This window comes from Flavobacterium sp. GP15 (genome assembly GCF_014281985.1).
Taxonomy (GTDB): domain Bacteria; phylum Bacteroidota; class Bacteroidia; order Flavobacteriales; family Flavobacteriaceae; genus Flavobacterium; species Flavobacterium pygoscelis.
On sequence record NZ_JACFTC010000001.1, the window covers coordinates 461,374 to 576,716 of the forward strand.

A 115,343-nucleotide genomic window follows, 5' to 3' on the forward strand; every position below is an offset into this window, starting at 1 on the left:
GTGTGATTCCAAAACGGTGCGCTTCGTTTCGCAATTGTTGAATAATCTTTAAGGTTTCAGATCTTTTGTCTAGATATAACGGAATAGAATCCCCCGGATAAAATAGCTCTTCGAGACGTTTTGCAATACCAATTACGGTTATTTTTCCTCGCAAACCCAATTCATCAATACTCTTGAGAGCTGAAGACAATTGGCCTTTTCCTCCATCAATAATGATTAAATTAGGTAGGGGTTCGTTTTCGTCGAGCAATCTTTTGTAACGTCTGTAGACTACCTCGGTCATAGAGGCAAAATCATCTGGACCTTCGACTGTTTTTATATTAAAATGACGGTAATCTTTCTTGCTTGGTTTTCCATCTTTGAAAACGACACAAGCGGCCACAGGATTTGTTCCTTGAATATTGGAGTTATCAAAACATTCTATATGACGCGGTTCTACAGGCAAACGCAAGTCTTTTTGCATTTGCGCCATAATGCGTTTGGTATGACGATCTGGATCTACAATTTGCAATTGTTTGAGTTGTTCGATTCGGTAGAATTTAGCATTCCGAATGGATAAATCAAGCACTTGCTTTTTATCTCCTAATTGCGGAACGGTAACTTTTACATTTTCGCCTACTTCAACTGCAAAGGGAACTACAATTTCGCGAGACAATAAATGAAAACGCTCGCGCAGTTCTATAATGGCGAGTTCTAATAATTCTTCATCGGTTTCATCCAATTTCTTTTTGATTTCCATAGTGTGCGAACGAATAATCGAACCATGAGAGATTTGAAGGAAGTTAACATATGCGGCACTTTCATCAGAAACGATTGAAAAAACATCGATATTGGTGATTTTTGGATTTACAATAGTTGATCGGGATTGGTAATTTTCGAGAATTTCGATTTTCTCTTTGATTTTCTGCGCTTCCTCAAAGTGCATATCAGCTGCAAGATTTGTCATAACGCGCTTAAAATCCTTCATGCTTTCCTTGAAATTTCCTTTCAAAATCTCTCGAATAGCATCTACTTGTTTTTGGTAATTTTCTAAGGTCTCGTGACCTTCACATGGTCCCATGCAATTACCAATATGATATTCGAGACAAACTTTAAATTTGCCGCTTTCGATATTGCTTTTACTTAAATCATAATTGCAAGTTCGCAACGGATACAACTCCTTAATCAATTCTAAAATAGTGCTTACGGTTTTGAAACTCGTATAAGGTCCAAAATATTCAGAGCCGTCTTTGACCATTCTTCTTGTAGCAAAAATACGGGAGAAAGGTTCTTTTTTGATACACAACCAAGGATAACTTTTGTCATCGCGCAACAACACATTATAACGCGGTTGTAAGGTTTTAATTAAATTATTTTCTAGTAAAAGCGCATCGGTTTCTGTAGGAACAACAATGTGTTTTATGGTAACAATTTTCTTTACCAGTACATTCGTTTTGGCCGTATCATGGATTTTATTGAAATAGGAAGAAACTCTTTTTTTTAAATTTTTGGCTTTGCCAACATACAAAATTTTACCATCCTTATCATAATATTGATATACGCCGGGATTGTCTGGCAAAGTCTGGATTTGAAGGGCTAAAGTTGCTGGATTCATCTAACAAAGTTAATCTCTAAAATTACAAAATACAAACTAAAATCTTGATAAATAATGAGGACAAAAATTTTACACGAATTTTAGTTCCTAATTGGTTATTATAGTTATTTTTAGCTTTTCAAGAACTTATGATGAAAATTAACACGACTCCTATCACTCTTTTTGGTGAAACGATTAATCCCGGAGAAAGCAAGACGATCAATGTAGAAATTGCCCGTTTGCACAATACTACCAAACTGAACATGCCTATTATTGTTCGTCGCTCCAAGTTTGACGGACCTATTGTCCTTTTCTCGGCGGGCATTCATGGCGATGAAATAAACGGTGTTGAGATTGTAAGACAACTCATTAGCAAAAAAATTAACAAACCTAAAAGAGGAACCGTCATTTGCATCCCTATAATTAATGTTTATGGTTTTATTAATAAATCAAGAGAATTTCCTGATGGGCGAGATTTAAACCGAGTGTTCCCTGGAAGCAAAGCGGGATCATTAGCGAGTCGATTTGCCTTTCATATTCTGGCTCAAATCATGCCATTGGTAAACTACGCCGTCGATTTTCATGCCGGAGGAGCCAGCCGATTTAATGCACCACAAATTAGAATCGCTCATAATAATGAAGATTTAAAAATTCTAGCTGACGTTTTTAATGCTCCTTTTACCTTATATTCTAGAAACATTATTGGTTCTTTTAGAAACGCAAGCGAAAGAATGGATGTAAAAATGCTACTGTTTGAAGGTGGGAAATCTCTAGATATTAATACCTCTATTGCAGAGGAAGGTGTAAATGGAGCCAAAAGATTATTATCACATTTAGACATGTTAGATCCTAAACATACTGTTCCAAAACAATTATCCGATACTATTTACATCGAAAAGTCGGGTTGGTTACGAGCCAAATGTTCTGGTTTATTACACGATAATAATACGGTAGGATCATTTGTGAAAAAAGGAACTATTCTCGCTATTATAACTGATCCTTATGGTAAATTTGAACGAAAAGTAAAAGCACCCAACGACGGATATGTTATCAATGCTAATCATTCGCCAATTGTTTATGAAGGAGATGCGATTTATCATTTATCGAATGTTTTTGATGCTGAAGAAGGAGAATAAAAATTATTAAAATGAAAAAAACAGAATTAAGAATAAAATACAAAGCCTTACGAAAACAGCTTTCCGAAAATGAAACAGAGGAAATGAGTTTGGCTGTTGCCAATAAATTACTGACACTTCCCATTTGGGAGAAAACCTATTTTCATATTTTTTTACCAATAACAGAACATCATGAACTGAATACCGAATTTATTTTACATTTACTTTCTGGAAAAGACAAGGAAATTATAATATCTAAAAGCGATTTTGAGACTAGAAATATGTCCCACTTTCTGTTGACTGATAATACAAAAATTAAAAAAAATGAATACAACATTCCAGAACCTGTTGACGGTATTGAAGTTCCATCACATAAAATAGAAGTGGTTTTTGTACCACTTTTAGCCTTTGACAAGAAAGGACATCGAGTAGGCTACGGAAAAGGATTTTATGACAAATTTCTATCAGAATGTAAACCCGAAACAATTAAAATTGGACTATCCTACTTTGAGGCTGAAGATTTAATTGAAGATGTTTTTGAGGATGATGTACCTTTGGATTATTGTGTGACGCCAGATAAGATTTATAAGTTTTAATAAATTTTTCAGCAATTTGAATACAGAAAAAAATTAAATAAAAGGAGCCCGATGTAACATCGAGCTCCTTTTATTTTAGATTAAATTAATGTTATTTAGGATCTAATATCTTCTCAATTCTCTTGATACAGTCTAGGTAATGGAGTTTTGTTTCTGCATTAGCAGCTCCACTTTTCGCCACTACTAATGTTGCTTTCAAAGCATTTAATTGCCCTCTCACTAAACCTCTTATATCCGATTGAGAAACATTGTAGTATTCTCTTGATGTTCCTACTTTTATTTCCTCATTCATTAAAAAAGCCATTCTTTCAATGTAAGCACGTTGCAAGTTTCTACGATAGATAGTAACATTGGAGGCAGCAGTAGCTTCTTTCCAGATTCCTTTTCGCATATCCTGAAGCATATCAGAAGCTGTATAATTATTAGCTCCTAATATTTCAGCATCCATAAGTCTTCCTATGCGATCAAAACTCAAAATAGTATTCAAATGTCTTACTTGTAAACTTCTGAAACGTTCTGTATATCCCGAATAATTAATGTTTTTTAATGTTGAAATATTCACTAACCAAGTTGGAGAAGCAAAAGCATTCGTTTGCAACCATTGCATGGCTTCTTGCTGTTTTACTTTTGGTACAACATCATAAATACTTCCTTGTTGGTTGGGTTTTTTAGTGTTTTCATACACACCACCCACATTCGTCACAACATGACCTACATATCTACCCCAAACATCCAGCATTTCTTTGTAAAGTTCTTCTAAATCCTCATAATTATTGGTAACATCACTTGTCCATTTTGACAAATTCGAAGCCACATATTCCAAATTTTTGAGTCCATAAGTACTCGCTTTCATCGAATTATTCCCAATATCTTCCGTTTGTGAGGTTGGGTCAAAAGAACTACTTTGTTTACCAAACTTATAGTTTAAATCTCCCGCTTTTTCTAAAATCCATTTGTCTAATGTAGGTACTTCTGATTCTGGACTAGTCGCATTTGGAATCACTCGATATCCCCAATTTAAAGCATAGTGATCATAAGGCCCCATTTGGCGAATGAAACGAACTCCTTTATCGCCAGGCTGAGCAATATAATTAAAACGAGCATAATCCATTAAACTTGCTGCAATTCCGTATTTCTGTGTAAAATCGGCATTTCTATAACTTTCTACATTATAAGCGCTACTCGCTCCCATATTATGCGGAAAACCGAGAGCATGACCTACTTCGTGCGCAATGACAAAACGCATCATTTCGCCCATTTCTTCATCAGAAGTATTTAAAGTTCTGGCAGAAGGATTCGCCGCTCCAGTCTCTAACAAATACCTGTTCCTGTACGAACGCAAATGATTGTGATACCAAATAACGTCGCTCTCAATAATTTCACCTGTTCTAGGATCAGAAACACTTGGTCCAACGGCGTTTCGAGTAGTGCTAGCTACATAACGAATTACAGAATAACGAATATCTTCTGGACTAAAATCAGGATCTTCTTCTTTAGTTGGCGGATCTTTGGCAATGATTGCGTTTTTAAAACCTGCCGTTTCAAATGGTTTTTGCCATTCTTCAATTCCTTGCTTTATGTATTTACGTAGCTTTTCTGGTGTTGCTGGATCTAAATAATAAACGATTGGTTTTATGGGCTCTACCAATTCTCCTCTAGCATACGCTTCTGGATCTTTGGGTTCTAATCGCCAACGACGAATAAAGGTTTTACTATCTGATTTTAACTCATTACTTCCGTAGTCTATTTGATCCATTGTAAACCAACCTACTCTAGGATCTGCTAATCTAGGAGTCATAGGAACTTCAGGCAACAAAATCATCGATTGGTTCATTTGTATACTGATTGTTTCGGCATCCTTCATTACTGGCGGATTTGAAGCATTATAAGTAAAATCTTGAACCACTTCAATATTCATAGGAAAACTTTTCATTGCCGTAATAAAACTTCGGGAATCATCCAATCCTTTCACTTTATAAGTTTCCCTCATTGCAGCAGACAAACCGCTTATTGCTTTTACATCTGTGCTATAAAACTTAGTAACATCAATAACCGTATTTTCAGTATCGGTACTAAAAGCTACAATATCAAAGGCAAATAAAACAGGTTCATAATTGTTATTCTTAACCGAGAGACTGATTGGCAAACTAGGATCAGCCACAGCGGTGTACGATTTAACTTTTAAGATAACCTTATCTTGAAAACGTTGCCAAACCACTAATTGCTCATTCGTTTCAGAACCAGCATTAACATAACCGCCGCCTAAATCAGAAGGCAGTTTTGAAAGACGACTTACTAAAAGCATGTCTTTGTCTAGGAGTTTATTGGGAATTTCAAAATAGTATTTCTTATCTACTTTGTGGACAGTGAAAAGCCCATCATCTGACTTTGCATCTTTAGTGATCACTTTTCCATATTCCTTAATGGTAGTTTCTGGTTTTTTTTCGGGTACTGGTACATTAGTTTGTGCTAACTTCTCCTTTTCCTTTCTTGATTGAGCAAATTGAGTAGTGGGAATTAACAAAACTGAAGTAACAGCGGTCAAAATAAAAAACTTTTTCATTTATTATTTTTTAATGGTTATAGTTTTCCAAAAATAAATTTTAGCGTTAGAACATTTACAAATCCATAAAAAATTAACTTATGATTAACAAACGTAGCATCTTATTTAATGAACCACAATTTTCATTCAGAGTATAGTAGCTATTACAATAACCAATATCATATTTATCTGGATTGCAAAAAGAAAAGTGCCGTTCAATTTACTGAAAAGTGTAAATAAAAAAACCATCAAGAATATACTTGATGGTTTTTAATATTAGGAAGAAAATAAATTTAAGGCAATAAATCCAATACCAAAGAAGGAAACAATCCTAAAGCAATATTTAAAACAATGGCAACAACTGCAACTGCATAAATAACGAATGGTGTTGCTTTCTTTTCTTCGTTTGGTTCTTTAGTGTACATCGCTAAAATTAGTTTGAAATAATACCCCACACTTATAATTGAATTAACTACGGCAACGATAACCAAAACTAAATACCCAGACTCAATTGTTTGACTAAATAACACCAGTTTAGCAAAGAATCCTGCAAATATTGGAATACCAGCCATAGAAAGTAAAGATGCCGTTAAAACAGCTGCTAATAAAGGATTGTTTTTTCCTAATCCATGAAAATTAACAATGTCCTCATTGTCTCTGTTTTTACAAACATATATAATTACACTAAAAGCAGCTATACCGGCAAGTGCATAAGCCGAAGCATAGTATAATAAACTTCCCGCAGAAGTAGACAAACTTAGTAAGGTCATCAACATAAATCCAGCATGTGAAATACCCGAAAAGGCAAGCATTCTTTTTACATTATTTTGACGCAATGCCATAATATTTCCTATTGTCATCGAAGCAATAGAAATAACAACTACAACAATTTTGAAAGACTCAGAAATATCAGCATTCATAACAGAAAGCAATTTGTATAATGTTGCCATAGCGACCACTTTTGCCAAAGTACTCATTAAAGCAGTAGTCATCGTTGGAGAACCTTCATAAACATCCGGAGCCCAGAAATGAAAAGGTACTGCTGCAATCTTAAATAACATTCCAATAGTAACTAAAACAATTCCGATAGGAAACCAAATTGGTAATTCTGCAGATTGCGACATCGCACTGATATCACTTACGTCAAAACTTCCCATAGCACCATAAATCATACAGATCCCAAAAAGAATAATACCAGAGGCAAAAGATCCCATTAAGAAATATTTCATTCCAGCTTCGTTACTTTTTAAATTTAAACGGTCACTTGCTGCAAGAACATAAAGTGCAATTGATAAAACTTCTATTCCTAAAAAGAACATTGCTAAGTTTCCAAAAGAAACCATAGCTACTGAACCAGCAAGTAAAAATATTTTTATTGCAATATAATCCGAAATCTTTGATTGGTGTTTTTCATAAAAGTTATGACTTAAACCCACTAAGAAAATAGTAAGTACGATAAACAAAGACGAAAATGTTGTAGAAAACTTACTTACAACAATCATATTGTTATAATAACTTTCTGTTGAATTATATTCGGAAATTGTTAAGCCTAAAACTGCTAACAATCCAACGATTGTTATGGGCACTATGGCTTTTGTAAAATTAAAAATTTCAAATAAAAGGCATAAAACACCTAATCCTATTATAGCTATTAATGTATTCATTTTTTATCTGACTAGTTGATTCTATTAATTTGATTTAAAATTTCTTCAAGACTTGGTGTGATCAAATCTAATATTGGTTTTGGAAACATACCGAAAAACAACAAAACGGCAATTATTACTACCAATGTTATCCCTTCATTAATCGTTACATCTGCAAAAACTTTGGAATTCGTTTCCCCCAACATCGCATGTTGAAACATTCGCAGCATATAATAAGCTCCCAAAATAATTGTAGTTCCTCCTAAAACAGCAAACCAAATATTGATTTGAGATAAACTATATAAAACAGTGAACTCACCAACAAAGTTAAAAGTAGCTGGCAATGAAATAGAGGCCATTACTAAAATTAAAAACATCGAGGTAAATCTTGGTGTCTGTGAACGAATACCACCCATTTCAGCAATTACTCTAGTTTCATATCTACGGAAAATAATTTCAGCAACATAAAACAAACCAACAACTACAAAACCGTGCGCAATCATTTGCAGAACAGCCCCACGCAATCCATCAAGAGTAAGTGTATAAGTCCCGGCAGCAATCAACCCAACGTGAGCTAGAGAGGAATAGGCTAGTAATTTTTTTAAATCTCTTTGTCTTAATGCTACTATAGAACCGTAAATAACTCCTGCTAATCCGATTGCAATAAAAATATACTTGTATTCATGCGCTGCTGCTGGAGCTAAAGGCAATTGCCAGCGAATGATACTGTACAATCCCATTTTAAGCATAATCCCAGACAAAAGCATAGTTCCAACTGTTGGTGCTTTTTGATACACATTAGCTTGCCAAGTATGAAAGGGAATCAAAGGAATTTTAATTGCATACGCTAAAAAGAAAGCTAAAAAGATCCATAATTGTTCCGTAGCAGATAAGTTTACTTTATATAAATCTTCAATTAAGAAGCTTCCTGCTTTTTGATATAAATAAACAAAAGCAACCAACATAAATAAAGAACCTGCAAGAGTATAAATAAAGAATTTTACAACTGCTTTCCTACGTTCTTCTACATCTCCATTACCCCAGACTAAAGCAATGAAATAAATAGGAATAAGAGACAACTCCCAGAATATATAATACAACAAACCATCACTTGCTAAAAAAGTTCCCACCATGGCAAAAGACATGAAAAGGATTAAAGCATAGAATGATTTTGCATTTTTATATTCATTCCCAAAAGAAGAAAAAGTAATAATTGCAGTTAAAATAGTGGTTAGCAAAACCATTGCTAAGGAAAGTCCATCAGCTTTTAAAGCAAAAGAAACATTCGGTTTAGTGATCCATTGAGAGATGAAACTAATATTTTCACCTAAATTAAAATGGTTTAATAATACAATTGAGCAACCTGCAGCAGCCAATCCAAAGAACAACGCTACTTTAGAAGCTAGTTTATCGCCTGAGAGAAATGTCACTAAGGCACCGACAAAAAGTATAATTAATATTAGAGATACATTCATAGTATATATTATTGAGCTAAAAATAAATAGGAAACAATGGCACAAAGCCCAATTACAAAGGCAAAAAGATACAGACCAATACTTCCGGTTTGTAGTTTCTTCCCTTGATAACTTATTTCGTTAGTAACTTTTCCAAATCCAAAAACTAAAGCAGATAAACTTGTTTCTACCGTGTCTCTAAAGAAAACCGATAAAATATTTATTGGCTTAACAATAATGGCATCGTAAATTTCGTCAATATAATACTTATTGTAAAGCACTTTAGAAAAACCAGTTATTGCAGCATCAGTTGATGGCACACTATTTTGTTTAATATATTTTGCATAAGCTAAACCTATACCTACTATACCACCAATAACTGCGATAGCCATTAACATATATTCCGTATTTCCTAAATGGTGTTCAGCATTAGCTAATTTTGGCAAAATAGGAGTTAAATATTCATTTAGCCAACTATTTCCAGGTAAACTAATCAAACCACCTACAGTTGCAAAAATTGCTAAAACAATTAAAGGAATAGTGATTAAAGACGGACTTTCATGCAAATGATGTTTTTGCTCTACTGTACCTCTAAATTCTTTGAAGAAAGTTAAAAACATCAATCTGAACATATAGAAAGCAGTCATGATAGAGGCTACCGAACCAATAACCCAAAGAGGAATATTATGATGGAAAGCCACTAATAAAATTTCATCTTTAGAGAAAAAACCTGAAAATAATGGAACTCCAGAAATAGCTAAAGAAGCAATTAACATTGTCACGAAAGTAATAGGCATCGCTTTTTTCAAACCACCCATATTACGCATATCTTGTTCTCCTCCTAAAGCGTGAATTACAGAACCAGAACCCAAGAACAAACAAGCTTTAAAGAAAGCGTGTGTGATTACGTGAAAAACAGCCACTTCATAAGCACCTAAACCTAAAGCCAAGAACATCAATCCTAATTGAGAAACCGTAGAATAAGCTAAAACTTTTTTGATATCATTTTGAACAAGTCCTATAGTTGCAGCAAATAATGCAGTAACTGCACCAACTACAGCAATTATGGCTTGAACATCTGGAGTAATATCAAATAAGAAATTCATTCTAGTAATCATAAAGATACCAGCGGTTACCATTGTCGCAGCATGTATTAATGCTGAAACTGGTGTTGGACCAGCCATTGCATCCGGCAACCAAGTGTACAATGGTATTTGAGCTGATTTACCACAAGCTCCAATAAATAAAGCAAAAGCCGCAACAGAAATCATGGTCACTTTATCTTCTATACCTCCCGTAAGAAAGATTGTTTTTAATGCGGTAAAATCTAACGTATTAAACAACATACCCACAATAAAAATACCAACCAACAATCCTAAATCTCCAATTCTGTTCATGATAAAAGCTTTCTTCGCCGCATCATTAAAGTCTTGGTTTTTATACCAAAACCCAATCAATAAGTAAGAACAAAGACCTACACCTTCCCAACCGATGAACATTACTAATAAGTTGCTTCCAATTACAAGGGTAATCATGAAGAAAACAAACAGATTTAAATAGGCAAAAAAACTATGCACCTTTTCATCATCGTGCATGTAACTGATCGAATATAAATGTATCAAAGATCCTATTCCTGTAACAAATAGCAACCATAAAACAGATAACTGGTCTAATAAAAAACCAAAATCAACTTTAAAATTACTGATTTGAATCCAATCAAATAATTGAATTTGGATTGCTTGCTTAGAAGCTGATATTTGACTGAAAAAATAAAGTGTTACCGCAAAAGAAACCGAAACAGCAAGTGTACCAATTATTCCAGATACCGTTTTTCCTAAACTTTTACCGAAGAAAACATTAATTAAAAACCCTAAAAAAGGAGCTAATAATAAGAGTAAAGCTAAATTCGTATTCATTATAGTTTATCCTTTTAAGTTTTTTAAATTATCAATTGTAATAGAACCTAAGTTCCTAAAAATAGAAACTAGAATAGCCAATCCCACCGCAACTTCTGCTGCTGCAACCGCCATAGAGAAGAAAACAAAAACTTGTCCCTCAGCATCTTGATGGTAGGTAGAAAAAGCGACGAACAAAAGATTCACTGCGTTCAACATAATTTCAATTGACATAAATACGATAATGGCATTTCGTCTATATAAAACTCCAAACACACCAATACTAAAAAGTATGACACTTAGGAAAATATAGTTTTCAATACCTATTTGATTTAAAATATTGTTCATATTACTTTTCTATTTTTTCTTTTTTAGACAATAACACAGCACCAATCATCGCAACTAAAAGTAAAATAGAAGCAAATTCAAAAGGAACCATATATTCATTCAACAGTATTTTTCCTAATACTTTAATAGATTGATAATCTTCACCAGTAGCAGTATATTCACCAACAATAGGTTTAGAATTAATAAAAATAGCTATCAAAACCAAGCATATCAAACAAAATGAAACAATCGCACCTAATCTTGTAATTCTAGGTTTGTGCACTTCTTTTTGCTCATTTAAATTCATTAACATTATCGTGAATAAAAACAAAATCATTATCGCACCGGAGTAAACAATAATATGAACAATTGCTAAAAATTGAGCATTCAGCAATAAATAATGACCTGCAATAGAGAAAAAACAAATTACTAAATAGATAGCACTATGTATTGGATTTCTACTATAAATGGTCAGGAAAGCTGTTAATAATGTTATAAATGCTAAAATGCAGAATATAATTTGAACGGCAGTTGCATTCGCAAAATCGGGTATATGAATCATTACTTAACGTTTTTTAATTGAGCATTTTTCATTGCAATATCTAATGGCATGACCAATTTATCTTTTCCATAAATAAAATCTTCTCTTTCATAACTAGAAGGAACTAGTACTTTAGAAGTAGTCAAATAAATAGCATCTTTTGGACACGCTTCTTCACACAAACCACAAAAGATACAACGCAACATGTTTATTTCATAAATCTCTGCATATTTTTCTTCTCTGTACAAATGTTTTTCATCAACGTGACGTTCAGCAGCCTTCATGGTGATCGCTTCTGCAGGACATGATAAAGCACATAATCCACAAGCCGTACAATTCTCACGACCTTGCTCATCTCTCTTTAATTGATGTTGTCCGCGATAAACAGGGCTCATAGTTCGCACTTGCTCTGGGTACTGAATCGTTACTTTTCTTCTGAATAAATGCTGAATTGTAATTATCAAGCCTTTGACAATTGCAATAAGATACATTCTCTCCCAAAAATTCATCTCCTTATTAGAGACTAGTTTTTTTCTTCCCGATAAGGATATACTTTCTATTGACATTTTTTATTTTTATTTGAAGCTTATTCCTGCTATTCGTTGCAATTTTTTTATTCGCTCCGCGAAAAAAAAGGATTTTCACTACTATCAGGGCTAGGGCTTTTCGGTACTACTTAAAATCCTAAATATGCAAAAATTTCTGCTCTCAAAATTACAACTCCAACTATCATAATATTAATGATAGACAACGGAATTAATATTCTCCAACCCAAATGCATTAGCTGATCGTATCTGAATCTTGGAATAGTCCAACGAACCCACATAAAGAAAAATATAAATCCGCATAATTTGATAAACAAAGCACCAAATCCTAAAACATTGGCAATATTTACACCCCAATTTTCAACTGCCCAACTCATTCCGGGATAATTATATCCTCCAAAAAATAAAACAGCTAAAATAGTGGATGAGATAAACATATTAGCATATTCAGCAAATAAATAAAATCCCATTTTCATAGAAGAATATTCTGTATGATACCCACCAATTAATTCACTTTCGCATTCCGCTAAGTCAAAAGGAGTTCTATTTGCCTCAGCAAAAGCACATATTAAAAAGATCACAAAAGACAATGGTTGATAAAAAACATTCCAATTCATCCCAGCTTGTTGTGCCGAAATTTCTCTTAAACTTAAGGTTCCTGTCATCATCAATAAAGCAATCATCGAAAGTCCCATAGCAACTTCATAAGAAACCATTTGAGATGCAGCACGAACTGCACCCATCAATGAGAACTTATTATTAGAAGCCCAACCTCCAATCATTATACCATATACTCCTACAGATACTACTCCGAAAAAATACAACAAACCAATATTCAAATCCGTAGCTTGTAATAAAATATCTCTTCCAAACAAATGCAATTTATCTCCCCATGGAATAACAGCACTGGTCATCAAAGCGGTACTCATAGCAATTGCTGGACCTACAAAAAACAAAAATCTGTTAGGTGTATTAGGTTCAAATTCTTCTTTTGAGAATAATTTTAAACCATCAGCAAGTGGCTGAAACAATCCAAAAGGGCCGGCTCTATTAGGACCAACACGATCCTGAAGCCAAGCAGCAACCTTACGTTCTGCCCATGTAGAATACATCGCCATTAACATTGTTAAAGCAAAAACCGCAACAATTATGACACTTTTTTCTATAATAATAGTACTATCCATTATTGCCTAAACTTTTCTGATTAATAATATCCTCTTCAGTCAATGGAATTTCGGCCATACTTATTTTTTTACGGTCTTCTTCTCTACCTAGTAATATATTTTCTTCAGTAGCAATCTCAACTTTCTCTAACTTTCTAGTATAGTTATTTTGATTGATAACCGAATCTTTTTCAAATTCTCTTGGTCCTTCTATAGTCCAATCTGCAACATCTTTATGATCAAAACGGCAACCGTTACAAATAAATTCTTCTACTTCATGAAACTCATCTTTTCTACCCGTTACACGTTGTATTTCGTCACCAAACATCCAAACAGTAGTTTTTCCACAACATTTATCACAATCTCTGTGTGCGTTATAAGGTTTGTTGAACCAAACTCTAGATTTGAATCTAAAGGTTTTATCGGTCAACGCTCCTACCGGACACACATCAATCATGTTTCCAGAAAACTCATTGTCAATTGCTTTTGAAATACAAGTTGAAATATTAGAATGATCTCCTCTATCCATAACTCCGTGTACACGATCATCAGTCAGTTGATCTGCAACCATTACACAACGATAACAAAGAATACAACGATTCATGTGCAGTTGAATATTTTCACCAATATTTTCTGGTTCAAATGTTCTTTTTTCTTCTATGAAACGGCTTTCTGATTTCCCGTGTTCGAAGCTTAAATTTTGCAAATCACATTCACCAGCTTGGTCGCATACAGGACAATCTAATGGGTGATTTATTAATAAAAACTCTGTTACTGATTTTCTAGCTTCTTGAACTCTTTCAGAAGATTTGCTATTTACTTCCATACCGTCCATACAACCGGTAACACAAGAGGCCATTAATTTTGGCATTGGTCTTGGATCAGCTTCGCTTCCTTTAGCAACTTCTACCAAACAACAACGGCATTTACCACCGCTCCCTTTTAGTTTAGAATAATAGCACATTGCGGGCGGAACTACTTCTCCACCTATCATACGTGCCGCTTGCAGGATTGTTGTTCCTGGTTCTACTTCTATCGACTGTCCGTCTATTGTTACTTTCATTTATCTTTTTGTTTTTTTAGTTTAAGATTTAAATATTTATCTTCTAGGATAAAACCAAAAATCTTAAAACTTGAAACTAATTTAAACTGTTTGAATACCCATTAAATGCTTAACCGTAGAAAAAGGTTCCGCAACAAAGTGATCTCTATTTTTTATCTTTTCTGGGAAACGAATGTGATATTCGAACTCCTCTCTAAAATGACGAATCGCTGCCGCTACTGGCCAAGCCGCTGCATCACCTAAAGGACAAATTGTATTTCCTTCAATTTTACTTTGAATACTCAAAAGCAATTCGATATCTTCTTCACGTCCGTGACCGTTCTCAATTCTATGCAATACTTTTTCCATCCATCCTGTACCTTCACGGCAAGGAGAACATTGACCACAACTTTCATGGTGGTAAAAACGAGAAAAATTCCATGTATTACGCACAATGCAAGCAGTATCGTTGTAAACGATAAAACCTCCTGAACCTAACATAGAACCTGTCGCAAAACCTCCGTCACTCAACGACTCATAAGTCATCAAACGATCTTCACCGTTTGCCGTTTTATAAATTAAATTAGCAGGTAACACAGGAACAGAACTTCCTCCTGGCACGAAAGCTTTTAGAGGTCTATCAGAACTCATTCCGCCTAAATATTCATCAGAATTCATGAACTCATAAACACTTAAACCCAATTCAATTTCGTAAACGCCAGGATTTTTAACATGTCCTGAAGCTGAAATTAATTTGGTTCCCGTAGAACGACCAATACCAATTTTTGCATAATCTGCACCTGAATTATTGATAATCCAAGGTACCGTAGCAATAGTTTCTACGTTATTTACAACAGTAGGATTAGCCCAAAGACCCGAAATAGCAGGAAATGGTGGCTTGATACGAGGATTTCCTCTTTTTCCTTCTAATGATTCTATTAAGGCAGTTTCTTCACCACAAATATAGGCTCCAGCTCCACAATGAACATAAAGTTCTAAATCGTATCCTGAGCCTAATATGTTTTTACCCAAGAATCCAGCAGCTTTAGCTTCGTTAATGGCTTTTTCTAGTATTTTATAAACCCACATGTACTCTCCACGAATGTAGATATACGATAGGTTTGCTCCTAATGCATAGCTCGAAGTAATCATACCTTCAATCAATAAATGAGGAATAAATTCCATCAAATAGCGATCCTTGAAAGTTCCCGGCTCAGATTCATCAGCATTACAAACTAAATGTCTTGGTTTTCCTGATTTTTTATCAATAAAACTCCACTTCATTCCAGCAGGAAATCCAGCACCACCACGGCCACGTAATCCAGAAGTTTTCACTTCTTCAACCACTTCGTCAGGAGTCAAGGTTTTCAATGCTTTTTCTACCGAAGCATACCCTCCGTTTGCACGGTAAACATCATAGGTTTTTATACCCGGAACGTTTATTTTATCTAATAATATTTTTTGTGACATATTATTTATCGTGTACTATTATTTTATCATTTTTGCAATCAGCAATTAATTGGTCAATTTTTTCCTCGTTCAAATTCTCTTTATAAAAATCGCCTAACTGCATCATTGGAGCATATCCACAGGCACCTAAACATTGAACACCTACTACTGTAAAATTCCCATCAGCTGTTGTCTCACCAGGATTTACTCCAAGTTTTTCACAGGTGTAATCCATTAAATCCTCTGCTCCATTCAAACAACAAGGTGATGTTGTACAGAATTCGAACATATATTTCCCAACTGGTTTTTGATTGTACATCGTATAAAACGAAACTACCTCATAAACCTCAATTGGTTTAATTTGAATAATTTCGGCTACTTTGTTCATTAATTCAATACTCAACCAATTATCGTGTGCATCTTGAACTTCATGCAAAACCGGTAATAAAGCTGATTTTCTTTTATCTTCAGGATAATGACTGATTAATTCATTGATTCGATTCATCAATGTTTCGGTCAAATTTATTTCCTGTTTGTAATGTGTTCTTTCCATTTTCTTTTTAAATCTGAATCAAAAATCGTTATTCAACACCCGAGCCTGAAAGGCGAACTGGCGAAGCAATCAAAAATCTTTTAAGCGTCTAATTCTCCTGCTATTACATTCAAACTTGACAAAATAACTATTGCATCAGAAAGCAAAGCACCTTTGATCATTTCAGGATAAGCTTGATAGTATATAAAGCAAGGTCTACGGAAATGTAACCTGTAAGCGGTACGACTTCCATCAGTTACTAAATAAAAACCTAATTCACCATTACCCCCTTCAACAGGATGGTATATTTCAGCAACCGGAACAGGAACTTCGCCCATTACAATTTTGAAGTGATAAATTAAAGATTCCATACTTGTGTACACATCTTCTTTTGGAGGAAGATAATAATCTGGAACGTCAGCATGAAAATCATTTCCTTCTGGCATTTTATCTAATGCTTGACGGATAATACTTAAACTCTCCCAAACTTCTGCGTTACGAACACAAAAACGGTCATAAGTATCACCAGATTTCCCAACAGGAACTATGAAATCAAAATCTTCATAAGAAGAATAAGGTTGAGCTACACGAACATCATAATCAACACCAGAACCACGTAAATTTGGACCCGTAAATCCATAAGCCATTGCTTTTTCAGCACTAATGGCACCCACGTTTACAGTTCTGTCAATAAAAATTCTATTTCTAACAAATAAGTTTTCAAATTCTTGCCAAGCAGCAGGAAATTCTGCTAAAAAAATATCAAGTTTCTTAAATGCTTCTGGCGACCAATCTCTTTCGAAACCACCAATTCTTCCCATATTTGTGGTCAAACGCGCTCCACAAATTTCTTCGTAGATTTCGTAAATCTTTTCTCTAAATTGGAAAACATATAAAAATCCAGTGTACGCACCAGTATCGACACCCAGGATTGAATTACAAATAATATGATCTGCAATTCTTGCTAATTCCATTACAATTACCCTTAAATATTGTGCTCTTTTAGGAACTTCAATATCTAATAATTTTTCTAATGTCATCCACCATCCCATATTATTAATAGGAGAAGAACAATAGTTCATCCTATCGGTAAGAGGTGTTACTTGATAAAAAGGACGATTTTCAGCAATTTTCTCAAACGCTCTGTGAATGTAACCAATAGTTGGTTCAGCCTCAAGAATACGCTCACCATCCATCAACAAAATATTTTGGAAAATTCCGTGTGTTGCTGGGTGAGTTGGCCCCAAATTCAGAATCGAAAGCTCGCTTCCATCTTCATTTTGTTGCTCTTTTATTCTTTTAGCATAACGATGCTCTGGGGGTAATAATAGTTCTGACATTTATTTAATGTGAAAAATTATAATAGTTTGTTTAGTAATTGTCTGTTGTTCTTCCAAAGAAACGGTCATCTTTATCAGTTCTTCCGCTATCTTCCATTGGAAACTCTTTTCGCATCGGAAAAGATATCATTTCATCCATATTCAAAATACGTTTCAATTGTGGATGTCCAATAAAATCAATACCGTAAAAATCAAATGTTTCTCTTTCCATCCAATTGGAGCTTAAGAAAATATTTGATATCGTGTTAATTTGAGGATTTTCTCCACTAATAAAAGCTTTGATTTTTATACGTTTGTTTTCATACCAGTTGTGCAAATGATATACAACAACAAATTGTCTGTTTACCTCGTTATCGGGATAATGAACACCACACAAATCGGTTAAGAAATGAAAACGAAGTTCTGGATCATTTTTCAAAAAAAGAATTACCGAAGTAATCGTATCTGCTGTTACTTCAAATGAAAAAATATCTTTTTCTTGATTGTAATTAGAAACATTTCCTCCAAATATTTGGTTTAGTTTCTCTTGAATTTGTATCGTTTCTAAAGCCATTATTTATTTAATATTATAAGAAGCCAACAATTGTTGATACTCAGGAGAGCTTCTTCTTCTTACAGATTCGCTTTTTACTAATTCTTGTAATTTCATGACACCATCTACAATTTGTTCTGGTCTTGGAGGACATCCTGAAACATACACATCTACAGGAATTACTTTGTCGATTCCTTGCAAAACAGAATAGGTATCAAAGATTCCGCCTGAACTAGCACAAGCTCCCACAGCAATAACCCATCTTGGCTCTGCCATTTGTTCATATACTTGACGTAAAATTGGAGCCATTTTTTTTGAAATTGTCCCCATTACCATAAGCATATCGGCTTGACGTGGAGAAAAACTCACACGCTCAGAACCAAAACGTGCTAAATCGTAATGCGAAGCCATAGTTGCCATAAATTCGATTCCACAACATGAAGTTGCAAAAGGCAACGGCCATAATGAATTAGCGCGAGCCATACCAACCACATCATTTAGTTTTGTAGCGAAGAAACCTTCACCAACAACACCTTCTGGTGGCTCAACCATATTTACTTTAGAATTGCTCATTATATATTGGATTTCAGATATTAGACATCCGAATTTCATATTCGGAATTAATAATCAAATATTTCTCATTTTAAACACTTACTCAAGAAGTGCTAAATTATTCCCACTCGAGTGCTTTCTTTTTGATTATGTAGAAAAAACCAACCAAAAGCAACATCATAAAAATTATCATTTTTACCATACCTTCCATGCCTAACTCCTTGAAGTTGATTGCCCAAGGATAAAGAAAAATCACTTCGATATCAAACAAAACGAACAAAATAGCAACAAGAAAATATTTTACAGAGAATGGAATTCTAGCATTTCCAACGGATTCAATACCGCATTCGAAATTTTTGTCTTTAATTTCAGAAGAGCGCTTAGGCCCTAACTTCCCTGAAACCAATATAGTACCAACAACAAACCCTACAGCCAAAATAAACTGCATTAAAATTGGGATATAATTTATTTGATCCGATTGCATATTGTATGTTTTTTTGAATAAAAATAAGCAACAAAGATAGGTTTCAACTATTTAAAACACAAGCCAAAAACAAGTATTAGTTAAGGCCAAAATACAATAACCGACTAATTTTTATTGATTATAAATAAGAGGCAATGTTTTCTAATTTAAAAAAAATGAAAATTTAAATTAAACGCAAAAAAAAACGCTTCGAAATAAATCGAAACGTTTTTATGTTTTATCAAAAAATAAATTTTTTGATTAGATAACTGCAACTTTCGCTGCAACTTTCCCTTTTCTTCCTTCTTCTTCTTCGTAGCTTACTCTATCACCTTCGCGCAATTCTTCCGCGTTGATTCCTGATGCATGAACAAAAATGTCTTTTCCTGTTTCTTCGTCTGTAATGAATCCGTAACCTTTAGATTCATTGAAAAATTTAACTGTACCTGTACGCATTGTAATTGTAATAATAATTTATAATGAGACAAATGTAATATTTAATATAATACGAAATACCATATAGCCTTTTTATTTTGTAAAAATATTGATTTTCAATGCATTCTAACAAATTTTATCGACAAACAACAACTAAACTAATTTGATATGCAATTCTTTTAACTGTGACTCATCAATTTTTGAAGGAGCGTCGATCATTACATCTCTTCCTGAATTATTTTTTGGAAAAGCTATAAAATCACGAATGGTTTCTTGACCACCTAAAATAGCAACCAAACGATCCAATCCGAATGCTAATCCCCCGTGTGGCGGTGCTCCAAACTGAAAAGCATCCATTAAAAATCCGAATTGTGCTTTGGCTTCCTCTTCGGTAAAACCTAAATATTTAAACATTAATTGTTGGGTAGCTTTATCATGGATACGAATAGAACCTCCACCAATTTCGTTTCCATTTAAAACCATATCATAGGCATTAGCACGAACTTTTCCTGGATCCGTTTCTAATAAATGCATATCCTCTGGTTTAGGAGAAGTAAATGGATGATGCATGGCATGATAACGACCACTTTCTTCATCAAACTCTAATAAAGGGAAATCAACAACCCATAATGGTGCAAATTCAGCTGGATTTCTTAAACCCAAACGAGTGGCAACTTCCATACGCAAAGCACTAAGTTGTGTTCTTGTTTTATCAGCTGGACCAGAAAGCACAATAATCATATCGCCAGGTTTAGCTCCTGTTGTTTTTGCCCAATTTGTTAAATCATTTTGATCGTAAAATTTATCTACAGAAGATTTATACGTTCCATCTTCATTACATTTTACATAAACCATTCCCGATGCACCAACTTGCGGACGTTTTACCCAGTCGATTAAAGCGTCAATTTCTTTACGGGTATAACTTCCTGCTCCAGGAACTGCTATACCAACAACCAATTCTGCTGCGTTGAATACCGGAAATTCTTTGTGTTGTGCAAATTCATTCAATTCACCAAATTCCATTCCGAAACGAATGTCTGGCTTATCATTTCCATAGGTTTTCATGGCATGATCGTATGTCATTCTAGGAAACTTATCTACTTCTATTCCTTTTATTTCTTTCAATAAATGACGGGTTAAGCCTTCAAAAATATTTAAAATATCTTCTTGCTCAACGAATGCCATTTCACAATCAATTTGTGTAAACTCAGGCTGTCTGTCTGCTCTTAAATCTTCATCACGAAAACACTTTACGATTTGAAAATATTTATCCATTCCACCTACCATCAATAATTGCTTGAAGGTTTGTGGTGATTGTGGTAAAGCGTAAAATTGCCCTTCATTCATCCTTGATGGAACCACAAAATCCCTTGCTCCTTCTGGAGTAGATTTGATTAAATAAGGAGTTTCAACTTCGCAAAAATCTAAATCTGAAAGATACTTACGCACTTCCATTGCTACTTTATGACGAAAAAGAAGGCTATTTTTTACAGGATTTCTTCTAATATCCAAGTAACGGTATTTCATTCTGATGTCTTCTCCGCCATCCGTTTCATCTTCAATAGTAAAAGGCGGTGTAAGAGAGGCATTAAGAATATTTAATTCAGTTACTAAAATTTCAATATCACCCGTAGTCATATTTTTGTTTTTGGCTTCCCGCTCAATAACAGTTCCTTTTACTTGGATAACGAACTCACGACCCAATGTTTTTGCCAATTCAAAAACCTCTTTATTAGAACGACCTTCGTCAAAAATTAATTGGGTAATTCCATAACGGTCACGCAAATCGACCCAATTCATAAATCCTTTATCACGCGATTTTTGAACCCAACCGGCAAGTGTAACCTCTTGAGATATGTTTTTGGCGGTAAGTTCTCCGCAGGAATGACTTCTATACATGGCTAAAAATTTTTGCAAAAATAGTGTTTTCTTTTAAATTAGTGCCTTTTAAACTATCAATTAAAACCTTCTTGATAAACCACTGAATAATCACAAATATAATTAAGATTACTACTTATAAATACTTTACTATTTATTGCAATATCATTTTAATAATTAAAGGTTTATAGTCTAAGTCAGAACGATTATTCAGCCAATTTAAAAAGAGGGATATCTGTAAATTTTCCTTTAATATTTACCGGAACAAGTTTCAAACTTTCTGGATCATCCATTTTAAGTCCTCTGCCAGAAAAATGACCTGATATAAAATCTTTATCACTTTTAGTAATCGTCATTGTTCCCACATCACTCGAAACTACCATCGCTTTTTTATTCCCCTCTGAAGATCTTGTATTTATATCGACGCTATACATGTAACCATCAATTCGAGAGAATTTGTAAACTCCAACTTTATTAGTGGTTAATGTCATACCTACAACTGCACCATCATCAGAAAAACCTCCAATTTGATAATTAACTCCATTATTATCCGGTACTGCAGTATGATCGTAATAAATCACGCCCATTTCACTCTTCACATTATTACAAACTATTTTTTCATTTTCCACAAAAACCTCAATAGCACCTTTACGAATTCCTTTTACACTCACTTCCTCAATTTCGGTCATAGTACTAATTTGCTTTTCAGTAGTATCCTGATTTTTACAAGAAAGTGCAGCAAACAGTAAAATTCCAAAAAAAATATATTTGATATTCATAATTCATTAATTATTAGTGAGTTTCAAAACTAAATAAAAAAAATCTGACGCTTAAATTATAAGATTATTAATTTGTTAAAGTTATTGTCAGAATTAATATTATCATCTATTTCCGATAATAAAACGCCAGAATTCATTGTTAAAAGAAATCCCATAATAAGACTCAAAAATTAATCTATTATTTAAGTTTTTAGCTTTACATTACAGTGATTACAGGTATTACAACATCAATTTATAGTGAAACTCTAGTAAGTACTAAATCCTTTTATGAGTAAAAAAGAGCTGAGCTAGATCTATACTTATGAATTTAAAATAAGGGATTTAAAATATTCTCCCACATGCTAAAATAAATTCCAATGTTAAGTTTTCACTCAATGTTACCAAATTGTTAAGTTAAAGTTTTTTTATTGTAAAATCTTTTATAGATTTGTTAAGCAATCATCAATTTAAAAAACTATTTAATATGAAAAAATATATATTATTGACCGCATTACTCATTTCAGGAATTTCTTTTGCTCAAGACAACAATCCTAAATTAGAAGCAGTAGGTGATTTAGTAAAAACAACCTATTACTTTGAAAATGGCCAAGTAAAACAAGAAGGCTTTTTTAAGGATGGAAAATTAGACGGAACATGGACTTCTTATTCTAAAAATGGTACAAAAACGGCTGTTGCCACTTACAAAAACGGAGAGAAAACAGGAAAATGGTTTTTCTGGAATAATGACATATTGCACGAAGTAGATTATTCAAACAGTAGAATTGCCGCTGTAAAAACGTGGAAAAAAGACGCACTCGCAAACAACTAACACCATTTTATAAAACCAACCAAAAGTCTTCGTTAATTCGGAGACTTTTTTTTTGCTAAATCTATTTAAAAAAAACCATTTAACTACTAGATGCACTCACAACACATAAAGTATCGATAGTAAAAACTCGTTCCTATTTTGATCAAACGCACACTACTTACAAATCCCTTTTGACGGCTACCACTTGATAACAAAATATCAAAAAAAGACACAACTACTAATTAGAAATCTCGCTTATAAATAGAAATATAAAACACAAAGTATACTGGAGAAATTGCCTAATTCTACAGCGCTAATACTCTTATTTTGTTTCAGTAATTTAGCTGCATTATCAAACTCAAAAAACACTTCGTATTGCTGATTAGGGACTTTTTTAGCAAAAAAAGCTGTCACATTATCAATTAATCGATCGATAATAACTTGGTTCTTTACTGGATCTGCAGTTGCATTTGCTTTGAGCGTTACTGCCGTGTTTAGATCTATTATATCTCTTGCTATTTGTTGGTTTTCGGGTTTTGTATGTGCAATAGTAGCCGTTATTGCAGTAGATAAGGCATCATCAAACACCGTAAACTCTTCTTTTTTATGAAGACTTAATAGGTGCAAACGTAATTTCTCCATATAAGAAGCAGCCTGATTTTTAAAATCATAAGTAGCATCAAATGCTTTTCTTTCTTTTGCTAGCTGCAAACAAAACGCATTATAACTCTTTAAGACTTCTTTTACCTCTTTTACCTGATCATAATTAACACCAGTTCGCTCATATTCTGCAATTTGCAGGAACAAAGACAAAATTGCATTAAAACTTGTAGAATTAACTTGTGATTTTCTAAATACTTCCGAAGCGGCTTTATATGTATTCATATCTCCCAATTTTCCTTCATACTTATCCGGCTGTAATCTGACAATTGCATTTATCTTCCCCGATTTTTTGTCTAAAAAACGCTTTACATCAGACCTGTCAAATCGCGCAGGAACAGGGGCAAATACAATTTCTTTTTGAGGCGGCTGCGGTAAAGCGGCATTTTTTTTATTTGAAATCAACGCATTGGCAATCTCATTATTAGAATCAATGGATTTGAGTTTGCTTGCCAATTCATCTGTATTTTGAAAATCTCTAATGACATTATAACCTTGTAAAATATTTTCTTGTAGTGCGATGTAATACTTTTTAGTTTTTTTATCGTCAAGATTAGTGATAGCATCCGCTTCAGTTTGCCAAATGCTAATTGCTTCCCGAACTTTAGATTCATTTACGGGATCAACCCCTGATTTAATTAATTGTAATGCTTTATCAAAATTGTCACTTTTAAAGTCTTTATCTTCCTTTAAATAATTAAAAGATCGCTGTTGATACCTGGCAGTAGGCAAAAATTTACCTCTAAGAATACTACCAACTTTCATTTTCAATTTGAATAACTGAATTTCATTGACACTCTTTTCTTCTCCACTTCTAGGTAACGAAGGATTGGTCTTGTTTTTATATTGATTCGCTTCAAATTCAGTTAAATCATCAATTACCAGAGTGGTATTCAAGTTATTTGGATAGTCTAAAAATCCTAAATTAGAATTAAACCCTTTTATATTAGCTGTCGGATGAACAAGATCAATGTCTCCTAAACGAACTTCTTGTTCATCAAAAAAACCTTTTGAACGGTCAATCAATATTAAATTGGCATACAAGTGGGAGACAACTACTACCTTATACTTTAAGTCTTGTTTTACCAGGTGCAAAGTTGCAGGTGCAAATTTATATTCTAGAACAGCTACTATCTCTGGTAAGCCAAAATTATTATAAATAAAGTCATTATATAATATTGCGTTTTCAAAAACCTGATAACGCATCGTAGGATCCGATGATAATCCCGAATCGAAAGTAGTGCAAATAAGTGCCACATTAAGAGGACTTTCTTTTAGAAATAAAGAGGGAGCCACTTCTCTTCTTACGTTTACATAGTCCCATCTTATTTTTTGAGCTTGTATAAATGCAGAACACAACAGTAACAACAATAAAAACTTGGCTTTCATCTGATTTTTTTGGTAAAACTAATTAAATAATATAGCTAGACAATACAATTAAAGAAACGTTTTAGTCATAATTTACAAAAGTAGAAACCAAAAAATTATTTGTTAATTAAAGGCGTTTTGTATGCTTTACAATTAACATCCAAAAATTTACGAAGAAAATCTCAAGAAATCGTCACCTAATTATAAGTTGTTAAATAGAAACAAAATTCCCTGAAAACACCAAATAATTACAACAGGAATATGATTAAAAAAAAAGTGTTTTATACTAGTAGGAGCTTTTCCCGTTTTATAGCTATTTAGTATAAACTAAATCATCTCAAAGGATTCTAACTCCTTTATAATACATAAAAACTGTTTTATAAAAAGTTGAAAATAAAAATTGCTTTTTCCAAGCGTATGGTTAGTCAAAATTTGAAAACAGCTATATAGAGTTTCTAATTAAAAAAACTTGTCAATAATTTCCTTGTTCGCACAAATCGGGGCTTTAAGAACAAAGTAAAAGGTCAAGGAAAAATAGTAAAATAAATTAAAAAAACATGATAAACAATTATAAAACGCGCCCTCTCTTTTAATTATCACTAAAAGGCAAAAAACCTCCTAATCAATCGATTAATAAGCTTTTAAGTAACCTTTACCATTGAGTTGTCTAATCTTTTTATCGAAGATTTAAAGCAATTTTATCTCACTTATAAGTTGTTGACCATAGCTCCAATTTAACAATAATTCCTTATTTTTACATATCTTATTAAGCTTCTAAAATTAGAAGCTTTAATAATAGCTCAAAGCAAGGAAATTTAAATCATATTAACGTGAGTGAATTAATACCAAATAACAATCATTTTATTTTATATACTGTTCCAAACGGCTCTATTAAAATAGAAGCTTACATTCAAGATGAAACTATTTGGCTTACTCAACAAAAAATAGCAGATGTTTTTGGAGTAACTAAATCCACGATTAGTGAACATCTTACCAATATTTTTGAAAGTGGGGAATTGGAAAAAGAAGCAACTGTTCGGAAATTCCGAACAGTTCAAAAAGAAGGCGAAAGAGAAGTAACCCGAAATTTAGAATACTACAATTTAGACGTAATTATTTCTGTTGGCTACCGTGAAAACTCTAACAAAGCAACTCAGTTCCGTATTTGGGCAACCACTACCCTTAAAGAGTACATCATTAAAGGTTTTGCTATGGATGATGAGCGCCTAAAACAAGGTACAACCACATTTGGTAAAGATTATTTCAGAGAGTTATTAGATAGAGTTCGTTCCATCCGTGCAAGTGAGCGTAGAATATACCAACAAATCACAGATATTTTTGCAGAATGCAGTATTGATTACAATCCAAAATCGGAAGTAACCAAGAACTTTTATGCTACCGTTCAAAACAAATTTCACTTTGCTATAACAGGCAAAATAGCTGCCGAAATAATTTATTTAAAAGCTGATAGTTCAAAACCACAAATGGGATTGACGACTTTGAAAATGCTCCAGAGGGAAGAATTTTAAAATTGGACACAGGAATAGCTAAAAACTATCTTGAAGAAAAAGAAATCAAACAGCTGGAACGCAACGTATCCGCTTATTTTGATTACATTGAAAATCTTATTGAACGCAGAAACACTTTTACAATGGAAGACTTGGCAGAAAGCGTGAACAAATTTCTAAGTTTTAATGAATATAAAGTTTTAGAAGGTTTAGGAACCATTTCACATCAACAAGCCGTTGATAAAGCTTCTAATGAATATGATACTTTTAATAAAACACAGAAAATAAACTCTGATTTTGATAAGCAGATTAAAGGTTTGGATAAAAAGAATTAACCGTTATTTAGGTAATATGAGTAGACTTCAAACAATAGAAAATAGATTGGCAGCAATAAATGAAACAGTGTTTCAAGAATTATGTGATAGTTTTCTTATTTTGAAAATTAATAATTACAGAGCATTTTCTAGAACAGGAAGTCAAAGCGGAAAGCAAAAAACAACAAAAGGAACTCCTGATACGTTTTTACTTCTTCCAAACGGAAATTATATTTTTGTTGAATATTCTACGAATATATCCGCAGGATTATCAAAATTAAAGGACGATATAAATAAATGTATTGATTCCAATAAAACTGGAATTACTATTAATCAAATAGATGAAATAATTCTATGCATCAATTTTAATCTAACAACAGAGAAAATTCACGCATTAGAAAATCTTCTTTCCAATACAACAATAAGCCTTACGATTTATACCCTTGATTCTTTGGCTCTCGAACTCCATCTAAATCATCGAAATTTAACATCCCAATATTTAGGACTTCCATTAGACACTGGCCAAATTGTTCCTATCGGAAGGTTTATTGAGGAATATAATAAAACGTCAAATGGAATTGCAACACCTTTAAACAATACATTTTTACATAGAGAAAATGAATTAAAACAACTTACTGAAGAAATTCTTTATAGTGATTTAATTATTTTAACTGGATCACCAGGAGTAGGAAAAACCAAATTAGCACTTGAAGGAATAAGAAATTTTCTTTCTATAAATTTATCATTTGAAGCCTATTGTGTTTCTTATAAAAATCACGAATTACTAGATGATTTATACCAATATTTTAATCTAGAAAAGGATTATATACTTTTTGTTGATGATGCAAATAGAATAGATGCTTTTAATCAAATTATAGGATTTTACAAATCATCAAGAAAAGGAAATCTTAAAATTATAATGACAGTTAGAGATTACGCTTTCGAGAATCTAAGAATTCTTTGCCAAGAATTTCAACCAAAACATATAGACTTATTAAAATTTTCGGACGAAAAAATTACCGATATCATAAAAGAAAAACCATTTGAGATACTTAATTCAAATTATCACAAAGAAATTGTTCGAATTGCAGATGGAAATCCTCGAATTGCTATTATGACTTCTGTACTAGCAAAAGAAAAACAAGACATTTATGCTTTGCACGACGTTTCAGATTTGTTTGAAAATTATTTTTCTACTTTCGTCAAAGATAACGGAGAGTTCACAAACGACTTGAATATAAAATGTCTTGGATTAATTGCCTTCTTTCACACTATCCCATATAAAAATAAAGAAATTACAACTTCTATCCTTAATAATTTCGGAATTGATTACTCCATATTTATTGATGTAATAGATAAACTTGACAAATTGGAATTAGTAGAAATTCAATTTGAGCACGTTAAAATTCCAGAGCAAAACCTTTCAACTTATTTTTTCTATAAAACATTTGTAAAACAAGATTTACTTTCTTTTGAAACACTATTGAAATACTATTTTGATAGTTATACTTACTGTTTCAAAGATTCCGTAATTCCTGCCAATAATACATACGGCTATCAAAACGTTATGCAAAAATTACAACCTCATTTGAAAAATCATTGGACACTAATAAAGTCTGATCAAAATAGTGGGTTTAAATTTTTATCAATGTTTTGGTTTTACCTGCGAAACGAAAGCTTGGAATTTATCTATACGATTATTGAATCATTGCCATCTATTAGAATCGTAAAAAAATATGAGGTAACTTATAAAAACAATGCGTTTGCATATAATAAAAATGAAGTTATCGAATTACTCGGTGAGTTTTTCAGAAGTTCAGATAACTTAAAAGACTTTTTAGAAATAGCTTTTGAGTACACATTGAAGAAACCAGAACATCTACCAGAATTAATTCATAAAATAAAAGCAAGATTAGTTTTTGAAGTAGAAGATGAAAGATATGGGTTTACAAGGCAAAACATCTTGTTTAGAATTTTAATAGATGGGTTAAATAAAGGCATCCCCATATATTCTATCTCTTTTTATGAATTATCAAAAACATTTTTGGGACATACGTTTCAGCATACCAAAGGAGCAAGAAACAATGCGATTTCATTTTATGATTATCCAATTCCAAATGTTCAAGTAATACAAGATCTTAGAACAGACATTTGGAAAGCTTTAAAAAATAATTTTAAAAAACATCCATTTCAATCATTAGAAGTATTACACCATTATTCTGGTATACGCATAGATTCTTCAAAAGAGCTAATGGAATTTGATGTTAATTATGTAATTAATATCATAGAAATTCATCTAAGTCCAACTTCATTCGAACATTGTAAATATATTCAAGACCAAATAAGAGAGTACAAACGTAATTCAATTTCTCATTCTTCATTTCCTTCATTAATTACAAAGTTTACAAATCCAACATACGAAACGTTTCTAAAATTTGATATGAATATATTTAGAGACAAAACGATTAATAAGCAATTGAACTTTAGAGAGCAGGAGAAATTAAGAGAGACGCAAATACGCAGTTCCTTTCTATTTCAGAACGTAACAGAGATAAATATATTTTATAAAACTTTTACATATCTAAAAAGAGTTGCTATACGCGAATATAATTACAATGAAACTTTAGATTATATAATTGATGAAAATTGTACTAAAGATTTTGACTTAGGCTGCCAATTTTTAAATATCATAATCGAAAACAACAATAATATAAATTATTCACCTAGACTTGTTTTCATAAACAATTTAAAAACAACGGAAAAAGTAGAAAGTTTATGGCAGATTTTGCAAAAACACGAATTCAATCAAAAAGCGAATTGGGAACTTCTATTCTATTATTTTTTAGAAGTTTCTTTAATAGATAGTAACTATGTTGAAGCATTAATAAAAACTGTAAGTAATCTAAAAGATACCCAAACAATTTACTTTGATGATTTGAAGAAGTTTTTAAAGATAGAATCAAATTTATTTGAAATACTATTAAAAATTATCACAATTAAAAATGAGAAAGAAGAAACACGTATACAAATTTGGAGTGAAGTTTTTAGTTCATCATTAGAATTATTAGGAAATGATTTCGAATTAATTAAAAAAGCCTATTTACAACAAGATAAAATTGACAATTATTTTGACTTTGGGAAAAAAGCATTTCTTAATATTTTGCACCAAGATTCAAGCTTTCTTTTAGAATATGTAAACAATTTGTATTCCACAAAAGACGATTATAATTCCTTGGAAAAACATAAAGAATTAGAAATCATATGGCAAATAGAAAATATTGAAACAGTACTAAAAAGTGTTTTCGATTTAGTCATTGAAAACGAACTGTACATTGATATTTCAGAACATTTTTGCAATTCGTTTTTTAATAATATTAAAGAAGAAAGTAGAAAAAGAGCAAAAATTTTTATTCTAAATTATTGCAAAGAAAACTATTTGGATTCTCATAAAATGAATGCTATTGTAGACATAACGAGACATTCGATGAGAGATTTGTTTGATGATATTTTATTACTTTTTTTGTCATTAAATCAAAATAAGAATGTTTTTTCACAAATACATTGGAGAGGAAATGGAGGTGTCTATTCCGGGGACGCCATAATTAATGACATTGAAATGGCAGAATGGAAAAACATCCTTTCAATTGTAGAGAAATCCGATATTGGCATAAAACTCATTCCAATTAAAAAATTTATTTCTGATAATATTGATTATTGTCGAGAAAGAGGAGATATTGAAAGGAAAAGACGTTTTTTAAAACGCTACTAAAATATTTTAGTTTCAATTAAAAAAATCAATCATAAAAATTAAAATCTAAATCTTTTATCCTTTTTAAATTTAAGTCATAACAACTAAATTAAAAATTTGGCCACCCTTTTGGCCACCCCTAAAAAGCAAAAAACCTCTTAATCATACGATTAAGAGGTTTTTAAGTACCCGGAGCCGGAGTCGAACCGGCACGGTTTCCCACAGGTGTTTGAGACCAGCGCGTCTACCAATTCCGCCATCCGGGCTTAGCAGACATGAAATAACAACAGTTATCTCAACGCAATAAAATTATTATCCTGATCGAAATCAACAATAATTCCTTTAACACGGTGCAAATGTAAAAAATAATATCAAATCTTCAACTAAAAATACTTAAAATTTTCCTTTCACAGTCAAATAAATTTTCTAAATTTGCACCTCGTTAAAAACGCAACTCACAACTAACTACAAAACAACAAATTAAATGTCACACCTAGAACCAGAAGCTAAAATTTTTGCTTGTTCACAAAGTGTTTATCTAGCTGAAAAAATAGCGAAAGAGTACGGAATTCCTTTAGGAAAAATCACAATGTCAAAATACAGCGACGGTGAATTTCAACCTTCTTATGAGGAATCTATCAGAGGATTAAGGGTTTTTATCGTTTGTTCGACCTTCCCATCTGCAGATAATTTAATGGAATTGTTATTAATGATTGATGCTGCCAAACGCGCATCAGCTAGACATATAACAGCCGTTATCCCTTATTTTGGTTGGGCTAGACAAGACAGAAAAGACAAGCCTAGAGTTCCGATAGGAGCAAAATTAGTAGCTAATTTATTAGATGCTGCAGGCGCAACAAGAGTAATGACTATGGATCTGCATGCAGACCAAATTCAAGGTTTCTTTGAAAAACCAGTTGACCATCTTTTTGCCTCTACTATCTTTTTACCATATGTAAAAAGTTTAGGATTAGACAATCTTACGATTGCTTCTCCAGATATGGGTGGTTCTAAGAGAGCTTATGCCTACTCTAAATTTTTAGATTCAGACGTAGTTATTTGTTACAAACAAAGAAAAGAAGCCAACATCATCGACACCATGGAATTAATTGGTGAAGTAAAAGGTAAAAATGTGATTTTAGTAGATGACATGATTGATACCGGAGGAACTTTGGCAAAAGCCGCAGATTTAATGATCGAAAAAGGAGCCTTGAGCGTAAGAGCAATTTGTACTCATGCAATTTTATCAGGAGATGCTTACGAGAAAATAGAAAATTCTAAATTATTAGAATTAATTGTTACCGATTCTATCCCGTTAAAGAAAGAATCAAAAAAAATAAGAGTATTGAGCTGCGCACCTCTTTTTGCTGAAGTAATGCATATGGTACACCATAACAACTCTATCAGCGGAAAGTTTATAATGTAAAGCTACCTAATCCCTACTAGGGATTTAATCAAGAGTTTAATTAATAACTATAATAAATTTACAATGAAATCGATTACAATTAAAGGATCAGAAAGAGAAAGCGTAGGTAAAGTAGCAACTAAAGCCTTACGTAATGCTGGATTGGTTCCTTGCGTTTTATACGGAGGAAATCAGGCAGTTCACTTCTCAGCAGAAGTTATGGCTTTCAGAAGCTTGGTTTACACCCCAAACGCTCACACAGTTGAGATCGATCTTGGAAACGGAAAATCATTCAATGCAGTATTACAAGACATTCAGGTTCACCCAGTGTCTGACAAAATTTTACACATTGACTTTTTCCAATTATTTGACGACAAAGAAATCACTATGGAAGTTCCTGTGAAAATTGTTGGAAAATCAAAAGGAGTTATGGCAGGTGGAGATTTACGTTTAAACACACGTAAACTTAAAGTAAAAGCATTACCGAAAAATCTTCCTGATTTTATCGAAGCTGATATTACTCCATTAGACATGGGTAACAAATTATATGTTACTAAAGTAGCTTCTCCAGACTACAAAATCATGCACCCAGACAACACTGTTATCTGTCAAGTGAAGATTTCTCGTGCTGCTATGAAAGCGGCTCAAGAAGCAGCAAAAGCAGCAAAAGCTCCTGCAAAAGGAAAGAAAAAATAATACTTTTTCAATCATATTTAAAAGCATCAGTTGCAAAACTGGTGCTTTTTTTTTGTTTTAAAAACAAGGAGCAATCGCGCTTAGTTACTTTACAAAACCCTTCCCGCTTTTCGGTACAATCTTTTTGTTCGCTAAAAAGCTCATAAAAAGGATTTCCTCTACAATCGGGGCTAAAATTGAACATTTTCTACTTTTTACTCGCCTACTAAATAAGTCCAAAAACTTATAAAATTTGAAAACCTTCAAAAAGAACAACAAACACAAAATTACAATCCCACAGTTTACCATAAATTATGTAATTAAGTTTACTTTTGCACTATGATAAAATGGATACAAGAACTGTTTTCATCAAAAAAAACAGAAGACAATACCCCAGATATGAAGAAATATTTAATAGTTGGACTCGGTAATATCGGTGCTGAGTATGTAAACACCCGCCACAATATCGGTTTTAAAGTTTTAGACTTTTTAGCCAAAAAAGAGAGTGTTTCTTTTGAAACCGTAAAATTAGGAAGCCTAGCAGAATATAAGTTCAAAGGACGAACCTTCTTACTTCTTAAACCAAACACGTATATGAACTTGAGTGGTAAAGCGGTGCAGTATTGGATGGAGAAAGAAAAGATTGCAATAGAAAACATATTAGTCATTACCGATGATTTAAATCTTTCTTTCGGAAGCATCCGCATTCGTCCAAAAGGAAGTGACGGTGGTCATAATGGATTAAAAAATATTAATCTAGTTCTAAACACTCAAAATTATGCGCGATTCCGTTTTGGCATAAGCGACGAATTCAAAAAAGGAAAGCAAGTCGATTACGTCCTTGGAGATTGGGATGATACAGAAAAGACAGCCTTACCCGAACGTTTAGAAATCGCTTCTGAAATCATAAAGTCTTTTGGAACTGCAGGTTTAGAAAATACGATGACTTCCTTTAATGGAAAATAAAAAAAGAAGTGTTTTGTAATAATAAACTCTTTTTTAAAGCATAATAAAACAATAAACTCATTAAAAAGAGTATAAGAAAACTGATTTCAGAATACATTAGAAAATCAAAACGATGAAAAAAATTACTCTTATTTTTTTATTATCTCTTTTTTTTACCATTCATTGTGGTTTAGCACAAGGAAACATTAAGCACGAAATCGAGCTTTTTGGCAAAAAGCAACTTCTTACTGAAGGTGCAGTAATTCGATGTGCGAGTACCGAATACGAAGCATATTTAAAATCAAAAAACAACAAGAGACCTTCAACAAATGAGTTTGAAAAATGGATTGCACCTAGAATAATATCAGACAAAAAGAAAAAACAAACTTTTTCAAATGGTCTTAAATTAAATGCAACAATTCAAATTCCTTTGGTGGTTCATGTCATTCACAATGGCGACCTATTAGGTGCAGACGAAAATATTTATGACGAGCAAGTTATTTCTCAAATCAAGGTCTTAAACGAAGATTATCGAAAAAAAATCAATACTCCAGGCTACAATACCCATCCCGCTGGAGCTGATGTCGAAATTGAATTTGTACTTGCAAAAAGAGATCCTTCGGGAGTCTTGTCAAATGGTATAAATCACGTTAATTTAGAACGCGAAAGCTGGTCTTTAGAAGATATTGATGAAGTAGTAAAACCGCTGACTCAATGGAATCCAGAAAAATATCTTAATATTTGGGTCGTTAAACTCAAAAGCACAGATGTTTTGGGTTACGCACAATTTCCAAGCACTTCAGGTCTTGTGGGTTTAGATAATGATGCTGGAGACGCGGTAACCGATGGTGTCGTTATTGGCTACTCCTACTTTGGATCTTCGTCCTACTTTCCTGGAGGAACTTACACAGCTAACTATGACAAGGGAAGAACAACATCACACGAAATAGGACATTGGCTAGGATTAAGACACATTTGGGGAGACGGAGATTGTAGTGTGGATGATTATTGTGAAGACACTCCTAATGCAGGCCAATCTAACGAAGGTTGCCCAACAAATATTGATTCCTGCCCTAATTCTCCGGGATTAGATATGGTAGAAAACTATATGGATTATACTTATGATGCGTGCATGAATATTTTTACCAATGATCAAAAGACTAGAATAACCACTGTTATGAACAATTCGGTCAGAAGAGCCTCGCTAAAAACTTCTGATGCGCTTTTACCAGGAACAATATTCACTAATGACGCTGCTGTAACTATTGTAGATTTAAACCTTGATCCTTGCGGTAATTCTTTTGCACCTACAATCAAAATAGTTAATAAAGGAAGCGCTCCACTTACCGCTGCATCTATTACTTTCGGAATTGACAATACTAATTTACAAACCTTGGATTGGATTGGCAATTTATCAACTGACGAAGCAAAAGAAATTACGCTAAACAGTTTAAAGACCACTGGAGGTAATCACATCTTTTCTGTTTTGATCACAAAAGCAAATACAACAGTAGATCAAAACACCAATAATAATAGTGCAGCTGTAAATTTTGAAAGCACCAAAAGCTATTCATCTACAACTGTAAAATTAGCGCTGCAATTGGATGAATATGGCTCAGAAACAACTTGGAAACTAACTAACAGTGACGGTAAAACAGTATACCAAGGCGGACCTTATGTGGATACCGAAAATATTCCGCCAGTCATAAATACTACTTTTAACTTAACAAATAACGGCTGCTACACTTTTACAATATTCGACAGTGAGTCAGACGGTTTTTGTTGCAAATATGGAAATGGTTTTTACACATTAACAACCTCAACCGGTGAAATTATTGGCTCTGGCGCAGCCTTTAGAAATCAAAAAACAAATCACTTTATAATAGGCGCAATACCAACAGAGGAAACGAAGGAATCAAAAAGTGTTTTTGTATATCCAAATCCCGCCTCAAGTTTATTAAATATATTCATTGAGAATAGCACAATAAATCCAGATAATTACACCATTGTAAATAGTTTGGGTCAAATTATAAAATCGAAAAAAATTGTAACAAAGCAAGATTTACAAGTAAATGTATCTGATATTGCTCAAGGCATTTATTTTTTGAAATTAACAAAAAATGAATCCGAAATAAAGACCATTCGATTCATAAAGAAATAAACAAATTAGAATAGTTAAAAAAAGGATTGAAGTTTTCAATCCTTTTTTAGATTTATCAATTGTATGTCTTAAATTTGCCATTATAAAACACTTGCTTTGAAGATTTTTCATTCTATAAACGATTTCAGTTCTACAAAAAAAACAGTTATAACTTTAGGCACCTTTGACGGCGTTCATATTGGTCACAAAAAAATCCTTGAAAGAGTTATACAAAACACCGATAATGAAAAATACGAAAGTTTAGTACTTACTTTTTTTCCACATCCGAGAATGGTTTTACAAGAAGACTGTGAAATTAAGTTGCTCAATACCATTGATGAAAAAATAGAATTATTAGAAAAAATTGGACTTGAAAACTTAGTCATTCACCCTTTTGATGAAACTTTTTCAAGACTTACAGCCGAAGATTTTGTAAAAACTATTTTAATAGATCGATTTCACATTCACAAAATAATTATTGGTTACGACCATCGTTTTGGCAGAAATCGCACTGCCAATATTGACGATCTTATTTCATTTGGGGAACAATATGGTTTTGAAGTAGAGCAAATTTCGGTTCAAGAAATCAATGAAATTTCAGTTAGTTCTACAAAAATTAGAACGGCACTTCTAGACGGCAACATGACTTTAGCTAATGATTATTTAGGTTATGATTATTTTTTAACTGGCACTGTAATCTTAGGAAAACAATTAGGAAGAACCATAAATTTTCCAACAGCGAACTTAAAAATTCTAGAAAACTATAAACTGATTCCTCAAAATGGCGTCTATATTGTAAAAAGTTATATAGAAAACAAAATAGTTTACGGAATGATGAACATTGGTTTTAACCCAACAGTGGATGGTCAAAATCACTCTATAGAAATTCATTATTTTGACTTCGATGCTGATTTATACGATAAGAAACTCCAAGTTTCTGTCTTACAAAGAATTCGCTCCGAACAAAAATTCGCTTCTGTTACCTTGTTAAAAGAGCAACTGGAAAAAGACAAACAAATAGCAATCAGCTATTTGAATGATTTATAAATAAGCTATGTATTCTTTATTTTTTTAAGAATAATTTTCTTTTTGTTGTAAATTTGAGTTTAAAACATTATTTATCAAGTAATTATAACCTTAAATCAGCAACATGAAAATACCTAAAGAATTAGTAAATGGATGGATTATAGTACTGGGAATTGGACTTTATTTCTTAGTAATGGAACTTTTGGGCTTAGCCGATATTTATCTTCTTCGCGTTTTTAATGTTTTGTTCATTTTTTACGGAACGAATAGAACACTAAAAGCTAATTTTATTGAAGGAAAAAAATCATTAGGCTCCAACGGAATGTCTGCATTATTGACAGCAATAATTGGAGTTTTTCTTAGTGTAGTTGCACTTATTTCTTACAGTTATTTTAAAGGTGGAGACGAATATATCGCCACTTTATCTAAAACTTTTCTTTTTGGAGGAGAACCTTCCATAATGACCTATTCTATTTCACTTTTATTTGAAGGATTTAGTTCTGCAGTAATTGTCACCTTTATTTTAATGTTACTTTGGGACACTCGTTATAGATCTGACAAACATAGTGTTAAAGTATAAACGGATTGTAGTTGTAATTTATTCTTTATCTGAAATTAAAATAGTAATTAAGGTTTTATAAGTTTTATAAAATTTAATTTATAAGCGTATTTTATTTAAAAAATAGATTTTAAAAACGCAAATAAAGCTTTGTTAGTAGCGATTATTTCTACTGTTAAAAAAAGATCATGACTAATATTTTAGAAACGAATGCATTGATTCTTTAGAACAATTTAACTACTTTTGGAACATCAAAAAATCGTATCGATGAGTATTACAAAACACAATTGGACTAAAGACGAGATAATCGCAATATATAATAAACCTATGATGGATTTGCTTTTTGAAGCAGCTACTATTCATAGAGAGCATCATGATCCTAATGTGGTTCAGGTATCCACTTTACTATCTATAAAAACTGGGGGATGTCCGGAAGATTGTGGATATTGTCCACAAGCAGCTCGTTACCACACTGAAATTGAAGGAAACGATCTAATGTCTGTTAGTCAAGTAAAAGCACAAGCTTTGCGTGCAAAATCTACAGGATCTTCTCGTGTATGCATGGGAGCAGCCTGGAGAAATGTAAAAGATGGACCAGAGTTTGATCAAGTTTTAGAAATGGTTCGTACCATTAATAAACTAGACATGGAAGTATGTTGTACCTTGGGTATGATTACTGAAAATCAAGCACACCGTTTAGCCGAAGCAGGATTATATGCTTACAATCACAATTTAGATACTTCTGAGGAATATTATAAAGAAGTTATTTCAACTCGTGGTTTTGAAGACCGTTTGCAAACTATCAAAAACGTACGCAAAACGAATGTTACCGTATGTAGTGGTGGAATTATTGGAATGGGAGAAAGTATCGAAGATAGAGCCGGAATGTTAGTGGCGCTTTCTACATTAAATCCTCAACCGGAATCAGTGCCAATTAATGCATTAGTTGCCGTTGAAGGAACTCCTATGGAAGAAGAAAAACCTGTAGAAATTTGGGAAATGATACGAATGGTTGCTACAACTAGAATCATTATGCCAGAAACACAAGTTAGATTATCAGCAGGAAGAATGAACATGAGTCGCGAAGGTCAAGCCATGTGCTTTTTTGCTGGAGCCAATTCTATATTTGCAGGAGACAAATTGCTTACTACTCCTAATCCAGATGTAAACGAAGACATGAAAATGTTTGAAATGCTAGGTTTGAACCCACAAAAACCTTTTACAAAAGTTTCACAGCCACAAACCGTTGAAGCATTAGACTCGCAATTTGCTCCGTTAGGCGAAAAACCTAAATGGTCTAGACCAGGACATGAAATTGAAAGAAACCTAGAAGCATCTGCAAAAGGTAAAACAGTTTAACAACGGCTTTAAAATCAATCTATATTTTATAAATCATGCTCCTAGTATTTCTAGGAGCATTTTTTTTGCAATAGGAACCAAATCCTATTCACAATTTATATAAACAACTGTTTTTTTAATTTTTAAGGAACGATAACTTTCCTTGTACTACTTTTTCCATTGTCTAAAAGCACTTTAACTATTAGAATCTGTTGTTTTATAAAAGAATTGGCTATTTGAAAGTAGGCATCATTTATAGAATCTTTATGCCAGATTCTTTTTCCTGAAATATCATAAACAGTGATCTCATCGATTAAATTATCTAAAGAATTTATTTTTAAAAAATCATTTTGAAAACTAATAATCAATCTGTTATCAGGTTTTACAACCTCATAAAGATCTAGTGTTTTATCTGTATATCGAATGACAAATCGGTCATTAAAAGTTCCTATTGCCGTTTCGAAATTATAATTAGCTTTTTTTAAATCAAAAATAACATTAGTTAACTTATCTTCTAAGAAAACAGATTTGTGTAACAAAATACCATCTATCTGATCAATACTAATTGTAAACAAACCCGCAATAGTAGTTCGATATCCTATAAAAACCAAATCATCTTCATCAAAGGGCACAGCTCTTCCTTGAATTACTAAATTCTTATCTTGACTAATACTATAAAAATCTAGATATTGATTCCCATTGAAACTTTCTCCATCAAAGGAAGAGTCATATTCATTTGTAGCTCCAGAACTATATCCTATTAAAGCTTGCTTAAAGAGACCTTCTTTATTTGATAAATTCAACCAAATACGATGTTTTTCAAGTTGATTTATTTTAGATTTCTTATCTCCTTTGGATTTGAAAAAAGAAGCATTCTGATCAATCACACGCATACTATTATTAAAAATGACGTTTTTACCGCTACTAATACTTATTGTAAAAAACGCTTGTCCAGAAGCAATTTTGCCATCAGGCTTAGTGTTATTTAACCCTAAATTGTTAGCGGCTCTGGTTGCTACACCACCCAATCTATTATAAACCGCATAATCACTAGAAGTATATTCATTATTAGTAATTGGTGTGTTATGAGTCCATAAATAAATAGTTCCATCCAGAACTTCAGAGTTGACCGCTAGGAATACATCAGCATCAATTGCAGAAGGGTAAGGATTTCCCAAGAGATTTGAAGTATTATTCGATCCAACTGATATTAAAAATTCTCCATTATTTGGAATACCTAAAAACTCAGCCTTGTAAATAGCCGGATCTATTGCAGAAAAATCTTCAGGACCTCGAATTATATATCCTTTACCCTGTTTCATTACTTGAGATGGCAACTCAGTCAACCAATCATTTGTCGCAGCATCAAAAGAGTAGAATTTATCCGAAAGCGTATTGGGAGATAGATCAATTAATTTTTGACTAAAAACGGGCGATGACCAATAACTATAATCGGTACTTACAACAGCAGTAGTTTCTCTTTCTAGATTCATAACTCCCGTATTTACAATCTCATCATCCGATTGATAAAGGGACGCATTATTTTCTAAATGCAAAATTCCAAGACCCGAAAAATCAAAAGTAAGAGCTAAAGTATTACCCTTTTTTACGGTAACTTTATGTCCTGAAGCTATTGAGCATAAACAGGAATTAACCGTTGCTGTAATGTTGTAATCAGAATTAAAATGCAATTCCTTTCCTAACGAAGGTGGTCCGTTACTCCATGACACTCCATCCCAAATAGAACTATTATTACACAATTTAAGTCTAGCGATGCGATGTTTGGTTACTCCAGAAACCGAATTAAAATTTCCTCCAATGATTACTTTTGCATCTGGCGTAAAACAAATACTGAATAATGTACTATTTAAGTCCGCTATAAAACTAGGATCATGACCTCCGTCTGATAGTAATCTTAATAGGCGTTTGACTGGTTTCCCATTGAAGGTGCCGGAAAATGCACCACCTATTAATAAGCGATTGTCTGGCTGAACTAAAATAGATCTAATTTCACCGTTACTAAAACCGGAACCGATTTGAAAACTACTATCTAACCCACCATTGCTATTTAATCTTACAATCCTTTTAACTGCATTCCCATTATAATTTAAAAAAGAGCCTCCAATAATAATTTTATTATCGGGAAGCATCGCCATTGAGAAAACATTTTTGTCAAAACCTGAACCAACAGAAAAACCCAAATCAACACTTCCATCAGTATTTAAACGAACCAACTTGTTTTTAGAAAACCCATTGTAATTTGAGAATCGACCCCCTAAAAGTATTTTTCCATCAGGCTGTATTAAAACGGTTTCTACTATAGCATCAGTACCTAAACCAGTATTAAAAGTTGCATCAATAGCGCCATTAGCCAATAATCGAACAATCCTGTTGGCAGCACTACCGTTATAACTTGTAAAATTACCTCCGACAATAATTTTTCCATCACTTTGCAAGGCCAATGCATACACTTGATTATTAAATCCAGTACCAATTGTAAAACTCTGATCAACAGAACCATCAGCCAAAACACGAGTAATTCGATTATTTAAAAAACCGTTATAGCTAAGAAAGCTTCCTGCAAAAAGAATTTTATTATCCGGTTGTATTACTGCAGCTCTAATATTATTACCAGCACCAATGCCGTTTGAATTAAAGGTCAAATCTATTGTGCCATCCTCTAATAATCGAGCAATTCTATTGGCGACAGCGCCATTAAACTTAGTAAAATTTCCAAAAATCATGGTTTTATTATCCGATAACGAAATAACTTTTAAAACAGAATTATCAAAACCAACTCCAGCTGTTAAATAGCCAATATCTAATGTGCCGTTATTATCAATCTTAGCCAATCTTCCTTGATTTTGAGAATCAAACACTAAAAAAGAACCACCTATATACCAATTACCGCTTGCATCTGATGCTAAAGTTAATATAGTAGCCGTAGCAGGACCAGAACTAATATCAAATGTTGGAACAATGCTACCATTAGAATCTAAGTACACTAACCTATTAACATCAGTTCCATTATAAAAAGAATGAAATGAACCGCCAACCATAATAGAGCCATTATTACCTAATTTTATAACGTAAACACCTCCGTCACTAAATCCTGTTCCTATATTGAAAGAAGCATCTACACTACCATCATTATTTAATCGAAGTATCTTATGGGCAGAAACAGCATTATAGCTTAGAAAATCACCTCCAACTAGAATTTTACCATCTGTTTGAAGGGCAAGAGTTCTGACAGTATCATCAAAACCCAAATCAGTACTAAAAGTAGAATCAAAAGAACCATTGCTATTTAATCTAATAATTCTGCCACAAGCAGTTCCATTAAAAACAGTAAAAGAACCCGCAATTAGTATTTTACCATCGGACTGAATTTGAATAGCATCCACTAAACCATTGGCACCAGTTCCCGTTGCAAATGAAGTGTCAAGAGTACCATTTGGCAAAATCCTAGCAATTTTATTTACAGCAACACCATTATATTTTGCAAAACTACCTACAACAACTATACTACCATCGGTTTGCATAGCAATTACATGAATTATTCCAGAGTTTGCTGCTACTGCTGTATCAAAAGTAAGATCTTGAGAACCATCAGAATTCAGCCGAACTAACTTTCCGATAACGGAACCATTATACAAAGTAAAAGAACCTCCAATTATTATTTTTCCATCAGACTGTATCAACGAAGAATATACATTTGCATTAAAACTACTTCCTAATAAGAACGAAGTATCTTTACTCCCGTCCGGAAATAAGCGGCATAAATAAGGCGTTGGAGCACCATTAAAGTTTAGAAATTCCCCTCCTACAATTAGTTTTCCATCAGATTGCAGCGAAACCGTTCGAACCACTCCATCAAATCCATCACCTAACAAGCCACTATCATAAGTATTAAAAGCTGCATCAGATTTTCCTTGTTGCGAATAACCAACTGTTGACATCAAAAAACCAAATGCAATGCCGAATAAAAGTAGTTTTGTTTTCAAATCTAGATGATTTTAAGGTTTCTATTAAAAATAGCCAAACAGAAAATATTTCCTATTTTAAATAAAAATAATCAGAAAACAAAAAATACACAATACCCACATTTAGTGATATTTACAAAAAATTAAATACTACTTAGACTATTAAAAAAACAAATAGCAACTCTATTCCTATAAAAAAAATCAGGATTTAAGTCAATCATTTAATTTTAACCAAATTTGATTAACGGTTAAAAAAAATCCCATTCTGTTTAGATCAGAATGGGATATATTTAATAATTTGAAGACTTGTATTAGTTTTAAAAGGCTATTTTTTTAGTGATTACTTTATCACTACTTAAAGTCACTTTTACAATTCCAATTTGTTTGCTTAAACCAATAGTTGAAGAACGGAATTCAGTCTCATTAAGCAGTTCTTTATCCAAGACTTTTTTACCTAATAAATCAAAAACAGTTACTCGTTTGATTGTTTCTATTTCCGATTTTATTTTTAATTCCTTTTTATCTTTAGAAATAATAACTTGCTCATTCAACAAATCAAAATCAACATTTCCTAAAATTTTATTGGTGTAGCGTAACACAAACCGGTCATTAAAAACTCCAGCTTCTGTAGTAAATGTGTAAGCACCTTTTTTCAAATCATGAACTACGTTTAACATTTTATCTTCAATAAAGATATTTTGAGATTCGATAGCACCATCCACTTGATCGATATCAATACTCATAGTTACTTTATCTTTACTTCTATACCCTAGAGGAACAATATCACTTGCGTCAAATGGCAAAGCCCTACCCTGAATTGCAAAGTTTGTTTCTTGATTTATACTATAGAAATCTGCAAGTTCATTTCCATCAAAAGTCTCTCCATCATAACCATTATCATATTCATTTGTAGCTCCAGTAATATAACCCACTAATAACTGCTTAAAAGCACCTTTATCGCTATAAAGATTCAACCAGAGTCGATTCTTTTCAATAGAAGTAGTTTTTTTTGATTTTGAAGTGACTGTCTTAAAAAACTGAGTATTAGTACCTGTATTTCCTTTTACGCCCACTCGCATACTATTGGTAAATTTAATAATATTAGACTCAGGCGAAAATTTAGTATTCGCAAAAAACCCTTGTCCTGCAGCAATTTTTCCGTTAGGTATAAAAGGATTATTAAGCGATTTATCTGTATCGCTAGGAGCAGCTTTTGCAGTTGCTGTACCACCAGTTAAGTTGTATGTAGCATAATCGTCCCCAGAGTAAGCATATAAACCAGAACCCGGCTTACTAACTCCTATACCAACTTGCGTATTGTGTGTCCAGAAATAAAGAGTTCCATCTAACACACCTCTATTATCAATTAAAAATTGGTCTGCATCTAATGCCGAAGGATATGGATTTCCAACAAGATAGGACTTCCCTTCAAAAACATTAGGAATAGAGTACCCACCATTATTTGGAGTACCTTCAAAAGTAACTCGCAAAGAACCAATAGGATTTGCATTGATTGGTCCAGGACCTCTAATACTATAACCACGTGCAGGAATCATTTCATTAGACATTGATTCACTTTTCCAATATTGATTTACAGCATCTACATAAAACGAATAAAAATAAGTCCCTTCAAGATTTGCTGGTTGGTATTCCATTCCTCCAGTACCTCCTAATTTTGATTGCGCTACTGGCGAAGACCAATAGGTAAAATCAGTATTTCTAACCCCAGTATTTGTTTCTCTTACATATTTTATTTTGCCATAATTGATGGCTGCATCGTTAATCTGTACTAGACTTCCTGTATCTTCTATGGTCAATAAAGCTCCTACCGTATTTAAACCGTTCGTAAGTGTTAAGGTATGACCTGAATTGATGGTGACATTTTTTCCCGGATTTACTTTACAATCGCAAGCTATTAAGTCACCTGTAGATGAATATGAATCATTAAAAACTATACTTTTATTCGCCGAAGGATTACCGTTGGACCAAAGACTACTGCCCCAAGTTGTTGAAACGGTAACAATAGAAAAGTTAGCAATTCTAGGACAACTTGCTCCAGCAAAGCTAACGGAAATAGTATAATCCCCTTTGGATATTCCGTTAATATTTTTGGTATTCCTAGTAAATGTTGCATCACCTGCTTTAGTCCATGAATAAGTATAGGGGTGTACAAAAGTTGGACTACCAAGTAAAGTACCATTATTACCTGCAGGAACACTGGTTAAAGTTGAACCTGAACTTTCAATAAAATTATAGCCAGCGATCAAACCTGGTTCAGAACCCGTATAAGTAGTAGGACTACTAGCTAAGCTTACTATAGTTGATTCGGAAAGCGCCATATTATACATACCTACTTTCATTATTTGGCCTGTAAATGGATTTCCTGATGGAGTAAATACTCCACTCCCTATTTTTACAAAATCTCCACTAGCTCCATAATTCTTATTACCTCTAGAGCTACCTTGAGTAGTCATTAACTTTCCATCAATAAACAATAAAAGATTAGCACCATTACCCACACCAGCAATATGATGCCAATTATTATCAGCCAAAGAAACAGGATAAGTATATCTTAAAGAACCACCATTTTGAGTCCACAAATGAAGTTCAGTGTCAGTAATAAAACCAAACTCTACAACATCATTTTGCCCAAACAAACTTGTAAAACTAGAGTTCAAATCACTTTTATTAAATTTTATCCATCCTTCAACCGTAAATGCATTTAAATTTGAAAGAATACTTTTATTTAAGTTAACGAAATCAGGCTTAGATTTATTAAACTGAAGTGCATTATTAAGTGTACTTGTTACAACGCTCCCATCAGCAGAAGAGCAGCCGGCAGTTGTCGGTGTCCCTGTGATTACTGGCGCAATCTGTGGGAGTATTCTAATTACATTTGATGTAGTTGGAATACCCGAAAGACAAGAAGTGGCATTTGAAGTCATTGCAACCGAGACATCGTCTCCTCTGGTTAAGGCAGGACTCACATAAGTAGCTGAATTTGTTCCTACATTTACTCCATTAACCTTCCATTGATATATAGGTAATGTACCTCCGTTAATAGGTGTTGCCGAAAAAGTAACTGCATCTCCAGCACAAATACTAGTAGATGCAATACTAACTCTTACAGGTGGGGTAAATCTATATATCTGACCGTTTGCGGGTTTTGAATTTATATTAGTGTTAAATGATCCTGATGATGCTATTGGATTATTTCCAGAGTTGTTTAACGTTAAATAAGTATCATTTTGATCATAAATCCCTATTGTAGCAGAGCCATTTTTCACTCCATTACTTCCTCGATTGTAATGATATTCAATAACATTAGTACTTTCATACAACCATATTTGAAATGACATAACATCACTACCAGAATTATATTCCCACTTTTGGGCACTCCATTCTATTTTGAATATCCTGTTTGGAAAAGCACCTGTAGTTTCATACTTAGGTATTGTAGTATTTGCTAAATCATCCCATAAAGGCATTAATATGGGCTTCATTACAGCTGCACTAGCAATGCTATTAGTATAATTCTGATTATTATTAAAATTTGAAGTTACAAAACTTAGCCAACCGTTTGATGATACTATAAATTGTGAATAGGCTTGTCCCCCAAAAGTAAAATTAAAGTCCAAAAGAGCTATATCAGAAAACCCATCATCCTGATTAGCAGTCATATTAACGACACTCTTTGCATCGTTACTCAAAGAATTATAAGTTCCTGAAACTGCCATAAAGCAATAATCGCTTGCTGCTTGACCATAAGAGAAAGAAGTAATTAACAATAAAACTAAAAAAAGTAATTTTTTAATCATGAGCAAAATTTTATATATTGGGCTAAATAATCAATATTTGAGCCGTATTTTTTTGTTTAAAAACTGTAAAGACAGTCAATCGCGCAATATAGTCTGCCGTTTTAAATAAAAAGAAATCTATTCGACTAAAAGCTTATTTACCCGTTGAAATACATCTTTTGGATTTATTACTTTTAGTTAAAACCAGCAAACTATTCCAGTAAAAATAAGTGTTGAGAAAAAATTAGCACCCTTTTACTCTTTGCAGTGATAAGGATTGAAGTGAATTGAAAAGAATTCTTATTATTACATTCTTTTTCCAGCTTTTTTATACTAAAAAATAATTTTATTAATCCCTATAGTGCATCGATAGATTTATTTTTGAAATAGTATTTTTGCTCTCAATACAGATTTCAAAAAATGGGGTCGACCTATAAAAATTTAGACATGAAAGATGTTTTTACCATAAAAGAAGCTTTATCCAAAATAGAACAATTTTGTGCCTATCAAGAACGGTGTCATGAGGAAGTGATTCAAAAACTATACAGCATGAAAATGGATTCTGAGGAAATCGATACGATTTTAGTTCAACTTATCTCAGATAATTTCCTCAATGAAGAACGCTTTGCGTGCAGTTTTGCCAGAGGAAAACACCGCATCAAGCAATGGGGGAAAATTAGAATTACAAACGAATTAAAGTTTAAAAAGATAAATCAAACTTTAATAAATACAGCACTTAAAGAAATAAGTGCCGAAGAATACCTAGCTACTTTTCACACATTAGCGGAAAAAAATTGGCAATCTATTCGTGAAACAAACACTCTTAAAAAGAAGAAAAAGTTCTGTGACTACTTACTTAGAAAAGGTTTTGAAAGCCATTTAATTTACGATAAAGTAAAAGAATTAGAAACAGATTCAAAAAAATAACATCCTAATTACTACAAGGACAACAAAATACTCACCGCATTTCCTCCAAAACCTACAGCATTGATTAATACTTTTTTTATGGGTTTAGTTTTTATTTGTTCGCTTAAGAAAGGAATTCCAATAAAAATGTCCTTCTGCATCATCATGATAGCAAGTTCCATGCTCAATATTCCTGACGCCCCAAAAGTATGACCAATCTTCCATTTGTTGCTGGTTAAAAGCGGCAATTGGTCACCAAAAACTATTTCTATAGCTCGGTATTCTGTCAAATCGCCTTTTACTGTTCCTGGCGCATGCATCACTATTACATCTACATCTGATAAAGAGGTGTTTTGCAAAGCCATTTTCATCGATTTCTGAAAACAAGTTGCCTCTGCTGAAATTGAAATGTTATGCTCTAAGATTTCAGTCGCATACCCTATTCCTTCTATGTAAGCCAAAGCATTTTCCTTTTTTCCAACTTCCATACAACACACTCCAGCACCTTCACCAAGAATCATAGTACTCTGTTTCTTTTCTAAATCTAAGGCTCGATTTGGCCATTGAATAGTTTCATTAGCTGCATTTTCGTGATTTGAGTAAATCTTTAAAGCGCGCATTTGAGCAATCGTAAAATCAGTTAATGGCGCTTCACTTCCACCTACCATAAACTTGTCTGCCATACCAGCTCGAAGCCAGGCTACACCATTTAGAACGGAGTGCAAAGCAGTAGAACAAGTTATAGAATGAGATATTTCAGGTCCTGCACTTTGCAAGTCGTGTGCTACCCATGAAGAAATGTTCCCCAAAGTGGTCGTAGGAGAAGCTAGCGTTTGAGCTTTTCCAGTTGCTACATATTCGCGATAATGTTTTTCAAATAAGTCAGTGGCACCACGAGAAGAACCTATGTTAATACCAAAAGTATCTTCCTGCGTCCAACCGGCAGTAGCCATCGCTTTTCTAGAAACTAACATCGCATACAAAACAGATTTATCTAAAGATTTGTATTTATTATCCGATTGTCTTAATGAATCTATCAACAAATTAGAATCAATATCTAAACCGGCAACTACGGTTTTTTTATGGTCTAAATTCTGAGCCGTAAAAAAATGCTGTTCTCGAAGGTAATTTTCCCAAATCTTTATAGGTTCAGTACCTAATGCTGAAATAGAATTGATAGCAGTTATAGAAATAGTTTGTAACAAAATATTAAATTTATTTGCAGAAATTGCAATATTATTTTAAAAATAGCTTAATCATAAAACAGAATAATTCGTTCAAATTTCTAATGTTGTCTCTACTAAATTTTAAACGGAATAAATTGAATTAAACGGATTCTAAAGCATTTTGAATTACTTGATATATTCTATCCAATTGTTTTTCAGAAATAATGTAAGGAGGTAAAATGTAAACAATATTACCAACCGGTCTTAGAATTACGCCATTTTCGATAAAAAAATTATATAGTTTATTACGCAATGTTCCGTAATAACTTTCGCTGCTCTCTGTTTTTATTTCTAGAGCAAAAATAATACCTAAAACCCTTGTGGTCATAACTCTAGGATGATTTGCTATCTTTTTTTGAAATGCCAAATGACTCTTGTTTACTCGCAACAGATTATCTTGCATTTCTGAAGTTTGCAACAACTCCAAACTAGCCAAAGCAGCAGCGCAACCCGTAGGATTTGCCGTGAAAGTATGGCCATGAAACAAAGCTTTATTGATATCTTCATCATAAAAAGCATCAAAAATATCCTGAGTAAAAGTGGTAATTGCCATAGGAATTGTACCTCCAGTAAGCGCTTTAGACAAGCACATCATATCTGGCATTTCAACTTGATAATCCATTGCAAACGTTTTACCTGTTTTACCAAAACCAGTCATTACTTCATCAGCAATTGTAAGTACATTGTTGACACGACATATTCGAATAAGCTCATTTAGAGCTTCTGGCTCATACATAACCATTCCAGCAGCTCCTTGCACAAGCGGTTCAAAGATAAAACCAGCACAATTATGGCTCTGAATCACATTTTTCAAGGTCTCAAAACTTTCTTGTTCTTGACCTTTTACAGGAACTGGAATTCGTATCACATCTATAAACATACCTTGAAAAGCCTGCGTGTAAAATGAAATTCCACTAGCAGCCATTGCTGCAAATGTATCTCCATGAAAAGCATTTTCAAAAGCAATAATGGTAGTTTTCTTTTCTCCTTTATTAAAAAAATATTGTAATGCAACTTTTATCGCTACTTCAACTGCTGTAGAACCGTTGTCTGAAAAAAATATTTTCTGTTGATTTTTAGGCAAAATTTCAATAAGCTTTTCAGCCAAAACTATAGCGGGTTCATGCGTAAATCCTCCAAAAAGAACATGTTCTAAAGTTGTAAGTTGTTTGTAAATCGCATCTGCAATGAACTTATTAGAGTGCCCAAAAGGATTCACCCACCACGATGCTATAGCATCTATATATTCTTTGTCATTTTCATCCCACAGCAAAGCTCCTTCTCCCTTTTTGATAGCGATTGGTAAAGCAGCTGTTTTGTGTTGTGTATATGGATGCCAAAGATGTTGACTATCTCTTTCTATTAAACTCATTCTATTAAAATTATAAGATTTTTAATTTCATTTGCGTTCAAATAAAATTAGTTGAGAATTCTATAACTACTATTCGAGTCTTAGTAAATTCTCTTTAAAAATAGCAGCATAATATTGAATGACATTTTGATCAAAATAAGGCTCTTCTTCTATTCTACCAATAAATGTTAGCCCTGTTTTAAACAAAATAACCGATTCTGATGCTTTATTTTCTTGACCATTAAAAATAATACCCGCTACTTTAATATTTCTATTTTGTAGAGCTTCAATAGTTAGTAAAGTGTGATTAATACTTCCCAGATAATGACGTGAAACAACTATGACTTTATAATCTGGCTGAATTAAATCAACTATAGTATCACGATTATTTATAGGAACAAAAATTCCTCCTGCACCTTCTATCACTAAATGATTTTGAGTCTCCGGTACAATTATGTTATTTAAATCAATTGTAATTCCATCTAATTCTGCGGCTAAATGAGGACTTGCTGGTGTATTTAAAGCGTAACTGTTTTCAAAAAAATGAGTTTTTTTGTTGGATACATAGCGCTTTATTTTGTGAGTGTCTGAGTTTTCTAAATCTCCCGCTTGAATCGGTTTCCAATAATCAGCTTCTAATGCTTCCGTTATAATCGCCGAGGCAATCGTTTTGCCTACATCAGTTCCTATTCCAGTTATAAATAGTTTCATTTTTTATTTATTTGAGTACAAAAATAAAAAACCCATCGTTAAGATGGGCGATTTATTATTCTTCTTTTAGTTCGTCTAAAACTTGACGTATTTGTTTGGCGTATTTTCCATAAAATCTATTGACCCAAACCTCCAGTGCAATACCCATAGAAAGAAAACTAAAAACCACAATCGAAAAAATACCTATCATCTGAAAATTAGTGATTTCGGAAGTTAAAAAGCCTGGCGCTTTTGAAAACTTATAATATAAAAAACCTATTAGCGACAAAATTATAAAAGGTATTAAAGCAAATCCAAAGGTTTTATACAATTCCATATTCAACCTAATATCGAAATACGTTTCATACAAATTATCTTTAGTTTTCATTGTAATAGCACTAATTCTTACATAAAACAAGTATAATTTTACCAGATAATAAACGCATATTGCTAGAAACAGACTAAAAAAGAGATAAAACAAAGGAATTAATTCTTTAGGAAAATCATATATTAAGGGCACAAATCCTGTAAAAACAATTGATAGTATTTGATAAAAAAACTCCTTTTTTAGATTTTTTCTAATTTTATCCAAAGGGGTATTAGCGGCTTCTATTTTTTTTAAATTAGTTGGAAGAACGACATTATCTATCTTTTCGTTATTCCATTGTTTTTGTATGTCATTAAAATCCATATCCTTGATTTTTTATAATTTCTTTTAATTTTTCTTTTGCTCTATTTAATTTTACTCTGGCATTCCCTTCTGAAATCCCCAAGTTTTCACCAATTTCTTTGTGTGAGAATCCTTCTAACTGATAGAAAATAATAGCTTTATCAATTTTTTCTAACTTTTGAACTGCTTTATAAAAATGATCTAATTGACTTTCCTTAATATCAGAATCTGTTTCTTCCTCTTTTATATTATCAGATGGAATTTCATATTTATCTACTTTTCTTTTTTCTTTCTTTAAAAAAACAATAGCGGTATTAATTGCCACACGATACATCCATGTTGAAAATTGGCTTTCATTACGGAACGAATCGTATGACTTCCAGAGCTGACAAACAATCTCCTGAAATAAATCTTGCTGATCATCAGGTTTATCCATGTACATCTTAGAAACTTTATACAAAATTCCTTTATGCTTTTCAATGCGGGTCAAAAACTCCTTCTCTTTTTCTTTCAAAACAAAACTATTTCATTATTGGATTCACAACATATCCCGCTTTTCTAAGCAAATTAATTACACCAAATTCACCTGCTAAATGTGCGGCACCAACCGCCACAAAAACTGCCTTTTTATCCATTAGTTTAGGCAAAATCTTTACCCAATTTTGATTTCTAATGTCTAGCATTTGTTCTTTGGTATGTTGATTCATTTGTTGTTTATCTACCATTTTATCATACATCAAACTTATGTTTTCGTTTTTATAGTCATCCACTAGTTTTGACATGTTATTTTGTGTTATTTCTCCAAGCATCGCAATCATCTCGTCGTTTGTATAAGCACCATCAATGATGGCTAACTGATAATTTACCGTTTCAAAACCTTTGATTTCTATATTATTCTTTTTAGCTAATTTCATAAATTCCATTTCATACAACTTGAAATCACTACAACCAAAGGCTTTCATGCTAACCAAACTCATTACTGCGGTTAAACTAAAACCATTCACTTGGTCAATGTTCATAGCTGCCGTATTTTTCAGTATTTGATCTAATTTAAATAATTGATCAGGATTTAATATTTTGTTTAACGACTCTTTGCCCATTGCCATTTTTTGCATGTCTTGAATCTCTTTAGCATCTGATAAGTTAATTTCTAAAATTAATTCCTCTGAATTTGCAAAAGCTTTTTTTACTTTTTCAGATAGAAAATAATCTTCTGCACATATCATATGAATCGTTCCATAGAGATAGGAAGGTTTCGTTAAGCCATTACCAGTAATTTCCCAAAGTAAAGAATTTTCAGAAGTAGAAGAAGAAGTTGTTTGCTGTGCATTACTTATTGTACTAATTAAAATTGTAAGAACTACAATAGTTGCTTTAAAAAAATTTTTCATGATTGTGATTGATTAAGTTGTTGATTGATTTTTTTGATGATTAAAACTCCTTAAAATTATTTGCTCCATTTTTTACGTTGCCAAGAAGCTACTGAAATTACAAATAAACAACTCATTATAATGAGCAACGAGAAGTTCGCTTTTTGTAATATAAAATGGTTGACTAACGAAAAACTAAGTCCCATAGAGGTTAAGAAAATAAAAAAGGAACTAACTAAATTTTCTTTTGAAGTAATTGATTGTGGTTTCATAAAACTATTTATTTTTGATTACTACTCGTAAGTAATCAAACAATTGAAACGTTACAAAAAAAGAATAAATTATTTTAATAAAGGCGTAAACAAAGGGCTTAGCGAATATATTTTATAGAAAAAATCGCTAATAGATAAGTTCCAACATAGCTAAGAATCGTTTTAAAAAACAATCTTTGCTAGTAATTCTAAAAGTTGTTTGATCTCTTCTTTAGAATTAAAACTATGCAAACAAAAACGCAAACGCTCTTGTCCAGCAGGAACAGTTGGTGACAATATGGCTTTGACATCAAAACCATTTTTTTGCAATTCACCAGCAATCCTTTTTACGTTTTCATTCCCGGGAATAATGGCACTTTGAATCGCTGATTTACTGCGAACAAAGAGCTGTTTTAAACCCATCAAAACCAGCTGTTGATTAAAATAGATGATGTTTTGCTTTAAATCTAGAATGCTTTTTTTATCGCTTTCTAAAGACCTATATGCAACTAAAATTGCAGCAACAGCGTGCGGAGAAAGTCCGGTCGTGTAGATGAAACTTCGAGCGAAATTAACGAGATAACTTTTTAATTCTTCTGATCCTAAAATTGCTGCTCCATGACAACCCAAACCTTTTCCAAAAGTCATAATCCTGGCAAAAATGTGGTTTTCCAATCCAAGCATCTGAACCAATCCTTCGCCATTCTCTCCAAAAACTCCTAATGCATGCGCTTCATCAATTACTAAAAAACAATTGTATTTATCCGACAGCGCTACTAATTCTTCCATGTTAGGACAATCGCCATCCATAGAGAATACGGATTCAGTAACAATATAAAGAGTAGCATTGGGATTTCGCACTATGATTTTCTCCAAATCTTCAACATCATTATGATTGAATTTATAGGCTTTTGCGTTTGACATTAAAATACCATCCCGAATCGAAGCATGACAAAGCTCATCATATAAAATAATATCGTTGCGTTGCGGCACAGCGCTAAAAAAACCAACATTGGCATCGTAACCCGAATTAAAAATTAACGCTGCTTCTGACTGATTAAATTGAGCTATAAAATCCTCTGTCTCTAGATATAATTTATGATTTCCAGAAAGTAATCTAGAACCAGTAGCACCATTTTTTTTAAGATTACTTTGAATCAAATACTCATGGGTTTGATTAAAAACAATTTCTGAATTTGCTAAACCAAGGTAATCATTGGATGAAAAATCGATTAGATTATTAGGAATACCTAGTTTACGAAGAGAATTTGATTCAATTCGCTGCGTTAATCGATCAGATAGTGATTTTGGAAATCTTTTCATAGTTTGTAAAAATACTAAAGTTCTAACAAATGAATTGCATTTTAGTAGGAAGTAGTTTTAACACATTTTGATTTATTAGAGTTACTTTCAAATAAATAATTTCAGTTTGAAATGGAATGCAAAGTCAACTAAATATTCAATTATAATTATTTAAAAACCCAATTTTAAGCTGCTATCATTTCTTAAAACTAATAAATTATAAATGTAAAAATTATATAAAAAAAAAGCCAAACATTGCTGTTTGGCTTTTATACTAATTATAAACCGTCTTAGTCAACTAAAACGATAACTTTATTATCTTTCATTTCAATTGTACCTGAATTGATAGCTAATGTATAGTTTTGATCATCCAGCTTCGTGAATTTACTTGCTACTTCTTTTGCAAAAGTAAAATTAGAAGCTGTAATTTTCACCACTCCTTGTTCTAAAATTGAAACTATAGGGGCGTGATTATTCAAAATTTGAAAGCTTCCGTCAATTCCAGGTAAGGTAACCGAAGTTACTTCTGCTGAAAATAATTTTGCTTCTGGTGATACTATTTCTAAAATCATTTTTATTGCTTTAGGCTTTAAGCTTTAGGCTTTAAGCATTTTTAATATTATGCTTCTGCTAACATTTTTTCTCCAGCTTCGATCGCTTCTTCAATAGTTCCTTTAAGGTTGAAAGCAGATTCTGGCAAGTGATCTAATTCACCATCAATGATCATGTTAAATCCTTTGATAGTATCTTTAATATCTACTAAAACACCTTTTAAACCTGTAAATTGCTCAGCAACGTGGAACGGTTGAGATAAGAAACGTTGAACACGACGTGCTCTAGAAACAGATAATTTATCTTCTTCAGATAATTCTTCCATACCAAGAATTGCGATAATATCTTGCAATTGTTTGTATTTTTGAAGGATTTCTTTTACTCTTTGTGCACAGTCATAATGCTCATCACCTAAAATTTGTGGAGTCAAAATTCTTGAAGTTGAATCTAATGGATCAACTGCAGGATAAATACCTAACTCAGCAATTTTACGAGACAATACAGTTGTAGCATCAAGGTGAGCAAATGTAGTTGCTGGCGCCGGGTCAGTTAAATCATCCGCAGGAACGTAAACCGCTTGTACCGATGTAATAGATCCTTTGTTTGTAGAAGTAATACGCTCTTGCATCGCACCCATTTCTGTTGCTAATGTTGGTTGGTATCCTACTGCAGATGGCATACGACCTAAAAGTGCCGAAACCTCTGATCCTGCTTGTGTAAAACGGAAGATATTATCAACGAAGAACAAAACGTCTTTTCCTTGATCAGTTCCTGCTCCATCACGGAAATACTCAGCGATAGATAATCCAGAAAGTGCTACACGAGCACGAGCTCCAGGAGGCTCATTCATTTGACCGAAAACGAAAGTAGCTTTTGACTCTCTCATTCCTGGCATATCCACTTTAGATAAATCCCATCCTCCATTTTCCATAGAGTGCATGAATTCATCACCATATTTTATAATTCCTGACTCTAACATCTCACGAAGCAAGTCATTTCCTTCACGTGTTCTTTCTCCTACTCCTGCGAATACAGAAAGTCCACCGTGACCTTTTGCAATATTGTTAATCAATTCCTGAATCAATACTGTTTTACCAACACCTGCACCACCAAACAATCCAATTTTCCCTCCTTTTGAGTAAGGCTCAATTAAATCGATTACTTTAATACCTGTGAATAAAACTTCAGATGAAGTTGATAAATCTTCGAAACGTGGCGCTTGACGGTGAATAGACATTCCGTTTTCACCTGTTTTTGGCAAGTTTCCTAAACCATCAATTGCATCACCAATCACATTGAATAGACGTCCGTAAACATCAGCACCAACTGGCATTTGGATAGGATTTCCTGTTCCAACTACTTCATAACCTCTACTCAAACCATCTGTTGAGTCCATCGAAATGGTACGTACGGTATTTTCACCGATGTGAGATTGTACTTCAAGTACCAATAAAGTACCATCTTTTTTTGTGATTTCTAACGAATCATAAATTTTTGGAAGTTCAACATCCTTACCGTTGAAAACTACGTCAACTACTGGTCCAATGATTTGGGCAACTTTTCCTATTACTTTTGACATTACTTATGTATTTATTAAATAGCTATTTAGGTTTATGAATTAGTATCAACCGAAACGTATCGATTACATGCTTTTTTCAGTTTGCAAAGATAATTTTTTAAAATAAAAAATCAACATCTTTTTGTTATAAAAAAAAGAAAATTTAAATCATTTCATAAAAACAGATTTTAAATAACAAAACCGTTCATTTCTATTTCTAAAATAAAAAAAACCACCACGTTACAAAAACGGGTGGTATAGGCAAAAACACTACAGATAACCTACTATAATGAAGCTGGATATAAAATTGGATACAATCCTAAATTAACTTTTGGCAATGTCGAACCGTATTTGGTGTTGATTGCTGCGCTAAAATAATTTGCGATTAAAGCATAACCTCTTGGACTTGGATGCACACCATCAAGAGAAAATGAACCTCCCGTTACGTAGGTTGAAGTCATTGTAAATCCATTACCAACTATTCCTACAGATGACAATTGATTCATAATTGTCTTCGTGTCCACAAAAGCCAACCCTTTTGCATCGGCAATTGTTTTTATCGTTACATTATAAGCATCTGTCGCTACTACGATTTCAGCAACTTCAGCTGGTATTAAAACATGTTTGTCTTGAAGAGGAAATGTAATTCCAAACTTATTCAATGGAGACGGAGGAGCCATACCTAATCCTGAATCTAAAGCTGTTGGAGCAGTTCCAATAACAGATTGTACAGGCAAAACTACTAAGTCTGCAGCTGTAGCTTGTCTTGCCTGACCAAAAATAGCTCCATAAAATGCTGCTGTTTGAGGTCCTAGATCACCAGTTAAAACAGCAGTTAATTGAGCTGATAAATTAGGCAATGACTCATCCTTAATTAATAACGGATTGGAAACTGTTTTTGAAAGTAAATTAATCCTACTACCTGCATTCAAATATGTCAATGCATTTTTCAAAGGGCCGTATAGTTGTGCATTAAGCGCATCAATCGTTGCGTTACCAACCGGAACACTGCCTCCACCTAAAACACTTGCAGTTAAAGGATTAAAAGGAACAGTAGTAAAATAAGGAAGCGTACTAACATAAGGAAGATTAGCAACTACGCCTTTAGCGCCATTAGATGTCAAACTATTAACCATACCCGAATAGACACTTGCAAACACAGAAGGATCTGTAATGTCATTCCCTCCATAAGTCCCTGGATTTAAATTACCTGTTTGATTTACACCAACACCACCAGAGGTAGCATACCCCAAAACATCATTTCCTCCTATCCATAAAGAAAAGAAAGTAGGAGCTTGCACCATAGCATCACCAACTACCGTTGCACCAGAAGTAGTTGCAAATCTTGCAAAATAAGGATTTGCAGCTCCAGAGGCTACTCCAGCTACATTACCGTAACCTGGCGCAATTAAATGATAACTTTTAGCTCCTGGAACTCCTAAATTATTAAACGGACCAACAATACGAGTTGACACTTCTGTAGTAGGATTACCACTTACAGCAACCGGTCCTACACCATTAAAATACAAACGGGTTCCTGCTATAATATTTCCACCAAGAAGCAATCCTCCTTTATTGTCTGAAGTAAGCGGTGTCTTAAAATCTCCTCCACCCGCTAATTTAAACTGTTGAGCTAAAACGTTTACGTAAGAACCCTGCTGTCCCTTAATGAAAAGGGCACCATCACTATAACCTGCAGCAAAGGAATCTCCTAAGGCAACGTATTTTGCAAAATTAGCTGACCCTGGAACTACAGTTGCTTCAGCCGAAACCACATCATCATCATTATTATTACATGCTACTAAGCTTAAAGAAACTAATAGTAGCCATTTTAAATTTTTTATCATTTTTTTCTGTGTTTTTTATTAACGACTGATTTTTAAGGATTGATTGTCCAAGACGCAAAAAATTGCTGTCCTATTAATCCAGCTCCTAATACCTGAGTGTATTCTTTACCTCCAATATTCGAAGCACCCAACTTAATTGTTGATTTTAACTTGAGGATGTTATAATTAATTTGAGCATCAATTACAGTAGCAGCATCGATCATGCCGTCAACCATCGTAGATTGCCATAAATATTCACTATTCCATCTTCCACTTACATTAAAACCAAAATTATCGAATAATTTTTCGTTTCCAAATGATGCTTTTACTCTGTGTTTTGGTGTATTAAAACCCGCTTCAAAACTCGGATCTTTAGCTTGATCAAATTTGAATTCTGCATAATTATAGTTCACACCTACTTCAAAATCTTTATATACTTTTTTAGAAAGACCAACACCAAATCCCATTGATTTAATTTCAACGTCGGTATTAGTATAGAGTTGATAAGCTCTGAAATTGCCATTTTGAAGCGCATGTATAGATTGAGTTCCAGCATTTATAGGTCCTGCTAAAGGATTTGGAGCGTCTTGTGCTGTTCCATAAAGTGGCGCTACTACATTTAAATTACCAATAAAATCATTGTATATATTGTAATATCCGTTCAAATCAACAGAAACACCATTCAAGAAAGAACGATAACCCAATTCAAAAGCCTTTACTTGTTCTGGTTTCACATAATTCACGTTTGTTTTTTTCAATACCGCAGGATTACCAGAAGCGCTCAAAGCAGCAACAGAAGAAGCAGTATAAGAATTGTTATAAGCATTTAGACCAGTAACAACTACATTAGCCGATCCAGCAAACGCCTGTCCTACAGCTGTTGAAACGGGTAATGTTTCACTGTACCTGGTTAAGTTATCAGGGGCAGATCCTAATAAAACTGCATTTCCTACATTAAAACCAATGTACTGATCTTGAGTTGATGGATTTCTAAAACCTGTTTGATAAGAGGCTCTAAAGTTATGCTTCTTGTTTTCACCACCCGAATAAACCAGTGATAATCTAGGCGAAATATTACCATCGAAATTTTTAGATTTATCGTAACGCACAGAACCCGTAAATTTCAATCTATCATCTAATAACTTTTTTGTCAATTGTGTGTATGCACCATAATCATTATAATGTATCGGGCCATTAGCATCGGTATAAATTCTTCCATGAGAGTTCAACTCATACTCTCTGTATGAACCACCAACTTGAATTTCTGCAAAATCAATTAAATCTTTAAAATTGTAATTTACATCAGTGTGGTAAATTTTAGAATTGTCAACCAACTTAGAACCTGAAAGCACACTCGCTTCACTAATTACACTATTAAATGCACTTTTAAATGCAGCTGTTCCAGGAATCAACCTTCCGGTATCTGCTACACTTCTTGCTGCGATATGCGCTTGTTCTGGAGTTGCGCCCCCTAATGTAGATGTTACATACTGACCCGCATACTGACCAAACCATGTCTTATCATCTTTCCAAACTCTGTTTACATTAATACCTGTAAAAAGCATATCGTATGATTTTCCTCCATCTTCATTAGTAGTATACCCTCTTACAAAAAAGTTTTTCCCTTTTAATTCTAATTTATGTTGTTGCATAAAAAAATCATTTAGGTAATATCTATTAGCCCCTTGATAAACCGCGTTACCGTAACCAAATTTACTTTGCCAAATAATTTCGAAATCATTTTCAAAAGGTTTGTAATGAAGAGAAAAGTCAATTTTGGTATTACTCGCTTTATTATCTGTCAAGCTGGTTTCATCGTATCCTGTTCTGCTCACGTTATAATCAGGCAAAAGATTTATAGCTCCAACAGGAATTAAACCTAACGCTGCCAATGATTGCCCCACTCCTTTTAAATTGGTACTCACTTCATCACCATACACATTTATCCCGTCATAATTAGGATTACTCCTATCTCTTCCTACAACTGTTTTATCTTTATAATTAGTAGCATACCAATCCGTACCTCTCATATAAGTAAAGTTCGCTTTAGCAGCAAATTTTGGACTAAAAGCATGTGCAATTCTAATTCCGTAATCAACATAGTCATTACTTCCTGCCGCATTTTGAACAGTCTGTCCATATTTCGCATAAGCGGTAATTCCTTGACTTGTAAAAGGACTTTTACTATTCATAAACAAAATACCATTAAAGGCATTTGCACCATACAAAGCAGAAGAAGCACCTGGCAACAACTCAACGCTCTGAACATCAATTTCAGAAACACCTATCATATTACCTAAAACGAAATTTAATAATGGCGAAGAGTTATCCATTCCGTCTACTAATTGCATAAAACGGGTATTAGCTACCGTTGCAAAACCTCTAGTGTTAATGGATTTAAAAGTCAAACTACTCGTATTCATTTGAACTTCTTTCAAGTTTTCCAGTCCTTCATAAAAAGTAGCAGAAGCTGATTTTTTTATATCTGCAATTCCCATTCTTTCGATAGTAACAGGCGACTCAATTACTCTTTCTGGAGTTCTCGAAGCAGACACTACAATTTCATCTAATTTGTTTTCCTCATCTAAAAGTTGAACAGAAACCTTTTGATTTGCCGAAGAAATAGTAACTTTTTTAGATCCAAAACCAACACTAGTTACCTCAATGACAAATGGAAGTTTTTTTGAGGATTGTAACTTAAAAGAACCATCAAAATCGGCGACAGTACCTGACGAATCACCAACGACTTTAATATTGGCTCCAGGAATAGGTTGGTTGTTACTATCGGTAACAAAACCTGTAATTGTATTTTGCGCAAAAGTTAGACTGCAAAAAAACAAAGACAAAAAAAGTAAATACACTCTCATTTGGTTATAATTTGTTGGTTTATCACGCCAAAGTACAAATATTTTTTATATTAATAAAAAAAGTGTTTAAATATCTCATTTTTGATAGTTAATTCACACCATTTATACATATTATACAATTAATTTTAACCCTCTATTTTAGAGAATACTATGAAAACGGCAAAATACCACTATGCGTGCATATAAAAAATACACATATATCAAAAAAATTATTAATTTTTAAAAATATGATAAAAGTGATATAACCAACATAATTAACGTTTCTTTTACAAAGAAATCAAAGTTTTAAGCAAAAAAAAAGCCTTGAGAAAATCCTCAAGGCTTGATTATAAGTAGTATATAAAACGTATTACTCTACAGTAACCGATTTAGCTAAATTTCTAGGCTGATCTACATTACAGCCTCTCATTACCGCTATGTGATAAGATAAAAGTTGCAAAGGTATAGTTGTAATCAAAGGAGACAAGGCATCCGATGTTTCTGGAATTTCAATAATATAATCTGCCAATTCACGAACTTGAGTATCCCCTTTCGTTACTACAGCGATGATTTTTCCACTTCTAGATTTAATTTCCTGAATATTACTTACGATTTTATCATAATGCCCTTGTTTAGGCGCTATTACAATAACAGGCATAAGCTCATCAATCAATGCAATTGGACCGTGTTTCATTTCTGCAGCAGGATAACCTTCCGCATGAATATAAGAGATCTCTTTTAATTTAAGTGCTCCTTCAAGAGCAACAGGGAAATTATAACCTCTTCCTAAATACAAACAATTAGGCGCATCTTTAAATACAGCAGCAATTTCTTTTGCTTTTTCATTTGTTTCTAAAGCTTCTTTAACTTTTTCGGGAATAATTTCAAGCTCATTTAAATAAGCATGAAAAACCGAAGTTGACAAAGTCCCTTTTGCTTTTGCTAAACGCAAGGCAATCATTGTTAAAACTGTAATTTGTGTGGTAAATGCTTTTGTTGATGCAACACCTATTTCTGGACCAGCATGCGTGTAAGCACCCGCATGAGTTTCTCTAGAAATAGAAGACCCTACTACATTACAAACTCCAAAAACAAAAGCTCCATTTTCTTTTGCTAGTTTAATTGCAGCCATAGTATCTGCCGTTTCTCCTGATTGAGAAATAGCAATAACAACGTCATTTCTATTTATGATTGGATTTCTATATCTAAACTCAGAAGCATACTCTACCTCTACAGGAATTCTAGTAAATTCTTCAAAAATATATTCAGCTACTAAGCCAGCATGCCATGAAGTACCACAGGCAACAATAATAATCCTTTCTGCGTTTAAGAATTTCTCTAAATTATCTTCAACACCTGCCATTTGAATTAAACCTTCATTGGCATGAAGACGACCTCTATAAGTATCTTTAATGACACTAGGTTGCTCATAAATTTCTTTCAACATAAAATGGTCGTAACCTCCTTTTTCAATTTGCTCCAAATTCATTTGTAGCTCTTGTATTGTAGGGTTAACCAAAGAATCATCTTGAATTTTACGCACTTTCATAGGTTTGTGTAACCTAATATTTGCCATTTCTCCGTCCTCAAGATATACCGCATTTGAAGTATATTCTATAAATGGCGAAGCATCAGAGGCGATAAAATACTCTCCTTCACCAATACCAATTGCTAAAGGACTACCCAAACGTGCGGCAACAATCTCATTAGGTGTTTTTTTATCAAAAACAGCAATCGCATACGCTCCAACCACTTGGTTTAAAGCTACCTGAACTGCTTTTCCTAATTTCAAATTATCTTTTTTCTGAACTTCTTCAATAAGATTAACTAAAACTTCAGTGTCAGTATCAGAATGAAACACATAACCTCTTTTTATTAATTCTGCTTTAAGAGGTGCATAATTTTCAATAATTCCATTATGTATAATAGCTAAATCACCTGAATTTGAAATGTGAGGATGTGAATTAACATCATTGGGAACACCATGCGTAGCCCAACGTGTATGACCAATTCCAATAGTACCATTAAGCGTGATTTCTTTTTCAGCTCTTTCTTCAAGATCTGAAACCTTTCCTTTCGCTTTAGCAACTTTCATTTCAAGACCATCATACAACATGACACCAGCACTATCATATCCTCTATACTCAAGTCTTTTTAATCCTTTTATTACAATAGGATAAGCTTCTCTATATCCAATATATCCAACGATTCCGCACATAAATTTCTTTTAATTTGGTTTTGTAAAATAAATCTCCAATTTTAATCTTTTTTCATCTGGAACGGTAGATTTTCCGCTGTATAAAACGGTCCCTAAAGGGTTCATTACAGAAGCTTTTGGTGCTTGTGAAATAAAAGAATTAGCCGTTTTAAGTTTAGATGAAACAGTATTTGCAATATTTTCAGTAACTACTAAGCCTAATTTAACATTAGTAGAATCCTTATTGTTTATCAAATTTCTAATTTGATTTGTAATTCTAATTTTATAAGTAGAACCTCTTTTAGTAGTCGCATCCAATTTTAAAAGTCCTCCAAAAACTACTTTAGATTTTTTAGGAAAACTAACATTAGAAGTTGGATCAGAGTAATCAATTATTGGACGATTATTTTTAAAATCATACAAATAAACCCTCTGTGGTTCATCAGCACCAGTCATAGCACTAGCATCGATGTGAAAAACTAAATTAGCTTCATTAACTAAAACTTTTTTACCCTTACCAGGATTTCTCAAATCATCTAATTCATCTGGAACTCCGTTTGGACCAGAAGTTAGATTGCCATTACTATCATATCCCTTTATATCTTTTTTATCAAACAATTCTAAAACAGAAACGGAACCTTGTCCCCCTTTTAAGTACAAACGCTCATCTCCCGCAACGTTGTCACCAACACTAGGCAAACTATTATACGCAGATCCACTAACAGTATAATCATTTTTCAGTAAGCTTACTGTATTTCCAGACATATTAAGAACAATAGTTTTCTTTTCACGAGTTGGAGCACCACCAGTAGTGGAAGCCAAATCTTGATTATAGGTAATTGTTATTTTACCTGCTTTAAAATTAAGCATGGCTAAATTTCCTGCGCTAGATCCTGATTTCTCAACTTTAAAATAAAGCCCTTTAAAATGATTTCTAAAAGCTTCATTAGAGGCCAATTTACCTGAACTGATAGCGTCTAAAATTTTAGTTTTAAAATAGGCTTTGTTTAAATTCAAATTCATTGCCGGTGCAATATATTTTGTAGTTTTTACACCTGTCAAAGAATCTTTGACGTCTACAACATCTTCGGAGGAATCAAAGAAAAATTCATTATTCTGAGAATCATCATCACTATCATTTAATACAGTTGGTTCTTTTTTAGTATCAAATAAATCATTTTGATCTGTAAAAAAAGTTTGTTCCTGATATCCTGTAATAGGTCCCGGATTTACCATAGAATATCCAGATTCATAGACACTTAATTTCATTTTAGCTATCTGTGGACCATAAATAGAATCTAGAACATAAACATGACTGCCATTAGCATTGGTTTTTGTTTTAGTTTCATCAATATAATAAGGAACTGTCAAAACTACACTTTCTACATAAGGTCTAGCACCAATTGAGGTTACAAAAGAAGACAAAGCCAATTGCGTATTAAAATTTGCAGTTGTTTCTCCAAAAACAGGATTATTATAAATACCTAACGGATTTACATCAAGATTGTTAGATTGAATCGGACCTGTTTTTAGATTATAACCTAAAACACTATATGTGGTACTTGCTAAATCAAAATTATTTCCACCAATTATATCGCCACCAACTTCATTGTAATCTTTATCACAGGAAAACAAAACAAAAACAGTCGCTACTAAAAGAATTTTCTTAAAAAAAGAATTATTATACATATTTATCAAAAAAGTTTAATTTAAAGAACTTGGTCTCTATAGAAATTAGTGTACGCTTCGGCGAAAGCATCTTTCGAGCCGAAAGGTAAAAAAGGTTTTCCCGAAGATTCTATAAATTTTGTTAAACTTGAAGGCACGTTATCTGAGGCAATAATAACTGCATCAGAATGACTAATAGAGGCTTTTAAGATGTTTTCGTAGTTTGGCACTTCTAGATCAGCAATTGCTTCTGCAGGAACTCCATCAAACTTTACTTTATTAATCATTCCCATATTCAAAGTCCCTTCAAAAGAGGGAGAATAAACAGAAGTAACAATTTTAGTTTCAGAAAACAGAGCTTCGTTTTTATAAAAATGCTTCATATAGATAGGCAACATAGCCGCCATCCATCCATGAACATGAATAATATCCGGAACCCAATTCAGTTTCTTAACTGTTTCAACCACACCTTTTGCAAAGAAAATAGCACGTTCGTCATTATCTGGGAACATTACACCTTCTTCGTCTGTAAAAGTTGCTTTTCTTTTAAAATATTCATCATTATCAATAAAATAAACTTGAATTCTTTCTTTAGGAATAGAAGCTACTTTAATAATCAATGGCATATCCAAGTCATTTACAACCAAATTCATTCCCGAAAGTCTAATTACTTCGTGTAATTGGTGTCTTCTCTCGTTAATATTTCCATACCTAGGCATAAAAATTCGTATCTGTCCACCTTGGTCATTAATCATTTTAGGAACGTCATAAGACATTAAAGAGACCTCGTTTTCAGCGAGATAAGGTACCACTTCAGATGATACATATAATATCCTCTTATCTTTCATATTATAATTTGCTTAATTTATTGGCAATAAAAACCAAGCAAAATTACAAAAATTTATGCAGTTATTAACTAAAATAGTAAGTTTGCATTTAATTTTAATAATACTGCCATGCCTATTTTCTACGGAAAAGCAACTTTAATGGATCATTTGAAATCGATTAAAACACCTGATTCTACTATTGGATTTGTTCCAACCATGGGTGCTTTGCATCAAGGACATTTGGCTTTAATGCGGCAATCATTATTGGAAAACGACAATACAGTGGTAAGTATTTTTGTTAATCCAACGCAATTTAACAACCCTGAAGACTTAGCTAAATATCCTAGAACTTTAGATGACGATATAAAAAAACTTGATGATTTAGATCCTTCAATTATATTATACGCTCCTTCTGTAGACGACATTTACGAAGGAAAAGTCGTTTCACAGAACTTTGATTTCGACGGTTTAGAAAACCAAATGGAAGGTAAATTTAGACCGGGACATTTTGATGGTGTTGGCACAATAGTAAAACGCCTTTTTGAAATTGTAGCACCCACAAAAGCGTATTTTGGAGAAAAAGATTTTCAGCAATTACAAATTGTAAAAAAAATGGTCGCTAAAAATGGTTTAAAAGTAGTAATCATTGGATGCCCTATTTTTAGAGAAGAGAATCACCTTGCTATGAGCTCAAGAAATGAGCGTTTATCCAATAAAGAAAGAGAAGATGCTGCTATAATCTATAAAATACTGAGTACTGTAAAAGAAAAGTTTAAAACAGAAACCACAAAGGAAATTTCTGAATGGGTAAGCGATTATTTAAAAAAAGATGCTCATTTTGAATTAGAATATTTTACAATAGCAGATGAAGAAACCCTTTTGTCTTGCACAGAAAAAATAGAAAATAAAAAATACAGAGCTTTTATTGCCGTATTAGTTAATAACATTCGCCTAATAGATACTATTTCATTAAATTAATTTACTTTTGTACCATGCAAATTCAAGTTTTAAAATCAAAAATTCATCGTGTTAAAGTAACCGGTGCCGATCTTAATTATATCGGTAGTATTACTATTGACGAAGCATTATTAGAGGCTTCTAATATGATAGAGGGAGAGAAAGTTTCTATTGTAAATATTAATAACGGCGAACGCTTTGAAACATACGCTATAAAAGGAGAGAAAAATTCAGGAACGATAACTCTGAATGGTCCAGCGGCTAGAAAAGTTCAAAAAGATGATGTAATCATTATCATCTCTTACGCAACTATGGAGTTTGAAGAAGCTAAAACATTCAAGCCATGGGTTATTTTTCCAAATGAAAAGGATAACTCGCTAACCTAATAGTCTGATAAAACTCTTTAGTTCATAAGAGCAGTTTAAAATTCAAGCCACTGATTCTCTATTTTATACTTTAAAATAGAGAATCAGTGGCCTTTTATTTGCAAAACTAAAACCTAGAAATGACATTTTGTGAATACCCAATAAGTTTTATATTAAAATAAAATAATAGATTATATTGCTACCACTAATCTAGCAATCAAAAAAGATCAAAATCTTACAAACTATGAAAAAAACAATACTATTAATACTCTTTTCTGTTTCTGTATTTTCACAAAAATCCATAATTGAATTTGACTCTAAAGTCTTAGAAAACAAACGAGAAATAACAATTGGTCTTCCCGCTTCTTTTGAGAAAAACCCAAATAAAAAATATCCATTAGTCATTTTACTCGATGGAGATTACTTGTTTGATCCTTTTTATGGCGATCTGAATTACGGAGCGTATTGGGATGATTTACCAGAAACTATAGTAATCGGTATTAGCCAAAATAAAAATGGAGAAAGAACTAATGACTCCTTTTACGATCCCGTTGATGGCGTTCCTACTAGAGAAGGCGCACGTTTTTTTGAATTTCTAGGAGCAGAATTACTGCCTTTTATTGAAAAAAAATATCCAGTTGCACCTTTCCGTATCATTGCAGGTCATGATATAACAGCAGGTTTCTTAAACTTTTTCCTCTATAAAGACAATCCTATTTTTGATGCTTACATCTCTTTAAGCCCCGAATTAGCAACAGAAATGGAAATCAGAATTCCAGAGCAACTTAAAAAACTTAAGAGACCTATTTATTATTATCAATCGTATGGCGAAGGAGATTTAAAGAAAATACAAAAATCCGTACAAGAGTTAGACGCAAGTATAAAACTAGTTACTAATCCGCAATTAAATTATAAATTAGATGTAATAAAAGGAGCTTCTCATTATTCGATGGTTTTACCTTCAATTCCAAATGCGTTGTATCATATTTTTCAAAATTACAGACCCATCACATCTACTGATTATGCAGAAAAAATAGTAGTATTGGAAAGTGGATATGTAGATTATTTAGTTAATAAATATGATGTTTTGTATAAAAATACCGGTATAAAACTTCCTATTCGTTTAAATGATTTTAAAGCAATAGAAGCAGCGATTATAAAAAATAAAGCTTATTCTGAATTGGATAAATTAGCAGAAGTAGCCAACAAGTATTATCCTAAATCAATGCTAGGAGATTATGAATTAGCATTGATGTTCGAGAAAATGGAAGATCCAAAAAAAGCAGCAAAATATTATTTGAGTGCTTCACAATCTGAAGAAATCAGCGACTTAACTAAACAAATGATGCTTGACAATTATGACCTAATGAAAAGTCAAATACCCAAAAAATAATGTCTAAAGTAAAAACAACTTTTTTCTGCCAAAATTGTGGCGCTCAATATGCCAAATGGCAAGGACAATGCAATTCGTGTAAGGAGTGGAATACTATTGCCGAAGAAATTATTCAGAAGCAAGAAAAAACTGCTTGGAAAAGTGAGAGTTCTGCGAATAGTAAAGCTCCAAAACCATTACGAATTGATGAAATAGATTCTGCTCAAGAAATAAGAATGGACACTACCGACGCAGAACTAAATCGAGTTCTTGGTGGCGGGATTGTTCCGGGCTCGCTTATCCTTTTGGGCGGAGAACCTGGCATTGGAAAAAGTACCCTTTTACTTCAGATCTCCTTAAAACTACCTTATAAAACACTATATGTTTCTGGAGAAGAAAGTCAGAAACAAATAAAAATGCGTGCCGAAAGAATTACTCCAAGCAGCGCCAATTGCTATATTCTAACCGAAACTAAAACTCAAAATATCTTTAAGCAAATTGAAGCTATTCAGCCTGAAATAGTAATTATCGATTCCATTCAAACCTTACATACAGATTATATAGAATCTACTGCTGGAAGTATCTCTCAAATTAGAGAAACTACGGCAGAGTTAATAAAATTTGCAAAAGAGACTAACATTCCAGTGATACTTATCGGACATATCACTAAAGATGGAACGATCGCGGGCCCAAAAATATTGGAACATATGGTTGATACGGTTCTTCAGTTTGAAGGCGATAGAAACCATGTGTACCGAATACTCCGTTCCTTAAAAAACCGATTTGGATCGACGGCCGAAATAGGAATTTATGAGATGCTAGGAAGTGGTTTGCGTGAAGTTTCTAATCCATCAGAAATATTAATTTCTCACAAAGACGAGCAACTTTCTGGAACAGCAATTGCGTCAACACTTGAAGGAATGCGTCCTTTGATGATAGAAATTCAAGCTTTAGTAAGCACGGCAGTTTACGGAACACCGCAACGCAGCACCACTGGTTATAACGCCAAAAGACTAAACATGATTTTGGCCGTTTTGGAAAAAAGAGCCGGTTTTAGATTGGGTGCCAAAGATGTATTTTTGAATGTAACCGGCGGAATTTCTGTAAATGATCCTGCTATCGATTTGGCCGTTGTTGCTGCTATTTTATCCTCAAATGAAGATATTGCTGTTAATAAAGATTTCTGTTTTGCTGGAGAAGTGGGGCTTTCTGGTGAGATACGTCCGGTGAACCGAGTAGATCAACGCATTCAGGAAGCAGAGAAGTTAGGATTTTCGACCATTTTTGTTTCTAAATACAATAAAATAGCACTTAAAAATAGTGGCATTACAGTTCGATTAGTGGCAAAAATCGAGGATGTAGCCGCAGAATTATTTGGATAAAACTAATTCTAAAAAAATACCAAACAAACCCTAAATGCTGATTATAAGTTATTTACATGTTAAATAGCAAATAATACTTATTTTAATAGTTTACCTTTATGTAACGAATCTTTACTTGCAGCGCAACTTAAAAAAGTACATTCTCATAAACAAACGCTTGTTATAAAGTTTTAGATTCATAATTTCTTTAAAGAAAAAATTATCTAATTTCATAAAGCAATAAGTAATGAAAAAGCAAGCGGGTATTTGGATTGACTCCACAAAAGCAATCATTGTAATTCTAGAGGAAGGAATAGAAAAAACAACAACACTTCAGTCTGATTTAGAAAACCGTGTTTATCACGATAAAGAAGGAGATAAAGGTAGTTTTTTTGGAAACCAACATATGGATTCTCAAAACACATTTGACGAAAGAATAAAACATCAAACCAATGCGTATCTTAAGGAAGTTAGCGCAACAATAAAAGATTGCGACGAAATTTATATTTTTGGTCCAGCAGAAACAAAAACTAAATTAGAAAAGAAAATCCAAGAAGAAAAGTCAATTTTTAATGGTAAATTAAAAGCTGTTGAAGCAGCAGAGAACATGACTTTGAAACAAATTATTGCAAAAGTTAAGCACTTTTATACTCCATAAGCCAATTGATTTCATCAAAAAGGCAAGCCGCAATCAAACGTTGCGGCTTTTTTGTGTTAATAATTAAAATTTAAAAAAGTTTAAAACTTATTTATCTAAATTTGTTTTCTTGTCTTTAAATTGATAAAACACCAACTCTTTAAAAAGACAGTTTTTAAATTCCACCTAATTAATGAAAAACAGAAAAAAGAAAATATTTTTATTCATTACAATACCACTTTTAATTCTGATAATTACTGGTAGTGCCTTTTTTGTTTTTAGAGATTCTATTTTAAAAAAAGTAATTACTAAAGCAACCTCAAAAATAGAAAAAGACTATGATAGCAATTTTACAGTTAGAGCCGCTAATTTTGAAGGTTTTTCAGGAATAAGCTTAAGGGATGTAACTTTGACCCCAAAAAATGCAGACACTTTATTCAACATTCATAAAATGAGAACTAGTGTTAATATTTGGCAATTATTGTTGGGTGAAGTTCAATTAGGCACTTTAGAAATTAAAACAGGCTTTGTACAACTAACACAAAAAGGAGACCGTAAAAACTTTGAGGCTTTTCTGAAAAAAGATAATAAAGAATCTAAAAACAACGATAAAAAAGATTACGCAGCTTTTGCCTACCGAATTATTTCAAAAGTACTCAATCTGGTGCCAACAGATATGGATGTTGAAAATCTGACTTTTAAACTTGACGATAATGGCAAAAGAGCAACTATAAAAATCAACAAACTAATATTGTTAAATAAAGAATTAGAAACAGCAATCCACGTACAAACAAATACTTTTGAACAGCAATGGAAAATTAAAGGATATGCTGATCCTAGAAATAAAAAAGCAGATATTCGATTTTTTAATATTGATACAGGTGCCATAAAAGTTCCTTACTTTGACGAACGTTACGGACTTATTTCAAGTTTTGATTCTATTCGTTTAAACATCGAAAATATCAATCATAGTCGCGGAGAATTGCATATAGACGGTTACGCTTCTATCGCTAATTTAAAAATAAACCATCCAAAAATTGCCCGAAAAGATGTAGTAATCAAAAACGCACGATTTGACTATCGTTTTTTATTAGGATCCAATTTTATCTCTGTAGATAGTAGCTCTACTGTGCAATTGAATAGTATTAAATTCAATCCATATTTATCTTATGAAACTGCCAAAGACACCGTTTATAAACTAAAGATAGCACTACCAAAAATGAAAGCGCAGGATTTCATATCTTCTCTCCCTGATGGACTTTTTACTCATTTTCAAGGTATGGAAGCCGAGGGAAGTATTGATTACAAACTCGATTTTAAATACAATAAAAACAAACCCAATGAACTGGTTTTTGATAGTAATTTGAAAAAAGAAAACTTGAAGATTACAAAATATGGAGAAGCAAATTTAAACAAACTCAATAGCGAATTTATTTATCGTGCAATTATACAGGATGTGCTACAAAGACCAATTTTAGTAGGAAATGCGAATCCGAATTATACACCGCTCGAACAAATTTCTCCCTATTTAAGAAAAAGTGTCCTAACGACCGAAGATCCTTCCTTCTTTTCACATCGAGGTTTTATAAATGAGGCGTTCAAGCAATCTATAATCAAGAATATAAAAACCAAGAAATTTTCTCGTGGTGCTAGTACCATCAGCATGCAGTTAGTGAAAAATGTTTTTTTGACTCGAGAAAAAACATTGTCTCGAAAACTAGAAGAAATCTTACTCGTTTATATTTTAGAAAATAACCGAATTGTAACTAAAGAACGAATGTTAGAGGTTTATTTCAACATCATCGAATGGGGACCAAACGTTTACGGAATAGGCGAAGCAAGTCGTTTTTATTTCCAAAAAAATCCTGCCGATTTAGATTTAAATGAATGCTTGTATTTAGCTCGAATTATTCCGAGTCCAAAAAAATTCATGTACCAATTTAATGATGAGGGGAATTTAAGGGAATTTTCAGTAAAACAAGAATCTTTTTTAACAAATATTATGATCCGAAGAGGTCTTTTGACTCTTGATGACACCATTTATAAACAGCAAAAACTACATATTTCTGGTGCTGCAAAATCATATTTGAGATTAAAAGTAAAAGATTCTACCGCATTAGACTCATTGCCGAGCATAGAAGAATTTGAACTTTAAAAAAACATAAAAGCCCAATAAAAAAAGTAGTTTTCATTGGGCTTTATTTTTTTATTATATAGAATAAACTAAGGTGCTGGATCTGGAATGATAGCCTGAACTTTATTGATTTGTTCTATTATTTCTTCTGAAAGAGAAACCTGAATCGTGTCTATATTCTCTTTTAATTGCTCTATTGATGTAGCCCCGATAATAGAACTCGTTACAAAAGATTGATGCGCTACAAATGCCAATGATAATTGGGTTAATGTTAATCCGTTTTGTTTTGCAATTTCATTATACAAATGAGCGGCCTGTGTACATTGTTCGCTGTTGTATCTCGTATATTGTGGGAAAAGTTTAATTCTTGCGTTAGGATGACTTTCTCCAGTAAGGAACTTTCCTGTCAAAACTCCAAAAGCCAATGGCGAATAAGCCAATAAACCTACATTTTCTCTAGTACAAACTTCAGAAGTACCCACTTCAAAAAGTCTATTTAATAAAGAATAGGGGTTTTGAACTGTTTTAATTCTTGGTAAATTATGGTATTTACTTTCTTCAAGAAAACGCATTATTCCCCAAGGATTTTCATTAGAAACGCCAATATGCTTTATCTTTCCTTCTTTTACAAATCCGTCTAAAGTTTCTAAAACCTGATGAATATTATCTTGCCAAGAATCATCTTGAACTTTAAAACCTCGTTGTCCAAAGCAATTGTTTTTTCGCTCTGGCCAATGCAATTGATAAATGTCTAAATATTCGGTTTGTAAGCGCTGCAAACTATTGTCTAAAGCATATTTTAAACTTGCTGGAGAGAAATCAATTGTATCGCGCATGTAAGTGAAGTTGGGATTGGGTCCTGCAATTTTAGAGGCCAAAACCACTTCTTCTCTTTTTCCGGATTTTTTAAACCAAGTTCCAATAATTTTCTCTGTACTTCCGTAAGTTTCTTTACTGGCTGGAACAGAATACATTTCTGCTGTATCAAAAAAATTAACTCCGTTTTCAAATGCATAATCCATTTGTGCGTGACCTTCGGCTTCTGAGTTTTGTTGTCCAAAAGTCATTGTACCAAGACATATCTTACTCACTTTTATATCCGTATTGGGTAAAGTAGTGTATTTCATTTTTTGATAATTCTAAATTAGGTTACAAAAGTATAGGTTATAAAACTTTTCGGTTTATCCTTTAACTATTTTTAAGAAACGTTTATGGTTATCCGTATAAAAAAAGGCTCGAAGTTAAAACTTTGAGCCTTTTTTGTATTCATTTTAAAATTGAATTTTAGTTTAAATCATTCAACATATCTGCGATTTCATCTAATCTAGGTGTTAGAATAATTTCTATTCTACGGTTTTTCGCTTTCCCTTCTGCAGTGGCATTACTCACTAATGGAGAATACTCACTTCTACCAGCAGCAGTAAGATTCTTTCTGTTTATTTTTTTGTTTTCACTTAAAATAGAAACAATTGCCGTTGCTCTTTTTGTTGATAAATCCCAGTTATCAGAAATAGGACCTGAAGCTGTAAAAGCGTCATTATCTGTGTGTCCTTCTATAAGAACTGAAATTTCTGGATTATCTCCCAACACTTTACCCACTTCGGTAACTGCTTTTTTTCCTTCAGTACCTACAGCATAACTTCCAGAATTAAAAAGAAGTTTATTCTCCATAGACACATACACTTTTCCGTTTTTTTGCTCGACTGTTAAGCCTTTGCCTTCAAAACTATTTAATGCTTTAGAAAGTGTTTCTTTTAGTTTTTTCATGCTTGCTTCCTTAGCAGCAATCAAATTTTCTAACTCTTGTAAGCGTTGTGCATTTTTATTTAATCGTTCTTGCTCTTGAGCCAATGCTTTTCCTTTTTCGTCTAATTGCCCTAACAAGTCACGATTTTTCTTCATATTACTTTGCAAAGCATCGTCACTATTTTTTTCTAAAGCAGTGTAAGAATCTTGCAATACTTTAAATTTATCTTGAGCGGCAGCATAATCTGCTTTTAGTTTATTGAGTTCGGCTTTAGATTTATTAAAATCTGATGTCATAGCCTCACGATCTAATTCTAATTGACTTTTTGACTTAAGCAAATCGGCATTCTCATCAGCAATACTTCTATTTTCCTTCTTTAAATCAGCGAACTTATTTTCTAAGTCATTGTATATTTTTTTCGAGACACAAGACGTAGAAAGCGCTAATGCCAATACTCCAATGGAAATTTTTTTTATCATTTTGTTTAAATATTTAGTGGTATTATTAAAAATCAAAAATAGGAATTGTATTCTAATTCCCTAGCCCTGATAGTAGTGAAAATCCTTTTTGCTTTTAATTAAAAGCAAAAAGATTGCAACGTATAGCAGGAATAGCTCCTAATTGTTCTGTTTATTATAAATTACTCTATTTCTACTAAAATAGGACAATGATCAGAATGAATGGCATCTGATAAAATTACCGCTCTTTTAAGCTTGTGTTTTAGCGAATCACTAACTAAGTTGTAATCTATTCGCCATCCTTTATTATTTCCTCTGGCACCTGCACGATAACTCCACCAAGAATATTGATGTGGCTCTTTATTAAAATGACGGAAACTGTCTACAAATCCGGATTTCATAAAAGTATCCAACCATTTTCTTTCTTCAGGTAGAAATCCAGAAACATTTTTATTGCGAACAGGATCGTGAATATCGATAGCCTCATGACAAATATTGTAGTCACCACCAATAATCAAATTCGGTATTTCTTTTTTTAAATCATTGATATACTGCTGAAAATCATCCATAAACATAAACTTGTGATCCAAGCGTTCGATATTAGTTCCTGATGGCAAATACAAACTCATTACAGAGACGTCATCAAAATCTGCTCTAATATTCCTACCTTCAAAATCCATGTGGTGAATTCCTGTACCATAGACCACATTGTTAGGCTTAGTTTTAGATAAAATGGCCACGCCACTGTATCCTTTTTTGGTTGCAGAATAATAATATTGATAAGGATATCCTGCCTGAGAGATCGCCTCTACAGGGATTTGATCTTCTGTAGCCTTAATTTCCTGAAGACAAATAACATCTGGATTTGCGTGTTGCAACCAGTCTATAAAACCTTTGGAAATGGCAGCCCTAATTCCGTTGACGTTGTATGAAATAATTTTCATGAAATAATTTTTAGAGTTTCAAAAGTAATAAAAAAGAAGAAGTTTGATTCAGAAAAATAGAGAAAATGGAGTTTTTTGCTATCTTTGTTTCTTGCTCTAAAAACAAGAAATAAATGGGTTTAGTAACCGCCAAAGAAGTTGCAAAGGCAATAAATGTAGATAAGTATGGTGTTCTTGGGACTTTTTCAGGATGGATGCTGATGAAGTTGCTGAAGATCTCTACGTTAAATAAAGTATACAATAGAAATAGACATCTTAAAGATGTTGCTTTTTTGAATGGAATATTAGATGATTTACAAATAAAATTCGAAATTCCTGAAGAAGATTTGAAGCGTTTGCCTAAAGAAGGCGCTTATATTACCATTTCAAACCATCCTTTAGGAGGAATTGACGGTGTTTTACTTTTGAAATTAATGCTAGAAAGAGAACCTAATTTCAAGATTATTGCTAATTTTTTATTGCATAGAATTCGACCTTTAAAAAAATACATCATGCCAGTAAATCCTTTTGAAAATCATAAGGATTCTAAATCTAGTGTGGTAGGAATTAAAGAAACACTGCGCCATTTAAGTGACGGAAAACCATTAGGTATTTTCCCAGCTGGAGAAGTTTCGACTTATAAAGATGGCAAACTAGTTGTTGATAAACCTTGGGAAGAAGGCGCGATTAAAGTTATCCGAAAAGCTCAGGTTCCTGTTGTTCCTATCTATTTTCATGCTAAAAACAGCCGTTTGTTTTATTTACTTTCTAAAATTAGTGGCACTTTTAGAACTGCAAAATTACCTTCAGAAGTTTTTAGTCAAAAGAACCGTGTAATTAAAGTTCGTATTGGGAAAGCTATTTCTGTGAATGAACAAAATGAGTACAAGACTATAGAGGAATATTCTGAATTTTTAAGAAAGAAAACCTATATGTTGGCTAATCCTTTTGAGAAAGAAAGCCACTTTTTACCAACACCAACCTTAAAAATCGCAAAAAGTCCAAAGAAAATTGTTACAGCTGCTAATAGTTCGCAAATAATTTCTGAGGTAGAAATTGCCAGAGAAAATGGTTGCCGATTGTTGCAAAGTAAAAACTACGAAGTCTTTTTTACAGAAGCCAATAAAATACCAAACATACTACACGAAATTGGACGTTTGAGAGAGATTACCTTTAGAGAAGTGGGCGAAGGCACCAATGAATCTATTGATATTGACAAATTTGATAACTACTATCACCACATGTTTCTATGGGACGATGACGCAAAAAAAGTTGCTGGCGCCTATAGAATGGGATTGGGTTCTGAAATTTATCCAAAGTATGGCATGGAAGGTTTTTATCTAAATGATCTTTTTCGTTTTGAGCCAGAATTACATGATATGATGAACAAATCGATTGAAATGGGTCGTGCATTCATCATCAAAGAATACCAACAAAAACCAATGCCTCTTTTCTTACTTTGGAAAGGAATCATACATACCACGTTGCGTTATCCAGAACATAAATTTTTATTAGGTGGTGTAAGTATTAGCAATCAATTTTCTGATTTCTCTAAATCTCTGATGATAGAATTTATGAAGTCTAACTATTATGACCCTTATATTGCACAATATATACATCCTAAAAAAGAGTATAAGGTAAAACTTAAAGATGCTGATAAGGATTTCATTTTTGATGAAGCTGAATCAGATTTAAATAAGTTCGACAAGATTATTGATGAACTTGAACCTGGTAGTTTACGATTGCCTGTTTTAATAAAAAAATACATTAAGCAAAACGCAAAAGTGGTCGCTTTTAATGTAGATCCGCTCTTTAATAATGCTATTGATGGATTAATGTACATTCGTATTGCAGATATTCCAGAAAGCACAATGAAACCCGTGATGGAAGAGTTCCAAAAAGAACTTGAAAGAAAACTACACGAAAAAGAGGATTAATAAAATTCAATTTATAAAAAAATCCCATTGCAATTCTAAGCAATGGGATTTTTTTTGTTTTATCTCCAGATAGACTCTTTTAAAATAGCATCTAAAGAATTATTTCTTATAAATAAAATCAGTCGTATAATGTGATATGTAATAAGAAAAAAGCCCAAACTATAGGCTAGCTTTTTATTGTACATAATTCCGTTCAAATACTCCCTTTTAGTAATTATTTCTAGCGATAAAACTGCAACACTCAACAAGCAAAAAGCAATTACAAAAGGTCCTAAAACATGATAAGATATGCTCTTGTAAAAATCACCTTGATATAAATAAACCAGTGATTTTGTTATACCACAACCCGGACACGGGAAACCAGTTGCCATTTTAAAAGGACATAAAGATTGATCCGTTTCTAAATGATTATCAGCATTAAAAAGCATTAGCAAAAAAGGAATGACTAGTACCAGAATAGCACCTACAATACCGTAAATTTTACGTTTGTTCTTTGTACTATTTATATAATTTATTGATTTCATTTTGAACGATCATTGCAGCAACCATTGGAAATAAAAAACCTAAAACTAGCAATAAAACAGTATCGTCTTTTTGAGCTGAGCCCGATCTACGGTAAACATCTGGCAATCCATCTCTACCCGCTAGATAGAAAAAATAAATATTAACAGGATAACAACAACCAGCAAAGATGGCTATTGGCTGCGAGATAACTTCTCTTTCAGAAACAGCTTCAAAAACCTCGGCGATTTTAACATTCCAATAAATAAGATAGAGGCCACAAGTTAAAAAACCTAAAATTAATACTAAAATAGGATCTACATTAAATACCGGAATAGGTTTGTTGGGTGTGTTCCATGTTTCTTTTACGATTTCTGTCATTTTGGTTTGGTTTAGTTATTATTAAATTTAAAATGTTTAATGAGTTCCTTTATCAAAATAGTTCTGGTTGTATAAACCACAACAATATTTACTCATAAGTCTATTATAGAAGCAAAGTTGTTACACTTGCAAGTGTTTATTTCTTTAAAATGACTATCAATAAAGATTTAGATAAAATATTTTGCTTTAATTTTATCAGCAATAACCTGTGCTAATCGCTCGTGGCTTTCAAATGTCCAACCAGCAATATGTGGTGTTAAGATAGCATTTTTGGCTTTCAATAGATACTGAAAAGCTTCTGGAGTTTGTTTGTCTTGAAAAAGGGTTTCAAAAGATCCTTTTTCATATTCTAAAACATCCAAACCAGCACCTAGAATCTTACCCGATTGCATTGCTGCAACTAAATCGGCCGTTACAATATTATTGCCTCTAGAGGTATTTATAATCCAAAATGGTTTCTCGAAATCGTTAATAAATTCGGAATTAACCATTTTATCCGTTTCCTCCGTCCAAGGGATATGCAAACTCAATACATCTGTATTTTTCTGTAATTCTTCTAATGTGACTTGTCTAGCATTAGTATCACCCACATTTTCCTTTATATCATAACACAGCACTTTTACATCAAAACCTTGGAGTTTTTTAGCAAAAGCTTTCCCCATATTTCCGTAACCAATAATCCCTACTGTTCTACCATCAAGCTCATAGCCTCGATTGCTTTCTCTATTCCAATGACCGGATTGAATCTCACTGTGCGCTTGATTCAATTTGTTAAAAAGAGAAAGGATCATTCCTAAAGCATGCTCTGCAACAGCATTTCGATTCCCTTCTGGCGCAGCTATAAGCGTTATATTTTTGCTTTTAGCATAATCACAATCGATACTTTCTAATCCTGCTCCTACTCGAGCGATAAATTGCAAATTAGTAGCTTTATCCAAAAAAGTTTGATCAATTTTGAAACGGCTGCGAATCACGATTCCTTGATAATCCTGAATTTTATTTTCAATTTCTTCTTTTGAAGAAGTGAAATCGCTATGATTTATAAATCCAGCATCTTGAAGTTTATCCCATAAAACGGAATTATTACTATCTATGTGAAGCACTTTAATATCCATAAAAAATTATATTTTTTTGATACCTCAAATAAACAAAAAAATTACGGTTTATCATTTTTAGAAAGGTATTTTGAGTCTAAATTTGTAAATTAGCGCTCTCAATTTTTATTACCTTATAAACAAACGTAATAAATGAAAACTGAAAAATGAAATTAACAAAAACGTTCAAAGCTTTTTTTGAAAGCGAAAAATCGGGTGGTCTTTTATTGCTTTCTGTAACCATTCTTTCTCTTTTATTGGCTAATTCACCTATTCAAACAGATTACATTGCATTTTGGGAAACCAATCTTGGCAGTCATTCAATCACTCATTGGATAAATGACGGCTTAATGACTATTTTCTTTCTATTGATCGGGTTAGAATTAGAACGTGAGATGTATCAAGGAGAATTATCTAATATAAAAAATGCATCCTTACCAATTTTTGGCGCTTTAGGCGGAATGATTGTACCAGCGGGATTGTTTCTTCTTTTGAATTTTGGAACGATAACACAAAATGGCGCAGGTATTCCTATGGCGACTGATATTGCATTTGCTATTGGTATTTTATCCCTTTTAGGAAATCGTGTACCTACTTCTCTAAAAGTTTTTTTAACTGCTCTTGCAGTTATAGATGACATCGGTGCCATTTTAGTAATTGCAGTATTCTATACCGACAATATCGCTTTTACCAACTTACTTATTGCCTTTGCCATAATGGGTTTCTTGTTTATTCTTAACAGAAGAAAAGTTCATAATTTGCTTCCTTATCTAATAGGTGGTGCTGCCATGTGGTATTTTATGCTAAATTCTGGTGTTCATGCAACAATAACAGGAGTTTTATTGGCGTTTGTAATCCCTTTTGGTGATGGTAGCAAGAAAACTTCTTCGTATAAATTACAGCACTTTTTACACAATCCTGTAGCTTTTATCATTCTTCCGTTATTCGCAATGGCCAATACAGGGATCGCAATAGGTTCTGATTGGCATGAAGGTTTAAATCATCCTAACACAATTGGTATTATCGTTGGTCTTGTTGTTGGGAAACCATTAGGAATATGGCTTTTCTCGTTTGCAGCAGTTAGTTTTGGCATTTGCACCTTACCTAAAGATTTAAAATGGACCAATATTTTAGGAGCCGGAATGCTTGGAGGAATAGGATTTACAATGTCTATATTTATAACATTGCTCGCTTTTAAGAATGACGGACAAGAAGTGATTACGTATTCTAAAATAGCCATTTTAATAGCTTCTTTTATTGCTGGAACAATTGGTTTTTTATGGTTGAAATACAACTTGAAACCAGACAGAAGAAGAAAGTAAATTACTTTATAAAATACATAAAAAAAGCCCTAGTTTAATATTAAACTAGGGCTTTTTTGTATTCAATACAATAAAAATTGCTGAAAGAACAATTTACTTTTAGTACAATAGTTATCCTTTAATTTGTTTTAAAGAAGTTTTAATACCTCTAATCAATGACGAACTAAAACCATGCATCTCCATTTCATTTAATCCTGCAATAGTACAACCTTGAGGTGTAGTTACACGGTCTATTAATTGTTCTGGATGTACTTTTTCCTCTAAGAGCATTTCTGCAGCTCCTTTGACTGTTTGGGCAGAAATAGCTAATGCAGTTTGCCAATCAAAACCAATCTCTATTCCTGCTTGCATAGAAGCTCTTATGTAGCGCAAAGCAAAAGCAGTTCCACTAGCAGCAAGAACAGTAGCAGCATCCATCAATTTTTCGTCAATAATAGGAGCAGTTCCTAAACTTTGAAAAAGTGAAATCACACTCTGTGCTTTGACTGAGTTTTTTTCTTGAAAAGCAATACACGTAGCCGATGCACCAAACTGCGCTGCAATGTTTGGCATAATTCTGATGGCAGTATTAGAATCTCCTATTTTACTTTGCAAGTTTTCAATAGAAAGACCACTGACAGCAGAAGTAATAATTTTATTTGAAATTACAGGTAGAATTTCATTCAAAACAACATCAACCTGATAGGGTTTTATAGTCAAAATAATAATATCAGCTTCTTGAATTTGATGCATGTTATTACTAGAAACAGTTGCGCCTAACTTCTCCAGATACAAAATACTTGACGTATTTCTCCTGGTTATGGTTACTTGGTTATCCGATGAGAATTTAGACAATCCTAAGGCGATAGAAACACCTAGGTTGCCACCGCCAATAATATGTACTTTCATGCTGGTTTTGCTTTGTCTATCATTTAGCACAAATCCCTTGAAGAAATTGTATTTAAAAGAAAGAATGAATTGGTTAGTTGTATTTCTTTGAAACTCTATTTAAAAACCTAATATCAGTTTTGCAATAGAGAAATAAATCAAAATTCCGCATATATCATTACTTGTGGTTATAAAAGGCCCTGTTGCCAGCGCGGGATCTATTCCAAATTTATCTAATAATAGTGGGATAAAAGTTCCAATTAATGATGCAATAATAATTACAGAAATTAAGGCAATAGTGACAATTATACCTATAATAAATTCGACGTTCAATAAAAAATGACTTCCTAAAAACAAGATAATTGCTAGAATAACTCCATTTAGTAAGCTTAAAGAAACTTCTTTTACCAATCTATTAAATAACGATCCGCTAAGGGTATTATTAGCCAAACCTTGCACAATGATTGCCGAAGATTGTACGCCAACATTTCCTGCCATTGCAGCTATTAAAGGGGTAAAAAAGAACAATTTTCCATGCTCTTCCATTGCGCCTTCAAATAAACCTAGCACTCTAACAGAAACAAAACCTCCTAAAAGTGCTAATACAAGCCAAGGCAAACGCGCCTTTGTATGCTCAAGAATACTATCATCGGCTTCTACATCTTGAGAAATACCCGCAGCTAATTGGTAATCCTGATCGGCTTCTTCCTTGATTACGTCTAAAATATCATCAATTGTAATCCTACCAACCAAACGACCCAATTCATCTACTACTGGAATAGCTTCTAAATCGTATTTTTGCATGATACGAGCGACCTCAACATCTTCAGTATCAACTTTTACAGAGTTTAATTTTCTAATATAAACATCACTAATAGCTGTTCTTGACGAAGTTGTAAGCAAGTCTTTAAGTGACAAACGCCCTTTTAATCTATCCTCATCATCTACCACATAAATAGAATGCACTCTAGAAATGTTTTCGGCCTGCATGCGCATTTCTTTTACGCAAGTAAGCACATTCCAATTCTCATTGACTTTCACCAACTCTTTATGCATAATTCCACCAGCGGTTTCCTCATCATAACGAAGCAAGTCCACAATATCCTTGGCGTGCTCAACATCCTGAAGTTCTGATATTACCTCCGCTTTCAAATCTTGTGAAAGCTCCCCAATAATATCAGCCGCATCATTAGTTTCTAACTCATCTAATTCTTCTGCAATCTCTTTTGCTGAAAGCCTACTTAATATATTTTCACGAAGATCATCCTCTAACTCTAGAAGAATTTCGGCTGTTTTATCACTATCTAGAACTTTAAAAATATAGGTAGCTTCATTAAAATCCAGCTCATCAAGAATTTCTGCAATATCAGCATGGTGCATATCATTCAATAAAACTTCCAATTGCTTGTCGTTCTTATTTTGAATAAGTAGCTCTAATTCCTGAATTAATTCTTTACTGATTTTAAACTCCATCGGCTTCTATTTTTTGAGTCAATTCTATAAATTGTTCTACATTAAGTTGTTCTGGTCTAAGATCAAAAACGATATCTTCACGTAATTTATCAGATAAGTTCATAGTTTTTAAACTATTACGAAGTGTTTTTCTGCGTTGTTGAAAAGCCGTTTTGACTACCGTAAAAAATAATTTTTCTCCACAAGGCAAACTATAATCTTCTTTTCTGCGCAAGCGTAAAACACCCGATTTTACTTTTGGTGGTGGTATAAATACATTTTCGTCTACAGTAAATAAATATTCAGCATCATAAAAAGCTTGTACTAAAACTGATAGAATTCCGTAAGCTTTGGTTCCTTTTTTTTCACAAATGCGTTGTGCCACTTCTTTTTGGAACATTCCAGCAAACTCAGGAATTTGACTGCGATATTCTAATGCTCTAAAAACAATTTGAGTTGAAATATTATAAGGGAAATTGCCAATAATTGCAAACTGTTTGCCATCAAAAATCTCGTTGATATTGTATTTCAAGAAATCCTTAGAGATGATTTTATCTTTTAATTTAGGATAATTTTCATCCAAATAAGTAACTGATTCTGTATCGATTTCAATTACATAAGTATTGATAGGTTTATCCAATAAATATTTAGTCAAAACACCCATTCCAGGTCCAATTTCTAATACATCATCATAACCAACTAAGTTCAGCGTATCTGCAATATCTTTTGCAATACTTTCATCTTTTAAGAAATGCTGTCCCAGATGTTTTTTGGCTTTTACTTTTTCCATATTTTCATTGCGAGGCACAAGGCATTCTCGCTTAATTTTAGTGTTATATTCTCTCACAAGACTTTAAAAATAGCCTTGAGAATGATTTAGCAGATAAGTGCTACCTGTATTTATTTTTTAGCTAAGAACACAATTAGAAAGTGATTCTAGATTTGAAACACAAGAAATTTAATCTATATTTAATGATCAGAAATCAATTCTAATTCAGTTCTAAATGCTAGCATTTTATCACCAAACAATTTCTGTCCTTCTTCCCGAAAACCTGCTGCATCTTCTTGATAATATTTTTCGAGCGTTTCTTTGCTATCGGTGGTATATTGAACAGAATATGTTGTTCCGCCCATTTCTTCTTCAATTAAAACACGAACCATTCTGGCTGAAGAAAATTTTCCTGTCGCTAGAACTTCTGGAATATGCTTGTGACGCATCCAAACCATCCATTGGTCGTGCACACTTTCGTGTATGTTTGTGGTAACGTTGTATATGATCATTATTTTTATTTAGTGTTTTAATTTTGAATCAAGACTTATGTAAAATCTACTCTCAAAATGGTTAATCTTCAATGTTAAATCATTTTATAAATTCGTATCGCCTCGTAATTGTCTGAATTTTTTTCTAGCTTCAACAAAATAAATACTGTCTTGATGATTAAAAATTATCTTCTCGTACAAAGATTTCGCTTTTTCAGGTTCTTTTAGTTCTTTATTATAAATTTCGGCCGAAAAAAACAAAGCTTCATCACTATAAATCCCTTCAGCGTGATGATCAATTATGCTTTGATACTGGCTTAAAGCCAAAGTAAAATCACCTAGTTTTTCGTAAACTTGTCCCAATCGCAATAACGTAACTGCTTCAATTTCTTGGCCTTTAAAACTTTTTAAAATCGATTGAAATTGTGCAATTGCTTCTTGGTTTCTATTTTGATATAAAAGACAATCTCCTTTTGCAAATTGTTTTAATGCCGTTTGAGTAGAATCTGCAGCGGTATTATCATTTATTAATAAAAAATATTCTAAAGCATCGTTAGCAATCAACTGTGTGTTGGCTGCTTTTAATTCTTTAAATTGCTTTAACGCCCAATCAAAATCTGTTTTAAAATAACTAGTTTTAGCCGCTTTTAAAGTAGCTTCATGTGCTAGAACATCATTTTTTAAGTCCAATTCAATCTGCGAATAATACAATAATGCTTGATTAAATTTTTCTTCATAGAGAAAAATATCTGCCAACTCCATTTTAGCTTTGGCCGCATCATATTCATTCAATCGCAATTCTAAAGCTTTCTTTACAATTGCCTTAGCTTCTTCTGGTTTTTTTAAATTAAACGCTACAAAATGTGCCTGAATCAATTGCAAAGATAAGGTAAATGGACTTATCTCATATTCTCGCAATAAATTAGACAGATCGGTATTTATAATGGGCAAATCTTTTTCAGTGGCTTTTTCGATTCTCATCTCCATCAAATAGGAATTCGCCTGAATTAACAATTCTAAATCTTTAGTATTTTGCAACACAAATACTAAAATTTCCTGCGCTGCTTCCTGATTGTCTTCCTCTATTGCCAATTGCGCTAGGTTTACAATACTGTTAAGCGATTCTGGATTGCGTTTATAAATCGCTTTTTCCTGTACAAATGCTTTTTCAAACTCTTTTTGTTGAACGTAAAACCAACTTAAATAGCGATTCCAAAAAATGTCTTGATTTTTTTGTGTTCTCAAAATCAGTGCTTTTCTGAGCATTTCATTAAAATTGGCATCTCCATCATCTGCCAGATAACGTACAAACTGATTTTGAATTCTAATTGCATTTTGAGGATTCTTGTAAGCATCATCTAAAAAAGTTGCAATCATCATTTCTGTATTACCCAACTGACCGTAAAGCAAACCTATTTGGAAATTAAAATTATCATTAGGTTCAATTGCTATGGCGGTTTGATATGCTTTTAAAGCATATTCTAAGAGCACTTTTCGCTCAAAAGAGGTAGAAATGCCATATACTTCCATTGGGTTTTTCTTGATGCGCTCTAAAGCTTGATCATAATAAGAAGTGGCTTTAGCTTCTTTTTTTTGCAACTGAAAATTATAACCCAATTCTACAAGAAGCGTACCTTGCTTGTATTTATCCAAACGTTGTTGAATGGCTTTCTCAGCAACATCAAATTGCTGTAATTGCTGATAACAATCAATAGTTCTTAAAAAATATTGTGTGTTTTGTGGCGTATTCTGTAGTAATTCTTCGAAACCAATTTTAGCTTTTTCAAAATCTCCTTTTTCATAGTAATACTGCGCTAATTGTTCGTTTTGAGCGAATCCAAATAGCGACACTAATAAAGTAATAAAGAGGAAAAAAAATCTCATATTTATTGTTATTGTTTCTAAATCGAGTGTTAAGTCGAAATTATTTTAAACGCGAATTCGCAAATTTTCATTATTTAAAAAAGAAAAAATTTGCGAATTTACGTTTATTTCAAAAAAGCTGTAATTTAATCTATAATATCAAATCCGCAGTACGGACGCAATACTTCTGGAATTACAATTCCTTCTGGCGTTTGATAATTTTCTAAAATCCCAGCTAAAACTCTTGGCAAGGCTAATGAACTTCCGTTTAAAGTATGTGCCAATTGGTTTTTTCCGTCTTTGTCTTTGAAACGCAATTTCAAACGATTGGCTTGAAAAGTTTCGAAGTTAGAAACAGAAGAAATTTCTAACCAACGATCTTGCGCGGTTGAAAAAACTTCAAAATCATAGGTCAAAGAAGCGGTAAAACTCATGTCTCCACCACAAAGACGTAAAATTCGGTAAGGTAATTTTAATTCTTGAAGTATCGATTTTACATGTTCTACCATTCCGTCTAAAGCTTCATACGATTTATCAGGATGCTCCACTCGTACAATCTCTACTTTATCAAATTGGTGCAAACGGTTTAATCCACGCACATGCGCTCCATAAGAACCCGCTTCTCTACGGAAACAAGGTGTATAAGCGGTGGTTAAAACAGGTAATTCATTTTCATTCAAAATCACATCACGAAACAAGTTAGTAACTGGAACCTCAGCAGTAGGAATCAAGTACAAATCATCTGTTTTATCATGATACATTTGTCCTTCTTTGTCTGGTAATTGTCCTGTTCCGTAAGCAGAAGCTTCATTTACCATGTGAGGAACTTGAACTTCACTGTAACCTGCATCCGTATTTTTGTCTAGGAAATAATTGATTAGTGCGCGTTGCAATTTTGCTCCTTTTCCTTTATAAACTGGAAATCCTGCTCCAGTAATTTTTACACCCAATTCAAAATCGATGATGTCATATTTTTTTACTAATTCCCAATGTGGCTGAGCGCCTTCATGTAAAACGGGAATAGCACCTTCTTGAAAAACGTTTAAATTTTCCTCTGGAGTTTTTCCTACTGGAACAATATCAGCCGGAAGATTTGGCAACGTATATAATTTTTCTAAAAGTTCTGCAGCTAGAACATCAGCAGATTCTGCCAACTTCTTACTTTTTTCTTTTAATAAAATTGTTTTTTCTTTTAGAATTGCGGCTTTTGATTTCTCGCCACTTTTCATCAATTCCCCAATATCTTTGGATAATTTATTAGATTCTGATAAAATTCCGTCTAACTCTACTTGCGTAGCACGACGTTTTTCATCTAGTTGTACCACTTCTTCAACAATACTTTTGGCATCCATATTTTTTTTTGCCAAAGCATTGATTACTTTCTCTTGATTCTCTCTAATAAATGCAATTTGTAACATAATTGGGTTTTTATAACTATTATATTTCTATTAATGAAAGCAAATTTAAGGAAATGTTTGCTAGAAACGACTGAAAAATCAGTGATTTGTGTTTTGTAATTTCTAGGAAGAATTTCAAGAATGATTACAAATACAACAGTCTAGCTATTTCATGAATTAAATTTAAACTATTCTACCACCACTATTCTTAAATCCTATTCTCTCTTTATTTCATGACCTACAAACTCTTCAAGCGCCGCAAACATATCGTCTACAGAAAGTACTTCAAGATCGGGATGTGATTTTAAGAATTCTGCATTGCGTTGTACCAAATTTTCTTCAATTTCAAAAAAAGTATCATTATTCATCAAATCACGAACTGGATTTACACCTTCTAGCTTTCCTTTAAAAAATTTATCTCTTTTTACGCTGCTCATCAACTTGACTTTCTTGCATTGTTGCTGAAATAATTCTAGATGTTTTTCGGCGCCAAGCAATTGCAATCCTTCTTCTATCAATTCATTCAATTCTGTGTTCCATTGAGAATTATAGACAAATTGTGCAAAATTACCTTCTGTATATTGAGATGTATAATAATCTAGATAATAACTCATCAAGGCATCTTCATGAATTAAATCGTCATCGATTTTTTCCTCGCGCATTAAATTAATCACCGAAATATTCGAATTGATAACATCTTGTGGGTTTTCGCTACTTGCTGCTGTTTCTGAAATTATGATTCTACCGAATTCCATTGCTTATGTTTTTAAAGAGTTTGCACGCAAATTTCGGATAAAAGAATAATACAAACACAAAAAATCATGCTTGTTTGCCTTTATATGGAATAAAAAAAAACGGAAACAACTTTAAAAGTCGTTTCCGTTTTAATACATCTCAAAAACTTACGATGTAAAAATAACTAAATTATCTGGTGTAAACTGATATTGCTGTACCATTTTTTAACTTTAATTCAGTAAGAGTAAGATTAACAATATCATAAGTAGTAGTTACACCATTTATAACAGTTGTTAATTTATTATCTGGTCTGCTATAAGTTCCTGAAACTGTTGTTAAAGCACATGGACTTAAAGTAGAATCATAATCTCCTGAAACTAATGTGTTATCAATTTTAAAACTAAGATAATCATGATCACATCCTGTTACATTTTGTGGCGGATCTACCAATGTCTCTACACCACCAATATTTGTACCCACTTTTACTACACCCCATTTTCCTGTAATAGGAATAATTGTCGCTCCTTCATTTTCATCATTACTGCTACAAGAAGTTGCAAATAATCCGATACTCAATGTTAATGCTAATAATATGCTTCTAATTTTCATGTTTGTTTGTTTATAATTAATAATGGCTAAATTAACTTGATAGCGTTTAAAAATTGTTACATAGTATTTGGTCATATTTACATAATTACTTCATTTTATTATTTAGTTCAAAAGCATTTATTTATCAAAGATTGTTTATTTAATTTTACAAAGCGCTTTCATCCATACAATTACCGTTAATAAAATATATTTTTGTAGGAAAAAAAAACAATATATTTGAAAAACCATATAATTTCAATGTATGAAAAAACTACTTTTACTTTTGATTTTTACTTTTGCTCTGCCTATTTTTTCACAAGAAAAAGAAATATGGGTAAAATCAATAATAGATCAAAAAGCACCTAACCTGGTAGTCGAAAAATGGCTTTCTGATCCACCGGAATTAAAAGGTAAATTTGTGATAATCGACTTTTGGGGAACTTGGTGCGAATCATACCAAACTTTGACTCCTAAATTAAATAGTATAAGCAAAGAGTTTAAGGAGGATTTAATTGTAATTGGTATAAGTGATGAAAGAGAACGTAAAGTAAAGAAAGTAATAACTCCTAAAATCGAGTACTACAGCGCAATTTATACTCGAAGAAAATCATATAAAGCCTTGAAAATAAGAGCTCTTCCGCATTGCATTTTAATAGATCCCACTGGAATTGTGCGTTGGGAAGGCAATCCTATACAAAATGGATTTGAACTAACCCCAAATGTCATTAAAATGATTATTGAGAAGTATAAAAAAAGCACACCAACAAATACAGCGATTTTGAACGAATAAAACTTACTCCTGTTCGCTATTTTTTTGTAAATTAATTTTGGCAACTAAAGCTTTCAATCGCATGGCTTTTTCTTTCTTTTCTTCTTGAAGTTTAGCTTTTTTACGATTGAGCAATTTAGTATGCAACGCTTTGTTTTTAGTGTTTTTTTCAGGTCCTTTTCCCATTTTAAAAATCTAGATGAATTACTTTTACAAAGATAAATGAATTAAAGAAAACCTAAATTTAAAAAATTCTCTTCTAAAACTTGTTCCTTCTTTGCAATAAAAAGAAAATTACACCTCCTATAAAGTAAAGCAATACATCAATCCAGTCTGCTGTGTATCTTACATTTACTTTAGGAAGATAATACTCGAAATAAAAAGAGTAGAAAGAGGACAAAAAGAGAATAAAGCCCAGTGGCAATTGAAACAAAGGATCTTTTTTTAATCTTCGGATTATAAATTGGATTGCACCCAGCGCTATGGGAACATAAAGCAAATCATTTAGATAATTATTAATAAGAGTAGGTAATGAAAAATGCAAGCGCTGCAAAGCATAAATAGTCAGAGCAGTAAGAAATACAAAGCCATAAAGTATTTTTCTAAACATTATCTATTTTATTACTCCATTTAAAAATCTTACTTTTTGTTTTAACCCGCTGCAGCGGCGGTAACCGCAGCGATAATACCTCCTATAATTACAGCAAAGAAAAGCCAAATCGAGTAAATAGCTTGAAAAAGATATCGTATCAAAACATTAGAATGCTCTAAACCATTATTAAAATAGACTTCTATTTTGCTTGGTGGCTTTTTTGTTTTTTCTTTTTCGTCTAATTTTTCTTGAAGTTTTTTCTGGGTTTCAAGTCGGCGCTTAAGAACCAAATCTAATATAGCACCACAATTCTCGCAATACTCCTTATTTATATTGACTGTATTGCAATCTGAACACTTGATGTAGGATTTGGTCATTATACTATTATTAGCTCTGGATTAATTTATACAAAGCTATGAAAATTGGACTGAAAGAAAAGTTTTAGAAAGTGTCTATAGTTAGAATTGTATCAAATAAGAAATAGCTAATGTTTGAAACTAAGATTACTAAAGAATAATAAAACAACCATGAAACCCTTAAATCCTAGCCCCGATAGCAGTGAAAATCCTTTTGTTTCTCTCGATAATTATCGAGAGAAACAAAAGATTGTAACGTATAGCGGGAAATAGCTCCAAATAAAAATTCTATTGCTTATTTTTGCATCAAATTAAACTGAGTTATGTTACAAAATCCAAAAAGATATACGATTACAGCGGCATTGCCTTATACGAACGGACCAATTCACATTGGTCATTTGGCGGGTGTTTATGTGCCTTCAGATATTTATTCTCGTTATTTACGTTTGCAAGGAAGAGACGTTTTGTTTGTTTGTGGAAGCGATGAACACGGAGTGGCTATTTCGATGAAAGCCAAGAAAGAAGGAATTACCCCTCAAGAAGTAATTGACAAATACGATGGAATTATCCGTAAATCGTTTTCTGATTTTGGAATTTCTTTTGACAATTATTCAAGGACTTCGGCGAAGATTCATCACGATACGGCTTCAGATTTTTTTACAACCTTATATAAAAAAGGTGATTTTATAGAGCAAGTAACCGAGCAATTGTATGACGCCAAAGCAGATCAGTTTTTGGCAGATCGTTTTGTAGTAGGAACTTGCCCAAAGTGTGGTAACGAAGAAGCCTACGGTGATCAATGCGAAAAATGTGGTTCGACTTTGAACGCAACTGATTTAATAAACCCAAAATCTACAATTACAGGAGAAACACCTATTATGAAATCGACGAAACACTGGTTTTTGCCTTTGGATCGTTATGAAGATTTCTTGAAAGAATGGATTCTTGTTGGCCATAAAAATGACTGGAAACCCAATGTTTACGGTCAAGTAAAATCATGGATTGATGGCGGATTAGAACCTCGCGCAGTAACTCGTGATTTGGATTGGGGAATTGATGTTCCGGTGGAAGGTGCTGAAGGGAAAAAGCTATATGTTTGGTTTGATGCACCTATTGGCTATATTTCTTCTACTAAAGAATGGGCTTTGCGCGAAGGAAAAGAATGGGAACCGTATTGGAAAGATCAAGACACCAAACTGGTTCATTTTATTGGTAAAGACAATATTGTTTTTCACTGTATCATTTTTCCAGCGATGCTTAAAGCCGAAGGAAGCTACATTTTGCCAGACAATGTTCCTGCAAATGAGTTCCTGAACTTAGAAGGAAATAAATTGTCTACTTCTAAAAACTGGGCCGTTTGGTTGCACGAATATTTAGAAGAATTCCCGAATCAGCAAGATGTTTTGCGTTACGCTTTGACATCTAATGCGCCGGAAACCAAAGACAATGATTTTACTTGGAAAGATTTTCAAGCTAGAAACAACAATGAGTTAGTGGCGATTTACGGAAATTTCATCAATCGTGTGGTAGTTTTAACTAACAAATACTATAATGGAATTGTACCTCAACCAAATGAATTATCAGAAGTTGACGAAGCAACTTTAACGGAACTGAAAGCCTATCCGGCAGTCATTTCGAGTTCATTAGAAAGATATAGATTTAGAGAAGCACTAGGTGAATTAATGAATGTTGCCCGTCTGGGAAATAAATACTTGGCGGATGAAGAACCTTGGAAAGTCATTAAAGACAATCCAGAGCGCGTACAAACACAAATGTATGTAGCCTTGCAAATCGCTGCCGCATTAAGTTCACTTTGCGAACCATTTTTACCTTTTACAGCAACAAAATTATCAAGAATTTTAAAAATAGAATCTCCATTGTCTTGGAATACGATTTCAGAAAATTCAGATTTGATTGCTGCAGGACACCAAATTGGCGAAGCCGAATTGCTTTTTGCAAAAATTGAAGATGAAGAAATTCAGAAACAAATAGATAAACTAGAAGCGACTAAAACAGCTAACAAAGCTGAAAATAAAGTTGTAGAATCTCAAAAAGAATTGATTCAATTTGATGATTTTGCCAAAATGGATTTACGTGTAGGAACCATTTTAGAAGCTACAAAAATGCCAAAAGCAAATAAGCTTTTGATTTTGAAAGTAGATACTGGAATTGATGTTCGTACCATTGTTTCTGGAATTGCCGAAAGTTTTAAACCCGAGGATATTATTGGTAAGAAAGTGACTGTTTTAGTAAACTTGGCTCCAAGAAATCTTCGCGGCGTAGAAAGTCAAGGAATGATCCTGATGACTACTAATGCAGAGGAAAAATTAGTTTTTGTAAATCCAGATGCAGATGCTGCCAATGGAGAAACTATAAATTAACAATACAACTAAATATAATCTTCACTATTTATCAGAAATTATGTTTTCGATAATTAGTGAAGTTTGTATTTTTAAATAAAAAACAATGACAAATGCAAAACCGAGATTAGCTCTAGCGATTGGAATTTTATGCATTTCGGTTTTTCCAATACTGGTCAAGCTCAATCTTACCGGAGGATTAATTTCGGCTTTTTATCGAATGGCAATTGCTGCAATGCTATTACTGCCTTATGTTGTCATTACCCAAAAATTCAAATTACCAAGAACTAGGATTTTACTATTAGCCATTGTTTGTGGTCTTTTATTCGCCTCTGACGTTGCGGTTTGGAATATTTCTATTCAACAATCAAGTGCTACTCAAGCTACTTTACTAACCAATCTTTCACCGGTTTGGGTTGGAGTGTTTTCTTTTTTATTCTTAAAGAATAAACCAGCAACTAATTTTTGGATTGGCACATTGATAGCAATTTTTGGTATGATTACTCTGGTTGGTTTCGAATTTTTCTTGAACTTAAATTTTAATTCTGCTTTTTTGCTAGCCATATTATCAGGAGTTTTATACGCTGTTTACATGCTGGTCAGTAAAAACATTCTTTCTGAGATGGACGTTGTTTCTTTTATGATGGTTACGCTACTAACTTCTACTTTATTTTTAGGAATTGTTTGCTTAATTTTAAAAGAGCCTTTTAGTGGGTTTTCTAATTTAGGCTGGGTAGTTTTATTTATTCAAGGAATAGTTTGTCAACTGATTGCATGGTTATTAATTAGTTATGCGACTCAAAATATGCGAGCCACGCGAGTGTCCTTATCTTTGTTGGGACAAGCAGTTTTGGCAACTCTTTTAGCTTGGTTATTTTTAGACGAAAAAATTACATTTCAGATGATTATTGGCGGTTTGATTTTACTGTTTGGTATCCGAATCACCTTTTACAGCAAAACACTTTCACTAAAAAAGCTATTTAATAAAACACTTCATTAGAAACATATACAAGTATGAAAAATATAAAAGTAATTGCATTTGATGCTGACGATACTTTATTCGTAAACGAAACTTACTTTGCCGAAACGGAAGAGAAATTCTGTAATTTAATGAGTGATTACTTATCCAATCAAGGAATTGCAAAAGAACTTTTCAAGATTCAAATTGACAATTTAAAAATATACGGTTATGGAATAAAAGGATATATTCTTTCTATGATCGAAGCAGCTATGAAAATTTCGAACAATACTATTTCGGTACAAGCTATAGAGCGCATTATTCAATACGGAAAAGAATTGACTGAAAAGCCTATTGTACTATTAGAAGGTGTAGAAGAAACTTTACAAGCTTTGCATGGCAAATACAAATTGGTTGTTGCCACAAAAGGTGACTTATTAGACCAACGCAGAAAATTACACAATTCGGGATTAGGAAAGTATTTTCATCATATTGAAGTGATGTCTGATAAACAAGAAATTGACTATAAAGATTTGATAAAAAGATTAGAAATCGAACCTTCAGAATTCTTTATGATTGGAAATTCTTTAAAATCGGATGTTTTACCCGTTTTAGCTATTGGTGCACATGCGGTTCATATTCCTTTTCATACTACTTGGGAACATGAAAGAATTGATCATGAAATAAAGCACGAAAATTTTAATACATTCGATAAAATAACTCAAGTTTTAACAGTACTAAATCAATAGTTACTGGGTGTTTTTTAAAAGGAATAAAGTTAAATTAAACTTAATTTACCATAATTTAAGCTTAATAAACTGTTTTTGGGAGCTTTTTTCTTAAAAAATATTCATAAATTATTTATATAAACGAAATTATTTGTTTAAAAAATAATTTATAACGCAACATTCTAATCAAAACAGTCCATTATTTGTATAATATTAGTTTTTTTTTATATAATTAACTGATTGAAATTTCTTATCTAACTATAAGTTGTAATTTTGCATAAAACTTATAAAAATTACAATAATGAAAAAATTAATGTTTGCATTAGTTTTTGCTGCTGCAGCCTCGACTGCAAATGCTCAAACTGATATGGGAAAAAGCGCAGGGACAGATTATAATAAATGGTCTGTTGAATTAGCTGGTGGTGTTAACAAAACACAAAGACCAATGACTGCTGGTTATTTCACATCTACACCAAGTCCTTATGTAGTTGATCTTGGAGTTAGATACATGTTCAACAACAAATTTGGTTTAAAAGCAGACTTTGGTTACAACAGTTTTCAAGGTAAAAGTGAATCTAAAGATTTTGACACTAAGTACTACAGAGCAGATTTACAAGCAGTAGCTAACTTAGGTAGAATCATGAACTTCGAATCTTGGACTAATACTATTGGTTTATTAGGTCATGCTGGTTTTGGTTTAGCTCAATTAGAAGATCAAAATTCTTCTTTGAAAGACAGAATGGGTAACTTTATGGCTGGTGTAACTGGTCAAATTAAATTATCTAACAGAATTGCTTTAACAGGTGATTTTACTACTATTCTTAACGCTAGTCAAGATGCTGCTTTCGATGGTGCAAGCGCTGCTTCTTCTAGAGGTTTTGGTGGAATCCTTTTTAATGGTACTGTTGGTTTGACAGTTTACTTAGGTAAAAGTGAAAAACATGCTGACTGGGCTACTGTTGTTGACAAAGATATGTTAGCATTAAGAAGCAGAGTTGATAGTTTAGAAAACATGTTAGTTGATGCTGATCAAGATGGTGTTGCTGATTATTTAGACTTAGAAAAAAATACTCCAGCTGGAGCAATGGTTGACACTAAAGGTAGAGCTATTGACAAGAACAATAATAATGTTCCTGATGAAACAGAAGCTTATATATTGAAAAACTACGCTAGCAAAACTTCAGATGTAACTAAAATTGCTGATAGCGAATTGATCAAAAACTTAATCAATGATGGTTATGTTTGTACTTACTTTGATTTCAATCAAGCTAAACCTACAAACGTTTCTGTAGAAGGAATCGATTTTATCTTAACTTACTTAAGAAACAATCCTTCAGCTTCAGTTGAAATTATTGGTCATGCTGACGAATTAGGAAGATCTGCATACAACGATAAATTATCTAATGCAAGAGCTACTAATGTTAAGAACACTTTATTAAAAGCTAACATCGATTCTTCAAGATTGATCATTGTTGCTGCTGGTGAAGATAAATCAGTTCAAAAAGATTCAGATGCTGCAAGAAAATTAGTTAGAAGAGTTACTTTCAGAGTAAAATAATCTAATTACTATATTATTTAAAAGCCCTAAAGGAAATTTCTTTAGGGCTTTTTTTATTTGAATAATTATTATTTATAACTCTAGATAATTATTATCAACAGCAAATAAAATTCCATTACTTTCCTAAAAGCAATACTTCATTAGCTATAATTTCTGTTATATAGCGCTTTTCTCCATTTTTGTCATCATAGCTTCTATGAGTTAACTTCCCTTCAATACCTATTTCCCTTCCCTTAGTAACAAACTTTTCTATAATTTCAGCTACTTTTCCCCAAGCGGTCACACGATGCCATTCTGTCTGCTCTACTTTATCACCATTTTCTTTGTAATAAGCATCATTTGTTGCAATAGTTATTGTTGCAATTTTTTTCCCTCCCTCTAATGTTTTTACTTCAGGATCTTGACCTACTCTTCCGATTAATTGTACTTTGTTTTTCATGGCGTGTAAATTTAAATATTAGTGTATATAGTTTATTTGTTAAAACGTTTATTCGATTTCAACAAGGCAAAGATGCGATGCGTTTCAAAAATTATTCGGTTACTAACTACTTACTTTCGGTTGTAATTAATTGTAACCGTTTGTAAATGGAAATAAATTGTTATATTTGGTAAAAACAATTCAGTATGCAAACCCATATAAATAAAGTAGAATTAAGAAATTTAAAATACGATGACTATAAAGAGCTAAAAAAATCGATGGTCGAGTCCTATCCTGAAATGGAAGGATCGTATTGGAGAGAACACCAAATAGAAAAATTATTAAGCATTTTTCCAGAAGGGCAATTGGTAATTTTAGTAGACGGAAAAGTAGTTGGATCTGCTTTATCATTAATTGTTGATGAAAGTGTAGTTGATAAAAATCACAATTACTCAGATATCACAGGAAACTACTCGTTTTCGACACATAACTCAAACGGAGATGTTCTTTACGGAATTGACGTTTTCATTCACCCTAACTATAGAGGACTGCGTTTGGGCAGACGTTTATATGATGCAAGGAAGGAATTGTGCGAACAATTAAATCTAAAAGCGATAGTTTTTGCCGGAAGAATTCCTAATTATGGGCAACATTCCAAGGAAATGACTCCAAAGAATTACATAGAGAAAGTAAAAAAGAAAGAGTTACACGATCCGGTACTTTCGTTTCAATTGAGTAATGATTTTCACGTAATTCGAGTAATGAAAAATTACTTGGAAGGCGATTCAGATTCAAAAGAATTTGCTGTTCTATTAGAATGGAATAATATTTATTTTGACGAAAGTCCAAGACTCATTAACTTAGAGAAAAGTGTTATTCGATTAGGATTAGTACAATGGCAAATGCGCCAATTAAACAATTTAGAAGCTCTTTTTGAACAATGTGAATTTTTTGTAGACGTAGTTTCTGGTTACGGAAGTGATTTTGCATTATTTCCAGAACTGTTTATAGCTCCTTTGATGGCAGATTACAATCATTTATCAGAAGCAGAAGCAATACGCGAATTGGCCAAGCATTCTGATCCTATACGCAAACGTTTTCAAGAATTAGCAATATCTTATAACATCAATATCATAACGGGAAGTATGCCATACTTAGAAAATGGCACCTTATACAATGTTGGGTTTTTATGCAAAAGGGATGGAACTTCTGAGATGTATTCTAAAATTCACGTAACGCCAAATGAAGTTCAACATTGGGGAATGACTGGCGGATCTACAATAAAAACCTTTGATACCGATTGTGGTAAAATAGGAATTATGATTTGTTATGATGTCGAATTTCCAGAACTCTCTAGATTAATGGCAGATGAAGGCATGAATATTCTATTTGTTCCTTTCTTAACCGACACTCAAAATGCCTACACTAGAGTAAAGCATTGTGCGCAAGCAAGAGCTATCGAAAATGAATGCTATGTTGCTATAGCCGGTTGCGTAGGAAATTTACCTAAAGTAAATAACATGGATATTCAGTACGCACAATCAGCCGTATTCACTCCTTCTGATTTTGCTTTTCCAAGCAACGGGATCAAAGCAGAAGCTACAACAAATACAGAGATGACACTTATTGTAGATGTAGATTTAAATTTATTAAAAGAACTTCACGAACATGGAAGTGTCCGAATTCTTAAAGATAGAAGAACTGACTTATACGACATTAAAAAAATCAAGTAATGAGCAAAGCCTGTTTAGAATGTGGAGAAAAAATTGTAGGTCGAGAAGATAAAAAGTTTTGCAGTGATGGCTGTCGCAACGCCTACAACAACAAAATAAACAAAGACAGTACTAATTTCATGCGCAACATTAATAACAAGTTGCGCAAGAATTACCGCATTTTAACCGAACTTAATCCCGATGGAAAATCTAAAGCAACCCGAGCAAAGCTGATCAGTAAAGGATTTGACTTTGATTTTTTTACTAATATTCTACAGACAAAAACAGGCAATACCTACTATTTCCTTTACGATCAAGGCTATATGATATTAGAGAATGATTTTTATATGTTAGTCAAAAAAGATATTTAGAACCCCAATTCTACCAAAAATGAAAAAAAGATATTTCTCTATTATTGCCATTCTATTCCTCTGTTTCACTTTAGCTTTTGTTTTCTTCACAATGATGCCACAAGGAACTCATGATGACGAAGGAATGCTTACGGAATTTTCGACACAAAGAGCCTTAACTAAAGTGGCGGAAATTGCAAAACAACCGCATTATGTTGGTTCTCAGAATCATGAAGTAGTAGCAAATTATCTTGTAAAAGAACTTGATGATTTAGGATTACAAACTTCTATTCAAGAAGGATACACATTGACGGAATGGGGAAATTTAGTGAAATCTAAAAATATTCTGGCTAAAATAAAAGGAACTAATAACTCAAAAGCTTTATTATTACTTACCCATTATGATAGTGCTCCACATTCCTATTCTCTAGGAGCGAGTGATGCAGGTTCGGGAGTGGCAACAATTCTAGAAAGTGTTCGGGCGTTTCTATACAACAAAACCCCACATAAAAACGATATTATCATTTTGTTTTCTGATGCAGAAGAATTAGGATTAAATGGTGCTGCTTTATTTGTTACTCAACATCAATGGGCAAAGGAGGTTGGTTTAGTTCTAAACTTTGAAGCTAGAGGAACGTCTGGACCAAGCTATATGCTGATGGAAACCAATAAAGGAAATGCTGGTTTAGTTAAAGAATTTGCAGCAGCAAAAACAAAATTTCCAGTATCAAATTCATTAATGTACAGCATTTACAAAATGCTACCCAACGATACAGATTTGACTGTATTTAGAGAAAAAGGGAATATTCAGGGTTACAATTTTGCCTTTATTGATGATCATTACAATTACCACACCGCACAAGATGATTTGAAACATTTAAACAAGAATAGCTTAAAACATCAAGGCTCTTATTTGATGCCATTATTAAATTATTTCTCTAATGCAGATCTAAAAAACACGCAACAAACAGAAGATTATGTCTATTTTTCTGTCCCTTATTCCTTCATTAACTATCCTTTTAGCTGGGTGTTGCCAATGGCAATTATTGCTTTACTCCTTTTTGTAGGATTGATATTTGTAGGCATCGCAAAAAGAGTACTCTATTTCGATGAAATTACAAAAGGATTTATCCCTTTATTACTTTCCCTTATTATAACAGGCATAACCTCTTTTGCAATCTGGAAATTATTGCTCGTTATTTATCCACAGTATAATGATCTGTTGAACGGATTTACCTATAATGGCCATGCTTACATAAGTGCTTTTACTTTATTAGCAATTGCGATTACCTTCTTAATTTACCATAGATTTTCTGCCAAAAAAACCACCTTAAATTATTATGCTGCTCCATTGTTACTATGGATATTAATTAATTGTGCTATCGCTTTTACTTTAAAAGGAGCTGGATTCTTAATTATCCCTGTTTATTTTGGACTTTTCATTTTTGGATTTTTTATTATAACTCAAAGATCCAATAGAAGTTTAAATTTAATTTTAAGCATTCCTGCCTTATTACTTATCGCACCGTTTATTCAGATGTTTCCAATTGGATTAGGACTTAAAGTTTTGTTTGGAAGCGCAATTCTAACCGTACTTACATTTGTTTTATTACTTCCTGTTTTTGGAGCTTTCTCTAAAAAAGGAATCTGGTCATTAGGATTCTTTATATTATCTATTGGCTTTTTTGCCAAAGCACATTATGAGTCGGGTTATGAAAATGGAAAAGCCAAATCAAACAGTCTATTATATCTTTACAATGCAGATACAAACAAAGCAAGTTGGCTAACATACGACACTAACTTGGATTTTTGGACAAAAAAATATTTAGGCAGTACGCCGAACGAAGCGCAAGCTGCAGAAGCAATTCCGCTGTTTAGCAAATACAATTCTGGATTTACCTATAGCGCAACTGCGCCTAAAAAAGAATTAAATAAACCCACGATAGAATTTCTTGAAGATAGAATTATAGGCACTCAAAGGTATTTAAAAATCTTAATCACTCCGAATAGAAGCGTGAACCGATATGATATTTTTGCTAATGAAAATATGAATATTCACAATTTTAAAGCAAATGGAGTAAAGTCACTAAGTCAGAAAAACTCATTATACAAACGTAAAGGCAAGAAAATAATTAGTTATTATGTCGTAGAAAACACACCATTAGAAATGCAATTTAGTATTGACTCTAAAGTTCTTTTTGACATGGAATTATTAGAAAGTTCTTTTGATTTGATGACCAATCCACTATTTAAAATGCAAAAAAGAGAAAATTGGATGATGCCAACTCCTTTTGTACTTAATGATGCAGTTATCATTAGACAGAAGATAAAACCAACTCCAGTTATACCAACTCCAGTTGTGGTAACACCAATTGTGACGTATTCTAAACCAAAACGCAGTACGCCTATAGTTATTGACACTTTAAAATTAAATCAATAAAAACTGATTTTTGAAACTAAAAAACAATTACGACATATAAAAATGAAAAAAATAAGTATTCTAGGTTGTGGATGGTTGGGTTTCCCTTTGGCGAAATCATTAATAAAAAAAGGATTTCTAGTAAATGGATCTACTACTTCTATAGAAAAATTAGCTGTTTTAAGACATGAAGGCATTACTCCTTTTTTGATAAACATTTCTTTACCGGTAGTTCTAGAAAATAACAATTCTGATACTTTCTCAGATTCTATGAGCGCGTTTCTGCAAGAAAGTGATACTTTAATAATTGATATTCCTCCTAAACTTCGTGGCGATGAAGCAGCAACTATCGAAAAAATATTTGTGAAAAAGATAGCTTCTTTGATTCCGTATATCGAAAAATCAACAATAAAAAACGTATTATTTGTGAGCTCTACTTCGGTTTATGGCGAACAACAGCTTAATGTAACTGAGGTCACAATACCAAAACCGGACACCGAAAGTGGCAAACAACTACTAGAAGTCGAGCAAATTTTACAAAAAAACATAAATTTTAAGACAACTATACTTCGTTTTGGAGGTTTAATTGGAGAGGACAGACAACCCGGAAAATATTTAGCTGGCAGAGAAAATCTAGAAAATCCTGATGCCGTAGTCAATTTGATCCATCAAGAAGATTGCATTGGTATCATTATAAAAATCATTGAAACCAACAATTGGAATGAAACCTTCAACGCTGTTTCTCCGTTTCATCCTACTCGTGAGGAGTATTATACCCAAAAAGCAAGGGAATTAAATTTAGTTTTACCAAAATTTGATCATTCTAAACCTTCATCTGGAAAAATAATTGAAAATGACAAAATAGAACTCCTTTTAAAATATACTTTTACAAAACCAAATTTGTAATGTGAAAGCTAAAATAAAGAATGCTGTTTCGTCTCGTATCAATATAATTGGATTACCAATATTAGCGCTGTGTTTTGTAAGTTTCTTTTGGGGAACTACTTGGATAGCATCAAAAGAAGGCGTCAAACATATGCCTGCTTTGCAACTTGCAGCAATTAGACAATTTCTAGGTGGTTTTTTATATATTTCCTTCTTTCTGTTCAAAAAAGCACCTTGGCCCAAAGGAAAACAATGGAAAACGATTATTATTCTTAGCATACTTAATTTCGTTTTAAGCAACGGATTAAGCACTTGGGGTGTCAAGTACATTAGTAGTGGTTTAGGAGCAATAATTGGCGCGCTTGTACCATTATGGGTTGTTATAATCACATTTTTTAGAGGAGAGCGTTTGTCTCGCTTATCTGTAATTGGCATGATGATCAGTTTTAGCGGTATTTGTGTGATTTTTTACGACCATTTGACCGATTTTTTAATTCCAAGTTTCCGATTCGGAATACTAGTTTCTGTTGCATCTACATTAACCTGGGCTTTTGGAACATTATACACCAAGAAAAAAGCAGCCACTTTTAATCCCTATTTTAGTTTAGGATTACAAATGTTTCTTTCTAGCATTTTAATTTTTGCCTATACGGGAGCTACCGGAATATCAGTGCCATTAAGTCAAATTCCAGCTATTTCGTGGTGGTCTATTGCCTATTTAGTTGTTTTTGGATCCGTACTTACTTTTATTGCTTTTATTTATGCTCTTCAGAATCTGCCAGCAGAGATCAGTACGATTTACTCCTATATCAATCCTATTGTAGCAGTGCTCTTAGGAGCTATAATCTTTGGCGAAACGCTAAACGCGGCGATCGCAATAGGCGGAAGTGTTACCTTACTAGGATTGTATATGGTGAATCATTCTTTAAGAAAATCTAGAAAAAAAGGCTATTAATAGTGTTTAAAAAAAAATCCCATTTGTTTTCACAAATGGGATTTTTTTTATTGAATTAGTATTTACCAGATTCTAACTCTCTTCTCTGGTGCGATGTACATTCCATCATTTGCTTTAATGTCAAAAGCTTTATAGAAAGTATCTATGTTTTGCAAAGGAACATAAGCGCGATACATTCCTGGTGAATGCGGATCCGTTTTCACTTGATTCTTTAGTGCTTCATCACGCATTTTTGAACGCCAGATGGTTGACCAAGAAATAAAGAAACGTTGTTCTGGAGTATACCCATCAATTAATCCTGGATTTGGATTTTCTTTCAGATACAATTGTAAACCATCATAAGCAGCATTTACTCCACCTAAATCGCCAATGTTTTCTCCTAGTGTAAACTTACCATCTACAAAAGTTCCTGGCAATGGCTCTAATGCGCTATACTGTGCTGCAAGAGCTCCTGTTAAAGCTGAAAATTGCTTTAAATCTTCGGCAGTCCACCAGTCAACAAGATTACCATCGGCATTGTAACGAGATCCTGAGTCATCAAAACCATGTGAAATTTCATGACCAATTACACCACCAATTCCACCATAATTAACCGCTTCATCTGCTTGATAATTATAAAATGGAGGTTGCAATATAGCCGCTGGGAAAACAATTTCATTATTAGAAGGATTGTAATACGCATTAACTGTTTGTGGTGACATTCCCCATTTGTCTTTATCAACTGGCTTGCTCAACTCAGCAATATTTTCATTAAATCGCCATTGCGCAATATTTTTAACATTGTCAAAATACGTTCCGCCTTCTTCAGGACTTTTTATGGTCAAGGCAGAGTAATCCTTCCATTTGTCTGGATAACCAATCTTGATTCTTGATTTGTGTAATTTTGCAAGAGCACTAACTTTGGTTTCTGCAGACATCCATGACAAATTGTTGATTCTGTTTTCGAAAGCCAAAAATATATTTTTGATCATTTTCTCTGCTTTCGCTTTCGCTTCAGCTGGGAATTTTTTCTCCACGTATAATTTCCCTAAAGCTTCACCCATAGTTCCATTAATAGTTTGCAATGCATTTTCATCACGTGGTCTTTGCTTTACAGCTCCAGTTAAGGTTTTCCCGTAAAAATCAAAGTTTGCATTTTCTATAGTTGTAGACAATTGACTTGAAGCTCTATTTAATAAACTCCAACGCATATAAGCTTTCCAGTCTGCTACTTTATTTTCTTTAAAAATAGTTTCTAAAGCGGTCATGTATTTTGGCTGAGAAACAATAACAGTATCTACTTTTGTCAATCCAATTTTAGTAAAATAGGTATTCCAATTGATAGATGGCGTCAATTTACTTAATTCTGCCAATGTCATCGGATTATAGGACTTACGACGATCTCTACGTTCTACTCTGTCTAATCTTGGCACTGACATTTCAGTTTCAAGCGCTAGTATTTTTTCTGCATTTAGTTTTGCAACAGCTGGTTTATCACCAAGAAATTGCAACATTTTAGCAACGTGTAAAACGTATTTTGCACGTTTCTCCTTAGAATCAGCATCTTCAGAAACATAATAATCTCTATCAGGCAATCCTACACCGCCGGGACCTAAATTAATAACATTTCTATTACTATTTTTAGCATCTGTTCCTACTCCCGCACCAAAAAAACCGATACCACCAAAAGGTTCCATTTCTATAAGCAAAGCTTCTAAATCCTTAGTGTTTTTCACGGCATTAATTTTTGCTAAATAAGGTTTTAATGGAGCGATTCCGGCTTTGTTCCTTGCTACTGTGTCTAAAATAGTTCTGTATAAATTTACAGCTTTACCTTGATCAGTGTTTGATTTGTAACTTGGATTTGTAGTTGCTTCTTTCAAAATTTCTAGAGCATCTGCATCGGTTCTTTGGCGTAGCTCATCAAAACTTCCCCAACGCGTTCTATCATTTGGAATAGCAGTATTGTCTAACCATGTTCCGTTTACATAGCGAAAAAAATCATTACTTGGTTTTACATTCTTGTCCATGTAATTTACATTAATTCCAGGCTCCTTAGAAGCGGGAGCATTTTGGGCTTGACTTACAGCAAAGCCTAAAACTGCAGGAATGACAAAAAGCAGTTGCTTATTTTTCATTGTTTTCATTTTTATTAGTTATTCAGTTATCTCACAAAGCTATTAATAAAACTTTAATTTATTTGTTAAATGTTAGAAATCAAAAAAATCCCATTCATTACTTGTTCAGTAGCGAATGGGATTTTTATTTGTTTTTTTTAATCTAAATACTATTACCAGATTTTAACACGTTTTTCTGGTTCAATATACATTCCTTCTCCTGGTTGAATGTTGAATGCATCATAAAAAGCATCTACATTTTGTACAGGGACATAAGCTCTATACATTCCTGGAGAATGCGGATCTGTTTTAACTTGATTTTTGATAGCTTCATCACGCATTTTTGTACGCCAAACTGTAGCCCAAGAAATAAAGAAACGTTGCTCTGGAGTATATCCATCAATTAATCCCGGGTTACCATTGGCTTTTAAATACATTTGAAGACCATCATAAGCAGCGTTTACTCCACCTAAATCACCAATGTTTTCCCCTAAAGTAAATTTACCATCTACATAAATACCTGGCAACGGTTGTAATGCACTGTATTGGTTGGCAAGATTAGTACCTAAAGCAGTAAATTGTTTTAAATCCTCTGCAGACCACCAATCAACTAAATTTCCATCGGCATTGTAACGCGCCCCAGAATCATCAAAACCATGAGAGATTTCATGTCCAATAACCGCTCCTATTCCACCATAATTTACGGCTTCATCTGCTTCATAATTATAAAAAGGGGGTTGTAAGATGGCTGCTGGAAAAACAATTTCGTTATAAGACGGATTGTAATAGGCATTAACGGTTTGAGGAGACATTCCCCATTCTGTTTTATCTACAGGTTTATACAATTTATCTACAGATTCTTTGAAAGCCCATCTCGAAAGATTTTCGACATTTTCGAAATAGCTTCCTCCTTCTTCTAAACTGCTAATCTTTAAAGCGGAATAATCTTTCCATTTGTCTGGATATCCAATTTTGATTGTAATCTTATTTAACTTTTCGATTGCTTTTACTTTTGTTGCAGCCGACATCCAAGTTAAATCGTTAATTCTGTTTTGGTAAGCTAAAACAACATTTTTAATCATGTTCTCTGCTTTAGCTTTAGCTGCAGCTGGAAACATTTTCTCAACATATAATTTTCCTAAAGCTTCTCCAATTGTACCATTTATAGTTTGTAAAGCACGCTCATCACGTGGTCTTTCCTTGATGGCTCCTGTTAAAGTTTTACCATAAAAATCAAAATTAGCCGATTCTATTTCTGTTGACAATTGTTTAGAAGAATCTCTCAACAAAGTCCATTTCATGTATTCTTTCCAGTCATCAACTTTATTTTCTGCCAAAATAATTTGCAAAGCCTTCATGTATTTTGGCTCAGAAACGATTACAGTACTTAGTTTAGTTAATCCTAATTTAGAAAAATAATTTTTCCAATCGATCTCCGGAACTATTTTTTCCAATTCTTTTAAAGTCATCGGATTGTATTGTAATCTTCCGTCTCTTTGCTCTACACGATCTAATCTTGGTCGTGACATCGCTGTTTCTAAAGCTAACACTTTGCGAGCGCTCACTACTGCTTTTGTTGGATTCTCACCTATAAACTGCAACATTCTAGCTACATGCAATTCATATTTTTTTCTTTTTTCTTTAGAATCTTTATCATTTGCAGAATAATAATCTTTATCTGCCATACCCAAAGATCCTGTACCTAGAAAAACAGAATTTTTGTTGCTGTCTTTATCATCAGCACCTATATAAATGCCGAAAAAACCAGCACCACCAATAGGTTCCATTTCAATTAAGAATTTTTGTAAATCCTTAGCATTTTTAATCGCATCAATCTGAGCAAAATAAGGCTCAAGTGGAGTGATTCCTCTTTTATTTCTTCCTACTGTATCTAAAATAGTGTTGAAAAGATTGACCGCTTTTCCTTGGTCAGTACTTGAAGTATAAACTGGATTTTTGGAAGCTTCTTTCAAAATATCCATTGCATCTTTATCGGTTTTCTTCAACAATTCGTTAAAACTTCCCCAAGAAGTTCTATCACTTGGAATTTCAGTTTTATCCAACCACATTCCGTTTACATACCTAAAAAAGTCATCATTGGGCTTCACTTTTTTATCAATATTTGAGACATTAATTCCTGGTACTTTCGTAACAGGAACAGACTGCGCTTGCGTTCCAGTAAATCCTATTATTGCAGGAATCACAAAAAGAAACTTTTTATAAAGCTTTAATTTCATTTTTTATCGAGTTTAATTAGAAATACAAAGCTATCATTAATTATTTTATTTATTTACAAGATTGCGTTAATTTGAGAATTAACAATTGTATTAACAGTAAATTATAAATTAAATCCTCTTAAAAACAGTAGTAATCTTTACTAAAAATGGAGTGCAATCTTACTGAATAAGATTATGTTAATTTAGATCGTAACCGATTAGGTTTTTGTATTTTTGCATCAAAATAGCATTATGTTAGCAATTCTTAAAAAATACAGACTCTTTTTAGGTGTTTTTATTGTTTTTTCAGCCATCGTTTTATCGTTGTTTTATTCGGCTTTAAAGCCAAAAAAAACGCTTCCTATTTATAATCCTGCAGATGTAAACCCAGAATTAGTAGATAGCACTGTACAGTATAAAAGTAAATACCATACTATTGGTGATTTTTCATTCATCAATCAAAATGGAAAAACTATTACTCAAAAAGATTACGAAGGAAAAATATATGTTGCCGATTTCTTTTTTACCACTTGTGGATCGATTTGTCCAAAAATGACTTCTAATCTCTCTGAAATTCAAACAGCCTTTGCCAATAATCCAAAAGTAAAATTGCTTTCTCACACTGTTTTCCCAGAAACAGATAGTGTTCCCGTGTTAAAAGCTTATGCCATAAAACACAACGTGAATGATTCAAAATGGAATTTAGTTACGGGTGACAAAAAAGAAATTTACACGATGGCCAGAAAATCCTATTTGGCTGTAAAATTGGGAAAACCAAGTGAATTATACGACATGGTTCACACCGAAAATTTTGTTTTGGTCGATACTAAAAAACGCGTTCGAGGATTTTATGACGGCACCAAAAAAGAAGATATCCAACGATTAATCGAAGATATTACTTTTTTAAGTAATGAATAGGCGAATCTAATTTCTATTGGTCTAAAAATTTCCTTACAAAATACACAATTACTTTATCACAGCCTTTATTTGTTTAGATTCAATTAGCATACAAATGTGATATTTATCATTTTTGTTTGTTTTAAAATGTGTACTTTTGCAATATTAATTCAATCTAAATAAGCTTTGCACACCACGATACATTCTCTCAAAAAAGGCGAACAAGCCATCATAAAAGACTTTGACATCGATGCCGTTCCTTTAAAATTATTGGAAATGGGTTGTTTGCCTGGTAATGTGGTTGAATTACTTCAGATTGCTCCTTTTGGAGATCCTTTATTTTTAAACATTAACGGTTCGCATGTTGCAATCAGAGTGGAAACAGCAAAAGAAATTGAAGTTGACATTATAAAACTCAACTTATGGTAAGCAAACAAGACATCAATATTGCCTTAATTGGCAATCCAAACGTTGGTAAAACTTCCGTTTTTAATCAACTCACAGGTTTAAATCAACAAGTTGGGAATTACCCTGGAATAACAGTTGAAAAAAAGATTGGTTTTTGCAAATTACCCAATAATATCAAAGCAAATATTCTTGATTTACCAGGAACTTATAGCCTAAATGCTAGTTCAATAGATGAGAATGTTGTTATTGAATTATTGCTTAACAAAAATGATAAGTTATATCCTGATGTTGCTTTAGTAGTAACTGATGTAGAAAATTTAAAACGAAACTTACTTCTCTTTACCCAAATTAAAGACCTTGAAATTCCTACGATTTTAGTCATTAATATGGCAGACCGAATGAAGTTCAAAGGAATTTCTTTAGATATTCCGTATCTGGAAGAACAGCTAAAAACTAAAATCGCACTGATCAGTTCAAGAAAGGGTTTTGGAATTCAGGAATTGAAAGAAATGATTATTACTTACAGAACGCTTTCGACAGAATCTTGTTTGAATGCTTCTGTCATTGACCCTGAATATTTTGATAGTTTACGCAAAGCATTTCCAAACCAGTTGTTGTATAAATTATGGTTGGTAATTACGCAAGATGTAAATTTCTTAAATCTAGAACGTAACGAAATTAGAAGTTCATTTACTAAATCTCACTCTGATTTAAAACGTTTACAACAAAAAGAAACCATCAAACGCTACCAATTCATCAACGATGTTCTGAAGGAAGGTTTGAAAATTGACACTTCGATTGCAAAAGATTATAGAAGCAAATTAGATCGCGTACTAACGCACAAAGTATGGGGATATGTAATATTCTTTTTGATCTTGTTTGTTATTTTTCAATCTATTTTTGAATGGTCAACTATTCCTATGGATTTTATTGATAGCACATTTGCTTCACTAAGCGCTTATTCCGCAGAAATAATGCCGGCAGGTGTTTTGACTAATTTAATTTCGCAAGGAATTATTCCAGGAATTGGAGGGATTTTAATATTCATACCACAAATCGCATTTCTTTTCATGTTTATTTCGATACTTGAAGAGAGTGGTTATATGAGCCGAGTTGTTTTCCTAATGGACAAAATTATGCGAAAATTTGGTTTGTCAGGAAAAAGTGTGGTTCCTCTTATATCAGGAACTGCTTGCGCTATTCCTGCTATTATGGCTACTCGTAACATCGAAAACTGGAAAGAAAGACTGATTACTATTTTAGTAACTCCATTTACGACTTGTTCGGCTAGGCTTCCCGTATATGCAATTATAATTGGACTGGTAATACCTGACATCCATATTTTTGGCTTTTTGAATATGCAAGGATTAACGTTAATGTTGTTATACTTAATTGGTTTTGGAACAGCCATTTTCTCCGCTTACATTTTAAATAAAATACTGAAAATAAAAGGGAAAACGTATTTTGTTGTAGAAATGCCAAATTACAAATTACCATTATTTAAAAATGTAGCTATAAATGTGATTGAAAAAACGAAGGCCTTTGTACTTGGAGCAGGAAAAATTATTCTAGCAATATCTATTATATTATGGTTTTTAGCTTCTTACGGTCCTGGGAAAAACTTTAATAATGCAGAAAAAATAGTAACCGAAAACAATAAAAATAATCCGTTACCTCATCAAGAGTTTGAAAACGCAGTGGCTTCTCAAAAACTCGAAAATTCTTATATTGGTTTAATGGGAAAAACTATTGAACCTGCTATTTCACCATTAGGTTATGACTGGAAAATAGGAATTGCCATCATCAGTTCGTTTGCAGCGAGAGAGGTTTTTGTGGGAACATTAGCAACCATTTATAGCGTTGGCGGAAGTGATAATGAAGTTACCATCAAAAACAGAATGGCAGCCGAGGTAAATCCTATAACTGGTGAAAAGGTTTTTAATTTTGCTTCTGGTATATCATTACTACTGTTTTATGCTTTTGCTATGCAATGTGCTGGAACATTAGCTATAACAAAAAAAGAAACTAATTCTTGGAAATGGCCATTAGGTCAACTGGTATTTATGTCTGGATTTGCTTATCTAGTGGCTTTATTAGCCTATCAAATTCTAAAATAACAAATTATGTATCAAGAAATAATAGCCTTCGTTGTACTTGGAATTGCTATTGCTTTTCTAATCAAAAAATTCTTTTTCAAAAGTAAAAAGTCAGATAAAGACTGTGGAAGCGGTTGTGGAAGTTGTGGTTAATTGTACTGCATATAACCTATTTCTAAATAATAATCCTCAGGCTTTATAACCTTCTTCACATTTGGATACGGACTAATTGTTAAACTATTAATTACTCTTTGACTTTGATTTAGATAGGAATTAATCCACTTTAAATTTTCTGCATCAACAGTCTTCGTTAAAACCATGGTTTTTTCTTCAATAAATTTTGAATCTTTGTAAACGGCTACTATCGCCGAAACTTGGCCAGCCCAAATACAATCTACACCTGTAGCACAACGGGAATCTGTTAATACTTCTTTCAACAGTAAATGATACCCTTCTCCTTCAATACAACTGTTTAGTTTCACTTTAATGAATTTTTGCTTCGCTACAGTATTATTTTGAGCAATAGCGATGGAGCTAAGTACAATAAACAGAAATGTTACAACTTTTTTCATTGTCAGTTTTTTTATTTTGTGATAAATATACACTTTTCTAGCTTTAAAAGTAAATAAAAACTTACCCTAAGGCAACATCTAAAACCATCATTATAATAAATCCGCCCACAAATCCCATCGTAGCAATATCTGTATTTTTATCTTGTTGTGTTTCTGGAATCACTTCTTCAACGACTACAAATATCATCGCGCCAGCGGCAAAAGCTAAAGCATAAGGTAAAATTGGCGTGAAAAAAGTTACAGCAAAAGCGCCCAAAACAGCAGCGATAGGTTCAACAATTGCTGAAGATTGTCCGTACATAAAACTTTTCCATCTGCTCATTCCCATTCTTCTCAATGGCATGGCAACAGCAATTCCTTCTGGAAAATTCTGAATTCCAATTCCAATGGCTAAGGTAACTGCACCAGCGATAGAAGCTTCTGGAATTCCAGCAGCTACACCTCCAAAAAGTACTCCAACCGCTAAACCTTCAGGAATATTATGTAAAGTAATTGCAGAAACTAGCAAAGTAGTTCGTTGCCAAGGCGATTTAATTCCTTCACTGACTTTAAAATTAATATGAAGATGCGGCAACACTTTGTCGATTCCAAAAATGAACAAAGCACCCAGGAAAAAACCAATTGCCGCAGGTATCACTTTTGCAAAACCTTCGCCACCTGTCATTTCTATGGCTGGAGCCAATAAACTCCAAAAACTAGCGGCAACCATAACGCCACCAGTAAAACCAAGCATTCCATCAAGAACGGTACGGTTCATGGTTTTGAACATAAATACAAAAGAAGCTCCTAAAGCAGTAAGAAACCAAGTAAACAAACTGGCATATAAAGCCGCTAAAATAGGATCGATAGCAGTGAAATAATCAATTATAGATTGAAACATAATTATTTAACGTATATGTTACTAGCAATTTTATTAGATATCATGATCTCTTTGTTTCCCACACGAATTAGGTAAGAAGAATCAAAACTTTCTTTTTCTAAAATTTGAATTTGCGAACCCAAAGCAATTTCTTGCTTGTCTAAATATTGCAAAAAATCTGAAGATGTATCTTTGACACCCACACAAATTCCAGCTTGATTTTTTTCTAATTCAGAAAGCAGTCGTTTTTCTATTTTGATGATCATTCCATTGGCATCTGGAATAGGATCTCCATGCGGATCTTCAGTAGGATTACCAAGAAAATCATCCAATTTATTGATTAATTTCTCCGATTTAATATGCTCTAATTGCTCGGCAATATCATGAACCTCATCCCAAGAAAAATCTAATTTTTCTACTAAAAAACATTCCCAAAGTCGGTGTTTTCTAACAATCATTTTTGCAGCGAGTAATCCTTGCGTTGTTAAGGAAACCCCTTGGTATTTGATGTAATTAATCAAATCCTTTTCGGATAATTTCTTAAGCATATCTGTAACAGATGAAGCTTTAGTTTCCATTTTTTCGGCAATGGCATTGGTGCTTATGGCATATTCTGAAGCCGAAGTAAGATGGTATATTGTTTTGAGATAATTCTCTTCTGAATAAGTCATTTGATTTTTGATTAACGATTACTATTTTTTTAGCCCAGATAGCAGTGGAAATCCTTTTAAAATTTGCGCCCTTTAGCAAATTTTAAAAGATTGTAACGGATAGCTGGATTAGCTCCAGGAAAACATTAATTTTTAACAATTAGCAACGGAATAGATATTTTATGTCTCAATTTATCAACTGTAGTTCCAAAAATTAAATCCTTAAATCCCGTGTGACCGTGTGTTCCCATTACTAAAATATCAAAATTTTCTTTGTTGATAATGGTTGGAATTACTTTGGCTGGATCTCCAAATCCTAACTTTATGGCAACGCTAAAACCTTTTGCAGATAGCATTTCTTTATATTCATTTAGCAGTTTTTCGTCAATTAATGTTTCATGATCATCTACTTTTTCACCGTACACCATTGCTCCTACCGTCTCTACGATATGTATTAAAGTGTACTCTGCATTTTTGCCACCCAACTTAAAAGCAGTATTTAACGCTACCTCATCAGAATCAGAAAAATCTACCGTTACAGCAATATTTTTATGAGTTAAAGTACCCGATTCTTCAAATTTTAATTTCAAATTGTGTGGCGAATGATTTTGAATATCGATTTTTGATTTTGAAACGAAAGGTTTGAAAATGATATAGAAAAGCAATAGTAGAAAAGCAAATGCCAAAGGCACCACAGTCAACCATAAAATAAGTGGGTTTTCAGCAGCGTCTAACCACCCTTTTATTTCGTCATATACCAATTTAATATTTAAGGAAACAATAATTAAAGCAACAGTCCAGCCCGCAATTTGAGTGATTCTGCTAATATGAAATCCTTTCATTTTTGTTTTATCGCTCACAAAATGGATTAAAGGAATAATAGCAAACCCTAACTGTAAACTTAAAATCACTTGACTAAAAATCAACAGTTTTCCGGTCACTCCGTCTCCAAAAATACTGATCACAACCACAGCCGGAACAATAGCGATTAATCTTGTAATAATTCTGCGCACCCAAGGTTGGATTCTTAAATTAAGATAACCTTCCATAATAATCTGACCGGCTAATGTTCCTGTAACGGTCGAACTTTGCCCGGCAGCAATAAGCGCAACTGCAAATAATATAGGAGCCCATTTAGTTCCTAACAGCGGCGCTAAAAATTTATGTGCATCTTGAATTTCGGCGACTTCGTGCATTCCACTTTTATAAAATGTGGCTGCTGCCAAAATTAAAATAGCAGCATTTACAAAAAAAGCTAAATTCAAAGCAATCGTCGAATCAATAAAATTATACTTTATCGCTTGTTTAATTCCAGAAGGTGTTCTGTCAAACTTTCTGGTTTGAACCAAAGAGGAATGCAAATATAAATTGTGAGGCATTACGGTTGCTCCAATAATTCCGATTGCAATATACAGCGCCGCTTCATTTGGCATAGAGGGAATTAAGCCGTATAAAACTTTATCTAATTCGGGTTGCGCAAAAAACATTTCGAAAACGAAAGAAACTCCAATTATCACAACTAAAACAATAATAAAGGCTTCCATTTTTCGAATTCCTTTATTGATAAGAAACAAAAGTAAAAACGTATCTAAAACGGTAATAAGTACGCCTTCGATCAACGGAATATCAAATAGTAAATTGATACCAATGGCCATTCCTAAAACCTCAGCAAGATCACAAGCCGCGATAGCAATTTCGGCCAAAAAGTAGAGAATGTAATTAATAAATTTTGAATAAGTAGCACGAGAAGCTTGAGCCAAATCGAGCTGTGTTACGATTCCTAATCGGGCACTAAAACTTTGTAATAACAAAGCCATAATATTACTCATCAATAAAACCCAAAGTAAGGAATAACCAAACTGGCTTCCTCCGGCAATATCTGTCGCCCAGTTTCCGGGATCCATATACCCCACACTAATTAAGTAAGCTGGTCCTAAAAAGGCTAGTATTTTTCTAAAAACTGATTTTTTATTTTCTGTCGAAACTGATCCGTGGACCTCTTCTAATGATTTACCCATCTTCAACTATTTGAAGCAAATATAATTATGTTTTTTTGCTTTATCAAATATAATTTTTAGATTTGTCTAAAAATTAATTAAGCCTATATGAAAAATACAATTACTTTAATCTGTTTGTTCACAGCAATACTTATTCAAGCGCAAAATGGTATTAAAATAAAAGGTACGGTAGTTTCAAAAAATGAGGTGGTTTCAGGTGTGGTTATTAAACTTTATCCAACAAAGAAAACA

96 protein-coding genes, 1 tRNA gene and 1 pseudogene (2 of these 98 only partly in view) are annotated in these 115,343 nt (G+C 33.0%); 36 read left to right on the forward strand and 62 right to left on the reverse strand.

Going from position 1 to position 115,343, the window contains the following annotated elements; genetic code table 11:
- On the reverse strand, nucleotides 1-1,594 hold the 5' portion of the coding sequence (uvrC, locus tag H2650_RS02110; protein WP_188049104.1) for an excinuclease ABC subunit UvrC. It extends 200 nt beyond the left edge of the window; the window shows 1,594 of its 1,794 coding nt (coding positions 1-1,594); it begins with the start codon at nucleotides 1,592-1,594; the stop codon falls past the left edge of the window.
- 131 nt (nucleotides 1,595-1,725) lie between these two features.
- Here uvrC and H2650_RS02115 point away from each other — a divergent pair, with 131 nt between their 5' ends.
- Nucleotides 1,726-2,709, forward strand: coding sequence for a succinylglutamate desuccinylase/aspartoacylase family protein (locus H2650_RS02115; RefSeq protein WP_188049105.1), 984 nt, complete (start codon nucleotides 1,726-1,728; stop codon nucleotides 2,707-2,709).
- An 11-nt stretch (nucleotides 2,710-2,720) separates the two neighbouring features.
- Nucleotides 2,721-3,284 carry a 5-formyltetrahydrofolate cyclo-ligase gene (locus H2650_RS02120; protein ID WP_188049106.1) on the forward strand — a complete coding sequence of 188 codons (564 nt, stop codon included), beginning with the start codon at nucleotides 2,721-2,723 and terminating at the stop codon, nucleotides 3,282-3,284.
- A gap of 91 nt (nucleotides 3,285-3,375) precedes the next feature.
- Here the strand turns inward: H2650_RS02120 and H2650_RS02125 are convergent, their stop codons facing one another.
- The 18 genes from H2650_RS02125 to H2650_RS02210 all read right to left on the reverse strand — a co-directional run bounded on the left by H2650_RS02125 (nucleotide 3,376) and on the right by H2650_RS02210 (nucleotide 22,396).
- Nucleotides 3,376-5,847, reverse strand: coding sequence for a zinc-dependent metalloprotease (locus H2650_RS02125; RefSeq protein WP_188049107.1), 2,472 nt, complete (start codon nucleotides 5,845-5,847; stop codon nucleotides 3,376-3,378).
- A gap of 272 nt (nucleotides 5,848-6,119) precedes the next feature.
- Nucleotides 6,120-7,490 (reverse strand): NADH-quinone oxidoreductase subunit N, encoded by a 1,371-nt coding sequence (locus H2650_RS02130; protein WP_188049108.1) that lies wholly within the window; start codon nucleotides 7,488-7,490, stop codon nucleotides 6,120-6,122.
- Nucleotides 7,491-7,501: 11 nt separating this feature from the next.
- On the reverse strand, nucleotides 7,502-8,944 hold the full coding sequence (locus tag H2650_RS02135; protein ID WP_188049109.1) for a NuoM family protein: 1,443 nt from the start codon (nucleotides 8,942-8,944) through the stop codon (nucleotides 7,502-7,504).
- A gap of 8 nt (nucleotides 8,945-8,952) precedes the next feature.
- Complete coding sequence (gene nuoL, locus H2650_RS02140) at nucleotides 8,953-10,839, reverse strand: NADH-quinone oxidoreductase subunit L (RefSeq protein WP_188049110.1); 1,887 nt, start codon at nucleotides 10,837-10,839, stop codon at nucleotides 8,953-8,955.
- Nucleotides 10,840-10,845: 6 nt separating this feature from the next.
- Nucleotides 10,846-11,166, reverse strand: a complete 321-nt coding sequence (nuoK, locus tag H2650_RS02145; protein ID WP_188049111.1) for an NADH-quinone oxidoreductase subunit NuoK — start codon at nucleotides 11,164-11,166, stop codon at nucleotides 10,846-10,848.
- Between the two features lies 1 nt (nucleotide 11,167).
- Nucleotides 11,168-11,707, reverse strand: a complete 540-nt coding sequence (locus H2650_RS02150; RefSeq protein WP_188049112.1) for an NADH-quinone oxidoreductase subunit J — start codon at nucleotides 11,705-11,707, stop codon at nucleotides 11,168-11,170.
- A complete protein-coding gene (locus H2650_RS02155) occupies nucleotides 11,707-12,252 on the reverse strand; it encodes an NADH-quinone oxidoreductase subunit I (protein WP_188049113.1) in 546 nt (181 codons plus the stop codon). Before H2650_RS02155 ends, H2650_RS02150 begins: the two co-directional genes overlap by 1 nt.
- 110 nt (nucleotides 12,253-12,362) lie before the next feature.
- Nucleotides 12,363-13,415, reverse strand: coding sequence for an NADH-quinone oxidoreductase subunit NuoH (nuoH, locus tag H2650_RS02160; protein WP_188049114.1), 1,053 nt, complete (start codon nucleotides 13,413-13,415; stop codon nucleotides 12,363-12,365).
- Nucleotides 13,408-14,457: a 2Fe-2S iron-sulfur cluster-binding protein gene (locus tag H2650_RS02165; RefSeq protein WP_188049115.1), complete on the reverse strand. Its 1,050-nt coding sequence runs from the start codon at nucleotides 14,455-14,457 to the stop codon at nucleotides 13,408-13,410. Before H2650_RS02165 ends, nuoH begins: the two co-directional genes overlap by 8 nt.
- Nucleotides 14,458-14,538: 81 nt before the next feature.
- Complete coding sequence (gene nuoF / locus H2650_RS02170; protein ID WP_188049116.1) at nucleotides 14,539-15,906, reverse strand: NADH-quinone oxidoreductase subunit NuoF; 1,368 nt, start codon at nucleotides 15,904-15,906, stop codon at nucleotides 14,539-14,541.
- A gap of 1 nt (nucleotide 15,907) precedes the next feature.
- Complete coding sequence (locus tag H2650_RS02175; RefSeq protein WP_188049117.1) at nucleotides 15,908-16,438, reverse strand: NAD(P)H-dependent oxidoreductase subunit E; 531 nt, start codon at nucleotides 16,436-16,438, stop codon at nucleotides 15,908-15,910.
- Between the two features lie 80 nt (nucleotides 16,439-16,518).
- Complete coding sequence (locus H2650_RS02180) at nucleotides 16,519-17,757, reverse strand: NADH-quinone oxidoreductase subunit D (protein ID WP_188049118.1); 1,239 nt, start codon at nucleotides 17,755-17,757, stop codon at nucleotides 16,519-16,521.
- Between the two features lie 31 nt (nucleotides 17,758-17,788).
- A complete protein-coding gene (locus H2650_RS02185; protein WP_188049119.1) occupies nucleotides 17,789-18,310 on the reverse strand; it encodes an NADH-quinone oxidoreductase subunit C in 522 nt (173 codons plus the stop codon).
- Between the two features lie 3 nt (nucleotides 18,311-18,313).
- The gene (locus tag H2650_RS02190; RefSeq protein WP_188049120.1) at nucleotides 18,314-18,862 is read right to left on the reverse strand and encodes an NADH-quinone oxidoreductase subunit B; all 549 of its coding nucleotides are present in this window, start codon (nucleotides 18,860-18,862) and stop codon (nucleotides 18,314-18,316) included.
- Nucleotides 18,863-18,959: 97 nt separating this feature from the next.
- Nucleotides 18,960-19,325: an NADH-quinone oxidoreductase subunit A gene (locus tag H2650_RS02195; protein WP_188049121.1), complete on the reverse strand. Its 366-nt coding sequence runs from the start codon at nucleotides 19,323-19,325 to the stop codon at nucleotides 18,960-18,962.
- Between the two features lie 240 nt (nucleotides 19,326-19,565).
- On the reverse strand, nucleotides 19,566-19,760 hold the full coding sequence (locus tag H2650_RS02200) for a cold-shock protein (RefSeq protein ID WP_007137066.1): 195 nt from the start codon (nucleotides 19,758-19,760) through the stop codon (nucleotides 19,566-19,568).
- A 132-nt stretch (nucleotides 19,761-19,892) separates the two neighbouring features.
- A complete protein-coding gene (gene aspS / locus H2650_RS02205; RefSeq protein WP_188049122.1) occupies nucleotides 19,893-21,638 on the reverse strand; it encodes an aspartate--tRNA ligase in 1,746 nt (581 codons plus the stop codon).
- 185 nt (nucleotides 21,639-21,823) lie between these two features.
- Entirely contained in the window at nucleotides 21,824-22,396 is a 573-nt protein-coding gene (locus H2650_RS02210) for a hypothetical protein (RefSeq protein ID WP_188049123.1), read from the reverse strand.
- A gap of 463 nt (nucleotides 22,397-22,859) precedes the next feature.
- Between H2650_RS02210 and H2650_RS02215 the strand changes: the two genes are divergently transcribed.
- Nucleotides 22,860-23,204 carry a toxin-antitoxin system YwqK family antitoxin gene (locus tag H2650_RS02215; protein ID WP_188049124.1) on the forward strand — a complete coding sequence of 115 codons (345 nt, stop codon included), beginning with the start codon at nucleotides 22,860-22,862 and terminating at the stop codon, nucleotides 23,202-23,204.
- Nucleotides 23,205-23,438: 234 nt separating this feature from the next.
- On the opposite strand, the gene H2650_RS02220 is transcribed toward H2650_RS02215, so the two are convergent.
- Nucleotides 23,439-25,232 (reverse strand): hypothetical protein, encoded by a 1,794-nt coding sequence (locus H2650_RS02220; RefSeq protein ID WP_188049125.1) that lies wholly within the window; start codon nucleotides 25,230-25,232, stop codon nucleotides 23,439-23,441.
- An 803-nt stretch (nucleotides 25,233-26,035) separates the two neighbouring features.
- Between H2650_RS02220 and rhuM the strand changes: the two are divergent.
- Together rhuM and H2650_RS02230 are read left to right on the forward strand one after the other, a co-directional pair.
- A pseudogene (gene rhuM / locus H2650_RS02225) lies at nucleotides 26,036-27,054 on the forward strand (RhuM family protein).
- A gap of 16 nt (nucleotides 27,055-27,070) precedes the next feature.
- Nucleotides 27,071-30,802, forward strand: coding sequence for an ATP-binding protein (locus tag H2650_RS02230; RefSeq protein WP_188049126.1), 3,732 nt, complete (start codon nucleotides 27,071-27,073; stop codon nucleotides 30,800-30,802).
- 165 nt (nucleotides 30,803-30,967) lie between these two features.
- Here the strand turns inward: H2650_RS02230 and H2650_RS02235 are convergent.
- Nucleotides 30,968-31,047 (reverse strand) — tRNA-Leu (locus H2650_RS02235).
- Nucleotides 31,048-31,265: 218 nt separating this feature from the next.
- Here H2650_RS02235 and H2650_RS02240 point away from each other — a divergent pair.
- From H2650_RS02240 to bioB, 7 genes are all read left to right on the forward strand, one after another.
- Nucleotides 31,266-32,207, forward strand: coding sequence for a ribose-phosphate pyrophosphokinase (locus H2650_RS02240; RefSeq protein WP_188049127.1), 942 nt, complete (start codon nucleotides 31,266-31,268; stop codon nucleotides 32,205-32,207).
- A gap of 63 nt (nucleotides 32,208-32,270) precedes the next feature.
- Nucleotides 32,271-32,882, forward strand: a complete 612-nt coding sequence (locus H2650_RS02245; RefSeq protein ID WP_188049128.1) for a 50S ribosomal protein L25/general stress protein Ctc — start codon at nucleotides 32,271-32,273, stop codon at nucleotides 32,880-32,882.
- 318 nt (nucleotides 32,883-33,200) lie between these two features.
- Nucleotides 33,201-33,827 carry an aminoacyl-tRNA hydrolase gene (gene pth, locus H2650_RS02250; protein WP_188049129.1) on the forward strand — a complete coding sequence of 209 codons (627 nt, stop codon included), beginning with the start codon at nucleotides 33,201-33,203 and terminating at the stop codon, nucleotides 33,825-33,827.
- Between the two features lie 112 nt (nucleotides 33,828-33,939).
- Nucleotides 33,940-35,967, forward strand: coding sequence for a M43 family zinc metalloprotease (locus H2650_RS02255; protein WP_188049130.1), 2,028 nt, complete (start codon nucleotides 33,940-33,942; stop codon nucleotides 35,965-35,967).
- A gap of 96 nt (nucleotides 35,968-36,063) precedes the next feature.
- Nucleotides 36,064-36,993 (forward strand): bifunctional riboflavin kinase/FAD synthetase, encoded by a 930-nt coding sequence (locus H2650_RS02260; RefSeq protein ID WP_188049131.1) that lies wholly within the window; start codon nucleotides 36,064-36,066, stop codon nucleotides 36,991-36,993.
- Between the two features lie 103 nt (nucleotides 36,994-37,096).
- Nucleotides 37,097-37,552: a hypothetical protein gene (locus H2650_RS02265; protein WP_188049132.1), complete on the forward strand. Its 456-nt coding sequence runs from the start codon at nucleotides 37,097-37,099 to the stop codon at nucleotides 37,550-37,552.
- A 246-nt stretch (nucleotides 37,553-37,798) separates the two neighbouring features.
- Nucleotides 37,799-38,890 (forward strand): biotin synthase BioB, encoded by a 1,092-nt coding sequence (bioB, locus tag H2650_RS02270; RefSeq protein WP_188049133.1) that lies wholly within the window; start codon nucleotides 37,799-37,801, stop codon nucleotides 38,888-38,890.
- 122 nt (nucleotides 38,891-39,012) lie between these two features.
- Here bioB and H2650_RS02275 read toward each other — a convergent pair whose 3' ends face one another.
- Both H2650_RS02275 and H2650_RS02280 read right to left on the reverse strand, forming a co-directional pair.
- Nucleotides 39,013-42,873, reverse strand: a complete 3,861-nt coding sequence (locus H2650_RS02275) for a T9SS sorting signal type C domain-containing protein (RefSeq protein ID WP_255462780.1) — start codon at nucleotides 42,871-42,873, stop codon at nucleotides 39,013-39,015.
- 296 nt (nucleotides 42,874-43,169) lie between these two features.
- The gene (locus H2650_RS02280) at nucleotides 43,170-46,670 is read right to left on the reverse strand and encodes a LamG-like jellyroll fold domain-containing protein (RefSeq protein WP_188049134.1); all 3,501 of its coding nucleotides are present in this window, start codon (nucleotides 46,668-46,670) and stop codon (nucleotides 43,170-43,172) included.
- Nucleotides 46,671-47,069: 399 nt separating this feature from the next.
- On the opposite strand from H2650_RS02280, the gene H2650_RS02285 reads away from it, so the two are divergent.
- Nucleotides 47,070-47,576, forward strand: coding sequence for a regulatory protein RecX (locus tag H2650_RS02285; RefSeq protein WP_370566788.1), 507 nt, complete (start codon nucleotides 47,070-47,072; stop codon nucleotides 47,574-47,576).
- 11 nt (nucleotides 47,577-47,587) lie between these two features.
- Here H2650_RS02285 and H2650_RS02290 read toward each other — a convergent pair whose 3' ends face one another.
- The 15 genes from H2650_RS02290 to H2650_RS02360 form a co-directional block, all read right to left on the reverse strand.
- Entirely contained in the window at nucleotides 47,588-48,760 is a 1,173-nt protein-coding gene (locus H2650_RS02290; RefSeq protein WP_188049135.1) for a beta-ketoacyl synthase N-terminal-like domain-containing protein, read from the reverse strand.
- Between the two features lie 121 nt (nucleotides 48,761-48,881).
- Nucleotides 48,882-50,153 (reverse strand): adenosylmethionine--8-amino-7-oxononanoate transaminase, encoded by a 1,272-nt coding sequence (gene bioA / locus H2650_RS02295; RefSeq protein WP_188049136.1) that lies wholly within the window; start codon nucleotides 50,151-50,153, stop codon nucleotides 48,882-48,884.
- Nucleotides 50,154-50,222: 69 nt separating this feature from the next.
- Nucleotides 50,223-50,843: a dethiobiotin synthase gene (bioD, locus tag H2650_RS02300; protein WP_188049137.1), complete on the reverse strand. Its 621-nt coding sequence runs from the start codon at nucleotides 50,841-50,843 to the stop codon at nucleotides 50,223-50,225.
- A 55-nt stretch (nucleotides 50,844-50,898) separates the two neighbouring features.
- Complete coding sequence (locus H2650_RS02305) at nucleotides 50,899-51,513, reverse strand: hypothetical protein (protein WP_188049138.1); 615 nt, start codon at nucleotides 51,511-51,513, stop codon at nucleotides 50,899-50,901.
- Nucleotides 51,503-52,006 (reverse strand): RNA polymerase sigma factor, encoded by a 504-nt coding sequence (locus H2650_RS02310; protein ID WP_188049139.1) that lies wholly within the window; start codon nucleotides 52,004-52,006, stop codon nucleotides 51,503-51,505. Before H2650_RS02310 ends, H2650_RS02305 begins: the two co-directional genes overlap by 11 nt.
- 7 nt (nucleotides 52,007-52,013) lie before the next feature.
- On the reverse strand, nucleotides 52,014-52,883 hold the full coding sequence (locus tag H2650_RS02315; RefSeq protein ID WP_188049140.1) for a TraB/GumN family protein: 870 nt from the start codon (nucleotides 52,881-52,883) through the stop codon (nucleotides 52,014-52,016).
- A gap of 56 nt (nucleotides 52,884-52,939) precedes the next feature.
- Nucleotides 52,940-53,134: a hypothetical protein gene (locus H2650_RS02320; protein ID WP_188049141.1), complete on the reverse strand. Its 195-nt coding sequence runs from the start codon at nucleotides 53,132-53,134 to the stop codon at nucleotides 52,940-52,942.
- 162 nt (nucleotides 53,135-53,296) lie between these two features.
- Nucleotides 53,297-54,436: an 8-amino-7-oxononanoate synthase gene (locus H2650_RS02325; protein WP_188049142.1), complete on the reverse strand. Its 1,140-nt coding sequence runs from the start codon at nucleotides 54,434-54,436 to the stop codon at nucleotides 53,297-53,299.
- 269 nt (nucleotides 54,437-54,705) lie between these two features.
- On the reverse strand, nucleotides 54,706-54,987 hold the full coding sequence (locus H2650_RS02330; protein ID WP_188049143.1) for a F0F1 ATP synthase subunit epsilon: 282 nt from the start codon (nucleotides 54,985-54,987) through the stop codon (nucleotides 54,706-54,708).
- Nucleotides 54,988-55,034: 47 nt separating this feature from the next.
- Nucleotides 55,035-56,546, reverse strand: a complete 1,512-nt coding sequence (gene atpD / locus H2650_RS02335) for a F0F1 ATP synthase subunit beta (RefSeq protein ID WP_188049144.1) — start codon at nucleotides 56,544-56,546, stop codon at nucleotides 55,035-55,037.
- A gap of 263 nt (nucleotides 56,547-56,809) precedes the next feature.
- A complete protein-coding gene (locus H2650_RS02340; protein ID WP_188049145.1) occupies nucleotides 56,810-58,372 on the reverse strand; it encodes a G-D-S-L family lipolytic protein in 1,563 nt (520 codons plus the stop codon).
- 32 nt (nucleotides 58,373-58,404) lie between these two features.
- Complete coding sequence (locus H2650_RS02345) at nucleotides 58,405-61,218, reverse strand: TonB-dependent receptor domain-containing protein (RefSeq protein WP_188049146.1); 2,814 nt, start codon at nucleotides 61,216-61,218, stop codon at nucleotides 58,405-58,407.
- A gap of 349 nt (nucleotides 61,219-61,567) precedes the next feature.
- Complete coding sequence (gene glmS / locus H2650_RS02350; protein WP_188049147.1) at nucleotides 61,568-63,415, reverse strand: glutamine--fructose-6-phosphate transaminase (isomerizing); 1,848 nt, start codon at nucleotides 63,413-63,415, stop codon at nucleotides 61,568-61,570.
- 9 nt (nucleotides 63,416-63,424) lie between these two features.
- Nucleotides 63,425-65,083 carry a DUF4270 domain-containing protein gene (locus tag H2650_RS02355; RefSeq protein ID WP_188049148.1) on the reverse strand — a complete coding sequence of 553 codons (1,659 nt, stop codon included), beginning with the start codon at nucleotides 65,081-65,083 and terminating at the stop codon, nucleotides 63,425-63,427.
- Nucleotides 65,084-65,103: 20 nt separating this feature from the next.
- On the reverse strand, nucleotides 65,104-65,910 hold the full coding sequence (locus H2650_RS02360) for a glycogen/starch synthase (RefSeq protein WP_188049149.1): 807 nt from the start codon (nucleotides 65,908-65,910) through the stop codon (nucleotides 65,104-65,106).
- A 108-nt stretch (nucleotides 65,911-66,018) separates the two neighbouring features.
- Between H2650_RS02360 and panC the strand changes: the two genes are divergently transcribed.
- From panC to H2650_RS02390, 6 genes are all read left to right on the forward strand, one after another.
- A complete protein-coding gene (gene panC / locus H2650_RS02365; RefSeq protein ID WP_188049150.1) occupies nucleotides 66,019-66,867 on the forward strand; it encodes a pantoate--beta-alanine ligase in 849 nt (282 codons plus the stop codon).
- A 14-nt stretch (nucleotides 66,868-66,881) separates the two neighbouring features.
- Nucleotides 66,882-67,232: an aspartate 1-decarboxylase gene (gene panD, locus H2650_RS02370; RefSeq protein WP_188049151.1), complete on the forward strand. Its 351-nt coding sequence runs from the start codon at nucleotides 66,882-66,884 to the stop codon at nucleotides 67,230-67,232.
- Nucleotides 67,233-67,455: 223 nt separating this feature from the next.
- Nucleotides 67,456-68,604 (forward strand): alpha/beta hydrolase, encoded by a 1,149-nt coding sequence (locus tag H2650_RS02375; RefSeq protein WP_188049152.1) that lies wholly within the window; start codon nucleotides 67,456-67,458, stop codon nucleotides 68,602-68,604.
- Nucleotides 68,604-69,965: a DNA repair protein RadA gene (gene radA / locus H2650_RS02380; RefSeq protein WP_188049153.1), complete on the forward strand. Its 1,362-nt coding sequence runs from the start codon at nucleotides 68,604-68,606 to the stop codon at nucleotides 69,963-69,965. The genes H2650_RS02375 and radA overlap by 1 nt, the downstream gene beginning before the upstream one ends.
- 226 nt (nucleotides 69,966-70,191) lie before the next feature.
- Nucleotides 70,192-70,602: a hypothetical protein gene (locus H2650_RS02385; protein WP_188049154.1), complete on the forward strand. Its 411-nt coding sequence runs from the start codon at nucleotides 70,192-70,194 to the stop codon at nucleotides 70,600-70,602.
- Between the two features lie 172 nt (nucleotides 70,603-70,774).
- Nucleotides 70,775-72,736: a transglycosylase domain-containing protein gene (locus tag H2650_RS02390; RefSeq protein ID WP_188049155.1), complete on the forward strand. Its 1,962-nt coding sequence runs from the start codon at nucleotides 70,775-70,777 to the stop codon at nucleotides 72,734-72,736.
- Nucleotides 72,737-72,804: 68 nt separating this feature from the next.
- Here H2650_RS02390 and H2650_RS02395 read toward each other — a convergent pair whose 3' ends face one another.
- From H2650_RS02395 to H2650_RS02405, 3 genes are all read right to left on the reverse strand, one after another.
- On the reverse strand, nucleotides 72,805-73,842 hold the full coding sequence (locus H2650_RS02395) for an aldo/keto reductase (RefSeq protein ID WP_188049156.1): 1,038 nt from the start codon (nucleotides 73,840-73,842) through the stop codon (nucleotides 72,805-72,807).
- A 157-nt stretch (nucleotides 73,843-73,999) separates the two neighbouring features.
- Nucleotides 74,000-74,941 (reverse strand): OmpA family protein, encoded by a 942-nt coding sequence (locus H2650_RS02400; protein WP_188049157.1) that lies wholly within the window; start codon nucleotides 74,939-74,941, stop codon nucleotides 74,000-74,002.
- A gap of 161 nt (nucleotides 74,942-75,102) precedes the next feature.
- Complete coding sequence (locus H2650_RS02405) at nucleotides 75,103-75,864, reverse strand: exodeoxyribonuclease III (protein ID WP_188049158.1); 762 nt, start codon at nucleotides 75,862-75,864, stop codon at nucleotides 75,103-75,105.
- Between the two features lie 113 nt (nucleotides 75,865-75,977).
- Between H2650_RS02405 and H2650_RS02410 the strand changes: the two genes are divergently transcribed.
- On the forward strand, nucleotides 75,978-77,780 hold the full coding sequence (locus H2650_RS02410) for a lysophospholipid acyltransferase family protein (RefSeq protein WP_188049159.1): 1,803 nt from the start codon (nucleotides 75,978-75,980) through the stop codon (nucleotides 77,778-77,780).
- Between the two features lie 59 nt (nucleotides 77,781-77,839).
- Here H2650_RS02410 and H2650_RS02415 read toward each other — a convergent pair whose 3' ends face one another.
- From H2650_RS02415 to H2650_RS02425, 3 genes are all read right to left on the reverse strand, one after another.
- Nucleotides 77,840-78,304 (reverse strand): DUF2752 domain-containing protein, encoded by a 465-nt coding sequence (locus H2650_RS02415; protein ID WP_188049160.1) that lies wholly within the window; start codon nucleotides 78,302-78,304, stop codon nucleotides 77,840-77,842.
- Nucleotides 78,279-78,662 carry a DUF4234 domain-containing protein gene (locus H2650_RS02420; RefSeq protein WP_188049161.1) on the reverse strand — a complete coding sequence of 128 codons (384 nt, stop codon included), beginning with the start codon at nucleotides 78,660-78,662 and terminating at the stop codon, nucleotides 78,279-78,281. The genes H2650_RS02415 and H2650_RS02420 overlap by 26 nt, the downstream gene beginning before the upstream one ends.
- Before the next feature lie 167 nt (nucleotides 78,663-78,829).
- Nucleotides 78,830-79,777: a 2-hydroxyacid dehydrogenase gene (locus H2650_RS02425; RefSeq protein ID WP_188049162.1), complete on the reverse strand. Its 948-nt coding sequence runs from the start codon at nucleotides 79,775-79,777 to the stop codon at nucleotides 78,830-78,832.
- Nucleotides 79,778-79,923: 146 nt separating this feature from the next.
- Here H2650_RS02425 and nhaA point away from each other — a divergent pair, with 146 nt between their 5' ends.
- The gene (gene nhaA, locus H2650_RS02430) at nucleotides 79,924-81,078 is read left to right on the forward strand and encodes a Na+/H+ antiporter NhaA (protein ID WP_188049163.1); all 1,155 of its coding nucleotides are present in this window, start codon (nucleotides 79,924-79,926) and stop codon (nucleotides 81,076-81,078) included.
- A 111-nt stretch (nucleotides 81,079-81,189) separates the two neighbouring features.
- Here the strand turns inward: nhaA and proC are convergent, their stop codons facing one another.
- The 8 genes from proC to H2650_RS02470 all read right to left on the reverse strand — a co-directional run bounded on the left by proC (nucleotide 81,190) and on the right by H2650_RS02470 (nucleotide 89,261).
- A complete protein-coding gene (gene proC / locus H2650_RS02435; protein WP_188049164.1) occupies nucleotides 81,190-81,966 on the reverse strand; it encodes a pyrroline-5-carboxylate reductase in 777 nt (258 codons plus the stop codon).
- Nucleotides 81,967-82,065: 99 nt separating this feature from the next.
- Nucleotides 82,066-83,418 carry a magnesium transporter gene (gene mgtE, locus H2650_RS02440; protein WP_188049165.1) on the reverse strand — a complete coding sequence of 451 codons (1,353 nt, stop codon included), beginning with the start codon at nucleotides 83,416-83,418 and terminating at the stop codon, nucleotides 82,066-82,068.
- Complete coding sequence (gene rsmA, locus H2650_RS02445; protein ID WP_188049166.1) at nucleotides 83,408-84,187, reverse strand: 16S rRNA (adenine(1518)-N(6)/adenine(1519)-N(6))-dimethyltransferase RsmA; 780 nt, start codon at nucleotides 84,185-84,187, stop codon at nucleotides 83,408-83,410. Before rsmA ends, mgtE begins: the two co-directional genes overlap by 11 nt.
- 179 nt (nucleotides 84,188-84,366) lie before the next feature.
- A complete protein-coding gene (locus H2650_RS02450; protein WP_188049167.1) occupies nucleotides 84,367-84,678 on the reverse strand; it encodes a DUF4286 family protein in 312 nt (103 codons plus the stop codon).
- Between the two features lie 84 nt (nucleotides 84,679-84,762).
- The gene (locus tag H2650_RS02455; protein WP_188049168.1) at nucleotides 84,763-86,541 is read right to left on the reverse strand and encodes a tetratricopeptide repeat protein; all 1,779 of its coding nucleotides are present in this window, start codon (nucleotides 86,539-86,541) and stop codon (nucleotides 84,763-84,765) included.
- A gap of 125 nt (nucleotides 86,542-86,666) precedes the next feature.
- A complete protein-coding gene (gene serS, locus H2650_RS02460) occupies nucleotides 86,667-87,938 on the reverse strand; it encodes a serine--tRNA ligase (RefSeq protein ID WP_188049169.1) in 1,272 nt (423 codons plus the stop codon).
- Nucleotides 87,939-88,132: 194 nt separating this feature from the next.
- Nucleotides 88,133-88,672 carry a DUF4375 domain-containing protein gene (locus tag H2650_RS02465; protein ID WP_188049170.1) on the reverse strand — a complete coding sequence of 180 codons (540 nt, stop codon included), beginning with the start codon at nucleotides 88,670-88,672 and terminating at the stop codon, nucleotides 88,133-88,135.
- 169 nt (nucleotides 88,673-88,841) lie between these two features.
- Nucleotides 88,842-89,261: a lipocalin family protein gene (locus H2650_RS02470; RefSeq protein ID WP_188049171.1), complete on the reverse strand. Its 420-nt coding sequence runs from the start codon at nucleotides 89,259-89,261 to the stop codon at nucleotides 88,842-88,844.
- 241 nt (nucleotides 89,262-89,502) lie between these two features.
- Here H2650_RS02470 and H2650_RS02475 point away from each other — a divergent pair, with 241 nt between their 5' ends.
- The gene (locus H2650_RS02475; RefSeq protein WP_188049172.1) at nucleotides 89,503-90,030 is read left to right on the forward strand and encodes a TlpA disulfide reductase family protein; all 528 of its coding nucleotides are present in this window, start codon (nucleotides 89,503-89,505) and stop codon (nucleotides 90,028-90,030) included.
- A gap of 3 nt (nucleotides 90,031-90,033) precedes the next feature.
- Here H2650_RS02475 and H2650_RS02480 read toward each other — a convergent pair whose 3' ends face one another.
- From H2650_RS02480 to H2650_RS02490, 3 genes are all read right to left on the reverse strand, one after another.
- Nucleotides 90,034-90,195, reverse strand: coding sequence for a hypothetical protein (locus tag H2650_RS02480; RefSeq protein ID WP_188049173.1), 162 nt, complete (start codon nucleotides 90,193-90,195; stop codon nucleotides 90,034-90,036).
- Nucleotides 90,196-90,268: 73 nt separating this feature from the next.
- Nucleotides 90,269-90,619 (reverse strand): hypothetical protein, encoded by a 351-nt coding sequence (locus H2650_RS02485; RefSeq protein ID WP_188049174.1) that lies wholly within the window; start codon nucleotides 90,617-90,619, stop codon nucleotides 90,269-90,271.
- A gap of 41 nt (nucleotides 90,620-90,660) precedes the next feature.
- Complete coding sequence (locus H2650_RS02490; protein ID WP_188049175.1) at nucleotides 90,661-90,978, reverse strand: hypothetical protein; 318 nt, start codon at nucleotides 90,976-90,978, stop codon at nucleotides 90,661-90,663.
- 302 nt (nucleotides 90,979-91,280) lie between these two features.
- Between H2650_RS02490 and metG the strand changes: the two genes are divergently transcribed.
- The 4 genes from metG to H2650_RS02510 all read left to right on the forward strand — a co-directional run bounded on the left by metG (nucleotide 91,281) and on the right by H2650_RS02510 (nucleotide 96,561).
- Nucleotides 91,281-93,338 (forward strand): methionine--tRNA ligase, encoded by a 2,058-nt coding sequence (gene metG, locus H2650_RS02495; RefSeq protein WP_188049176.1) that lies wholly within the window; start codon nucleotides 91,281-91,283, stop codon nucleotides 93,336-93,338.
- An 85-nt stretch (nucleotides 93,339-93,423) separates the two neighbouring features.
- On the forward strand, nucleotides 93,424-94,317 hold the full coding sequence (locus H2650_RS02500) for a DMT family transporter (protein WP_188049177.1): 894 nt from the start codon (nucleotides 93,424-93,426) through the stop codon (nucleotides 94,315-94,317).
- A gap of 14 nt (nucleotides 94,318-94,331) precedes the next feature.
- Nucleotides 94,332-95,024 carry an HAD family hydrolase gene (locus H2650_RS02505; protein WP_188049178.1) on the forward strand — a complete coding sequence of 231 codons (693 nt, stop codon included), beginning with the start codon at nucleotides 94,332-94,334 and terminating at the stop codon, nucleotides 95,022-95,024.
- A 280-nt stretch (nucleotides 95,025-95,304) separates the two neighbouring features.
- On the forward strand, nucleotides 95,305-96,561 hold the full coding sequence (locus H2650_RS02510; RefSeq protein WP_188049179.1) for an OmpA family protein: 1,257 nt from the start codon (nucleotides 95,305-95,307) through the stop codon (nucleotides 96,559-96,561).
- Between the two features lie 115 nt (nucleotides 96,562-96,676).
- Here H2650_RS02510 and H2650_RS02515 read toward each other — a convergent pair whose 3' ends face one another.
- Nucleotides 96,677-97,000, reverse strand: a complete 324-nt coding sequence (locus tag H2650_RS02515) for a single-stranded DNA-binding protein (protein WP_188049180.1) — start codon at nucleotides 96,998-97,000, stop codon at nucleotides 96,677-96,679.
- A 185-nt stretch (nucleotides 97,001-97,185) separates the two neighbouring features.
- On the opposite strand from H2650_RS02515, the gene H2650_RS02520 reads away from it, so the two are divergent.
- From H2650_RS02520 to H2650_RS02540, 5 genes are all read left to right on the forward strand, one after another.
- Nucleotides 97,186-98,712 carry a bifunctional GNAT family N-acetyltransferase/carbon-nitrogen hydrolase family protein gene (locus H2650_RS02520; RefSeq protein WP_188049181.1) on the forward strand — a complete coding sequence of 509 codons (1,527 nt, stop codon included), beginning with the start codon at nucleotides 97,186-97,188 and terminating at the stop codon, nucleotides 98,710-98,712.
- Complete coding sequence (locus H2650_RS02525) at nucleotides 98,712-99,062, forward strand: hypothetical protein (RefSeq protein ID WP_188049182.1); 351 nt, start codon at nucleotides 98,712-98,714, stop codon at nucleotides 99,060-99,062. Before H2650_RS02520 ends, H2650_RS02525 begins: the two co-directional genes overlap by 1 nt.
- Nucleotides 99,063-99,153: 91 nt before the next feature.
- Nucleotides 99,154-101,481, forward strand: coding sequence for a M28 family peptidase (locus H2650_RS02530; RefSeq protein ID WP_188049507.1), 2,328 nt, complete (start codon nucleotides 99,154-99,156; stop codon nucleotides 101,479-101,481).
- A gap of 42 nt (nucleotides 101,482-101,523) precedes the next feature.
- Nucleotides 101,524-102,366 carry an SDR family NAD(P)-dependent oxidoreductase gene (locus tag H2650_RS02535; RefSeq protein ID WP_188049183.1) on the forward strand — a complete coding sequence of 281 codons (843 nt, stop codon included), beginning with the start codon at nucleotides 101,524-101,526 and terminating at the stop codon, nucleotides 102,364-102,366.
- Nucleotide 102,367: 1 nt separating this feature from the next.
- A complete protein-coding gene (locus tag H2650_RS02540; protein WP_188049184.1) occupies nucleotides 102,368-103,300 on the forward strand; it encodes an EamA family transporter in 933 nt (310 codons plus the stop codon).
- Nucleotides 103,301-103,362: 62 nt separating this feature from the next.
- On the opposite strand, the gene H2650_RS02545 is transcribed toward H2650_RS02540, so the two are convergent.
- Nucleotides 103,363-105,426 (reverse strand): M13 family metallopeptidase, encoded by a 2,064-nt coding sequence (locus H2650_RS02545; RefSeq protein WP_188049185.1) that lies wholly within the window; start codon nucleotides 105,424-105,426, stop codon nucleotides 103,363-103,365.
- A 143-nt stretch (nucleotides 105,427-105,569) separates the two neighbouring features.
- Nucleotides 105,570-107,633: a M13 family metallopeptidase gene (locus H2650_RS02550; protein WP_188049186.1), complete on the reverse strand. Its 2,064-nt coding sequence runs from the start codon at nucleotides 107,631-107,633 to the stop codon at nucleotides 105,570-105,572.
- A 231-nt stretch (nucleotides 107,634-107,864) separates the two neighbouring features.
- On the opposite strand from H2650_RS02550, the gene H2650_RS02555 reads away from it, so the two are divergent.
- The 4 genes from H2650_RS02555 to H2650_RS02570 all read left to right on the forward strand — a co-directional run bounded on the left by H2650_RS02555 (nucleotide 107,865) and on the right by H2650_RS02570 (nucleotide 111,166).
- Nucleotides 107,865-108,530 carry an SCO family protein gene (locus H2650_RS02555; RefSeq protein WP_188049187.1) on the forward strand — a complete coding sequence of 222 codons (666 nt, stop codon included), beginning with the start codon at nucleotides 107,865-107,867 and terminating at the stop codon, nucleotides 108,528-108,530.
- A gap of 165 nt (nucleotides 108,531-108,695) precedes the next feature.
- The gene (locus tag H2650_RS02560) at nucleotides 108,696-108,938 is read left to right on the forward strand and encodes a FeoA family protein (protein WP_188049188.1); all 243 of its coding nucleotides are present in this window, start codon (nucleotides 108,696-108,698) and stop codon (nucleotides 108,936-108,938) included.
- Nucleotides 108,932-111,034 carry a ferrous iron transport protein B gene (gene feoB / locus H2650_RS02565; RefSeq protein WP_188049189.1) on the forward strand — a complete coding sequence of 701 codons (2,103 nt, stop codon included), beginning with the start codon at nucleotides 108,932-108,934 and terminating at the stop codon, nucleotides 111,032-111,034. Before H2650_RS02560 ends, feoB begins: the two co-directional genes overlap by 7 nt.
- Nucleotides 111,035-111,040: 6 nt before the next feature.
- On the forward strand, nucleotides 111,041-111,166 hold the full coding sequence (locus tag H2650_RS02570; protein ID WP_188049190.1) for a FeoB-associated Cys-rich membrane protein: 126 nt from the start codon (nucleotides 111,041-111,043) through the stop codon (nucleotides 111,164-111,166).
- Here H2650_RS02570 and H2650_RS02575 read toward each other — a convergent pair.
- From H2650_RS02575 to H2650_RS02590, 4 genes are all read right to left on the reverse strand, one after another.
- Nucleotides 111,163-111,585, reverse strand: a complete 423-nt coding sequence (locus H2650_RS02575) for a hypothetical protein (protein ID WP_188049191.1) — start codon at nucleotides 111,583-111,585, stop codon at nucleotides 111,163-111,165. The two genes, H2650_RS02570 and H2650_RS02575, sit on opposite strands and share 4 nt — an antisense overlap.
- Before the next feature lie 61 nt (nucleotides 111,586-111,646).
- Nucleotides 111,647-112,465, reverse strand: a complete 819-nt coding sequence (locus H2650_RS02580) for a ZIP family metal transporter (protein ID WP_188049192.1) — start codon at nucleotides 112,463-112,465, stop codon at nucleotides 111,647-111,649.
- A gap of 2 nt (nucleotides 112,466-112,467) precedes the next feature.
- A complete protein-coding gene (locus H2650_RS02585; RefSeq protein ID WP_188049193.1) occupies nucleotides 112,468-113,115 on the reverse strand; it encodes a metal-dependent transcriptional regulator in 648 nt (215 codons plus the stop codon).
- Between the two features lie 125 nt (nucleotides 113,116-113,240).
- Nucleotides 113,241-115,112, reverse strand: a complete 1,872-nt coding sequence (locus H2650_RS02590; RefSeq protein ID WP_188049194.1) for an Nramp family divalent metal transporter — start codon at nucleotides 115,110-115,112, stop codon at nucleotides 113,241-113,243.
- 87 nt (nucleotides 115,113-115,199) lie between these two features.
- Between H2650_RS02590 and H2650_RS02595 the strand changes: the two genes are divergently transcribed.
- A protein-coding gene (locus tag H2650_RS02595; RefSeq protein ID WP_188049195.1) for a TonB-dependent receptor crosses the window boundary here: on the forward strand, nucleotides 115,200-115,343 show its 5' end (the start). It continues 2,160 nt past the right edge of the window; only the first 144 of its 2,304 coding nucleotides appear in the window; its start codon is at nucleotides 115,200-115,202; its stop codon lies off the right edge, out of view.

What these genes read in the sequence shown, in the direction of transcription:
- H2650_RS02115 (WP_188049105.1), top strand. Translation starts at nt 1,726, where the DNA reads ATGAAAATTAACACGACTCCTATCACTCTTTTTGGTGAAACGATTAAT.
- H2650_RS02120 (WP_188049106.1), top strand. Translation starts at nt 2,721, where the DNA reads ATGAAAAAAACAGAATTAAGAATAAAATACAAAGCCTTACGAAAACAG.
- H2650_RS02125 (WP_188049107.1), bottom strand. Translation starts at nt 5,847, where the DNA reads ATGAAAAAGTTTTTTATTTTGACCGCTGTTACTTCAGTTTTGTTAATT.
- H2650_RS02130 (WP_188049108.1), bottom strand. Translation starts at nt 7,490, where the DNA reads ATGAATACATTAATAGCTATAATAGGATTAGGTGTTTTATGCCTTTTA.
- H2650_RS02135 (WP_188049109.1), bottom strand. Translation starts at nt 8,944, where the DNA reads ATGAATGTATCTCTAATATTAATTATACTTTTTGTCGGTGCCTTAGTG.
- nuoL (WP_188049110.1), bottom strand. Translation starts at nt 10,839, where the DNA reads ATGAATACGAATTTAGCTTTACTCTTATTATTAGCTCCTTTTTTAGGG.
- nuoK (WP_188049111.1), bottom strand. Translation starts at nt 11,166, where the DNA reads ATGAACAATATTTTAAATCAAATAGGTATTGAAAACTATATTTTCCTA.
- H2650_RS02150 (WP_188049112.1), bottom strand. Translation starts at nt 11,707, where the DNA reads ATGATTCATATACCCGATTTTGCGAATGCAACTGCCGTTCAAATTATA.
- H2650_RS02155 (WP_188049113.1), bottom strand. Translation starts at nt 12,252, where the DNA reads ATGTCAATAGAAAGTATATCCTTATCGGGAAGAAAAAAACTAGTCTCT.
- nuoH (WP_188049114.1), bottom strand. Translation starts at nt 13,415, where the DNA reads ATGGATAGTACTATTATTATAGAAAAAAGTGTCATAATTGTTGCGGTT.
- H2650_RS02165 (WP_188049115.1), bottom strand. Translation starts at nt 14,457, where the DNA reads ATGAAAGTAACAATAGACGGACAGTCGATAGAAGTAGAACCAGGAACA.
- nuoF (WP_188049116.1), bottom strand. Translation starts at nt 15,906, where the DNA reads ATGTCACAAAAAATATTATTAGATAAAATAAACGTTCCGGGTATAAAA.
- H2650_RS02175 (WP_188049117.1), bottom strand. Translation starts at nt 16,438, where the DNA reads ATGGAAAGAACACATTACAAACAGGAAATAAATTTGACCGAAACATTG.
- H2650_RS02180 (WP_188049118.1), bottom strand. Translation starts at nt 17,757, where the DNA reads ATGTCAGAACTATTATTACCCCCAGAGCATCGTTATGCTAAAAGAATA.
- H2650_RS02185 (WP_188049119.1), bottom strand. Translation starts at nt 18,310, where the DNA reads ATGGCTTTAGAAACGATACAAATTCAAGAGAAACTAAACCAAATATTT.
- H2650_RS02190 (WP_188049120.1), bottom strand. Translation starts at nt 18,862, where the DNA reads ATGAGCAATTCTAAAGTAAATATGGTTGAGCCACCAGAAGGTGTTGTT.
- H2650_RS02195 (WP_188049121.1), bottom strand. Translation starts at nt 19,325, where the DNA reads ATGCAATCGGATCAAATAAATTATATCCCAATTTTAATGCAGTTTATT.
- H2650_RS02200 (WP_007137066.1), bottom strand. Translation starts at nt 19,760, where the DNA reads ATGCGTACAGGTACAGTTAAATTTTTCAATGAATCTAAAGGTTACGGA.
- aspS (WP_188049122.1), bottom strand. Translation starts at nt 21,638, where the DNA reads ATGTATAGAAGTCATTCCTGCGGAGAACTTACCGCCAAAAACATATCT.
- H2650_RS02210 (WP_188049123.1), bottom strand. Translation starts at nt 22,396, where the DNA reads ATGAATATCAAATATATTTTTTTTGGAATTTTACTGTTTGCTGCACTT.
- H2650_RS02215 (WP_188049124.1), top strand. Translation starts at nt 22,860, where the DNA reads ATGAAAAAATATATATTATTGACCGCATTACTCATTTCAGGAATTTCT.
- H2650_RS02220 (WP_188049125.1), bottom strand. Translation starts at nt 25,232, where the DNA reads ATGAAAGCCAAGTTTTTATTGTTGTTACTGTTGTGTTCTGCATTTATA.
- H2650_RS02230 (WP_188049126.1), top strand. Translation starts at nt 27,071, where the DNA reads ATGAGTAGACTTCAAACAATAGAAAATAGATTGGCAGCAATAAATGAA.
- H2650_RS02240 (WP_188049127.1), top strand. Translation starts at nt 31,266, where the DNA reads ATGTCACACCTAGAACCAGAAGCTAAAATTTTTGCTTGTTCACAAAGT.
- H2650_RS02245 (WP_188049128.1), top strand. Translation starts at nt 32,271, where the DNA reads ATGAAATCGATTACAATTAAAGGATCAGAAAGAGAAAGCGTAGGTAAA.
- pth (WP_188049129.1), top strand. Translation starts at nt 33,201, where the DNA reads ATGATAAAATGGATACAAGAACTGTTTTCATCAAAAAAAACAGAAGAC.
- H2650_RS02255 (WP_188049130.1), top strand. Translation starts at nt 33,940, where the DNA reads ATGAAAAAAATTACTCTTATTTTTTTATTATCTCTTTTTTTTACCATT.
- H2650_RS02265 (WP_188049132.1), top strand. Translation starts at nt 37,097, where the DNA reads ATGAAAATACCTAAAGAATTAGTAAATGGATGGATTATAGTACTGGGA.
- bioB (WP_188049133.1), top strand. Translation starts at nt 37,799, where the DNA reads ATGAGTATTACAAAACACAATTGGACTAAAGACGAGATAATCGCAATA.
- H2650_RS02280 (WP_188049134.1), bottom strand. Translation starts at nt 46,670, where the DNA reads ATGATTAAAAAATTACTTTTTTTAGTTTTATTGTTAATTACTTCTTTC.
- H2650_RS02285 (WP_370566788.1), top strand. Translation starts at nt 47,070, where the DNA reads ATGGGGTCGACCTATAAAAATTTAGACATGAAAGATGTTTTTACCATA.
- bioA (WP_188049136.1), bottom strand. Translation starts at nt 50,153, where the DNA reads ATGAGTTTAATAGAAAGAGATAGTCAACATCTTTGGCATCCATATACA.
- bioD (WP_188049137.1), bottom strand. Translation starts at nt 50,843, where the DNA reads ATGAAACTATTTATAACTGGAATAGGAACTGATGTAGGCAAAACGATT.
- H2650_RS02305 (WP_188049138.1), bottom strand. Translation starts at nt 51,513, where the DNA reads ATGGATTTTAATGACATACAAAAACAATGGAATAACGAAAAGATAGAT.
- H2650_RS02315 (WP_188049140.1), bottom strand. Translation starts at nt 52,883, where the DNA reads ATGAAAAATTTTTTTAAAGCAACTATTGTAGTTCTTACAATTTTAATT.
- H2650_RS02320 (WP_188049141.1), bottom strand. Translation starts at nt 53,134, where the DNA reads ATGAAACCACAATCAATTACTTCAAAAGAAAATTTAGTTAGTTCCTTT.
- H2650_RS02325 (WP_188049142.1), bottom strand. Translation starts at nt 54,436, where the DNA reads ATGAAAAGATTTCCAAAATCACTATCTGATCGATTAACGCAGCGAATT.
- H2650_RS02330 (WP_188049143.1), bottom strand. Translation starts at nt 54,987, where the DNA reads ATGATTTTAGAAATAGTATCACCAGAAGCAAAATTATTTTCAGCAGAA.
- atpD (WP_188049144.1), bottom strand. Translation starts at nt 56,546, where the DNA reads ATGTCAAAAGTAATAGGAAAAGTTGCCCAAATCATTGGACCAGTAGTT.
- H2650_RS02340 (WP_188049145.1), bottom strand. Translation starts at nt 58,372, where the DNA reads ATGATAAAAAATTTAAAATGGCTACTATTAGTTTCTTTAAGCTTAGTA.
- H2650_RS02345 (WP_188049146.1), bottom strand. Translation starts at nt 61,218, where the DNA reads ATGAGAGTGTATTTACTTTTTTTGTCTTTGTTTTTTTGCAGTCTAACT.
- glmS (WP_188049147.1), bottom strand. Translation starts at nt 63,415, where the DNA reads ATGTGCGGAATCGTTGGATATATTGGATATAGAGAAGCTTATCCTATT.
- H2650_RS02355 (WP_188049148.1), bottom strand. Translation starts at nt 65,083, where the DNA reads ATGTATAATAATTCTTTTTTTAAGAAAATTCTTTTAGTAGCGACTGTT.
- H2650_RS02360 (WP_188049149.1), bottom strand. Translation starts at nt 65,910, where the DNA reads ATGAAAGATAAGAGGATATTATATGTATCATCTGAAGTGGTACCTTAT.
- panC (WP_188049150.1), top strand. Translation starts at nt 66,019, where the DNA reads ATGCCTATTTTCTACGGAAAAGCAACTTTAATGGATCATTTGAAATCG.
- panD (WP_188049151.1), top strand. Translation starts at nt 66,882, where the DNA reads ATGCAAATTCAAGTTTTAAAATCAAAAATTCATCGTGTTAAAGTAACC.
- H2650_RS02375 (WP_188049152.1), top strand. Translation starts at nt 67,456, where the DNA reads ATGAAAAAAACAATACTATTAATACTCTTTTCTGTTTCTGTATTTTCA.
- radA (WP_188049153.1), top strand. Translation starts at nt 68,604, where the DNA reads ATGTCTAAAGTAAAAACAACTTTTTTCTGCCAAAATTGTGGCGCTCAA.
- H2650_RS02385 (WP_188049154.1), top strand. Translation starts at nt 70,192, where the DNA reads ATGAAAAAGCAAGCGGGTATTTGGATTGACTCCACAAAAGCAATCATT.
- H2650_RS02390 (WP_188049155.1), top strand. Translation starts at nt 70,775, where the DNA reads ATGAAAAACAGAAAAAAGAAAATATTTTTATTCATTACAATACCACTT.
- H2650_RS02395 (WP_188049156.1), bottom strand. Translation starts at nt 73,842, where the DNA reads ATGAAATACACTACTTTACCCAATACGGATATAAAAGTGAGTAAGATA.
- H2650_RS02400 (WP_188049157.1), bottom strand. Translation starts at nt 74,941, where the DNA reads ATGATAAAAAAAATTTCCATTGGAGTATTGGCATTAGCGCTTTCTACG.
- H2650_RS02405 (WP_188049158.1), bottom strand. Translation starts at nt 75,864, where the DNA reads ATGAAAATTATTTCATACAACGTCAACGGAATTAGGGCTGCCATTTCC.
- H2650_RS02410 (WP_188049159.1), top strand. Translation starts at nt 75,978, where the DNA reads ATGGGTTTAGTAACCGCCAAAGAAGTTGCAAAGGCAATAAATGTAGAT.
- H2650_RS02415 (WP_188049160.1), bottom strand. Translation starts at nt 78,304, where the DNA reads ATGAAATCAATAAATTATATAAATAGTACAAAGAACAAACGTAAAATT.
- H2650_RS02420 (WP_188049161.1), bottom strand. Translation starts at nt 78,662, where the DNA reads ATGACAGAAATCGTAAAAGAAACATGGAACACACCCAACAAACCTATT.
- H2650_RS02425 (WP_188049162.1), bottom strand. Translation starts at nt 79,777, where the DNA reads ATGGATATTAAAGTGCTTCACATAGATAGTAATAATTCCGTTTTATGG.
- nhaA (WP_188049163.1), top strand. Translation starts at nt 79,924, where the DNA reads ATGAAATTAACAAAAACGTTCAAAGCTTTTTTTGAAAGCGAAAAATCG.
- proC (WP_188049164.1), bottom strand. Translation starts at nt 81,966, where the DNA reads ATGAAAGTACATATTATTGGCGGTGGCAACCTAGGTGTTTCTATCGCC.
- mgtE (WP_188049165.1), bottom strand. Translation starts at nt 83,418, where the DNA reads ATGGAGTTTAAAATCAGTAAAGAATTAATTCAGGAATTAGAGCTACTT.
- rsmA (WP_188049166.1), bottom strand. Translation starts at nt 84,187, where the DNA reads ATGGAAAAAGTAAAAGCCAAAAAACATCTGGGACAGCATTTCTTAAAA.
- H2650_RS02450 (WP_188049167.1), bottom strand. Translation starts at nt 84,678, where the DNA reads ATGATCATATACAACGTTACCACAAACATACACGAAAGTGTGCACGAC.
- H2650_RS02455 (WP_188049168.1), bottom strand. Translation starts at nt 86,541, where the DNA reads ATGAGATTTTTTTTCCTCTTTATTACTTTATTAGTGTCGCTATTTGGA.
- serS (WP_188049169.1), bottom strand. Translation starts at nt 87,938, where the DNA reads ATGTTACAAATTGCATTTATTAGAGAGAATCAAGAGAAAGTAATCAAT.
- H2650_RS02465 (WP_188049170.1), bottom strand. Translation starts at nt 88,672, where the DNA reads ATGGAATTCGGTAGAATCATAATTTCAGAAACAGCAGCAAGTAGCGAA.
- H2650_RS02470 (WP_188049171.1), bottom strand. Translation starts at nt 89,261, where the DNA reads ATGAAAATTAGAAGCATATTATTAGCATTAACATTGAGTATCGGATTA.
- H2650_RS02475 (WP_188049172.1), top strand. Translation starts at nt 89,503, where the DNA reads ATGAAAAAACTACTTTTACTTTTGATTTTTACTTTTGCTCTGCCTATT.
- H2650_RS02480 (WP_188049173.1), bottom strand. Translation starts at nt 90,195, where the DNA reads ATGGGAAAAGGACCTGAAAAAAACACTAAAAACAAAGCGTTGCATACT.
- H2650_RS02485 (WP_188049174.1), bottom strand. Translation starts at nt 90,619, where the DNA reads ATGTTTAGAAAAATACTTTATGGCTTTGTATTTCTTACTGCTCTGACT.
- H2650_RS02490 (WP_188049175.1), bottom strand. Translation starts at nt 90,978, where the DNA reads ATGACCAAATCCTACATCAAGTGTTCAGATTGCAATACAGTCAATATA.
- metG (WP_188049176.1), top strand. Translation starts at nt 91,281, where the DNA reads ATGTTACAAAATCCAAAAAGATATACGATTACAGCGGCATTGCCTTAT.
- H2650_RS02500 (WP_188049177.1), top strand. Translation starts at nt 93,424, where the DNA reads ATGACAAATGCAAAACCGAGATTAGCTCTAGCGATTGGAATTTTATGC.
- H2650_RS02505 (WP_188049178.1), top strand. Translation starts at nt 94,332, where the DNA reads ATGAAAAATATAAAAGTAATTGCATTTGATGCTGACGATACTTTATTC.
- H2650_RS02510 (WP_188049179.1), top strand. Translation starts at nt 95,305, where the DNA reads ATGAAAAAATTAATGTTTGCATTAGTTTTTGCTGCTGCAGCCTCGACT.
- H2650_RS02515 (WP_188049180.1), bottom strand. Translation starts at nt 97,000, where the DNA reads ATGAAAAACAAAGTACAATTAATCGGAAGAGTAGGTCAAGATCCTGAA.
- H2650_RS02520 (WP_188049181.1), top strand. Translation starts at nt 97,186, where the DNA reads ATGCAAACCCATATAAATAAAGTAGAATTAAGAAATTTAAAATACGAT.
- H2650_RS02525 (WP_188049182.1), top strand. Translation starts at nt 98,712, where the DNA reads ATGAGCAAAGCCTGTTTAGAATGTGGAGAAAAAATTGTAGGTCGAGAA.
- H2650_RS02530 (WP_188049507.1), top strand. Translation starts at nt 99,154, where the DNA reads ATGATGCCACAAGGAACTCATGATGACGAAGGAATGCTTACGGAATTT.
- H2650_RS02535 (WP_188049183.1), top strand. Translation starts at nt 101,524, where the DNA reads ATGAAAAAAATAAGTATTCTAGGTTGTGGATGGTTGGGTTTCCCTTTG.
- H2650_RS02545 (WP_188049185.1), bottom strand. Translation starts at nt 105,426, where the DNA reads ATGAAAACAATGAAAAATAAGCAACTGCTTTTTGTCATTCCTGCAGTT.
- H2650_RS02550 (WP_188049186.1), bottom strand. Translation starts at nt 107,633, where the DNA reads ATGAAATTAAAGCTTTATAAAAAGTTTCTTTTTGTGATTCCTGCAATA.
- H2650_RS02555 (WP_188049187.1), top strand. Translation starts at nt 107,865, where the DNA reads ATGTTAGCAATTCTTAAAAAATACAGACTCTTTTTAGGTGTTTTTATT.
- feoB (WP_188049189.1), top strand. Translation starts at nt 108,932, where the DNA reads ATGGTAAGCAAACAAGACATCAATATTGCCTTAATTGGCAATCCAAAC.
- H2650_RS02570 (WP_188049190.1), top strand. Translation starts at nt 111,041, where the DNA reads ATGTATCAAGAAATAATAGCCTTCGTTGTACTTGGAATTGCTATTGCT.
- H2650_RS02575 (WP_188049191.1), bottom strand. Translation starts at nt 111,585, where the DNA reads ATGAAAAAAGTTGTAACATTTCTGTTTATTGTACTTAGCTCCATCGCT.
- H2650_RS02580 (WP_188049192.1), bottom strand. Translation starts at nt 112,465, where the DNA reads ATGTTTCAATCTATAATTGATTATTTCACTGCTATCGATCCTATTTTA.
- H2650_RS02585 (WP_188049193.1), bottom strand. Translation starts at nt 113,115, where the DNA reads ATGACTTATTCAGAAGAGAATTATCTCAAAACAATATACCATCTTACT.
- H2650_RS02590 (WP_188049194.1), bottom strand. Translation starts at nt 115,112, where the DNA reads ATGGGTAAATCATTAGAAGAGGTCCACGGATCAGTTTCGACAGAAAAT.